The sequence below is a fragment of the Clostridium omnivorum genome, assembly GCF_026012015.1.
In the GTDB taxonomy this organism is placed as follows: Bacteria; Bacillota; Clostridia; order Clostridiales; family Clostridiaceae; genus Clostridium_AX; species Clostridium_AX omnivorum.
Genome location: NZ_BRXR01000001.1, coordinates 4,441,448 through 4,556,790 on the forward strand (window position 1 = coordinate 4,441,448; position 115,343 = coordinate 4,556,790).

Below are 115,343 nucleotides of genomic sequence, written 5' to 3' on the forward strand. Positions count from 1 at the left end.
TTTTTCTAACATCCATTCTAACAGATGCGTAGAATTTAAGTGCTCTACCACCAGGAGTAGTTTCAGGACTACCAAACATTACTCCAACCTTTTCTCTTAACTGATTGATGAATACAGTAACACATTTAGATTTATTAATTGAACCTGCAAGTTTTCTTAGCGCTTGTGACATAAGTCTTGCTTGTAAGCCTACATGTGCATCTCCCATTTCACCTTCTATTTCTGCTCTAGGTACTAATGCTGCTACAGAGTCAACTACAATAACGTCTATAGCTCCTGATCTAACAAGTGCTTCTGTAATTTCTAAAGCTTGCTCACCTGTATCAGGTTGAGATACCACCAAATTATCTATATCAACGCCTAAAGCTTTAGCATAAGTTGGATCTAGAGCATGTTCTGCATCGACAAAGGCTGCAGCACCACCGTTTTTTTGAGCTTCAGCAATAATATGAAGTGCAACAGTAGTTTTACCTGAAGATTCAGGTCCAAAGATTTCAATAATTCTCCCCTTAGGTACTCCCCCTAAACCTAGAGCAATATCAAGATCAAGACAACCTGTTGAAACAACATCTAAATTGAGCACACTATGCTCACCAAGTTTCATGATTGAACCTTTTCCGAACTGTTTTTCTATCTGGCCCATTGCGGCTTCAATAGCTTTCATTTTATCCATATCCATAACTATTCCCTTTTAGGGTCACATCCTTTCACGAACATTTGTTCTAATGTAATTATATACTATATGAGTATAAAGGTCAACTATATAATAAAAGTTCCTGCTACGGCAAGGAACTTTTAATTTTAATTATATCCATGTTTAAAATATATAATCATTTATCTATCTTTATCACATTTTTGTTTTTAACAAAATAGTCAACACCAGAAATTATAGTTACAATTATTGCTATCGGCATTGTTATTTCTTTTGCTATAGTAAAATAATAATTTCCAAAATCAATATTTACTAGTGCAAATATTATAGCAACAATTTGAATGAAGGTTTTAATTTTTCCCCACCAACTAGCAGCTATGACAATCCCCTCTGATGCTGCTATTGTTCTTAAACCTGTAACCGCAAACTCCCTTGCAATTATTATAACAGCTGCCCAAGTTGATATTATATGAAAATCAACAAGGGATATTAAAGCAGCTGTAACTAGAAGTTTATCTGCTAAAGGGTCCATAAATTTTCCAAAATTTGTAATTTGATTTCTACTTCTAGCAATATATCCATCAAGCTTATCTGTTATTGAAGCAATAATAAAAACACCTGTAGCTATGATAGTTCCATATGGAATATCTTTAATAGCAATAAAAATAAGGAATACCGGCACTAAAAAGATTCTTATTAGTGTAAGTTTGTTAGCAAGATTCATTAAAAACAACTCCTATTAAATCATATTCTAGAGATTCAACAATTTTAATGTTAATTAATTCACCTTTATTTATTATTTTATCACATTTAAAGGTAATTTCACCATCTATTTCAGGAGCCATTTCGTAGCTTCGCCCAAAATAAACCCCACCTCTATTGCCTTCAACAATAACTTCATATATATTACCTACTTTAGCAGCATTTTTTTCTTTGGAAATTTGCTGCTGTATAAGCATCAATTCACTTTTGCGCAATTCTTTTGTTTCTTCATCAATTTGATTTGGCATTTCTGCAGCTAAAGTTTCCTCTTCTTGAGAATAGCTGAATACTCCTAATTTGTCAAATTTAATATCTTTTATAAATTCTTTTAGTTCCATAAAATCGTCTTCGGTTTCACCAGGAAAACCTACAATAAGAGTAGTTCTTAAACTAAGGCCATTTATTTCAGCTCTCATTTTATTTATATTATTTAGAATTTCTTCTTTACGGCCCCTTCTTCTCATACTTTTTAGTATATTATTGCTTATATGCTGTATAGGCATGTCTAGATACTTGCATACTTTTTCATTATTGGCCATTTCATAAACTAACTCATCTGTAATTTCTTCAGGATAGCAATAAAGCAATCTTATCCACTTTACTCCATCTATAGCCGAAATTGCTCTTATAAGCTCAGGCAATTTCTTTTCTTTATATAGGTCTATACCATATTTAGTTGTATCCTGAGCAACTAGTATTATTTCTTTCACACCATTCTTTGCCAGTTGTTCAGCTTCTAATACTATATCATCAATTTTTCTACTCCTATATTTTCCTCTAATTTTAGGGATTACACAGTAAGCACAAAAGTTATTGCAACCTTCTGCAATTCTTAAATATGCAGTATGGTTTCCAGTTGTCAGAACTCTTTCACCTTCATTTATCATGTTATCACTATAATCACAATAGCTTAATTTATCACTAGTTTCCATGAACTCACTTATGCTATCTTCTAGCTTGTCATAATTATTTACTCCTAGCATTATATCAATTTCAGGCATTAACTCCATAAGTTCATCCTTATATCTTTGACTTAAACATCCCGAAACTATTAATACTTTGCAATTATACTTTTCTTTATATTCTGCCATTTCAAGTATAGTATTTATTGATTCTTGCTTAGAGGACTCTATAAACCCACAAGTATTTACTAATATTATATCGGCTTCCCTAGGGTCAATAACTAAATCATATTTTTTACTAAGTTTACCTATAACCATTTCTGAATCTAATCTATTTTTATCGCAACCTAAACTAACAATACCAAATTTTAATTTATTCACTTAAGTTCCTCCTAATTTAAGAATAAGTACATACAACATTTTAAATCTGTTTTTAAAAATTAACAAGTCTATTATAAAAATATTAACAAATTTTAATTAGTTATCCCTCTGTAGATAGCTGCCATCTAGTATCTTTTCTTTATCCACCAATATTTGGCGAGGTTTGCTGCCATCCTTTGCAGAAATAAATCCTTTTTCTTCTAACTGTTCAATAATACGAGCAGCTCTATTGTAACCAATTCTAAGTCTTCTCTGTAGTAAAGATGTTGATGCTTGTCCGGATTCTACCACAATTTTAATTGATTCATTTAGAAGTTCATCCTCTTCAGATTCACTATTTTTAGACACTTCTTTATCTAGATGATCTAGAATTTCGGTTTTATATTCAACTTCGTTTTTTTGATTTTTAATAAATGATACTACTTTTTCTACTTCATCCTCTGAAATAAAGGCACCTTGAATTCTTAATGGTTTTGATTCACCTACAGGATAGAAAAGCATATCACCTTTACCCAGTAGTTTTTCAGCACCTGCTGTATCTAAAATAGTTCTTGAGTCAATTTGGCTTGAAACAGCAAAGGAAATTCTAGAAGGAATATTAGCTTTTATTACGCCTGTAATTACATCTACAGAAGGCCTTTGTGTTGCAATAACAAGATGCATACCAGCCGCTCTTGCCATCTGTGCTAGTCTTCCGATATAATCTTCAACATCATTTGGACATACCATCATCAAATCTGCCAACTCATCTACAATTATTACTACAAGCGGTAACTTACTTTGAAGTTTTCCTTTAGCTACTAGTTCATTATATCCTTCAATATTTCTTACTCCATTATCAGCAAAAAGTTTATACCTTCTAGTCATTTCATTAACAGCCCAATTTAACGCACCAGCGGCTTTCTTTGGATCTGTTACCACTGGTATTAATAAATGTGGTATACCATTATATACGTTAAGCTCAACAACTTTAGGGTCTATCATTAATAATTTGACGTCTTCAGGTGAATATTTATAAAGTATGCTTATTATAAGGGTATTAATACAAACACTTTTCCCAGAACCTGTGGCACCAGCAATAAGCATATGCGGCATTTTTGTTAAATCAGAAACTACACAATTTCCACCTATATCTTTACCTAAGCAAAAGGTTAGGTTTTTTGTTGATGTTGAAAATTCAGGAGATTCTATAACTTCTCTTAGATGAACAGCAGTTAAATCCCTATTAGGCACCTCTATTCCTACAACTGCTTTCCCAGGTATAGGCGCTTCTATTCTTACCCCAGAAGCAGCGAGATTAAGAGCTATGTCATCTGCTAAATTTACAATTTTGCTAACCTTTACTCCCGCACTTGGTTGAAGTTCAAATCTTGTTACAGAAGGGCCCTTTGTTACTTGAACTACTTTTGCTTCTACTCCAAAACTAACAAGAGTTTCTTCAAGTTTATTTGCATTATTAATCAACTCTTTTTTATCCTCTTTATTTAGCTTTGACTGATTATTCTGCACTAATAAATCTACAGTAGGATATCTATACTCTTTTTCTCCATCTAAATTAGAACTGTTTAAGATTATTTCCTTTTCTAGCTCTTCAGTTACTTCTTTTTTACTATCATTAATATTATGATTATTAGTTGGTACTGAATCCGCTTCCTCGGTCTTTGAAGATTTCATAAAATCAATTATTTTTATTTTACTGTTTAAGTTTTTTAAATAACTATTTTTTTCTTGTCCATCTAATGCATACTCATTTTCAGGTTCAATATTTTTTTCTTCAATTTCAACTTCCTTTTTCTTTTTTTTAAGTTTAAATTTAGAATTCATACTTAACAAGATATCTGAAAGTTCAATTTGAGCAATCAATATAAATGAAATAATATATACTGCTATAAAAATAATATAGCTACCAATTGTACCAAAAAGTTTATACATAGGAATACTTAATAAATAACAAAATATTCCTCCATGCACAAAAGTATTACTATTATATATTCTCTCCATACCTTGGTATACATGATTATCTATATAAAACACATTAATATTCATCATTTGTATGAACAAAAGAGTATTTAGAACAAAGATTAAAATACCATAAAACTTTTTATTAAATGTAAGCTTTCCCTTTTTCACAATATAACAAAAACCAACGAAGATAATAAAAAACGGAAATATGTATGCACCTAATCCAAACAGAGCTATTAAAAGTTTTTTGACAAATTGTCCTATTAAGCCAGAATAACTGGAGGAAAATATACTAATCAGCATTAAAAAGCCAAATGTGATAAGTAATATTCCAACTATGTCATTGTTTATTGTAGTTTTGTTTTTCTTTTTAGCCAATATCTTCACCTCCAACAAAATAATTATTCTACAAAAATATAAATTTTCCTTTAATATATTTAAAAGTGTTATAAAAACATAAATTAACCATAGGAAAATCCTATGGTTATAATGAATTTGCATTCTTCTTTTCAATTAATTCATCTAGCTTTTTTAAAGCATCACTAATTCCGCCTACTTCGTCTATTAATCCATAATCAACAGCCTGTTTTCCTATTAGAATTGTCCCCATGTCATTTAAGAGTTCATCTGTTTGCAGCATTAACTTTTTTAATGAATCTCTTTCAATTTTAGAAGTTCTAACTATAAATTCAATTATTCTTTCCTGCATTTTGTTAAAATACTCAAAAGTTTGAGGTACCCCTATTATTAAACCATTCATTCTTATTGGATGGATAATCATTGTAGCCGAAGGTGAAATAAATGAATACTGCGCTGAAGTTGCCAGTGGAACTCCTATTGAGTGTCCTCCTCCTATAACTAAAGAAACAGTAGGTTTGCTCAAACTTCGTATCATTTCTGATATTGCAAGTCCTGCTTCCACATCCCCACCAACAGTATTTAACACAATCAGTACCCCCTCTACTCTTTTATCCGTCTCAATAGACACAAGTTGGGGGATTACATGCTCATACCGTGTAGTCTTTGTTTGTGGAGGTAGTGCCATATGCCCTTCTATTTGACCAATTATAGGTAATATTTGAATCCTTTCATCAGGCTTTGGTATATCTGGCGTTCCTAACTCTTTTATATTTTCTACTTCTTTTTTTACATTATCTTCACTCATAATCATTCCTCCTGTGCATAGCTTTATTGTATGCACAGAAGAAAATAATATACATTATCCTAATTTAAATTCTTTGTGAAGAGCATTTATGGCACGATTAGTATGCTTTTCTTCCACTAGGCACCAAATAGTAGTGTGAGAATCAGCCGTTTGAAGAACCTCAATATTCTCTCTTATTAATGCCTTTAATACCTTTGCCATAACTCCTGGAACTCCTCTTATCCTGCTGCCAATAATTGCAATTTTACTGCAATTTTTTATGCAAGAATAGGTTAATCCTATATTAGTCATTATAGAATCAAACTTGGCTAAATCTTTTTCATCAATAGTAAATATATTTTCTTTAGGAAAAACATTTATAAGATCTATACTTATCATGTTTTCTGCTAATACATCTAATAGCAAGTTGTAATTCTCATTATTTTTATTTTGCTCGTAGTTTACCTTTACCTGTACTCTATTACTCATATGGGTTATACCAGTAATTATGCTATTGGTATCTAAATCGCCACTACTATTTATTAGAGTTCCATCGCAGTTGCTCATAGTGTTTTTAATTACTAATGGTATATTCCCTTTCATAGCTATTTCAACTGCTCTTGGATGGATAACCTTTGCACCTTGATCTGCAAATTGAAAAACTTCATTATAACTTATTTCTTTTATTAAGGAAGCTTCTGAAACAAGCCTTGGATCAGCGGTCATAATGCCATCTACATCTGTATAAATCTGGACTTCTTCAGCATTAAGTGCAACTCCTAAAAGTGCAGCAGTAACATCACTGCCACCTCTACCAAGTGTTGTAATAAAGCCTTTTTCATTTTGCCCTTGAAAGCCTGCAACTACTGGTATCTTTCCTTCCTTTAATATAGAAATAAGATTCTCAGTTTCTACATTTAATACTGATGCATTATTATAGTTGTCATCAGTAATTATACCAGCCTGCCCTCCTGTTAGTGGAACTGCTTCTAAATTATCCTTATATAATTCATTGCATAGTATAACTGTGCTCAATGTTTCACCGCAACTCATAAGTAAATCAGAAGCTTGTTTATTATTATCCTTAAACATTGTGTCTATTAAAGATAATAAAGTATCTGTAGCATATGGTTCACCTTTTCTTCCCATAGCTGAAACAACAACAACTGGATTAAATCCTTCACTTAATGCGGTTTTTATTTTTTTAATAACCATTTTTCTTCTCTCATGAGTAGATACAGATGTTCCACCAAATTTTTGAACTAGTATTTTCATTATCTTCCTCCATCACACCCTAGTTTTTTTAAAACAACTATCATCAGCATCCAAAATGATAGTCTTAGAGCCAATTTTTTTTATAAATTCCCAAGGAACTTCTATAAATTCATTTCCACCAAAAAAACTAAATTTCGACTTTGAATCGTTCAAAATTAATAGTTTCAGATTACCATCTTCATCAACAACTATATCATTATCAGATAGATAGTTATACTTTTCACCATCATTGATATTTATAATCTCATATCTTTCCATCTCACTATAGTATTTTATGTTATCACTCATTAAAAGTACCTCCTTAACATCTTTTTATTACTTAAATACTTAATTAATAAACATTTACATAATCATATATTCATAGTATGAAAGATGTTAAGAATTTATTACTATTTACCTGTAGAACCAAACCCTCCTGAGCCTCTCTCAGTTGATTCTATATATTCTACTTCTTCTATTATAGGGATTTCAACCTTATTAAATACCATTTGAGCAATTCTATCCGCTCTATTTATTTTAAAGTCTTCGTTTCCAAGGTTTATCATAATAACTTTTATTTCGCCTCTATAATCCCAATCGATTGTACCTGGTGTGTTAACTAGAGTCACCCCATATTTATTTGCAAGCCCACTTCTAGGTCTTATTTGAGCTTCATACCCACAAGGAAGTTCAATCAATATTCCTGTAGGAATTAATTTTCTTTCAAATGGCTTAAGTATAATTTCTTCTTCTATTGCAGCATATAAATCCATTCCTACTGAACCTTCAGTCATGAATTTAGGTGTGGGTAAATCCTTAAACTCTGGTACTTTTTTTATTCTTAAAAGCAATCGTATCACCCTCTAAAATATTTTGTAATGATTCCATATGAAAACTTTCTCCTACATAAGCAGAATTTCTTATGCCTTTTCTAAATGTGCTTTCCATTACTTGATTAATTTTATTCATGTTTATATTATCTACTTTTTTAAGAACGTCTGAAGGTACATTTATTCTATTAAGGAATAAAGTTGATTTGCCATTGCTAAACATTCTACTACTAGTACTTTCTAGCCCTAATATATAGCTACCTTTTAGCTGTTCTTTTGATTTTCTTAACATTTCTTCAGTAATACCATTTTTACAAAAGTATTCAACTTCTTCTTTAATTATATTTACTGCATCTGCAGCATAATTAGGATTTAATCCTGTATATATGCTAACCAAACCAGTATTTTTAAAAGTAGATATATAAGAATATACAGAATAGCACATACCTTTTTCTTCTCTAAGTTTTTGAAATAGTATAGATGAAGCCCCTCCTCCGAACAGGTTGTTTAAAACTAATAGCGGATAAATATCATCATCACCAGTCTCTAAACCTTGTATTCCAAGACTTATATGAAGCTGTTCTATACTCTTAGATTTAAACAAATGATTTTTTAGTATTTCAGGCTTTGAATAAGTAGTAATATTCTTATCTAAACTATTCCATTGTCCAAAGTACTTCTCTACAAGTCTTTCTATTGATTTTATATCAAATTTACCTGCTATAGATAATACAGAGTTTTCAGGTATATATGTAGAAGAAACATATGCCTCAATTTGAACTTTTGATAAAGAACGCACACTTTCACTAGTACCCAAAATTGGAAGTGATATTGCATCCTTTCCCCAAGCTGCTTCACAATGCAGATCTGAAAGCACATCCTCTGGTGAATCTTCACTCATATTTATTTCTTCTATAACTACGCCTTTTTCCTTTTCAATATCCTCTTCCATAAACTTGCTATTCAGAACCATATCTGACAATACATCAAGACTTAGCTCTAAATGTGAATCCAATGCTTTTATATAAAAGCATGTAGCTTCTTTTCCAGTAAAAGCATTAATCTGTCCACCTACATCTTCAATAGCTTCCGCAATTTGCTTAGAAGTTCTGTTCTTCGTCCCCTTAAAAAGCATATGTTCAATAAAGTGTGAAATACCATTATTTATTTCATCTTCATTTCTAGAACCATTTTCTATCCATAATCCAACACTAATAGAGTTTACATAATCTATTTCCTCAACAACTACCCTTAAACCATTACTTAGTTTGAATAAGTTATACATTCACTTTCTCCTTTGCTGATCATTAGAATAATAAACTTATAACTACCACAATAATTAATTTGTATAAAAAAATAAAAAGGCATTGATGCCCTTCTATTTATCAGTATCTTTTTCTTCTGGTTCTGAATCTTTAATAGCATCTTTTCTTGAAAGATTAACTCTTCCTTGGTTATCGATTTCTGTTACTTTTACTAGTATTTCGTCACCTACAGACACTACATCTTCAACTTTATTTACTCTATTTAAATCTAATTTAGATATATGAACTAAACCTTCTTTACCTGGTAAAATTTCAACGAATGCTCCAAAAGTAGCAATTTTCGTTACTCTTCCAAGATAAATTTCTCCTACCTTAACTTCTCTAGTTAAGTCATCTATCATCTTTAGAGCTCTTTGAGCACCAACGCCATCATTTGACATAATAAAAATCTTACCATCTTCTTTTATATCAATTTTAACTCCAGTTTCAGCTATAATCTTATTAATAGTCTTTCCACCAGTACCTATAACATCTCTTATCTTTTCAGGATCAATAGACATTGTATAGGCTCTAGGAGCATATGGCGACATTTCTTTTCTTGGTTCTGGTATGCATTTATTAATCTTATCTAATAAGAATAATCTAGCTATTTTTGCTGCTTCTATAGTTTCTTTAATGCAGTCATTAGATAAGCCTTTGATTTTAGTATCTACTTGTATAGCAGTAATTCCTTCAGTTGTACCAGCAACTTTAAAATCCATATCCCCAAAGAAATCTTCAATACCTTGAATATCAGTAAGTATTGATTCTCTAGTTAAATCTTCGCTAGTAACTAAACCCATAGCTATACCAGCAGCTGGTCTTTTTATTGGAACACCAGCATCAAGTAATGCTAATGTGCTTGCACATACACTAGCTTGAGATGTTGAACCATTAGAGCTTAACACTTCTGATACTAGTCTTATTGCATATGGGAATTCTTCTTCCGAAGGAATTAATGGTTCTAATGCTTTTTCAGCTAAAGCACCATGACCTATTTCTCTTCTTCCAGGTCCTCTTAGTGGTCTTACTTCTCCAACGCTATATGAAGGGAAGTTGTAATGGTGCATGTATCTCTTGAATTCTTCTTCTCCAAGACCATCTAAAATTTGAACTTCACCTAATGCACCTATTGTTGCAACAGTAAGAACTTGAGTAAGTCCTCTTGTGAATAGTCCAGTACCATGAGTTCTTGGTAATAGTTCTACTTCACAGCTAATAGGTCTAATTTGATTGAACTGTCTTCCATCAGGTCTTCTCTTCTCATTTAGAATCATATTTCTAACAATTTCCTTTTGAATTCTATATACTACATCAGCTACATCAGCCTTATTGTCAGCATACTTTTCTTCAAAAGCTTCATCTATCTTTTTCTTAGCAGCATCCATTGCTTCATTTCTTTGATCTTTGTCAGTTATGTACATTGCTTCTTTAATCATTTCAGTAGCAAATTCTCTTACTTCTGTCTCTAGGTTTTCATCTACCTTATATAATTCAGGAGTTTGCTTTTCTTTTCCGCACTTAGCTACAACTTCTTCTTGGAATTTAACAATGTTTTTACATTCCGCAAAGCCAAACATTATAGCATCATACATTACATCTTCAGGTACTTCCTGAGCACCTGCTTCTATCATCATTACTCTGTCTTTTGTAGCACATACAGTTAAATTTAATGAACTTTGCTCTCTTTCCTTAGATGTAGGATTTATTACAAAATTACCATCTATAAGCCCAACCGATACTGCAGCAACAGGTGTGCTAAATGGAATACTAGATATGCACAATGCGATTGAAGCAGCATTAATTGCTAGTATATCAGGTAAATTATCTGGCTCTACAGAAACAACTGAACAAACAACCTGTACATCGTTTCTATATCCTTTAGGGAAAAGAGGTCTTAGAGGTCTATCAATAGCTCTTCCACTAAGAATAGCCTTCTCTGAAGGTTTACCCTCTCTTTTAATAAAACCTCCAGGTATTTTTCCAACTGAATATAATCTTTCTTCATATTCAACACTTAATGGAAAAAAGTCTATTCCTTCTCTAGGTTTTTCTGAAGAATTTACATTTACAAGAACCACAGTATCGCCATAGCTAACAAAAGCTGCGCAATCAGATAGCATTCCTACCTTGCCATAATCCACTTTTAGTGTTCTATTAGCTACAGTAGTTTCAAAAATATGGCTCATATTTTTACCTCCTTTCAATTCTCTTTAATATTATTATCTTCTTAACAAATTTTATTTACTAAATATTTTTATAAATTCAAAAATTTCATAATTTTTAAAATAATAGAGCGGTGTAACCCCGCTCTAGACTATCTTCTTAATCCTAATTTTTCAATTATATCACGATATCTTTGAATATCTTCAGCCATTAGGTAATTTAAAAGACCTCTTCTCTTACCAACCATCATAAGAAGACCTCTTCTTGAATGGTGATCCTTCTTGTGCATCTTTAAGTGATCTGTAAGATGATTTATTCTATCTGTTAAAAGTGCTATTTGCACTTCTGGAGAACCAGTATCTCCTTCATGTCTCTTGTATTGATCAATTATTTGTTGCTTTGTAGCCTTTTCCATTATATTGCACCTCCAAAATTATCGCCTTTAAGCCAAGAATAACGCTGGCAATTCATTATTCGTAGCATAAGGTTCTCGAGTGATATTATATCAGAATATACTTTAAAAGTAAATTCTTTTTTCATAATTAATTAAAAAATTTCTAAAATTTGCTTTTCTGCGTACTCTTTATCACTCTTTAATTGTGAAACAAGCTGATCTAATGAGCTAAATTTAATCTCATCTCTAAACTTCTTAATAAAATATACTTTTATATATTCACCATATATATCTTTATCAAAATCTAAAATATAAGTCTCGATAGTAAGAGAATTATTTGTATCTCCTACAGAAGGGTTGTATCCAACATTTGTAATACCCTTATAAAATTTAGATTCATAAGCAATTATAGTATAGTACACACCATTACCAGGAATAACAAAATCCAAATTATATTTAAGATTAGCAGTTGGAAAACCTAGTATTCTTCCTAATTGCTTTCCTTTTACAACTGTTCCATCAAGCATATATGGTTTTATAAGTAATTTATTAGCATTTTCTACTTCACCATTTTTAATTTGCTCTCTGATACAAGAGCTACTTACTACTTCGCCATCCTTAGTAATTGGATCTATAACATGAAGTGTAAATCCGAGTTTTTCACTTAGTGATTTTAACAGTTCTACATTTCCGCTGTTTTTATAACCAAATTTAAAATTAAAACCTACTATTATACCTACTACATTATAATATTCAACTAATTTTTCAATAAAAACTTCTGCCGGCATCCTCATATACTCATCATCAAAGGGCACTAAATTGACAACATCAACACTAAGTTCCTCAAGTATTTCCAGTTTAGTGTTGTTATTCATTATCAGCTTAGGGGCAATATCTCTATTTAAAACCATCAGTGGATGCTCCTTAAAAGTATATATCATACTTTTGGCATTATTAGATTTTGCTAGTTCAATAGTTTTACTTATAAGTCCTATATGCCCCGAATGTAATCCGTCAAAGCTTCCTAATGCTACATAGGTCTTGTATTCGATTTTTGTATTAAATTTATCTTCTAATACTATCATAAAAATACCCCTAAATTAGTAATTTTTCAATTTTGAATCCTGATATATTTTTTTTCCCTAAACCAATAAATTTATCATCATTTATATATATTCTAAATAAATTGTCACTTTTAATTTTGCATAAGAAGACATCATCTTTTATATTTACACCATTAAGTAATAATTTAACAAACTTATCATCTTCGATATACAATTTTTCATACTGGTTAAGTGCTTCTTCTACAGGGACTAAATATTGCTCTAAGTTATTACAATCTAATTTATCTAACTCAATAGAGTCTTCTATGTTGAAGCTTCCTGAAGCTTTTCTTTCTAAGTTCCACATAGCTGCACCACAATTTAACTTTCTTCCAATATCATAACAAAGGCTTCTTATATAAGTACCTTTTGAACAAGTCACTTCCATTATAACAAAAGGAAAATCAATACTCAAAATTTTTATATCAAAGATGTTAATTAGTCTTGACTTTCTTTCAATTTCTATACCTTTTCTTGCCAATTCATAAAGTCTTTGTCCATTTACTTTGAGAGCAGAATGCATTGGAGGAATTTGTTCTATTTTCCCAATAAATGAATTCACAGCTTCTTTTATTTGATCTTCAGTAACATTAACTAAGTTATTTTCTAATATTTTACCCTCTCTGTCATAGCTATCTGTCACAATACCTAACTTCATCTCAGCAACATATATTTTTGTTTCACTCATAATGTAGTCAACAATCTTTGTTGCTTTACCTATACAAATAGGCAGAACTCCAGATGCCTCAGGATCTAGAGTTCCAGTATGACCAACTTTTTTACATTTAGACAGCTTTCTAACTTTAGCAACAACATCAAAAGAAGACATTCCTGTTGGTTTGTATATATTGATTACTCCATCCATTAATGCAGTTCACCCTTCACCGAATTAATAATCATACTTTTTGCTTCACTATAGCTTTTGTCAATAGAGAGTCCTGCAGCTTTTGTGTGCCCTCCCCCTCCAAAGGTTTCTGCTATTTTTCTAACATCCACTTTATCTTTTGACCTTAAGCTAATTTTAGTACCTGCATCAGTTTCTTTTACCAAAATAGCAACTTCAACAGTGTCTATTTCCATTCCAATTGAAATTATATCTGAAGTATCTGAGGCTTCAGATATACCAACACTGTTAAGTAAATCTTTAGTAATTCCCATTACGCACAATTTGTTATTATTATAAAGTTCCATTGAATCAATAATCTTACTATAAAGCTTAACTCTCTCTAGTTTCTTATTTTCAAAAAGTTTTCTATGAATTTCACTAAAGTCAATTTCTAAATTGATTAACTCACCAGCAATACTATGAGTTTTTATAGTAGTATTTGAATGTTTAAATCCACCAGTATCAGTTAATAAAGCTGTATAAAGACATACTGCTATGTCTTTATCAATAGTTATATTGAGCTGATTAATAACATCAAATACAATTTCTCCTACCGCTGCAGCTTTGCAATCAACATAATTCAATGCTCCATACATATCATTTGATAAGTGATGATCAACATTAATTACTTTATAGCTATTATTATCGAAATTAACTTCTCCGGAAATCCTAGCTACATTTCCACAATCCAAAATTAATACAGTATCAGTATCATCCTGAACCTTTTCTATCATCTTAGAAGCACACTCATAATAAGGTAAAAAACGATAAATTTCAGGCACTTCATCTCTTGAAACAATATATGTATTCTTACCTATTTTCTTTAATGCTAACATTAGTGCAAGAGCACTTCCTAATGCATCTCCATCAGGTGATGTATGAAATGAAATCCCAATGTTTTTGGAATTTAATATAGCTTCAATTACATCATTATTTATCATCATTACTATTCTCCTTAATTTGATGTAATAAGGCATCAATATGCATACCGTGCTCTATAGTATCATCCAAATATACTGTTATCTCTGGTATATGTCTTAAGTTGATTCTCCTTCCAACTTCCCTTCTTAGAAAGCCAGATGAGCTTTTCAATATGTTAAAAGCAGTAGTTTTATCCTCAGGACTTGAGCCAAAGATGCTTACAAACACCTTGGCATATCTCAAATCCTTTGTTACATCTACTTTTGTAATACTAATCATAGCATTTAATCTCGGATCTCTAATCTCATTTTGAATAATATCACTTAGTTCTCTCTTCATTTCTTCATTTATTCTACCACTTCTATAATTGGCCATACATTCATCTCCTTTGTATTAAAGAGCTCCCTGCTTTACTTCTTTCATAGTGTAAGCTTCTATAATGTCTCCTTCTTTTATGTCGTTGAATTTTTCTACGCTAAGTCCACATTCAAATCCAGTAAGAGCTTCTTTTACATCATCTTTAAATCTCTTAAGTGAAGCTAAAGTAGATTCAAAAATAACAATTCCATCTCTGATTACTCTTACACTACTATTCCTAGTTATCTTTCCATCAAGAACATAACATCCTGCAATAGTACCAACATTGGATATTTTATATACCTGTCTTACTTCAGCTTTTCCAAGAACTACTTCTTTATACTCAGGATCAAGCATACCAACCATTGCTGCTTTAATATCATCTATTGCATTGTATATAATTCTATATGTTTTAATATCAACATTCTCTTTTTCAGCAAGAACTCCAGCATTTACGTCAGGTCTTACATTAAAGCCAATAATTATAGCATTTGATGCAGATGCCAATATAACGTCAGTTTCAGTTATTGCACCAACACCTCCATGAATAACTCTTGCTTTTATACTCTCAGTTGAAAGTTTTTCTAGAGATTGTCTTACAGCTTCTACAGATCCCTGCACATCAGCTTTAACTATAATGCTAAGCTCCTTTACTTTTCCTTCTTGAATTTGATTATATAAATCTTCAAGAGAAACCTTATGAGTAGATTGCAGATATTCTGCTCTTATCTTTTCTTTTCTCTTATCAGCCATTTCCCTTGCAGTTTTTTCATCTTTTACAACATTAAATCTATCCCCTGCTGCTGGAACTTCTGATAGGCCAAGTACTTCAACTGGGATTGATGGACCTGCTGATTTTATTTTCTTACCTTTATCGTCAAACATAGCTCTAATTCTTCCGTAGGTTGATCCAACTATAATTGAATCTCCAACATGAAGAGTTCCGTTTTGAACTAGTAAGCTTGCAACTGCTCCTCTTCCTTTATCTAGTTGTGCTTCAATTACTGTACCCTTTGCTTTCCTATCAGGAGTAGCTTTAAGTTCCTGCATTTCAGCAGTTAAAAGAATCATCTCTAGAAGATTATCTATACCTTCTTTTGAACGAGCTGAAACTGGTACAGTAACTGTATCTCCACCCCAGTCTTCTGCTAATAATCCGTATTCAGTAAGTTCTTGTTTAACTCTGTCAGGGTTAGCGCCTTCTCTATCCATCTTGTTTATGGCAACTATTAATGGCACATTAGCAGCTTTACAGTGATTTATAGCTTCTATAGTTTGTGGCATTACACCATCATCAGCAGCAACAACAAGAATAACAATATCAGTTATTTGTGCTCCTCTTGCTCTCATAGCAGTAAATGCTTCGTGGCCTGGTGTATCTAAAAATGTAATTTTTTCTCCATTAATTGTAACCGTATAAGCTCCTATATGTTGTGTTATTCCGCCCGCTTCACTTTCAGTTACTTTTGCTTTTCTTATTGCATCAAGAAGTGATGTTTTACCATGGTCAACGTGACCCATAACTGTTACTACTGGAGGTCTTTTTACTCCTTCATCTTCTCCTTCTAACTCTTCATCAGACTCAAGTTGAACAATTGATTCTTCTTTCTTTGCTACAACTATTTCAAACTTTTCTGCTAATTTTTCAGCTGTATTAAAATCTAATTCTTGATTAATAGCAGCCATTACTCCCATAAATATAAGTTGCTTTATAACTTCAGTTGTAGGCTTTTTCATCTTTTCTGCTAATTCTTTAACAGTTATTGTTTCACCAATCTCAATAATATCATTAGCTTCTTCGGTCTCAGTAGAAGAGTTTTCTGATTGGCCGTTTTCTTTATTCTTTAGCCTTTTATTCTTTTTGACTTTAGCATTATCAACCACAAGGTCTTCATACTTTTCAATTACTGCTTCTCCAGATAAAGAATCAGCTTTTTTAACATCGCTACCACCTTCTGCTAATAGCTCTTTTATTAATTCAGCATCCTCTTCTTCTACCACACTCATATGGTTCTTAACTTGTATGCTGAATTCTTCCTCAAGCATACTTATTAAATCTTTACTTGAAATTTCTAGCTCTTTAGCTAACTCATACACTCTGATTTTTGACATACATTCACCCCCGACACTATTTGTTGCTATTTTCATTCCATAATATTAATAATCTCTCGCTCATATTTTTATCTATTACTCCTAAAATGTTAATTTCAACTCGACCAACAGTATTTCCCAATTCCTCTTTTGTTGGCCCATTGATAAAAGGTATATTTTTCTTATTACAATATCCAATAAACTTATCTCTTGTATTATTGGAACAATCTTCAGATATTATGATAAGTTTTACCTTATCTTTTGTAATATATTCTTCGCACTTGTTGTAGCCTTCTATTAATTTTCCTGCTTTCTTACACAGTCCAATAAACTGAAGAAACTTATTATTCATTTGCTATCTCTTCCCTTAATTTGTTATATATTTCTTCGTTTATTTTTACTTCCAAGTTTTTTTCTAGGCGCTTTGTCTTAACTGCTTTTTCTAAGCATTCTATATTCTTGCATATATAAGCACCTCTTCCTGGCTTTTTTCCAACTAAATCTACAGAAATTTCTCCTTCTTTGCTACGAACTATTCTAATAAGTTCTTTTTTAGCCTTCATTTCCATGCAGCCAGTACACATGCGCTCAGGAATTTTTTTAGTTTTCACCTTTATCACCTACTCTTCAGAAGCAACCTGATTTTCAACCTGAGATTTAGCTTTTATATCAATCTTCCAGCCAGTAAGTTTGGCAGCTAATCTTACATTTTGACCTTCCTTCCCAATAGCTAAAGAAAGCTGACTATCATCAACTACTATTTTAGCAGACTTTTGTTCTTCATCTAGAGTAACATCTAATACTTTAGCTGGGCTCAAGGAATTTGCAATATATTCTTCAGGTAACTTGCTCCATTTGATTATATCTATTTTTTCATTTTTTAATTCATTTACGATATTTTGAACTCTTATTCCCTTTGGACCAACACATGCGCCCATTGGGTCTACAGCTTCATCATTTGAATAAACTGCAATTTTTGTTCTGGAACCAGCCTCACGAGCAATACTCTTTATTTCAACTACTCCATCATATATTTCAGGTACTTCAAGTTCAAAAAGTCTCTTAACAAGTCCTGGATGAGTTCTTGATACAACAATTTGAGCACCTTTTGTAGTATTCTTTACCTCAACTATGTAAAGTTTTAGCTTAGAATTAAAGGTATACTCTTCATTATGCATTTGTTCATTTGGACCTAGAACAGCTTCTAGCTTTCCAAGATCAACAAACACATTCCCCTTATCCTTTCTTATGACTGTACCTGTAATTATGTCGTATTCCTTTGTAATAAATTCATTATATATAATACTTCTTTCAGCTTCTTTTATCCTTTGAATTACAACTTGCTTCGCTGCTTGGGCAGCAACTCTTCCAAATTTCCTTGGAGTTACTTCGATATCCACAATATCTCCTAGTTGATATCTTGGATCAATATCTTTAGCATCCTCTAAAGATATTTCATTAACTTCATCCTGTACATTTTCTACAATTTCTTTTCTTGAATATACATGAATTTCTCCTGTTTCTCTATTCATTGTAACATTAACATTTTGACTATTAAGACTATTAGTATAGTTCTTCTTATATGCTGCTACCAATGCATCTTCAATGGTAGTAAATATTAAGTCCTCGCTAATACCTTTCTCCTTTACAATTTCCTTTAGAGCCTCAATAAATTCCTGATTCATTTTACGACCTCCTTAAAACTCCCCTTTTAATCTTACAAAATCAATATATTCTCTAGGAATTGCAATTTCTTTTCCATCAGTTTCAACTGAGATAGAATCATCAGTAAAAGCTATAAGTTTACCCTCATATTTTTTACTGCCATTAAAAAGCTTTTTAAGCTTAAATAAAACTACGGTTCCAATATATTTTTCTAAATGCTTATCGGTATATAAAACCCTTTCAATACCTGGTGATGAAACTTCAAGATAATAAGCATCTGGAATCGGATCTTTATTATCTAAAAGATCACTTACAGCTCTACTTACTTTCTCACAGTCTTCTAAGGATATTCCATTTGGAGTATCGATATATATTCTTAAATAATTTTCACCATTTTCTTTTACAAATTCTAAATGATATAGCTCATAATTTTTTTCTTCTACACTCGGTCTAATTAACTCAAACAGCTTTGCAACTATAGTATCATTTTTCATAAGTTATCCCTCCTTATCTATATGATTTACATAATTTTATAGTAAAATACAAAACTATATTCAGCATATTAATTACTGTAATATACTAATATATTGATTACTATATATGTTAGTTCAAACTGTATAAAATATACAATTTATTTTTGACAAACAGAAAGAGCGGGTTTTAGCCCACTCTTAAATGTTCAAAATATCTTCAAAAAAGTTACTATATCTATAGTAACATAGTAAATAGGATTAAGCAAGAAAAAATTAGTTTTTTAGTAAATTTTTAATTATACATAAATAATTTTTAATTAATAACTAATCAATTTAACTATTTTTACTATAAACTTTATTTGATATTATCCTATTCATTCTCTAGAAGTTCAATTTCCTTCATTAGTTCTTCAACTAGATCTTTTTCAGCAACCTTTCTTATAATCTTACCTTTTCTAAATAATAGCCCTTCTCCTTTTCCACCTGCTATTCCAATATCTGCCTCTCTAGCTTCGCCAGGACCATTAACTGCACAACCCATAACTGCAACTTTAATTTTTTTAGGACTGTCAGAAAGTCTTTCTTCTACCTGCTTAGCTATATTTATCATATCAATTTGAGTTCTTCCACAAGTTGGACAGGATATAAACTCGATTCCTTCATTTAAAAATCCAATAGATTTTAATATTTCTCTTCCAACTTTTACTTCTTCAATAGGATCATCTGTAAGTGAAACCCTTATAGTATCTCCAATACCTTCACATAAAAGAGTTCCAATTCCTACGCTTGATTTTATTGTTCCACGCCAACTTGTTCCAGATTCAGTAACTCCTATATGTAAAGGATAGTCAACTTTTTTAGAAATTAATCTATAGCTCTCTATCATTTGCATAACATTTGAAGATTTTATAGATATAGCTATATCTCTGTAATTTATACTTTCCAGAATTTCAACATGCTTTAAGGCACTTTCTACAAGAGCTTCAGGGCATACTTTACCGTACTTAGTCAGAATTTCTTTCTCCAAAGAACCAGAATTCACGCCTATTCTTATAGGAATCCCCTTATCTCTTGCAGCTTCTGCAACTAATTTAACCCTTTCAATGCTTCCTATGTTTCCTGGATTTATTCTTAATGCAGAAACACCATTTTTTATTGATCCAAGTGCTAGATTATAGTCAAAATGAATATCTGCAACTAATGGTATTGATATCTGACTAGTGATACTCTTTAAAGCATCACAAGCCTCAACGTCAGGAACAGCACAACGTATTATATCACAGCCAGCTAATTCAAGCTTCTTAATTTGTTCAACAGTTTTTTCAATATTTCTTGTATCAGTATTTGTCATTGATTGAACCGAAATTCTTGAATCTCCCCCAACAAATACATTTCCAACCTTTAGTTTCCTTGTTTTTATTCTATCTATCATTATATATTACCTCTTTAATTTAAATTAATAGGACTTACTATATCTTTTATGATAACTAATACCATTATAATCATCAACACAACAAAACCAATGTAGTTTATAAAACCAACTTTATTATCGTCTAACTTCTTTCCAGTGATAATTTCTATTAGTAGCATAAATATCCACCCTCCATCTAAAGCAGGGAAAGGAATAATATTAAATATAGCTAACTGCACACTTAAATAAGCTAATAGATACATTAAAGGTACAATTCCAGCTTCTGCAGCTTTTGCAGATACCCTAATAATAGTTACTGGGCCACCAAAATCTGAAGAAGAAACTTTCCTCTGAAAAATACTCTTAAAAAATCCGGCAGTTTGCTGAAGAATAGATTTTGTTTGCTGAAAACCATAGCCCATAGATTGAGCTATATTAGGTTTTTCTAGCAGTGAAGGGTAAATTCCTATAATATATCTGTTTTCCTTTGGATCTAATACCGGAGTAACATTTATTTTTATTTGTTCCCCATTTCTAAGAACAATCATATTTATTTCATTGCCTTTTGCAACATAAACTTCATTATAAAAATCTTCCCATGTTGAAACCTTTTTATTGTCTATATAAGCAATTTTATCTCCTTTTTGAATTCCCGCAGTCATTGCTGGTCTTCCTTCATCAACTTTGTCTACTACAGGAATAGCAAAGCCTCTTAATCCAGCCACAATTGCAAATAAAACTATAGCTAAAACGAAATTCATCAAAGGTCCTGCTGCTATTATACTCAATTTTTGTATGGGCCTTTTACTTGAGAATGATCTTGCATCTGCAACCTTTTCTTCCTCACCTAACATTTTCACATAGCCGCCTATAGGAAAAGCCTTAATTAAATATTCTGTTTCTTTACCTTTGATTCCAAATAATTTTGGCCCCATTCCAAGTGAAAACTCTTCAACTTTCACTCCATTCAATTTGGCTAATGTAAAGTGCCCTAACTCATGGCCTATAATTAATATACTGAACCCCAATATTGCACCCAATATATAAATAAGAATCATCAATATTCCTCCCTTTTATACCTTAAACTTATTTTTTATATATTCTCTTACGCTTTTATCTGCTTCTAATATATCTTCAACGTAACTTATTTTTTTATACTCAAACTTCATCATACATTCTTCTATCAAATCAGCAATTCCCAAAAATTTAATCTTTTCATTTAAAAACAAGTCAACAGCTACCTCATTTGCAGCATTTAATATGGTAGGCATAGTTCCACCTGTGCGTCCTGCATCATAAGCTAATTTTAAGCATCTAAAGGTTTCTAAATCTGGCTTTTCAAAGGTTAGTGAACCTATTTTACTAAAATCTAGTTTCTCAATTACAGAAGCTTTTCTTGTAGGGTAATTAACCGCATACTGAATAGGTAATTTCATATCAGGAACTCCAAGTTGAGCCAAAACACTTCCATCTACGTATTGAACCATTGAATGGATAATGCTTTGTGGATGCACTACAACTTCAATATCAGAATAATCCATATTAAACAACCAATGAGCTTCAATTACCTCTAAGCCTTTATTCATTAATGTTGCAGAATCAATAGATATTTTTCTACCCATATTCCATTTCGGGTGCCTCAATGCTTCTCTATAAGTAGCGTTTACTAACTGTTCTTTAACCTTACCCCTAAAAGGGCCTCCTGAAGCTGTTATAATTATTTTATCAACACTACTCTTTTTATTTCCCTGTAGACATTGAAAAATAGCTCCATGTTCTGAATCAACAGGAATTATATTAGCATTATTTTTCCTAGCTTCTTCAATAACTAACTGCCCACCTACAACTAATGTCTCCTTATTAGCTAAGGCAATATCTTTTTTTGCCTTAATTGCATTTAAAGTTGGCACTAATCCTATCATCCCTACCACAGATGTTAGCACCATATCAACCTCTGGCAAGGTTGCTATAGTATTTAAGCCTTCCATACCATATAAAACTTCGGCAGTATTAGCTTTACTATTGCAATATTCTTTTACCTTTATATAAGTAGATTCTTCAGTTACTGCAACATATTTTGGATGAAAAACATTGATTATTTCAATAATTTTTTCATAACTTGTATTAGCTGAAATAGCATATAAATTTAAATTTTCACTATCACTTTTTATAACCTCGAGTGCTTGAGTACCTATAGAACCAGTTACGCCTAATATGCTTATATTTTTCAAAACTTGTTCCTCCTATATGTATATATTTATGTGCAAAGTTACATCTGCTATGACATAGATTAACATTATTTAATTTTCTATACCAATTAAATATATCATATTTTTAAAATAAAACAAAGGAAGCAGTTAAACTACTATTAAGTTAAACTTAATTGCGTAGAAATAACTGCTTTCAAATATTTATGTTTACATTTCTAATAAAAACTACCTAAAATGCTTTTTTGTTGCCTGATTTTATATTCCTGCAATAAAAGATAAATAATAGAAGACTATTACTGCAGCAAAAAGTATACTATCAAACCTATCTAGAATTCCTCCATGCCCAGGTATTAGGTTACTATAATCTTTAACATCAACAAATCTTTTTATTGAGGAAGCAACTAAATCTCCAAATTGGCAAAACACACCACAAAGTGCTCCTACTACAAAGTAATTGTATATGGGAATATTAATACCATATTTATTAACTATAATGCCATATATTCCACATGCTAAAGTACTCCCTATAAGCCCCCCTATAGACCCTTCTATAGTTTTTTTAGGGCTAACTTTAGGGCATAATTTATTTTTGCCTAAATATCTCCCTACATAATATGCAGTAGTATCGCATAACCAAGATGCTATAAATACAAGCCAAATAAGATAGTTGCCGGATTTTTTTGCATTTACTAATACGATAAAGCTAAAGAATACAGGAACATAAATAAATCCTAGCAATGTTACAGCAGCATCTATAAAATTATACCTTGGATCAAGTACAGGAACACATAATACTATAAATGTCATAGCTACGATTAAAAACACAAGTACTTGATAATTAATATTGCTACCTATTAGCATATAATATAGTATACAGGCTATATATCCTATAGAACTAAATGGATTTATTCCTCTTAGCTTTACAACTTTATAGTATTCATATAAACCAAGCAAAGACAAAAGTATTACAAATAGTTTTAAATATATTCCACCTAGAAATAAAAAAACTATTAGTGGTGATAAAAACAATGCACCAACATATCTATTATTCATAACAACACCCCTATTTTATTCCTCCAAACCTTCTATCCCTATTCTGAAAGTCTGAAATTGCTTTATGTAAATGTTCTTCTTTAAAGTCAGGCCAATTTATATCTGATGTCCAAAATTCTGCGTATGCGCACTGCCACAACATAAAATTACTCAATCTTTTTTCACCACTAGGCCTAATAATTAAATCAGGGTCAGGCATTCCACTAGTATAAAGATAATTATTAACCAGCTCTTCATTTAAACCGTCTAGACTGAGTGTTCCTTGCAATAAATCTTTATGCATAGCCTTAAACGCTTGAAGTAGTTCGTATCTTCCTCCATAGTTTAATGCCAAATTCAATACCAATCCTTTATTATCCTTAGTTTTATTATAGGCCCTTGCTAGTTCTTGTTGACATATTGTAGGAAGTTTAGAAGTATCACCTATAGAATTAACAACTACCTTGTTTTCATGAAGCTCTTCTATTTCACCTCTTAAATATTCCACCAAAAGCTTCATCAAAGCACCAACTTCATCATTAGGCCTTTTCCAGTTTTCAGTTGAAAATGCATATAATGTTAAGTATTTTACTCCTAATTTACTACATTCCTTTACAATAGCCCTTATTGCTTCAACACCAGCTCTATGTCCAAAAGTTCTAGGTAAATTTCTCTGTTTTGCCCATCTTCCATTTCCGTCCATAATTATGGCAATATGTTTAGGTATATTATCCATATCTAAATTTTGAGTTATATCTAAAACTTTTTGTTTTCTTTTCGATTTAAAAATTTTAAACACAGACTTTCTCCTCATTTCTAAATGTAATACAACATCAATTGCAAATGCATATTATTAACAAAACCTGCGATAACGCAGGTTTATTTCGATAAGCTTAGTTATACTGACATTATCTCTTTTTCTTTTGATTCAACAATTTTCTCAATTTCTTTAATGAAATTATCTGTTCTTTTTTGAATGTCATCTTCAGCTTTCTTTAATTCATCCTCTGAAATTTCATTGTTTTTCTTTAGAGCTTTTATTTTGTCGTTGCATTCTCTTCTAATTGATCTAACAGCAACTTTTGTTTCTTCTCCAACTTTCTTAACATTTTTAACTAAATTCTTTCTAGTTTCTTCTGTTAATTCTGGAACTATCAATCTTATAACGGAACCATCATTTGAAGGATTAATTCCTAAATCTGATTTTAAAATAGCTTTTTCTATAGTTTTTAATGAACTCTTTTCCCATGGTTGAACTAATATTACTCTTGGTTCTGGTGCTGATATATTTGCAACTTGGTTTATTGGAACCATACTTCCATAATACTCTACTTCAATTCTATCAAGCATAGTTGGATTTGCTCTACCAGCCTTCATTGTAGCCAAATCTCTTTTTAGCACAGCTACTGATTTATTCATTTTTTCTTCAGCAGTATTCATAATGTCTTTTACCATGGATATACCTCCTCTATTCTTTTGATACTAGAGTACCAATTTTTTCTCCCATTATAGCTTTTTTAATGTTACCCGGCTCATCTAATCCAAAAACTAAAATTGGAATATTATTATCCATACACAATGATGTAGCAGTGGAATCCATTACTTGCAATCCCTGCTCTAACACTTGTATATAGTTTAACTTGTCATATTTTTTAGCATCATTATATTTATGTGGATCCTTGTCATATACCCCATCTACCTTTTTCGCTAGAAGTATAACATCAGCTTCAATTTCGGCAGCTCTAAGTGCTGCAGTTGTATCTGTTGAAAAATAAGGGTTTCCAGTTCCAGCAGCAAATATAACAACTCTTCCTTTTTCAAGATGTCTCATAGCTCTTCTTCTTATAAAAGGCTCGGCTATTTCTCTCATCTCTATTGCAGTCTGAACTCTAGTATTTACCCCTAAGTTTTCTAGAGAATCCTGCAAAGCTAAGGCATTAATACAAGTTGCAAGCATTCCCATGTAATCAGCAGTAGTTCTATCCATGCCTTCTCCGCTTCTTCCACGCCAAATATTTCCTCCGCCTACAACTGCACCAATTTCAATTCCCATATCAACTAAGTCTTTTATTTCTTGAGCAATTCTTGTTGCAACATTAAAGTCAATTCCAAAACCATTTTCACCTGACAGTGCCTCTCCTGAGAGTTTAAGCATTATTCTTTTATATTTAGGTGTTTCCATATTATATTATACCTCCAGAATACTAAAATTTAAACTAATTTAGCAATATTTTGTATTTTTTATAGGGTATATTTTAAAAAAAGAGAACACGCAGTGTTCTCTTTTGAATTATTTTCCCTGCTGCATTTGCTTTTGAACTTCTTCAGCAAAGTTTTCTTCTTTCTTTTCTATACCTTCACCTTTTTCAAATCTAGCAAATCTTGTTATTGTTATAGGTGCACCAACTTCTTTTGATACTTCTTGAACGTACTTAGTAATAGTATAGTCAGCGTTTCTGATCCATACTTGTTCAATTAGGCAGTTTTCTTTGTAGTATTTTTGGATTCTACCTTCAACCATCTTATTAGCAATGTTTTCAGGCTTTCCTTCATTCATTGCTTGAACTTTATATATTTCTCTTTCTTTTTCAAGAGTTTCTTGATTTACTTGGTCTCTGTTTAAGAATAGTGGGTTTGCAGCAGCAACTTGCATTGCTACATCCTTTGCTAAGCCACTTAGTCTATCACTAGTCTTCTCACAAGATACTTCTACAAGAACTCCTATTCTTCCAGCTCCGTGTATGTAACTTTGAATTACTCCACTTTCAACTACAAACTTTTCAAATCTTCTAACGTTCATGTTTTCACCAAGTTTTGCAATTAAATTAGTAAGAGCATCCTTTATTGTAATGTTCTCATCTGCTATGTACTTTTCAGCTATAAATTCTTCTACATTTTTAGCATTTGTTAATGCTGCTTGCTTTGCTAAATTCTTTGCAAATCCAGTGAATTCGTCGTTAGCTGAAACGAAATCTGTTTCACAATTTACTTCAACAATAGCTCCATTCTTCATATCATCAGAAATATATGTTTCAATAACGCCTTCTGCTGCTACTCTTCCTGCCTTTTTAGCAGCTGCAGCTAATCCTCTTTCTCTAAGAATTTCAATAGCTTTATCGATATCACCGTTTGTTTCACTTAGAGCCTTTTTGCATTCCATCATTCCAGCTCCAGTTCTTTCTCTTAGCTCTTTAACCATTTGTGCGCTAATCATTTTCAATTCCTCCCACTTCTACTTAATTTAAAAGGTAAATGAAGATCTAAATCTTCACCTACCTTTAATATATCAAATTTAATTAATTATTCAGCTAATTGTTCGCCTTGTCTTCCTTCGATTATACCATCAGCTATTTTAGCAGTTATTAATTTTACTGCTCTTATAGCATCATCATTACCAGGAATTACATAGTCAACTTCATCTGGATCACAGTTTGTATCAACTATTGCAACAACTGGAATTCCAAGAATCTTAGCTTCAGATATAGCATTTTTTTCTTTTCTTGGATCTACAACAAATAATGCTCCTATATTTCCTGCATCCATATTTCTTATACCACCAAGATTTTTTTCAAGCTTTTCTCTTTCATTCTTAAGCTTTATAACTTCTTTCTTTGGAAGAACTTCAAATGTTCCGTCTTGTTCCATTCTATCTAATTCTTCTAATCTTCTTATTCTAGCTTTTATTGTTCTAAAGTTAGTTAGCATTCCACCTAACCATCTTGTATTAACAAAATGCATTCCGCTTCTTACAGCTTCTTCTTGGATAGCTTCTTGAGCTTGCTTTTTTGTTCCTACAAATAACACATCTTTTCCTTCTACAGATACACTCTTAATGAAATCATAAGCATCTTCCACTTTTTTAACTGTTTTTTGTAGGTCGATGATGTATATTCCATTTCTTTCTGTAAAGATATAAGGAGCCATTTTAGGGTTCCATCTTCTTGTTTGATGTCCAAAATGAACACCAGCCTCTAATAATTGTTTCATTGATATAACTGACATAATTCTACCTCCTTGGTTTTTACCTCCACTACCTTCATACTTACAAATCACCAAATAAGGCACCGATTTGTAAATTGGGTAATGTGTGTATTTTTCACTTAAGTAGTATAGCATAACAATTAGCAATATTCAACAATAATATTAAAAAAGTTTTAAAAAAAATAAAAAAATAAATTACAAAAATAGGATGTACATAAATACATCCTATTATTCAAACTTATTTTATTTTTTTAAGTTCATCAAGTAACTTGTCATTTAAAATCTTTATATGAGTTCCTTTCATTCCAAGTGATCTTGATTCAATTACTCCAGCACTTTCAAATTTTCTAAGCGCATTTACTATTACTGATCTTGTAATTCCAACTTTATCAGCAATTTTTGAAGCTACAAGAAGACCCTCATTGCCCTCAAGTTCGTTAAAAATGTGCTCTACAGCTTCTAGTTCAGAATATGAAAGGGTTCCTATTGCTAGTTGAACTACAGCCTTTTTTCTTGCCTCTTCTTCAATTTCTTCAGATTTCGATCTCAATATTTCAAGACCTATTATTGTAGCACTGTACTCAGCCAGTACAAGATCTTCCTCTGTAAATTCCTTATTAAATCTAGCCAATAATAATGTACCTAATCTTTCTCTATTACCATTAATAGGTACTATAGTAGTAAGTTTACCTTCCACATTACATTCACATTCATTATCAAAAACGCAGAATCCTTGAGTAGCTGCATTTGCTAAAGTTTCGTGAGTGTTTAATAACTTACTATTATAGCTTTCGGGAAATCTCATTTCACTAATAATTTTACTTTTAACAACATCACATTCAAAATCTGCTGCAAGGTCATATCCTAAGATTTTTCCTTTTCTGCTTATTATATAAACATTACAATATAAGACCTCACTCAGTAATTTACATATGTCATCAAAAACTACAGGCTCTGTACCAGACTTCTGTAAAATCTTGTTAAGCATTCTTGTTTTGCTCAATAAAGATGCCATTTTTATTCCTCCTTATTATGGTTTTGTAAAATTTCATAATGATAATTAATTTAAATACTTCATCTACATACTTCTTATTGCATTATCTATACATAATGAATTGTAAACGTTTCATTAATTCTTTATTGTGACTTTTTTAAATATTTAGAATTGTTATCATTTTACTAGACTATAATATCATAACCTTAGCAGTATTTCAACCTTAATTTTGTTAAATTCGACACAATTTTATATTTTATACCTTTAAAATTTCACCATAATAAAGAAATCATATGAATGAACTAAAAATTACTTAGTCATTTTTTATATCATTTGAAGTTGAATAAATTTTATGCTTACAATTTGCATTTGTACACTCAATAAATGAACCTTTGGACTTAGTGTATTTTTTTACCATAACACTTCCACATTCTGGGCACTTATCTGCTACTGGTTCAAACCAACTAACAAAATCACAATTAGGATAATTACTACACCCATAAAATTTCTTTCCTTTCTTGCTTTTTTTAGCAAGAACTTTGCCATGGCACTTTGGGCAAGGAACATCTATTTCTTCAACTATAGGCTTTGTATTTTTACATTCTGGATATCCAGGGCATGCTAGAAAATCTCCAAACCTACCGTGCTTAATAACCATAAATCGTCCACATTGATCACATTTAACATCAGTAACTTTATCTTCTATAGTTATCTTAGCTATTTCCTTTTCTGCAATTTCAATAGACTTCTTTAATGGTATAAAAAAGTTCTCAACTACATGATTCCAACTTTCCTTTCCATCCTCAATACCGTCTAGTTTATCTTCCATCTCAGCTGTAAACTCAGCATCAACAATTTGTTTGAAATACTCGCTAACAATATTATTAACAATATTCCCTAATTCAGTAGGTTTAAGAGTCTTTTTATCTCTTTCTACATACTTTCTATCTAAAATAGTTGAAATTATAGGTGCATAAGTACTTGGTCTTCCTATTCCGTTTTCCTCCAGGGTCTTAACCAAAGTAGCTTCAGAAAATCTAGCTGCTGGCTGTGTAAAATGCTGCTTTCCATCTATAGATTTCTTTTTTAACTTTTCTCCTACCTCAACTGATGGAAGATTTAAATCTTCCTCATCCTCATCTAACTTATATTGATAAACCTTCATAAATCCATCAAACTTGATAATTGAACCGCTAGTTCTAAGTAAGTATTCACCATTCAAAATATCAATTGATAAAGTGTTTAACAAACAAGACGCCATTTGACTAGCCATAAATCTATTCCAAATTAAACTATATAATTTAAATTGTTCATCTTTTAAACTATCTTTTACCATTTCAGGACTTAGCTCTATATAAGTTGGCCTAATAGCTTCATGAGCATCTTGAATATTTTTCTTAGTCTTAAAAACTCTTGGAGACTCAGGTAAATAATTAGATCCAAATTTATTTTGTATATACTCCTTTGCTGCTTGTTGAGCTTCTTCTGATATTCTTACAGAGTCAGTTCTCATATATGTTATTAAACCTATTGTTCCATGTCCTTTAATATCTATACCTTCATATAATTGCTGAGCTATTGACATAGTACGTCTAGTGGCAAAGTTTAGTTTTTTATATGCATCCTGCTGTAATGTACTTGTAGTAAATGGCGGTAACGGATTTTTGCTTTTTGTTGACCTTTTAACCTGCTTAACTGCAAATTCACCCTTATTCAAGGAATCTACTATTAGATCTACTTCTTCTTTAGAACTAATTTCAATCTTTTTATCGTTTTTTGAAAACAATTTAACAACAAAACTCTTTTTGTCATTTTCTTTAACTAAGCTGCATTCAACAGTCCAATACTCCTTAGGAATAAAATCTAATATTTCTTTTTCCCTATCACAAATCATCTTAAGTGCTACTGATTGAACTCTCCCTGCACTTAGTCCCCATTTTATTTTTCTCCATAAAATTGGGCTGATTTCATATCCAACTAGCCTATCAAGTACTCTTCTTGCTTGCTGAGCATCAACAAGATTTGTATTAATTTCTCTTGGATTTTTAATTGCATTCTTTACTGCATTCTTTGTTATTTCGTTAAATTCAATTCTGCATTTTTCTTGTTGGTCTATATTTAATACTTTTGCTAGATGCCAAGAAATTGCTTCTCCTTCCCTATCAGGGTCTGTTGCAAGATATATTTTATCACTTTTTTTAGCTTGCTTTCTAAGTTTATCTAGCAATTCTCCTTTGCCTCGTATAGTAATATATTTAGGTATGTAATTATTTTCAACATCAACACCTAACTGACTTTTAGGCAAATCCCTAACGTGGCCCATGGATGCTTCTACAATATAATTCTTTCCAAGATATTTTCCTATAGTTTTTGCCTTGGCTGGTGATTCGACTATAACCAATTTTTGACCCATAGCAACCTCTGATTTATTTTAAATTGCAAATCAGAGTGTACACCCCCTTTAATACTAAAATGATATGTTTTTACTTACAAATAATTTTTATTTATAAGGTATCTAATTAAATTTTATTATTTATTCTCACATAATAATTTCCTGATAGACACAATATTTCCTCTTTAAGCTGCAACTCAAATAATAACTCATATAATTGTTTAATGTCAATATTAGTTCTTCTAATAATATCATCAATATGCATTGGTGCATCAGATAATACGCTAAATATCTTATGATTTTCATTTAATTCACTTCTATAAGTTATACTTTCACATTGATTAAAATCTATACCAACTAAATTAAATATATCCTCTACTTCAGTTAACGGATATGCACCATCCTTGATGAGTTTATTTGTGCCTTTGCTCTGATTTGAGAACAAGGAACCTGGTACAGCCATAACATCTTTTCCCTGTTCAAGTGCAAGACTTGCAGTTATCAAAGAGCCGCTTTTAATATCTGCTTCTACTATAATAACTAAATCACTAAGAATACTAATAATCCTATTTCTTATAGGAAAATTGTAAGCTAAAGGTGGTGTCCCGGGATCAAATTCTGAAATTATGCATCCACTGTTATGAATTTCATTATATATACATTTATTTTCCCTAGGATAGATTACATCAATCCCACTACCTAAGACTGCACAGGTGTATCCTGAATTAGTAATTGAAGCTTTATGTGCGGCAGTATCAATTCCTCTTGCGAGTCCGCTAATCACATTAATGTTATGTTTGCACAATTCTTTTACTATAGTAGAAGTTACATCAATGCCATATCTAGTACATTTTCTTGAACCAATTATAGAGATATTTTTACAATCATTAAGTTTTGCTATATTTCCTTTATAATACAAAATAAACGGAGCATCTTCTAAAAGTCTTAATTTTTCAGGGTATAATTTTTCATTAAATGTAACTGTTTTTATATCAAGTTTTTGTAGCTTAATTCTAAAATCATTTATTGATTCTTTGTTAAAAGAATTATATAAGACTTCTTTTATATTAGCATGTAAATTATTAGTAGTAAAAGATAATTTATAAATTTCTTCTGTATTTTTATAATTTTTTATTAAATTTAATTTTATTTTATTAGATAACTTTAACAAGATAAACCATATATCATAATCTGTCATAGTAATAATCTCCCAAAACACTAAACAATTTTATCATCTAAAAACCTTCTATATTGAAGAGCTTCAATGATATCACTTTGTTCAATGGATTCTCTTCCATTTAAATCTGAAATTGTTCTAGCCACCTTTAAAATTCTACTGTAAGCCCTGTTGCTAAGTTGCATTTTATTATATACGATTTCAATTAGATTACTGCTCTTGCTATCTAATTTACAATATTTCTTTATTTGCCTTTGATTCATTTCTGCGTTACTGCGTATTTTATCCGTTTTAAATCTTTCTTTTTGAAGTTCTCTTGCTCTCTCCACTCTTGCTCTTATAACCTCTGACTTTTCACCAGTCTTTTGAGAAGATACTTCCTTATAACTTAAAGTATTAACAAACATAAAAATATCAATTCTATCTAAAAGTGGTCCCGAGAGTCTACCTATATACCTTCTTCTATCATTATCAGAACATACACATTCTTTAGATCCGCTACCATAATACCCACACGGACAAGGATTAAGAGCTGCTACAAGCATAAAGTTAGCGGGATAGTTAACATTTCCATTCGCTCTAGATAATTTTATTTGTCTTTCCTCCAAAGGCTGCCTTAGGACCTCTAATACATCTTTTTTAAATTCAAGTATTTCATCTAAAAACAAAACACCATTATGAGCTAAAGATATTTCACCAGGCATTAGCTTTCTTCCTCCTCCAATTAGGGCAGCATGTGAACTCGAATGATGCGGACTCCTAAAAGGCCTTGTCAATATAAGTCCTTGATCTTTATTTAAATTTCCTGAAACGCTATAAATTCTAGTAACCTCAAGTGCTTCATCATAATTTAATTTTGGCAGTATTGTAGGAATCCGCTGAGCTAACATTGTTTTTCCAGAGCCTGGAGGACCAAACATAATTATATTATGCCCACCTGCTGCGGCAACCTCTATTGCTCTTCTTGCGCTTTCTATACCTATGACATCTTCAAAATCAACATCAAAATTAATTTCCTTATCATTGTAGACTAACTGGCCATCAGGAAGCATATCTCTATTTTCAAGATAAGAAACTACCTGTTTAAGCTTTGCGAAAGTATACATTTCAATTCCTTGTAATACAGCACATTCCTTGTAATTTTCATTTGGTAAAATTAATTTATTTATACCACTGTTTAAACCTTCTATAGCAATAGATAAGGCCCCTCTAATAGCTTTTAATTCACCAGACAAGGAAAGTTCCCCTAATATTAGATAGTCAGATATCTCTTTTGTATTTATTTGATTAGAAGCTAGTAATATACCAATTGCTATAGGAAGATCAAATTGTGAGCCATCTTTTTTTAAGTCAGCAGGAGCTAGATTAATTGTAATTCTACTGATTGGAAAATCAAATCCAGAATTTATAATAGCTGCACGTACTCTTTCTTTAGATTCTTTCACTGCAGTATCTGCAAGTCCTACAATATTAAACGCAGGAAGTCCATAGGATATATCAATCTCTACTGTTACAATAGTGCCTTCAATACCTGTAAAACATGCAGTATTAATTTTAATAGCCATAATATCACCTCTGTCTATACATTATTGACATCTAAACATATTTTATAATTTATAAAAAGTTAATTTTTTTATTTACTATAATTATATTTATATATATAAAAATCGATCAAATATTCACTATTTATATTGATTATAAATTGTTTATAGGTTACAATACTCTTTAAAGTAAATTTTATATTTTATTAAGGTGATTTATATGCATGAATATAATAAAGCAATAGGTTCTATAGGCGAGCTATATGCAATTGAGTATATGAAGAACTTAGACTATAAATTAATGGATAGGAATTTTAGAAGCAGGTTCGGAGAAATCGACATAATCGCTAGAGATGGAATTTATATAGTATTTATTGAGGTTAAAACAAGATACAACTCAGTTTATGGTTTACCTTGCGAATCAGTAAATTATAATAAAATGAGTAAGCTAAAAAAAACTGCCGAATATTATATTTTAAAAAATAAGCTCCATAAAAATTATTTTAGATTTGATGTAATAGAAATTTATCTAGATTATAATGACAATCTATATTCAGCCAAACTTATTAAAAATGCATTTTAAGTTAAAAGAGCAGATAGTAAGTAAATAAAAACATTTCCTTACTATCTGCTCTTTAAATAATATTCTTTAAAAAACTCATTCTATGTATTTTACATGGACCAAATTCCTTTATAGCCCTTATATGTTCCTCTGTGCCATAGCCAGCATTTCCCGCAAAGTTATAGTTTTCGAACATATTACCGTACTCTTTCATAAGTTCATCTCTATACACCTTTGCAATAATGGAAGCACAGGCAATACTAGCACTCTTTGTATCACCCTTTATAACATGAACATTTTTTATATTAAAATTTTTTATAGGGTATCCATCTGATAGCACCAATTCCGGAGCAACCTTGAGATTCCTAATAGCAATTTTAAACACTTCATTATTGCACCAGGCTATACCATTAGAGTCTATCATATTATGGTCTATAGCAGAAATTGAATAAGCTAAGGCTTTATCCTTAATAATACAAGCTAATTCCTTCCTCACATTACTTGAGAGCTTTTTAGAGTCATTTATACCTAATATTATATCCCTGCTATTAATCGCGCTATAATCTAAAATTACTGCAGCTGATACAATAGGACCCGCAAGGGGACCTCTACCTACTTCGTCAACTCCTGCAATGAATTTATAATTTCCAAAGCTTTTATCGAATTCATACATATTTGTAACTCGAAGTATCTCGTTCTTTTGCTTATCTATAAATCTTAAAGTCTTTTCTCCAAGAGATTGAACATTTTTTCTATTATCTTCCTGAAGCAAAGAACAAACATCTGCTAATTGTTCAAAATCCAAATTATCACTAAATATTTCGGTTTTTATTGAGCTAATATAATCATTAATTTCACTAAAGCTCATTCTATCAATATTCTTTATATCCATAAATAAAGCTCCTTTTTACGGCCTATCAAGTGATATAGAACCTAGTTTACCACCTCTAAATTCATCTAGCAAAAGCACTGCTACTCTGTTGTAATCTATATTTCCTCCTGAAACCACAGCACCTCTTTTTCTAGCTATTTTATCCATATTAGCTAGAGGTTCTTCCTCTAATGAATCAAGCTTGTATCTTCCCATAAGTCTATCAGGATACAGTATCTGCAATTTTTCAATTAACTTTAGCGCCAGCTCTTCAATGTCCATTATTTCATCCTTAATTGCGCCTGTAAATGCTAAATGCAGAGCAACTTCGTCATCTTCAAATTTAGGCCATAATATTCCTGGAGTATCCATAAGTTCTATACCTATGCTGGTTTTTATCCACTGCTTACTCTTAGTAACACCTGGTCTGTCAGCTGTTTTAGCTATGTTATTCCTAGCCATTTTATTAATAAATGATGATTTACCTACATTAGGAATGCCAGCCACCATAACTCTATCAACTATCTTTGCTAGTCCCTTAGCTTTTAGTCTATCATGCTTTTCCTTTAATATATCATCTAGCATAAGCTTAATTGACTTAAGTCCTTCTCCTGTTAAACTATTCACTGCTATAGCCCTAACATTTTCCCTTGTTAGCTCTTTAATCCATTGATTAGTAATCTTTTCTTCGCTTAAATCGCATTTATTTAAAAGTACTATCCTAGGCTTATTCCCGCAGATATCATCAATATCAGGATTTGCACTTGCCTTTACTATTCTAGCATCTCTAAGCTCGATAACTGCATCCACAAGCTTCATACTTTCTTTCATCTCGCGCCTAGTTTTAGCCATATGTCCTGGAAACCAATTTATAGCCATGTTATCTTATCCTTTCAAATTTATCTAATGGATATATCTTTAATATAGCTTTTCCAACTATTAGCTTTTTGTTTACAAAGCCAACATCATTGAATCTACTATCAATACTCTCATTTCTATTATCACCTAAAACGAAAATAGTATTATCAGGTACAACAACTTCACTTAAATAACCCTTAATATACTTATCCTTAATATAAGTTTCTTCTTGTGACCTTCCATTTAGATAGAACTTATTATCCTCTATCTTTACTCTGTCACCAGCTATGGCTGCTATGCGTTTCACATACTTTACTCTCGTATCAGCAGGATATTTTATTATTACAACATCTCCTCGTTTAGGCTCTGCAAAATTAACAGAAATTTTATCAACAACAATTCTATCTTTATTATTCAAAGTAGGCATCATAGAGACACCTTCAACTTCAGAAATTTGAAAAAAGAATTTAATTAAAACAAGTGTAATCAATAGTGCTGCCGTAATACAAACTCCTACCTCTTTTATATATTTAAATATATTAAACACCTGCCTAAATATAAAAAAAGGGACTTATAAAAGCCCCATTCTTATAACACTTCTTTAACTTTTGCTGCCTTACCTACTCTGTTTCTTAGGTAGAATAACTTAGCTCTTCTAACCTTACCTCTTCTTGTAACTTCAAGTTTATCAATTATAGGAGCATTTACTGGGAAAGTTCTTTCAACACCTACTCCGTAAGCAACTCTTCTTACAGTAAATGTTTCTCTTAAACCACCATTTTGTCTCTTTATAACTGTTCCCTCGAACATTTGGATTCTTTCTCTGTTTCCTTCTTTAACTTTAACGTGTACTTTAACAGTGTCTCCTACATTAAAGTTTGGTAGGTCAGTTCTAATTTGTTCAGCTTCTATAGCCTTTATTATATCTAACATTGTGCATTCCCTCCTTACGTTTTTTTGACGTTCGTGCCCATATTTTGGTGCAGAGGACCGCCCGTACTAGCACAGATTGTATTTTACCATATATAAACTCTTATTGCAACAAATATTTACTCAGATAATAATTTTCTATCTTCCTTCGACAACTTAAGTTTAGAGTATAAGTCAGGTCTTTTGTTCTTTGTTATTTTTAAAGATTGGAGCCTTCTCCACTTCCTTATATTTTCATGATGTCCTGAAAGTAATACATCTGGAACCCTTTCACCACCATATATTTCTGGTCTAGTATATTGAGGATATTCTAATAAGCCGTGATAAAAAGACTCCTCCATGAAACTTTCGCTTTTAGATAATACTCCAGGGATAAGTCTGCATATACTATCTATCACAGGTATGCATGCCATTTCCCCACCTGTAAGTACAAAGTCACCTAAAGAAATTTCTAAATCTATATGCTTATAAGCTCTCTCATCTATCCCCTCATAATGACCACATAAAAAAATTAATTCTTCTTCATTGGACAATTCTTTTGCCATTTCTTGATTAAAGGTAAGCCCCCTAGGTCCAAGAAAAATTACCTTACCTTTATTATGAGCTTTTACGCTTTTTATACTATCCACTATAGGTTGTGGAGCCATAACCATGCCTGCTCCTCCACCATAAGGATAGTCATCTACTTTTTTATGTTTATTTTCAGTATAGTCTCTTATATTTACTGTATTTATTTCAACTATACCCTTTTCACAAGCTCTCCCAATGATACTGTGGTTAAAAATACCAAACATTTCAGGAAACAATGTTAATATGTCGATTTTCATTGCCATGAGTCCTCTGGTTTTATAACTATTTGCTGATTTTCAATATCAATATTAACCACAATGGTTTTGAGAGCAGGGACAAGTAATTCTTCTTTGCCCTTTACCCAGTAAACATCATTACTGTGAGTTTGAATAACATCAAAAACTTTACCTAGATCTGTGCCTAATTCATCAACCACATTGCAGCCAATTAAGTCAGCAATATAATACTCACCTTCATTTAACTTTACTGCATCTTCTCTTTTAACTTCAATGTACTTGTTTTTATATTTAGCAGCTTCATCCATGCTGTTAATGCCTTCAATTTTTAAAATAACTTTATCTGCTTGAAGCTTGCACCAAACCACATTCTTTTCAATATTGTCAATGAACACTGTCTTTAGCTTTCTAAATCTTTTAATATCATCAGTTAAAGGGTATATCTTTAATTCTCCTTTAACTCCATGCGTGTTAATAATTTGGCCTATAGATAAAAAATCCTTCATTTACTTCACCTTCTTAATAAAGTGCATTTATGTAATATTCTTATTAATAATTTTTCTTTATATATGAAACATTATACTTAAATATATAAAATAAGGATTAGGAAAATCCTAACCCTTATATGATTTCAACAACTACTCTTTTATTTTCTTTAATAGCAGCTGCCTTGACAACAGTTCTTATAGCCTTAGCTATTCTTCCCTGTTTTCCAATTACTTTTCCCATATCCTCTGGTGCAACTTTTAGTTCAAGAATTATTGATTGCTCACCTGTGATTTCATTGACTTGAACCATTTCTGGGTTGTCAACTAATGACCTAGCGATAATTTCTACTAATTCTTTCATAGAATACACCCCCAGTTATTACTTTGTAAGCTTTTCGTTTAGACCTGATCTAACAAATAGCTTTTTAACGATATCGGATGGTTGTGCACCATTCTTAACCCATTGAGCTGCTTTTTCTTCATCAATTTTGATTGTAGCTGGCTCAGTTGTTGGATTATAGTAACCTATTTCTTCAATGAATCTTCCATCTCTTGGAGATCTTGAATCTGCTATTACTATTCTATAAAATGGAGCTTTTTTAGCACCCATTCTTCTTAGTCTGATTTTTACTGCCATGTATTTCACCTCCTTTTAGGTATAATGACTTCTATATTTAACTCATGAATGGCATTTTCCCAAAGATACCTTTTTTCATACCCTTTTGCATACCTTTCATTTGCTTTGTCATTTTCTTCATCATTTCAAATTGTTTTAGAAGTTTGTTAACTTCTTGAACAGTAGAGCCTGAACCTTGTGCTATTCTCTTCTTTCTTGAAGGAGAAGAGCTTAAAACATTAGGATGTTGTCTCTCATGTTTTGTCATGGAATTGATTATAGCTTCAGTTTTCTTTAATTCCTTTTCTCCCTGGTTCCAATCAACGGATTGTAATTCTTTACTATTAGCCCCAGGCATCATTTCAATCAATTTATTTAAAGGTCCCAGTTTTTTCATTTGATTCATCATGGAAAGAAAATCTTCAAAATTCATTTCCTGATTCATCATTCTGTTACCTAGTTCTTTTGCTTCTTTCTCATCAATAGCAGCTTGAGCTTTTTCAATTAATGAAAGCACATCCCCCATTCCGAGAATTCTTGATGCCATTCTATCAGGGTGAAACACCTCTACATCACTCATTTTCTCGCCCATACCAACAAATTTTATTGGTTTGCCGGTCATAGACTTTATAGAAAGAGCAGCTCCACCTCTTGTATCACCATCAAGCTTTGTAAGTACAACTCCAGTAATATCTAGCTTACTATTAAAGCTTTCTGCAACATTCACAGCATCCTGTCCAGTCATAGAATCAACTACAAGAAGAATTTCATCAGGCTTAGTAGAAGCCTTTACCTCACTAAGTTCATTCATCAATTCTTCATCAATATGAAGTCTTCCTGCTGTATCAATAATAATAACATTCTCACCATTGTTTTTTGCATATTCAATGGAGGCTTTTGCTATATCTACTGGATTCACTTTATCTCCCATTGTAAATACAGGAATATCTATTTGCTTACCAACCACCTGAAGTTGTTTAATTGCGGCTGGTCTATATATATCGCAAGCTACCAGTAATGGTTTTTTATTTCTTTTTCTAAGCTGAAGAGCAAGTTTTCCAGCCATTGTGGTTTTTCCAGCTCCCTGCAGTCCAACAAGCATTATAACAGTAGTTCCACTGCTGGAAAACTCAATATTGCTTTCACTGTTTCCCATAAGTGCTGTAAGTTCATCATTAACTATTTTTATTACTTGTTGTCCGGGTGTTAGACTCTCTAACACTTCATTTCCTAAGCACTTTTCACTAACACTGTTTATAAATTGCTTAACAACCTTATAGTTAACGTCAGCCTCTAATAGAGCTAGCTTAACTTCTCTCATTGCCTCTTTTATATCTTTTTCACTGAGTTTTCCTTTACCTTTTAACTTTTTAATTGTATCTTGTAATTTAGAAGCCAACCCTTCAAAAGCCATGATAATCCTCCTTACCATTCGGAAAATTAATAATCTATCGCCATAAAACTGGCATATCAACTGTAAAAGCCTAAAAGACATTTACTCATTAGAATAAATCATTTATATCACTTTTTATTTCTTCAATTTTATTTCTCAGTTCGGAATCATCAATCATATCATTCAAACTTTCAATTTTATTAAATAATTCTTTCTTCTTAGCTTTCATATCGTTGTTTGCTTTCATAAGACCTAGTTTACCTTCATAATCAAGCAGTGACTTTTGACATCTTTTAATAATATCATGAATAGCTTGCCGACTTGTATTATTGTTTTCTGATATTTCGGCTAGTGACAAATCATCATTAAAATACATTTCCATGATTTCTCTTTGCTTTTCAGTCAATAAATCACCATAAAAATCTAATAAAATTGTTATCTCAAATCTTTCTATCATTCTAATCACCTTATCAACATTTATGATGATACCAAATAAAAAATATGCTGTCAAGTATTTTTACTTAACAGCACATATTTTTTTATATTTAAAAAAGCGCTTCTACAAAAGCTCTTGCATCAAACTCTTGTAAATCATCTATTCCTTCTCCTACTCCTATAAGTTTTACTGGTATATTTAATTGTTGTTTAATTGAAATGACAACTCCGCCTTTTGCTGTGCCGTCTAACTTGGTTAGTATTATTCCATCCACCGGGCATACCTCCATAAACTGCTTTGCTTGCTGAACTGCATTTTGTCCTGTGGTAGCATCTAAAACCAAAAATGTTTGTCTTTTAGCTTCGTTGAATTCTCTATCAATAATTCTATTTATTTTTCCAAGCTCATCCATGAGATTTTTTTTATTATGAAGTCTGCCTGCTGTATCGCATATAAGTACATCTGCCTTTCTTGCTTTAGCCGCTTGAATTGCATCAAAAACTACAGCTGCTGGGTCAGAACCTTCTTGGTGGCGGATTATATCAACTCCAGCTCTTTTACTCCATACTTCTAATTGATCAATAGCAGCAGCCCTAAAGGTATCTGCAGCTGCAAGAATAACCTTTTGTTTGTTATCTTTTAATTTAGCCGCTATTTTCCCTATACTTGTAGTCTTTCCAACACCATTTACTCCAATTACCAACATTATTTCAGGAGTTTTCTCGGGAACAATTGAATTTACTTCATTACCAAGCATCTCAATTAATACTTCTTTTAGACAGTCGTTAACCTTTGAAGGTTCCTTAACCTTATTCTCTTTAATTTTATCTCTTACTCTATCAATTATCTCTAGTGTAGTTTCAACACCTATATCAGATGTAATCAATATTTCTTCTAGTTCATCAAAAAGATCTTCATCAATAGTAACATAAAGATTAAGCATTTCGCTGATTTTATCAGTAAATCCATCCTTTGTCTTTGTTAATCCACTTTTAAGTTTTTCAAAAAATCCACCAAACATTATTGCCCTCCTAACTATTTTTTAGGAAAAATCGTTTTTGCTTATTTGAATATACATGCATATATTACTTATCTAAGTATTAAGTATAGTATAAATTAAAATAAAAAACTTATCCAAGTATAAAGCTCTTACTATTATCCCGCAAGATCTACAGAAACAATCTTTGAAACCCCTTTTTCTTCCATTGTTACACCGTAAAGCACATCACTAGATTCCATAGTACCTTTTCTATGTGTGATTACTATAAATTGTATATTACTTGAGAACTTTTTTAGGAACTCTGCATATCTAAATACGTTTGCATCATCAAGTGCAGCTTCAATTTCATCAAGTATGCAGAATGGCGTAGGTTTCATTTTAAGTATAGCAAATAACAATGCTATAGCAGATAGTACTTTTTCTCCCCCGGACATAAGATTAATATTTTGAAGTTTTTTTCCAGGTGGTTCTACATTAATTTCAATGTTCGCTGTAAGTTCATCTCCTTCAGCCAAAATCAAATCTGCATTTCCGCCTTTAAAAAGCTCCTTAAAGGTTTCCTTAAAGTATACTCTAAGTTTACTAAAATTTTCATTAAATACTACTCTCATATTCTCGGTCATATCTTCAATTACGTTTAAAAGTTCATTTTTTGCATTAATTAAATCTTCCTTTTGAGCATTCATAAAAGTGAACTTTTCCTTAGTTTCTTTATATTCTTCTATGGCTCCTACATTTACAACTCCTAGGGATGTTATTCTCTTCTTAATATCTTCAATATCCCTTCTAAATTTATCTAGATTTTCTATCTCAACTCTGTAGCTTAATGCCTCTGCATAAGTAAGATTAAGTTCTTCGTTTAATCTTTTATATAATGCTTCCTTTTCAATATTATGTTTTGTTAAGACTATGTCTTGTTTATGCTTTTCTTCATCCTTCTTAATAAGCTCTAAGGATATAGATTCTACTTGACCACTGCTTATTTTTATATTTTCTTTTATTCTTATTTTTTCAATTTCCTTTTCTTTAAATACTTCTTCTAATTCATTTATTGAAGCCTCTATGCCCTTTAAGGCTTCAATATTATGTTCAATATTGTTATTGCAATCAGATATATTTCTCTCAGCTTCATCAATTTCTAATTGTGCTTTTTCACTATTATTTTGCAATTCTTCTGCATCTTTTGCAATTCTTTCTAAGTCCTTAATCTTACTTATTACTATCTCATCAACTTGAGCCTTTTTTATCTTTAATGCTGTAAGATCCTCTCTGATATTCATTACTTGTTTCGTCTTTTCTTGAAATTGTAATTCATATTTTAATAGATTAGCTTCAATATCTTCACTCTTTTTAATTAGTTCGGCTAATTTATTTTGTACTTCAGCTATATCTATCTCACTATTTTTAAGAGCTTCATTAAGACTCTGCAGCTCTTTATTTGAATCTGTAAGACTTTCGGTAATTTTATTATTATCTGCAACAATAGCATTAATCTTACCTTGATTCTTAGTAATCTCAATATTTTCAAAATAAATGTTATCTCTTAGATTTAGGCATTTTTCATCAAGCTCTTTTACTTTCTTCCTTGTAGTTTCAATACTTACAGCTATTCTATCTATTTCAATTTTCAGCTTTTCAATATTTTCCTTGGACTCCTCAATCTCTCTCTTTCTACCAATTACATTGGAAGATCTTTGGTTTACGCTTCCTCCAGTTAGAGAACCTCCCGGATTTACCACTTCTCCTGAAAGAGTAACAATTTTATAAGAATAACTACAAACCTTTGCTAGCTTTAGAGCACTATCCATATCCCTAGATATTATAGTTCTTCCTAACACATATTCAACAGCATTTTTGAACTTCTTATCGTAGCCTATTAATTCACTAGCTACTCCAATATATCCATCAGTATGAGCTAGATTTGAAATATTATTAATACTTTTACCATTCACAATTGTAAGTGGTAGAAAAGTGGCCCTTCCTATATTATTTGTTTTTAAATAGCTAATAAGGGTTTTAGCTATACTTTCATCGTCTGTTATAATATCTGAAATAGCGCCACCTAATGCTATCTCTATTGCTGTTTCATATTCTTTTTTAACGTTTATAACTTCCCCTAGTACGTAACACTTATTTTTAGCTGTAGTAACTTTACCACCCTCTATGTGTTGTAACAAAGTCTTAACTGCTCTGTTATAACCTTCATATTGCTTGTCCAAATTCAGCAGCATTTGGTAATTTGCTTCATATTTATTGTACATGGCGGTAAACTCTTTTAGCTTTTTATCTTCTCTAGTTAATTGTCCATTAAATTTCCCTATTTCAAGCTTATAATTTTTAATTTCATTTTCTAAGTTTTCAATTTTATCTCTAAGCTTAATAGCCTCTTCTTCTAGCATGGCTTTAGTGTTGGCATTTATACTTAAAGAATTGCGATAGTTCTCACAAGTAATCTTAAGTTGTGCTAACCTTTTTTCTATATTCTCTTTTTCATTGTTATACATTAAAATCTGATTTTTATTATTAGCAATAATATTAGCTATTTTCACATTCTCATCTTTTAAATTTTTAGCAATGGTCTCTTCACCAGAAAGATTTGAATTTAATTCTACTATCTTTTTCTCAAAGTTAGTAATATTCACATTAAGTTCCAATTGTTCGTCCTGATGATGTTTCAAACCCTGCTCTTCTAAAATTCTATTCTCTTGAATACCTGAAATCTTAGCAGATATTTCATCGATCTGAAATTTAGCTCTTTCAATGTTAATATTCAAGTTATGCAATCTTTCTTCGAGCAACTTGTTTTCTGAAGTGATATTTTGATACTTTTCTTTTAGTACATAGTACTGCTGCTTCTGCTCTTGCAATTCAAGCTCATGTCTTTCAAGAGCTTCATTCCAAGAATCTGCACTAACTTTTGCTTCTTGTTTTCTTTGAAGAAGTTCATTTATTTCTTCTTCTAATCCATTGCATTCTGCAACAACACTATTTATCTTATTATCAATTTTATCTATAGAATGGATAATTAAATTTACCTCTTTCTCTTTTAGCTCTGAGGATAAATCTAAAAATATTTTTGCTTTTTCATTTTCTATTCTAAGCGGCTCTAATCTTTCCTCATAGGTAGAAAGAATATCATTTATTCTAACTAAGTTTTGTTCAGTATTATTAAGCTTCTTTTCTGCTTCTTCTTTTCTATTTTTAAATTTAACTATTCCTGCTGCTTCTTCAAGAAGACTTCTCCTTTCTTCAGGTTTTCCGCTTAAAATCGCATCAATTTTACCCTGTCCTATAATGGAATACCCTTCTTTGCCTATTCCAGTATCCATAAAGAGTTCTTGAATATCCTTTAATCTGCATTGAGTATTATTTATATAGTATTCACTTTCCCCAGAACGATATAATCTACGCGAAATAGTTACATCAGAATAATCAATATTAAGTTCTCCATCCAAGTTATCTAGTGTAAGTGAAACCTGAGCAAGACCAACAGGCTTTCTAAATTGAGTACCTGCAAAGATAACATCTTCCATCTTGCCACCTCTAAGGGACTTAACACTTTGTTCACCTAATACCCATCTAACTGCATCAGAAATATTACTTTTTCCACTTCCATTGGGACCTACTACAGCAGTAACACCTTTTTTGAATACTAATTCCGTTTTATCTGCAAATGATTTAAATCCCCTAATTTCCATTGATTTTAGAAACATAAATACACTCTCCTATTAGAAGTTCAATACCATAGGTAGTAATCCAATTAACATAGTAATTATAACAAAATATATAAATATTTTAGTGAATTTTTCTCTTTGCTTTTTTTTCATCTTTAACACCTCTTATACTAACAATAAAGTTACTATATTAGTTTAAAACATAATAAAAGAAATATCAATTACAAAATAAAAAACCGTGTTATACACGGTTTATTTAAGCTATCTTGGCTCTACTATAAACTTTATAGCTGTTCTCTCTTCTCCCTCTATAGTTATCTCAGAAAAAGCTGGAACAACTACTAAATCTATTCCATTAGGTGCAACAAATCCTCTGGTAATTGCAATTGCTTTTACTGCTTGGTTAACAGCTCCTGCTCCTACTGCTTGAACCTCTGCAGCACTATTTTCTCTTAAAACTGCTGCTAAAGCACCTGCTACTGATTTCGGCTGTGATTGTGCTGATACCTTTAATACTTCCATATTCTATTCCTCCCTAAAAATCTGGTGTAACAATTTTCATAGGGATAATATTCTATAAATTGTTTAAATATCCTTCTTTATACTTTTTTATCAAATATTCATAAATCGACACTTTTTCCCATGTATCTCCAAAATTCATAAGGATTTCGCCTCTTTCTAAGCTGCCGTCTTGAATAACTTTAATATTTATTGTCTTTAATTGTTCTATAATGTCATTAAAAAATTTCTTTTTTGAGGCATATAGTTTTGATATATCTTTACCATTTACTGCTATAGTTATATCTCTATTTTGATATTTATAAGCTTTATCCAAGATAATATCTCTAAATATACTTCCTTCTACTAACTCTCGAAAGGCTGGATGAAAAGGACCGGCTATAACATCAACACCTTCTCTTATTTCTTCTGTAGGCTGAAGTCCTATTCTAATTACACGAATATCATTAGCCTCATACATGCCATATAGAATTTTACTTATTTCAACAGCTTCATCCAAACTATACGGATTATATATTTTCATTTCGTACATTTTTTCCATAGGGGTATCCTTAACAACAAGAGATGGATAAATTCTGCACATATCAGGTTTCATAATTATACTCTTTCTTACAGTTGTAATATCTTTCTCAAAATTATCACCAGGAAGTCCAACCATGATTTGATGACCCAAAGTAAAACCATATTCTTTTATAAGCTTAGAAGCTAGTACAACATCCTCTTCAGAGTGCCCTCTAGCAGATTTTAATAAAACCTCACTATCTAAAGATTGGACACCTAACTCTATAATATCTACTGAATATGCTTTTAGATTATCCAAAATAAATTCATCTATATAGTCAGGCCTAGTTGAAAGCCTAATAAAATCTATCTTATTTTGCTGTTTATACTCTGCGGCTACTGCTAAAAGTTCTTTTTGCTTATTTATATTAATAGCAGTAAAAGTTCCACCAAAGAATGATATTTCGATAATAGAATTATCTTTAGGTATTGTTTTTAAGTACTCCTCTACAGTATTTGATACATATAGAGCATCAACTATGGCATCACTGCCAGTTATGCTGTTCTGATTACAAAATACACAATCGTGTGGGCAACCTTCGTGAGGAACAAAAATAGGAATTATATAATGTGCTTTATTCATCTCTTCCCTCCAAAAAATTTAAAGCAGCCTTAGCAGAATTTTGTTCAGATTCCTTTTTACTGAATCCTGAACCTTTACCAATAACTTCATTGTTCACTAAAACTTCTGTAAAAAACTCTCTTCTATGTGGTGGCCCTTCAAACTTTATAAGGTTATATATAATTGATACATCACCATTCTTTTGCAGTAGTTCTTGAAGTTTTGTTTTATAATCTAATATAATTTCATTATTTATAGCTTCATGAATTGTATTATTGAAATTTCTTATGATAAAATCTCTAGCTACTTCAAATCCAGCATCTAAATAAACTGCTGCAATAACTGCTTCTACACAATCAGCTAAAATGGATACCCTAGTCCTTCCGCCTGTAAGTTCTTCTCCTTTACTCATCCTTATAAAGCCGCCTAATTCCCACTGTTTTGCTATTTCATAAAGAGAATTTTCACAAACGATTAATGCTCTAGTTTTAGTTAATTGCCCTTCTGATTTATCACTATAGTTCTTATAAAGATATTCTGAAATACACAATTGCAAAACAGAGTCTCCTAAAAACTCAAGTCTTTCATTATACTTTATATCTTTCTTTTGATTTGCATATGAGCTGTGAGTTAAAGCTTCCTGCAGTAACTCTAAGCTAGTAAATTGAATTAATATTTTTTTTTGAAGCACTTTTAAATTATTCTCTAAATTTTTCATTATACGCATGCACCTCAGTCCAAAGTTTATTCTTCAGTTTGCTAATCACGCTAAGTAAATTCAAGAATAAACTAAGATATTATAATTTAAAAATATAAGCCCCGTAATATAACGGGACTTACATTTACTCTTCTATATGAGACTTTATGTAATCAACTACATTTCCCACGGTGTTAATTTTTTCTGCCTCTTCGTCTGGGATTTCCATATCAAATTCTCCTTCTAAAGCCATTATAAGTTCAACTATATCAAGAGAATCAGCACCTAAATCATCAATAAATGAGGACTCCATTGTTATTTCTTCTTCATCAAGACCTAATTGGTCTGCTATGATGCTTTTAACTTTTTCAAATACCATATGCCTTCACCTCCTAAAACTAAGTTATACTAAGATAATATTACATAACCTTAATATCGTCAATAAGAATAATATTATACTTCTTCAAATTCTGCAATACTAGTTTGCTCATTTTTTTCTAAAACTTGTTGAATCTTAGATATAATCTGGTTATCATAAAAATTTATTGCCTGCCTAATAGCATTTTTAAACGCTTTAGCATCTGAACTTCCGTGTGCCTTTATACAAATACCTTTTACGCCTATAAAAGCCGCACCACCATATTCTTTATAATCGAATTTCTTCTTAATATTTTTAAATGCAGGTTTTAAAAGAGCGCCTCCTATTTTTGTTGTAAAGGATGACATAATTTCTTCTTTCAAAACATCAAAGATGTTAGCTGCAACACCTTCATACATTTTTAAAACTGTATTTCCTGTAAATCCATCACATACAACTACATTTACATCACCACTAGGAATTTCTCTAGGTTCTATATTCCCTACAAAGTTAAAATCTGCTTCTTTAAGCAGTTTATGCGCTGCCTTAGTAAGTTCATTTCCCTTTTCTTCTTCGGCACCTATATTTACAAGTCCTATAGTAGGATTGTTCACTTTTAGTATATTTTCAAAATAGATTTTACCCATGAGTCCAAACTGAACCAAATTTTCTGGTTTACACTCTGCATTTGCACCACAATCTATTACCATAAACGGCCCATTTTTTCCAGGCATTATAGGTGCTAATGCTGGTCTGTCTATTCCTTTTATTCTTCCAACAATAAATAGAGACCCTGCCATGAAAGCGCCTGTGCTTCCAGCTGACAGCACTGCATCAGCTTCTTTATTCTTTACAAGGGCTAATGCTTTTGCTAAAGATGATTCCTTCTTTTTTCTTATAGCCATAACTGGGTGCTCATTTGGTGATATAACTTCTTTAGCATCTAAAATACGTATTTTTTCCTTTTTATAATCATATTTATTTAGCTCTTGCTGTAATGTATCCTCAGGACCAGTTATTATAATATCTACATCATATTCTTTTACAGCTAAAACGCAGCCTTCAACTACCGCTTTAGGAGAATTATCCCCACCCATTCCATCTACTGCAATAATCATAATTATACCCAATAAACTACTATTAGGTATTTCACTTCCTTTCGTTAAATATTATACTAACATTATACTTTTATGTAAAAGTATATTACAAACAAAAAATAAATACAATAAAAATAAAAGAAAGTCCTAAGACTTTCTTTTTATTATTGTTCAGATGCAACAACTTCTTTTCCTTTATAATATCCACAGTTCTTGCATACTCTATGTGCAAGCTTCATTTCATGGCACTGAGGACACTCAACGATTCCAGGTAAGCTTAGTTTGAAAGTCTGAGCTCTTCTTGAATCTCTTCTTGACTTTGAAAATCTTCTAGCAGGATTTCCCACTGTAAACACCTCCTTATTCAGCTGAAAACAAATCTTTAAGTTTTGCAAGCCTAGGATCTATATCATCATCTTCACAATTACAGGAAGAAAAATTCCTATTTGTTCCACAATGTTGACATAACCCCTTGCAATCTTCCTTACAAAGTTTTTTCATTGGTAAGGAAGTAATGATGTTATTTTGTATGATTTCTGTGATATCTATGGTATCACTATCAATAAAGAAGATTTCTTCATCTTTATTGTCAGGATTATACGTGAATTTCTCACTTATAGGAACATTCAATGCATAGTTAAAGCCCTCTAGACACCTTGAACAGCTTAAAATAAGTTCAGTTTCCAAATTGCCTTCTAGCATTAAAATATCGCCAACCATAGCTAAATTTAAATCAAGTTTTACAGGCTTTGAAAAGTTTATATCCTCCCCAGCGACTGAAAACTTATTTTCATTATAAAGCAAATGCATTTCTTTTTTTGCATTTTTCTTTTTTAATATGTCTGCAACATCTATTATCATAGTATCACCTCTATGCATTAGCCACAATTTATTATATAGACACCTGAAATAAATGTCAAGTTTTATTTGTTTTTCAACACAAAAATGCCAAAATTTATTTAATAAGATTCATAGTATCCCTAGCTATCATTAATTCTTCATTTGTTGGAACAACAAATACTTTAACTTTTGATTCAGGAGTACTAATTTCAAGAGCTTTTCCTCTTGACTTATTCTTTTCTAGGTCTAGCTTTATTCCAAGATATGAAAGCTTACTGCAAACAGCTTCTCTTGTTTCTGGAGAATTTTCTCCAAGACCAGCTGTAAATACTATACAGTCTACTCCATCCATTGCTGCTACATAGGAACCAACTGTTTGTCTAACCCTATAGTTGAATATATCAAGTGCAAGTTGAGCTCTCTTATTTCCTTCTTTCCAAGCTGCATCTTCGATATCTCTAAAGTCACTGCTTACACCAGATACTCCTAAAACACCTGACTTTTTATTCATTAAATTATTAACTTCTTCAATTGATAAATTCATTTCCTTCATAACAAAAGGAATTATTGCAGGGTCAATATCTCCGCATCTAGTTCCCATAACAATACCTGCAAGTGGAGTAAAGCCCATGCTTGTATCTACAGATTTTCCTCCATCAACAGCGGTAATACTTGCTCCGTTTCCAAGGTGACAAGTAATTATCTTTAAATCCTTTATGTCTTTATGCATCATTTCAGCAGCTACACCAGAAACATATTTATGTGAAGTACCATGGAAACCATATTTTCTTATTCCATAGTTAGTATATAGTTCATATGGCAATGCATAAAGATATGCTTCTTCAGGTAAAGTTTGATGGAATGCAGTATCAAATACTACAGACATTGGTGTATTTGGCATAAGCTCTCTACAAGCATTAATACCTATTATGTTTGGCGGATTATGAAGTGGTGCAAGTTTTGCAACCTCTTCAAGAGCAGCCATAACCTCATCATCTATAAGAACAGATTTAGAATATTTTTCTCCCCCGTGTACTACTCTGTGTCCAACTGCTGATATTTCTGACATATCAGCTATAACTCCATTTTCTTTATCTACAAGAACGTTTAATACTATTTTTATAGCATCCTTATGATCTTGCATTGGTGTCTTTACAATATATTTTTCTCTTCCTTCAACTTTTTGAGTTAAAACCGAACCTTCTATTCCTATTCTTTCAACTAACCCACTAGCTAAGTTTTTTTCATTTTCCATATCAATCAACTGATACTTTAATGATGAACTACCACAGTTAATAACAAGTATTTTCATATGTACTCTCCTCCAATTTTGCCTATTTTTGAGCTTGCGCTTGTACTGCAGTAATTGCAACAACATTTACAATATCTTCAGCACTGCATCCTCTTGATAAATCATTTATTGGTTTTGCAAAACCTTGGCAAACTGGTCCAATAGCTTCTGCTCTAGCAAATCTTTGAACAAGCTTGTAACCAATATTTCCAGATTGCAAATCAGGGAATATAAGAACATTCGCTTTACCTGCAACACTGCTTCCAGGAGCCTTTTGATCAGCAACCTTTTGAACTATGGCAGCATCTAATTGAAGTTCTCCATCAATATTTAAGTCTGGTCTCATTTGTTTTGCAAGCTCAGTAGCTTTTCTTACCTTTTGTACTAGTTCATGATCAGCGCTTCCCATTGTTGAAAACGATAACATTGCTACCTTTGGCTCCATATGGCATATATTTTTTGCAGTTTCAGCAGTGGAAATTGCTATAGAAGCTAATTCTTCTGCTGTTGGATTAGGATTAACAGCACAATCGGAGAATACCAACATTCCTCCATCGCCATAATCGCAATTAGGTACATGCATTATAAAAAAGCTTGATACTAAAGAAATCCCAGGGGCAGTTTTAACTATTTGAAGTCCAGGTCTAAGTAAATCTCCTGTAGTATGTATAGCGCCTGAAACCATTCCGTCAGCATCGCCCATCTTTAGCATCATTGTTGCAAAATACATTGGGTCTCTAACGATTTTGTCAGCCTTTTCAATAGTCATTCCTTTATTCTTTCTTAGTTCGTAAAATTCATTTACATACTTTGAAAGATTTACAGAGGAATTTGGATCCTCGATTCTAATTCCTGAAATATCTACATCTAGACCTTTTGCTTTTTCTCTAATTTTCTCACTGTTACCTACAAGTATTATGTTGGCTAATGAATTTTTCTTTATTTCTCCAGCAGCTTTAAGATTTCTCTCCTCTTCGCCCTCTGGAAGAACGATATTTTTCATATCATTTTTAGCCATTTCGTAAATCTGCTTCATTAGTTCCATATTTAAATCTCCCTTCCAAGTTTAACAGTACACACACATCATATATAATATACCTCTTTATGTTGTAATTTTCAACAATTTATCTTAAATTCTTTGACATATGTTAAATTCTGGCCTTATAATTTTATCAATTGAATTAGTTTTTCTTATTTGTATAAAATAAATTATATTAATAAAAAGGATAGTGATTAAATTGAATATAACAGGAATTATTACTGAATATAATCCTCTTCATAAAGGCCATCTATATCATATAAAAAAGACTAGAGAAGCAACAAACTGTGATGCTATTATATGTATAATGAGTGGAAACTATGTACAAAGAGGTATTCCAGCAATCATTGATAAGTGGAATAGAACTAAAATGGCACTTTTGAATGGTGTGGATTTAGTTATTGAATTACCTGTAGTGTATAGCCTTTCCTCAGCAGAATTTTTCAGCTTTGGAGCAGTAAGTTTACTGAATAATCTTGGAATTGTAAACAATCTATGCTTTGGAAGCGAAATTGGAAGCTCTGATATTTTATTAAAAATAGCCGAGATACTATATACTGAACCAGAAGTTTATAAAGAAAGTCTAAAAAGAAATTTGAAACTAGGACTTCCTTTTCATAGTGCAAGGCGTATTGCTTTAAAAGAATATATTGCTTCAATAGAAAACTTTAATTCACCTGAAAATATTGATGTTATATTGAGTACTTCAAATAACATTTTAGGCATAGAGTACTGTAAAAGCATAGTTAAACTTAACAGCAGCATTAAACCCTATACTATTAAAAGAGAGGGAAGCGATTATAATAGTGGTGAACTTAGCGATACTTTTTCAAGTGCCACAGCTATAAGAATGTATCTAAAAGGTGGGAGTAATTTCTCAGAACTAAAACCTCACTTACCTGAAAACACTTTTAATCTTATTAGAGATCTTGTAAAATCAGGTTATAATTTTACCTATGAGGATTATATGTATCCTTATATAAAATATAAATATTTTGAAAGAGGTTATGATATAAATAATATTCCAGATGTGTCTGAAGGACTAGATAATAAAATTAGAAAAGCTTTAGATAATTCTAGCAGTATCCATAATGTAATTGAGCTGGTTAAAAGCAAAAGATATACTTTCACAAGAATAAGTAGAATTTTATGCCAGTACTATATAGGTTTTGAAAATTATCAAACAGGTGCACTAAGGACTTCTGAAGCCCCATATGGAAGAATTTTAGGTTTTAATAAAACTGGAGCAAAAGTACTAAGGCATATTAAAAGCAATGCAAGTATTCCTATATATAATAAGATTCCAAGGCAGCAAAATGAGCATTTATCCTTGGACATTTTATCAACGCAGAAGTATAGTGTTATAAATAGTTCTGTAAAACACAATGATGACTTTCTAATAAGCCCAATAATAATTTAGTAATATTAAAACTTAACTAAAATATATATATACAAAAGTAATATATGAGGAGTTTAAAAACATTGCCGTTTTTATTTTATGCTTTTATTGTTATCATATTGGTGCTTTTATTTATCTTATTTAAAAGTGCAAATAAAAATCTAGTTGTAACAATTGTTTGTTCACTTTTAATTTTGCAGATTATATTGACACCAAAACTATGTATTGATTCAGCTCTGTCTGGTGCTAGATTATTTTTTAATAAAGTTTTCCCATCATTATTTCCTTTTTTAATTCTTACAAATATAATGATGAGCTATGATGGAGTGAAAATTTATGCAAAACTAATGGGTAGTGCACTTTGTAAGCCACTAAGACTTCCGAAGCAGTGTACTTTTGTACTTATTGTTAGTGTACTATGCGGTTATCCATTAGGGGCTAAATATGCTTGTGATTTATACGAGGATGGGAAGATAGATCTTGTTACTCTTCAGAGGCTATTAAATATTGCAACTAATGCTAGCCCTTTATTTGTTATAGGGGCCGTTGGAACTTCTATGTTGGACAGCCCATATCTAGGATATATGCTGCTGTTGTCCAATACACTTTCATGTATTGCTATGGGCTTATTTATGCCAAGCCATCAAAAATCATTTAATAATAGAGTTATGTCTTTTCCTTCAACTGCTAATGCAGATAATAAAAATATAGGAAATATTCTAAAAGATAGTCTTGATAACTCTATTAAAACCTGCTTATCAGTAGGCAGCTTTGTAATTATTTTTTCTGTTATAATTAGAATAATAAAAAGCAATATCTTTTTTGATATTGCTATAGATAAAATCTCAAATATATTAGGATTTTCAAAAAATATAATTGAAGGCCTTGTTTTAGGTCTTATAGAGATGACAAATGGATGCAATTTAATATCATCAACTTCAATAGATATGTATTATAAATTTGTGATAATAAGCTTTATGCTTTCATTTAGTGGATTCTCAATTATCTCTCAAGTATATTCTTTTATTTATAAATATAATGTATCTACATCACGATATATTAAATTAAAATTTGTTCAAGGAATACTTTCATCAATGATAAGCATTGTGATTTATAAGCTATCGGTAATAAATGTACCAATAGCTACATTTAGCAATACATATAAATCCCAAACAAATTTATTCTATATAATGGCTATTATTATTTTTATTCTGCCATTTGCAGCAGCCAAAATTAAAAAGTTATTTAGTACCTCTTAATTCCTTAATATTTTCTCTTATAGTATGAGAAGATGAATCAATTTGTTCATCCATGGATATCAAAAAATCTTCAACTTGTTTTTTTATGTTCTCAAGCATGTCCTTACCCTTTGTATTCATCTCGCTTTCAAGTTGACAGAGAATTTCATCTGCATAATCCCGTGCACCTAATCTCATAGTCTTTGCATCCCTTTGAGCTGAAGCAATTATTTCTTCGGCTCTTAATTTTGCATCCTTAGTTATATCATGAGTTTCCACCTGTCTCTTCAATATATCTAAGCTCTCTTTTTTTATTGTATCACATTCACTTAATGCCTCACCTAAAATTCTTTCCTTTTCATCCACAATCCACTGAGCTTTCTTAAATTCATCTGGTAAGCAATTAACTATTTGATCAATTACATTCATTACTTCCTTTTTATTAATAGCTACCTTTCCCGTAACTGGAATCTTAGGTGATGTTTCTACAATTTCCTGAAGGTATTCTAAAAGCTTTATTACATCCACTAGTCTATCCCCCCATTTTTATAATGATTTTATTATACCTTGTTTATTAGTCTTCAAAAGTAAATACACCATTGTTATATGTACTATTCTTCCTTGTATCTGTAAAAGCAAACTGTTGTATTGCCATATTTTCTCTTATCAACAAGTATGATATTTTCATTACCTTCATAAATTACTTCACTAGTGTCAATCTTTGTTACTATAAGGCCATCTCTTTTTAAAAGACCCTTTTCATCTATAATTTGTACAGCAGGTGGGATTAAGTCCTTTAAATATGGTGGATCTATAAAAACAAGATCAAATATAATATTTTTTCTAGCAAAATCTTTTAAAACCTCGTAGGCATCTCCATTAATTGACTTACAAATATCCTGAAACTTTAAATTTTCAATATTTTTTTGCAATAAAGGATAAGTCAGAGGGCTTTTATCGATTAAATAGCAGAATTCTGCTCCTCTGCTAGCAGCTTCAAGGCCAAGGCTTCCTGTTCCAGCGAATAAATCCAAAGCCACTGCTCCAGGTACATCATTTTGTATAATGCTAAATATAGATTCTTTTATTCTGTCTAATGTAGGTCTTGTTTGCATGCCTTCAGGTGACAAAATTTTTCTTCCTTTAGCAAGACCTGCAATTATTCTCATATTGTTGCCTCCCTTTTATATAATTAGATAATATATTTACTTATAACTAGCTTAATACAAAATTCGATACTTTTCAAGAATTATAAGTAAAGATTAAAATAAAAATGGTTAATTATTGAAAAAAAGGAGCATGTTGCTCCTTTTATTTATTGCCTATAAGCTGGCTTTCCGAAATTTCCTTTAGCCTGCTCATATATGAAACATTACTTATTGCTTCATATCCGTAAGACTTACTACACTTTATACAATCTCTATCATTTTTATTAGCTAAACTCTCTAAAGACATGCCCTGTTTCTGATTAAAATCTAATCTATTTTTACTAGCTGTTTTATAAAAACCGCAGTAGTTAATCATAACTTTTCGGCACCTCCTAACGATTTAAAGCTATAAAACAATTCTATTGTATACTATTATATTAACCTTTTTTTTACTTAATAAACTTGTAATGTGATGGTACAATTTTAATTAAAACAAATAAGTTTTGAACTATTTTCAATCTTAAGTAAAATTTCATTTTTAACTTTAATATCATCTGAATTTTTACTTAGTATAATATTTTTAGCTTCAGTATTTGCTACTTTAAGAAGCTCAATATCTTCTACAATGTCTGAAAGTAATAACTTGTCTACTCCGTGCTGCCTTATTCCAAATAGATCTCCACTGCCTCTGATTTTCATATCCTCTTCAGCTATATAAAATCCATCAGAACTTTTTTTCATTATTTCCATTCTTTTTTTTGTTACTTTATTTTTTATATCCGCAATAAGAATGCAATATGATTTATGCTCGCCCCTACCAACTCTGCCTCTTAGCTGGTGAAGTTGTGATAGTCCAAACCTCTCAGCATTTTCAACAATCATCATAGTAGCGTTTGGAACGTTTATTCCAACTTCAATTACAGTAGTGGATATTATTACTTTAGTTTCTCCACTTTTAAATCTATTCATAATCTCATCTTTAAGTTTACTTGGCATTTTACCATGTAATATTTCAGTTTGTATATGACTAAAATAATTTACTTTAAGTTCCTCATAAAGTTTTTCTACAGAACTCAAATCCAAATCTTCATTATCCTCTACAAGTGGACATACAATATAAATTTGTCTTCCTTTATAAATCTCTTTTAAAGCAAATTCATAAGCTTCAGATTTATTCTCTTTAGAAATATATGTAGTATCAATACGCTGCCTGCCTGGTGGCAGTTCATTTATAATAGATACATCTAGGTCTCCATATAAGTAAAGTGCAAGTGTCCTAGGTATAGGAGTTGCAGTCATAACCAAAACATCTACATTTTTTCCTTTATTGAAAAGCTTGCTCCTCTGCATAACTCCAAATCTGTGCTGCTCATCTGTAACTATCATACCTAAATTTTTAAATTCCACATTATCTTCTATTAAGGCATGTGTACCTATAATTATATCCACTAAGCCTTCCGAAAGTTCATTTTTTATATTTTGTTTTTCTTTTAAGCTTAGACTTCCACATAATAATTTAACATTCACATTAAATCCCTTTAAAATCTTTTGAACTTCATTATAATGTTGAGTAGCTAATATTTCCGTTGGAGCCATTAGAGCACACTGATAGCCATTTTTAACTACATTAAACATTGCAATTATTGCTACTATTGTCTTTCCACTTCCTACATCACCTTGAACTAACCTGTTCATTGGAGTTTTTTTCTTCCCATCTAGAAGTATCTGTCTAACAACTAAACTTTGGGCATTGGTTAAAGTGAATGGAAGTTTTTCTTTAAGGTCATTAAGTTCTGGTGCTATTTTGAAGGCAATACCTTCACAATTTCTATTTAGATAATCCTTAAGCATTAATATTTTTAACGAAAATGTAAATAACTCCTGAAACTTAAGTCTTCTTTTAGCTTCCAAAAGTGCTTCAAAGCTGCTAGGCTTATGAATATTTCTTACTGCATAGTCTAAATTACAAAATTTATATCTATCAATAATATAATCTGGGAGATTTTCAATAATTTTTACCTGAGATAGTATACTACTAATTGCCTTGATAAAAAAGGAGTTATGAAGCGCCCCTTTTAAAGAGTATTTTGGAGTAACCATGTAATTTGTATCATCAATCCCCAAGCTACTTGATTCATTTTTACTAAAAGCAACCTCATTACTATCACTAATATATCTATCACAATTTGTTTCAACTGCTGCATTTACAATTACTATTTCTTTACTCTTACTATCTAATTTACCTGTAAGAATATAATCCCTACCAACAACAAATTTATTCTTCATATAAGGCTGATTAAACCACTTTCCAACTATTTTTTCTTTACCTCGATTAAAAATTACAGTTGTAATAGTTTTACCAGTTCTAGTTCTAAAATCACTCTTAATAGCTGAAGCGCTACACTTAATCATTACCTTATCGCTAACTGAAGAGTTAAGGCTATTATTATTTAATTCAACTTTTTCATAATCTCTAGGAAAATATAGTAGTAAATCCATTAATGTAAATATGCCACAATTATTAAGCTCTTTTTCTGTTTTAGGACCAACACCCTTTATACTCCCTATTGAGCAGTATAAATTCATTAAATTTCACCTCATACTAAAATTAAATAAAAAAAGCCATTTAGGCTTTTTTTATTCAACTGATATTATAAAATAATATAGTGGTTGTTTACCATTATAACATTGTACATCCATATCTGGATACTTTTCTTCTATCACTTCAATGAGCTCATTTACCTTTTGTTCTTCAGCATCTGCTCCAAAGAAAATTGTTATAAGTTCACTATCTTCATCACACATATTTTCTATAAGCTTTTCACATACTTCATAAGCATCCTTTCCAACTTCATTGATTTTTCCTTCAATAAGTCCAAGGATGTCTCCTTCTTCTATGGTTTTACCATCCATTTCTGTATCTCTAACAGCATATGTAATTTGTCCTGTTTTAACAGTTCCTATTGCATCTTTCATGCTATCAACATTATCTTCCAAAGTGCCCTCAGGGTTAAACATTGTAACTGAAGTTATACCTTGTGGAATAGTCTTTGTAGGCAAAACAATAACATTTTTATCTGTTAGCTCTGCTGCCTGAGAAGCAGCCATAATTATATTTTTATTATTTGGAAGAACGAAAATATTTTCTGCGTTCAAGTCATTTATACACTTTAAAATATCCTGAGTACTTGGGTTCATAGTTTGACCACCCTCAATAACGTAATCGACACCCAAGTCTTCAAAAATTTGCTTTACTCCTTCACCCATAGCTACAGCAATAAAACCATATTTTTTTTCTTCCATTTCTTCTAAGCTTTTATCTTCTGATGAAACTGCTTTCTCTGTCAAAGATTCATCAAAAAGCAAATTTCTATGCTGTTCTCTCATATTTTCAATCTTAATTTTAGAAAGTTCACCACGCTTTAAAGCTTTTGATAGAATTAGGCCTGGATCATTTGTATGTATATGAACCTTAACTACATCTTCGAGTCCCACGACTATCATAGAATCTCCATGTGGCTCTAAATCATTTCTAAATTCTTCTACATTTACATTATGTGCTTTAACAAAAAATTCAGTACAATATCCGAATTTAATATCTTCTTCACTTATACTTCCTGCAGGAGTATAACTTACTTTTGACTTTTCATCTGTAAAATTAACTATTTCAGCTTTAATATTATCTTTTAAAGCTTCCATCATTCCCTTAAGAATAATTAAAAGACCCATACCTCCAGCATCAACCACTTTGGCTTTCTTTAAAACTGGTAAAATCTCTGGAGTTTTATTTAGCATAATTTCACTATGTTCACAAATATCTGTCATAAGTAAGGTAACGTCTGTATTTTGGCTCTTCACAGCGCTTTCACCAGCAGCTCTTATGATAGTAAGAATTGTGCCTTCAGTAGGTCTCATTACAGCTTTATAAGCTGATTTTGAACCTTCAAGCATAGCATTTGCAAATTCTTCTGCATTAACCTCATTTTTATTTTCTAATCCTTTAGAAATTCCTCTAAAAATTTGGGATAATATAACTCCTGAATTTCCCCTTGCACCCATAAGAGCACCTTTAGCTAGCTTTTTAGAAACTTCTCCAATGGAATTAGATTGTATTCCTTCTATTTCGGTAACTGCAGCTCTAAATGTCATTGACATGTTAGTACCAGTATCTCCATCGGGAACAGGAAATACATTTAAAGAATTTACATATTCCTTTTGCTCCTCTAATTTATTAGAAGCATTTACTACCATATTATAGAAATGCTGCCCGTTGATTTTTAAGTGTTCCATTTACATAGTACCCCCTCTAGACTCTAACACCTTGAACATTTACTGTAACGCTTGCTACTTTTAATCCTGAATAGTTTTCTACGTTGTATTTTATCTTTTGAATTATATTATTTGCAATTACAGAAATTTTAGTTCCATATTCAACAATTATATATAATTCTATAAGCAGACTTTCGTCTTTGTTGTGAATTTTAACTCCTTTACTCAAACTTTCGCCCTTTAATAGAACCCATAGTCCATCGGTAGCATTTTTTGACGCCATTCCAACAACACCATAGCATTCCATTGTAGATACTCCAACTATATTAGCTACTACTTCTTCTGAATAATTAATATAACCATATTCGTTGGCAATATTACCTATCATAATATCCCTCCTAAATATAAAACAACCATATAGTCTATTTTATATTAAATATCTGATTTATTCAAGAAATTTAATATTTATCATGAAAGTTTTACTAATAATTTTATATTTCTATTGCAAATAATAGGTTATATATGATAAAATAAACGTGTTTGAATTGAGAAGGACTAATCTTCACAATTGCCAAGGAGGTGTTTTGGATGTCAAGAAGATGTGAAATATGCAATAAAGGTGTTATGTCAGGACAACAAGCCAGCCACTCCAATCGTAAGACTAAGAGAAAGTGGGCTCCAAACCTTAGAAGCGTAAAAGCTATAGTTAGCGGAACACCTAGAACTATACATGTTTGTACAAGATGTTTACGTTCAGGGAAAGTACAACGCGCTATATAATAATAAAAAATGCAGTTGTTTAACAATTGCATTTTTTATTACTTTTTTGACATATTTTATTTTCTTCTAAAGAATTTAATAATTGAAGATAAAAACTTAGGTAGTTTAATAGCAATAATTCTCATATAATCCTCCTTTAATGATGAGAGTGTTCAATTATATACCAACCAGCAAATATGAGTCCCGCTCCTACCGCTATAATCCATCCCCAAATGGGAACAATAAATGTTAAAACAATTCCTACGCCAACAGCCCCGACAATCCACCCTATGTTCACTTTTTTGTTATATCTTTTTTTAGACATTATTATCCCCTCAACACATTTGTTCAATATTAGTATATGATTAGTTATGATAATTGTTACAATTAAAATAAAAAAACCTGCATTAAAAAATACAGGTTTTAAAATTCTTTCATTATATTAATCTTTGCTTTCAATAACTAAAAGCGTACCGCTTGTAAAAGTAATGATTACTTCTTCTTCTTTAAATTCATTAGAAATGGTTAATCCATCTCCGATAGTTAGCTTATAATTATTAAGATTAAACTTAGATCCAGATATGCTTAGATTATCAACAGTTTCATCAAATGCAAATAATGAAAAGGTATCACCCTTAGCTCCATGAATCTTAACAGTTTCTCTTGATAAAAAAATCTTGTTATTATTATCAATAATATAACCAGTTATGCCATTTTCAATGCAGTCAAGCAGAACACCTATATTTCCAATAGAATGATCTAATCTCGTACCAGTACATCCTAAAAAGGAAATATGAGATATTCCAAGCTCTAATGCCTTCATGAAGGCTAACTTAGTGTCAGTAAAATCCTTATCCTTTGGAAACTTTTCAATTTTTGTACTAGATATTTTAAAAAACTCAAAAGCCTCTTTACTTACTGAATCAAAGTCCCCCATTAAAAAATCAGGTAAAACATTCTCTTTGTATAAAAAATCAGCACCACTGTCAGCACATATTAAATAATCACTATCGGATAATTCTCTTCTTAGTAAATCTATTGGAGGTGGTGTACCACCAGATAAAACTACAGCTTTCATATTAGAATTCCCTTTTTATTATTTCAATGTTTTCCTTTATTTCGCCGCCTTTAAATACTGCAGAACCTGCGACCAAAACATTTGCTCCTGCAGATTTTAGTTCTTTTATGTTTGACGCATCTACTCCACCATCGACTTCAATTAGAAGATTATTATTATATTTTTCTGCTAAAGCTTTTACCTCTCTAATTTTATCTAGCGCATAACCAATAAATTTTTGGCCACCAAATCCGGGATTTACACTCATAATAAGAACCATATCAAGCTGTGGAATTAAATGCTTGATATTTTCCACTGGCGTTGCTGGGTTTAGTGCAACTGCTGCTTTAACACCAAAGCTTTTAATATAATTTATTGTTCTATCTAAATGTTTATCAGCTTCAAAGTGAACAGTTATAATATCTGCTCCTGCCTTTACAAAGTCCTCTATATATCTAGAAGGCTCCTCAATCATAAGATGTACATCAAAAGTTAGCTTCGTTAGATTTCTAATACTCTTAATAACTGGTATACCAAAGGATATATTAGGTACAAACATACCATCCATTACATCTATGTGTACTATATCTGCTCCGTACATTTCCAATGCTTTTACATCTTCACCTAATTTTGAAAAGTCTGCAGAAAGTATTGAAGGTGCTAATTGTATCATCTCTTGTTCCTCCCATTCAAAATTTCTTCTAAAGTTTTTACATAAAAATCATATCTTTCTTTTGCTATGATTTTATCTTCAACAGCTTCTTTCACTGCACAGCTAGGTTCTTTATAATGCATGCAGCCCGTAAATTTACAGTTATCCATATGGTCATCAAATTCAGGAAAACAAAGCTGAAGTTTTTCCTTTGTAATAAAATCCATGCTTAATGAAGAAAAGCCTGGCGTATCTACAATATAACCTTTATACACCTCAATGAGTTCGCAATGTCTTGTTGTATGCTTGCCCCTACCTAGTTTCTCACTAATCTCTCCTGTTTTCATTAGCTCTTTTCCTGTAAGTCTGTTTAAAATAGTGGATTTACCTACACCTGAAGGTCCACATAATACTGTAACATTGTCCTCCAGCATATTCTCTAGGTGGCTTAAGCCTATTCCCTCTCTTGCATTTAAATAATGAACCTGGTAGCTAGCTTTTTCAAACATTTCAGCGGTAGTATTTAGCTCATTTATATCTGCCAAATCTACCTTATTAAAGCAAATTATTGGTCTAATATTATTAAATTCGCATAATATAATAAATCTATTTAACAAATCCAAATTTAAATCTGGGTCTTTCAGAGTAAAAATAACATATGCTTGAGTTACATTAGCAACTGGGGGCCTAAGCAGCTCGCTGCTGCGTTGATTTACGCCTTCAATTACTCCCTTTTTCCCTTGCATGGCTATTTTCACCCTATCACCCACCATAGGGGTAAGTTCAGTATGCCTGAACTTACCCCTAGCTTTACATTCAATTATTTCATTATCAACTTTTACATAGTAAAATCCTGCTATACCTTTTACGATTATTCCTTCCATAGGTCCTCCTGAATTAAACCCCTTCATAAATTTAGTGAGTAGTAGTTGTTGGTGGTGGAGTTTGTTCTGGTGCCTGAGCTTTTAAAGTAATCTTTGTTCCTTTATCAACTGAACCTGCACCTGGATTCTGTGCTATTACTATGTCATCAGGTTTCCCTGAAGCTGTAATATCAGCATCAGTAAATCCTAAGGCCTTTAATTGATTTATTGCATCTTGAAGTTTAGTTTTACTTCCTACAAAATCTGGAATATTGATTTTTACTGGTGCTACATAAACATAGTAAGTAATATCTACAGGAGTCTGCTCTTTAACATTAGGAGCACCAGGATCGATACTTTGGGATTTAACTTTATTATTTAAATTTGGATCACTTGTTTCTACTTTAGTTTGATTTCCCATTTTAAGACTAGCAGCATTTAATAACGCTGTTGCTTCATCTAAGGATCTGTTCATAATATTAGGTACTTTTGCATACTTAACTTCTGGCCCTTTACTTACAATTAAATTAATAGGTGTTCCTTCTGCAACTTCTGCATCTGCCTGTGGGTCTTGGCTAATTACGTTATCTTTTGGAACAGTATCATTAAAATCAGAACCAATGTTACCAACCTTATATCCACTATTTGTAATAATGTCTTTTGCTGTATTAATATCATAATCCTTAAGAAGAGGCACTTTAGACTTCTTTGGTCCATTACTTAATATAACTCTAACTTCCGAATTTGCTTTTACGCTAGTTCCCTCATCTGGAGATACAGCAATAACAGTACCTTCTGGCTGGTCGCTCTTATCTCTGCCGCCTAAAACATATTTTAATCCTAAATCTTCAAGAGCCTTCTTTGCTTCTGCCTCTGTCTTGCCCTTAATAGTTGGAACAGTTACATCTTTGCTTGTTAAACTGTTATTATTTGTTTTTGTTTTAGATAGTAATACACCAGAAATAATTCCTACTGCGGCTACAAGTATAGCTATTAAGACTCCAATTAATATCTTCTTTGTCTTATTTGATACTTTCTTTTTACCATCTCTATCATAATCATCATATTCATCATCTTCATCATCTTCACTCAATACTGGCTGCATTATTCTAGTATGCTCATCTTCATGATTTTCGCTTGTTATTATGCAATTAGAATTATTTTTAATTCTATGCAAATCCATAAGCATATCCTTAACAGTCTGATATCTTCTTATTGGTTCTTTTTCAATAGCCTTTAGGATTAACGCATTCATACTGTCAGGAATGTTTCCATTTAATTGTTTTGGAGGCACTACTGGTTCTTGAATATGCTTTAGTGCCACAGAAACTGGACTTTCAGCATCATAAGGGACTCTTCCAGTTACCATTTCATACATAACGATACCAAGTGAATATATATCAGTTCTTCCATCTACAAAGCTTCCTTTAGCTTGTTCAGGAGAAAAGTAATGGGCAGATCCCATAACCTTGCTGGAGTTTGTAATAGTTACTGAACTTGAAGCTTTTGCAATTCCAAAGTCTGTAACCTTTACTGTTCCATCTTCAGTGACTAATATATTTTGAGGTTTTATATCTCTATGTACAATGTTATTTTTATGTGCACATTCTAGTGCTTTAGCTATTTGTATAGCCATATCTAATGCACGTTGATAGTCTAATTTTCCATTTTCAATTATTATTTCCTTTAAAGTTTTACCTTTTACATATTCCATTACGATGTAATTTATGTTTCCTTGTGATCCTACATCATAGATATTTACAATGTTATTATCAGAAAAACTGGCAGCTGCAGTAGCTTCCCTTTTAAATTTATCAACAAAATCTTTATCTTTAGTATATTCTTCCTTAAGAATCTTTACTGAGACATACCTATTTAATAAATGGCATTTAGCTTTATATACCTCTGCCATGCCTCCTTCACCAATTTTCTCAAGGAGTTCATACCTATTACCTAGTAAAGTACCTATCATCTTTACACTCTCCCTCAAATATTATAACAGAAATATTATCTCTTGACCCCTTTTGCTTGCTAAGTTCTACTAACTTACTGCAGGCTATCTGGTTGTCATTATTTGTTGCTATTTCAAACATTTCATTTTCATACACATCATTAGAAAGACCATCACTACATATTAATATTTTTTTTATTTTTTCAAGACCAAGTTCAAAAATATCTATTTCCACGTTTTTACTAGTACCAATTGCTCTTGTAATAATATTTTTATTTGGATGATGATAAGCTTCTTCTTCTGTAATGCTTCCATTATCCAATAATTGCTGAACTAATGAATGATCTTTTGTTACTCTTTCAATCCTATCTTCATAAATTGCATAACATCTGCTATCACCTACATTTGCAACAATTAGAATATTATCCTTTACTAAACAAGCTGTTATTGTAGTTCCCATTCCTTTAAGATCAACACTTTGCTGAGCAAAATTGTATATTTCAATATTTGCTGCTTCGATTGCATTTTTTATTAATTCTTTTTGAGGGCACGCATCTCTATGACTTTTTATATATTCAATAGTCTTTTCTACTGCAAATTTACTTGCTACTTCACCAGCATTATGTCCCCCCATACCGTCAGCAATTACGTAAAATCTGATGCAATCATCTTCTAAAAAACCAGCATAATCTTCATTTAGGTCTCTGTTATTCCCTATATCAGATAAAACCCCCAGCATACCTTTACACCCCTTTATTATCTTTTCTTGCCTCTAAATAACTTCTTCTAAGCTGCCCGCAAGCTGCATTAATATCAGCCCCCATCTCTCTTCTAACTGTGGTTTCTATACCGCAGCTATTTAAAATATTGCCAAACTTTTTAATTTTTTCAGAAGTTGATTTTTTAAAATTATTTTCTCTTACTTCATTTACTGGAATCAAATTTACATGACATAACATCCCTTTTAAAATCTCGCACAATTCTTTTGCCTGCTCTTCATTATCATTAACATTGCTAACCAAAGAATATTCAAAGGTAATTCTTCTATTAGTCTTATTTATATAATACTTACAAGCTTCCAATATTTCATCTATAGAATATTTATTTGCAACTGGCATCATAGTTTTACGAAGTACATCATTAGGAGCATGCAGTGATATTGCAAGTGTTATTTGCAAATCTTCATCAGCCAATTTCATTATTTCGGGAACTAACCCGCAGGTTGACAATGTAATATGCCTCTGTCCAATGTTTAATCCATAGCTTGCATTAACTAGTCTTATAAATTTAATAACATTTTCATAATTATCTAATGGTTCTCCGCTGCCCATAAGAACAATATTTGATATTCTCTCACCAGTAATCTTTTGAGCTACTAGAACCTGAGCAATAATTTCCCCTGAGGATAAATTTCTAACCATACCTCCGACTGTAGATGCACAGAATTTGCATCCCATTCTACATCCAACTTGTGTAGAAACGCAAATAGAATTACCATGTTTATAACGCATTACTACACATTCTATAAGATTTCCGTCATTATAAGCTAATAGAAATTTCTCTGTACCATCTATATCTGATTTGAATTTATCCACTACCTCAGGAATGCTAAAATAAAATTTATCTTTAAGTTTTTCTATAAGAGATTTAGGAATATTATTCATTTGATCAAATTCTAAAGTACCTTTATAAATCCAATCTAAAATTTGTTTTGCTCTAAAGGTGCTCTCACCTTCTTCACTGATCCATTGCTTTAGATCCTCTAAATTAAAATCTAAAATATTTTGCATATGTCCTCCAACTAACATTGTCTCTTAAGTTTTGCAATAAAGAAACCGTCCATGTACTCATTAGGTAAAATTGTTACATATCCTTTTTCATGATAAATAAGATTATCAAGTTTTCCATAGTAAAGTGGTTCTACTGAAATAGCTGGAAATTGCTTAGTAAGCCACTCAATATTTTCTTCATTCTCATGCTTATTAAGAGTACATGTGGAATATATCATTATTCCTCCAGGTTTTAAGTACTTCACTGCATTTGATATGATTTTTCTTTGAATATCAATTAATGTAGATAAATCCTTTAATGATTTTGACCACTTAATTTCTGGTTTCTTTCTTATAATTCCAATTCCAGAACATGGTACGTCAATTAATATTCTATCTGCAGAATTTCTCAATGAATCGCTATAAGTTGTTGCATCAAGAATCTCGCAGGATATATTCGTAACACCCAATCTTTTTGCATTATCTTCAACTAGCTTTAATTTATGATTATAGATATCAAAGGCCTTTACAGTACCTGTATTGTCCATTAATTCCGATATATGAGTAGTCTTACCTCCAGGTGCGCTACACATATCAAGCACAAGCATATCTTCCATTAAATCTAAAGAAGGTGCCACAAGCATTGCACTTTCATCCTGAACAGTTATAAATCCATCCCTGAACAATGGATTGTTCTCAATATTTTTCCCTTTTTCTATTCTAATAGCCTCTGCACAAACATTACCTTCTTCAACATTATAACCCAAATCACATAACTTTTGAAATGCTTCATCAAATTTTATCTTTAAATTATTTACCCTGATAGTCACATTTGGTATTTTATTAAGGCCTTCTAGAATACTTATAGCATCCTTTTCTCCATATTGATCTATTAATAAATTAACCATCCAAGGTTCAAAGGAATAATCATAGCTTAGTTTACTTATATTATTAGAAATTTCAGCAGGCTGTTTAGCTAAACTTCTAATATAATTTCTAAGGACTCCATTTACTAATTTTGAGGAACCTATAGATCTGTAATTTTTTGATATATTTACAGCTTCATCTACTGCAGCAAAATCAGGTATTTTATCTAAATACTTTATCTGATACACTGTCATCCTTAATAAGTTAAGTATAAAGCTATCTAAGCTATCTATACCATTTTTTAAGAATGAAGCCAATATTATATCTATAGTATACTTATACTTAATGGTTCCGTATACTATTTCTGTTACTAGCCCTTTATCCTTTTCATTGAGTTTAGATTTATTAAGCTGTTTACCAAGCTCAATATTTGAAAAGGCATTTTTACCCAATACATTGTTAAGAATATCTACTGCAACTTTTCTAGCATTATCCATTTATTTTACCTCTATTTTAATCATTACGTCTACTTAGAACTATCAATCTAAGTAACTGCGATATGGCTGTTAGCGCCGCTGCTACATAAGTCATTGCAGCTGCATTTAGTACTTCTTTTGCATTACCAATTTCATCACCAATTAGTATACCTCTATCCTCAAGTATTGCAAGTGCACGGCTAGAAGCATTAAATTCAACAGGCAAAGTTATTAACTGAAAAACTACAACTGCCGAAAACAAAATTATTCCTATTTTAATAAGACCAGGCATTCCTAAGAAAAAACCTAGTATAAATATAATCCATGAGGCATTTGAACTAAAAGTAACTACAGGAACAATAGTATTTCTTAGAATTAAAGGGCCGTAACTTTCTTTGTGTTGAATTGCATGACCAGTTTCATGAGCTGCAACACCAATGGAAGCAACAGATGTTCCATAAAAAACGCCTTCAGAAAGTCTCATTACTCTTCTAGATGGATCATAGTGATCTGACAATTTTCCTGGAATTATTTCTACTGGTATGTCATAAAGTCCATTAGAATCTAAAAGCATTCTAGCAACTTGTGCTCCATTATACCCGTTTCTACTTGCTATCTTTGAATTTTTTTCATATGCAGAATTAATCTTCATTTGAGCCCAAATTGATATTAACATCGCAGGAACTAAAATTATAAAGCTACTATCCCATATCATCGTATAACTTCCTTTCATAAATATAATTTATCAAAATAGTTAATATAATCTATAAATCTAACTTAGGATTGTTCCTACTTCAAGTGTATTTCCTTTTATATACTCTTCTACCTCTAAAGCCTTTCCTCCAGGAAACTGTATCAACTTAACCATTAACATTCCTTCTCCACAAGCAACAAGAATTCCATTTTTGGATACTTCAATAATTTCACCAGAAATTTTATTGTGGCTTCGCATAACTGGTTCAGCTTTATAAATCTTCATTGTTAAATCATCATAAGTTGTATATGCAACAGGCCATGGATTCAATCCTCTAATAAGGTTATTTATATTATTTGCACTTTCATTCCACTTAATTTTTGCAATTTCCTTGTTTAGCATTGATGCATAACAACTAAGTGAATCATCTTGAGCTTCGGGTTTTATCTCACCATGAACCATACCTTCAATAGTCTTAATTAGTAGATTAGCTCCATCCTCCATTAAAATATCATGTAATTCCCCGCCAGTCATAGAATCATCAATTATCGTTTCACTTTTAAGCAGCATATCCCCAGTATCAAGTCCTACATCCATAAGCATAGTAGTATTTCCGCTTTTTTTCTCACCATTTATTACCGCCCATTGTATAGGTGCTGCACCCCTATACTTTGGAAGCAGCGATGCATGTAAATTAATACATCCGTACTTTGGAATTTGTAGCACTTCTTTAGGAAGTATTTGTCCAAATGCAACTACTATAATAAAATCAGGATTGATTTTTTTCAGTTCGTTAATTGCTTCAATATCTGTTCTAATCTTTATTGGTTGAAAAACAGGAATATTGTGTTCTACTGCTACTTCTTTTACAGCTGAGAAAGCTAACTTTTTACCCCTACCTTTTGGTCTATCAGGCTGAGTAAAAACTGCTTTTACATCATGATTTTCTATAAGTTTTTTTAAAGCCGGAACTGCAAAGTCTGGAGTCCCCATAAAGACAATATTCACTATAATTACTCCTCGCTTTCAATTATTTTATCTACAAATAATACACCCTCAAGATGATCAATTTCATGGCATAGGGCACGTGCAAACAGTTCTTCGCCTTCAACCATAACCTCTTCCCCTTTTTCATTTAAAGCCTTAACTTTAACCTTATAAGGTCTTAATACACTTCCCCCTTTTCCAGGTATACTAAGGCATCCTTCTTCATCAATTTGCTCTCCCTCACCTGAGATTATTTCTGGATTAATTAATGCTACAGGTCCATCTCCAACATCTATAACAATAACTCTTTTTAGAATTCCAACCTGTGGAGCTGCAAGTCCAACACCGTCTGCATTATACATAGTATCTAACATATCTTTTATTAAAGTATGGATTCTATCATTTATTTCCTCAACTTTTCTACTTTTCTTTCTTAAAACTTCATCACCATATGTTCTAATATTTCTTAAAGCCATTTCTTTACCTCCAATTTTAAAATTATTCTTACATTAAAGTATTAGGATTTACATCTATACTTATCCTAATATGATTATAATTATCTTTCAGTAATTCATATACCATATTTCTTATAGAAAAACAAAATTCTTTTGTCAAATCACCTTTAAATATTATTTGCCACCTGTACATATCCTTAATTTTAGATATACTACAAGGGACTGGTCCTAGCATATCTATTTTATCATATTCACTAACTTTATTTTTTAATAATATACCTATATTTTGTATATTTTTTATTAATAAATTCTCATCTTTACTACTTAAGGTTATACTCATGATTTGAGAAAACGGCGGATAATTCATATCCTCCCTCAACTTAATTTCCTCAGTATAAAAACCTAAATAGTCGTTTGTAGCCGAATATTTTATACTGTAGTTTTCTGGACTATAAGTTTGAACTATTACCTTTCCAGGCTTATCTCCCCTTCCAGCTCTTCCTGATACTTGAGTAATAAGCTGGAATGTTCTCTCTGCAGCTCTAAAATCAGGTAAGTTCAATGTCAAATCAGCTGCTATTACACCAACTAGAGTTACATTTTTGAAATCTAATCCCTTTGCAATCATTTGTGTTCCAATAAGTATATCGGCCTTACCTTCCTTAAATGATCTATATATATCTTCATAAGAATTTTTCTTTCTAGTAGTATCAAAATCCATTCTCAAGGTCTTTGCCTGAGGAAAAAATCGATTAATTTCCTGTTCAACTTTTTCAGTTCCAACTCCAAAGAATTTCACATATTTACTTCCGCAGCTAGGACAAATACTTTTTGCCCTTTCACGCTTACCACAGTAATGACAGTGCAGCATATGATTTTCATGGTGGTAAGTTAATGAAATGTCACAACTTTGACACTTAAATACAAAGCCACACTTCCTACAAGAGACAAAGGAAGAAAATCCTCTTCTATTCAAAAACAGAATAACCTGTTCTTTTTTTGCTAGACATTCTTGAATCTCATTATATAGCCTTCTGCTTAGGATGGATCTATTATCACTATTTAGCTCCTCCCTCATATCAATAATATCAACTTCAGGCATTAATGCATTATCGGCTCTACTTCTTATTGAAAGGTAATCTATTTTGCCAGAAACAGCTTTATAAAATGTTTCCACAGAAGGAGTAGCAGAACCTAATATAAGCTTACAATGTTCCTTAGAACACCTAATTTCTGCAATTTCTCTAGCATTATATTTAGGATCACTATCAGACTTGTAGCTATTCTCATGTTCTTCATCAATTACAATTAAGCCTAAATTATTAAACGGAAGAAAAACTGCTGAACGTGCCCCTATTGCTACCTTTACTCTTCCTTCCTTAACCCTCATCCATTCATCATATCTTTCACCATCAGATAGTTTACTATGAAAAATGCATATATCTCTACCAAATCTACCCTTAAATCGTTCTATCATCTGTGGAGTAAGAGATATTTCAGGAACTAAAATTATACTTTCTTTATCAATATTAAGCATATTCCTAACTAAATTCATGTAAACCTCAGTCTTGCCGCTACCTGTAACACCGTGTAACAAAAATACATTGTCTTTTGAATTTAATACACTATCTACAACTGATTGCTGTTCTTTATTCAATACTTTTTCATCATATGCTTCAAATTCACGAGCATTAAATCTTTCGATTATAACCTTTTCCTGAGTCAAAAAACCATGTTTTAGCATGGTGTTTAATGATGAAAGTGAAATATTATAATTTTTAGCCAATTCATTTTTGTTATATTTTCCATTATTCTCTTGAACAAGCTTTAAAATAGAAATATAGCCTTCCTTAAGGTACTTTCCATAAAGCTCTTTCCCAGTATACAATACCTCACTTACTTTTTTTGAAAGCCCTTTAGTGACTGCAGAAGGAATAATAGCTTTAATCCCTTCAAGGTATGTGCAAAGATAGTTTTCACGCATAATCCTCACTAGTTCTAAATCTGCATCTCGAAGCAGAGGATAGTCTTCGCAAACTGATTTTATATATTTTAAGTTATTTATTTCTGCTATATCTGAATAAAACTCTAGTACATACCCATCAATTATTTTATTATTAAAGCCAAAAGGAACTTTTACTCTATGACCAAGTTTTACGCTACTTATTAGCTCCTCAGGTATACCATATGTAAAAATTCTATCTAATTGAATTGAGTCATTATCTATTATAATTCCCGCAAATTTATTCACTTAATCACCCTTTAATTCACCTATAGTATTTACAAATAGCTGCTTAAAAATTAAAAAAGGCAAGCTTGCTCTTTAAGCCGCAAGTTTTGCCCATTTATTAGATGCTTTTATGTATTTATTAAATTAAATAATTCTCTTGCAACTTCTCTTTTTGTCATTTTTTCCATAGGTATTATTTTACCTTCTTTTGTAATTATAGTGACTTTATTATCATTAGATGCAAAGCCAGTATCTCTACTAGTAATATCATTAGCAACTATATAATCTAAATTTTTAGTTCTCACTTTTGCCTCTGCATTTTTTATAAGATCATTGCTTTCAGCTGCAAAACCAACTAAAATCTGATTTTTTTTAGTTTCTCCTAAAGTTTTTAATATATCTGTATCTTTAATAAAATCTATACTAAGTTCAGATTCAGATTTTTTTATTTTTGTAGTAGAATACTGCTTAGGCTTATAATCAGCAACTGCTGCTGATTTTACGACAATATCCTGCTGTTCAAAATGATTTAGAGTTTCTCTAAGCATTTCCTCATTAGTCTCAACTTTAATATACTTAACTCCCACTGGTGGTACTAAGCTAGTAGGTCCAGAAATCAACGTTACATCAGCACCTCTGTCTCGTGCCTCTTCTGCGATAGCAAACCCCATCTTTCCAGTAGATCTATTGGTTATAAATCTGACCGGATCAATTGGTGATATTGTTGGTCCTGCTGTTACAAGTACTTTCTTGTTTACTAAGTCCTTTTTATCATAAAGCATTGTTAAAACAGTTTCTACTATGGTATTTGTATCAGCAAGTTTCCCTGTGCCAATATCTCCACAAGCAAGCCTGCCGCTTGCAGGTGGAATAAATTTATAATCTAAACTCTTTAATTTTTTTATATTTTCCTGTACAATTACATTATTATACATATTAGTGTTCATAGCCGGCGCAAAAACAACTGGTGCTTTTGTGGCCATAATAGTAGTTGTAAGCATATCATCGGCAATTCCATTAGCTACCTTGCCAATAACATTTGCTGTAGCAGGCACAATCAACATTAAATCTGCTTTTTTTGCCAAAGAAATATGTTGAATTTCAAAAGCTTTAGGTTCAGCAAACATATCGGATATCACCATGTTTTGACTTAATGATTGAAAGCTAAGAGGAGTAACAAACTCCATTGCATTTTTAGTCATTATAACATGTATGTCTAAATCCTTCTTCTTTAAAGAACTAATTACATCTAAAGCCTTATAAACTGCTATTCCACCTGTTACACCAACAACTACTGTTTTCTTAGAACACATTTTATTTAATTCCTTCTTTCACAGTTTCAAAAGTAATTTCACCAGAATTAACTTCATTTATTGCTATAGTTAAAGGTTTATTAATATCAACTAATGTAAGAGGTTTCTCTCCTTCTATTAATTGTCTTGCCCTTTTTGAAGTTATCACAACAAGAGAATATCTATTGTCGACTTTTTCTAGCAAATCTACTATTGATGGATTAATCATAGAACTGTTCATGTATTAAGCCCTCCTTTGAATAAGTAAAGTTTTCTTTCATTCTATCAACTCGACATTGTTCTGCAACAACAATACTTTTAATTTTATTTACTGCGACCTCAACAGTGTCATTAACCACAGCGTAGCTGTACTTCGAAACGTAGTTTATTTCTTTATAAGCGGATTTGAATCTAGTCATAAGCGATTCTGGGGTTTCACTTCCCCTGTTAATAATTCTATTTCTAAGTTCCTCCATTGAAGGTGGAAGTATAAATATAAATACACCATCAGGATAATTGTCTTTAACCACTAGTGCACCTTGTATGTCAATTTCTAAAATAACATTTTTCCCAGAATTAAGCATTTCTATAACCTTTGATTTTGGAGTTCCATATAAGTTTCCATATACTTCTGCATGTTCAAGAAAATCATCTTGAGCAATCTTATCTAGGAACTGATCTCTAGTCATAAAATAATAATTTTTACCCTCGACTTCACCATTTCTAGGTGACCTTGTAGTTGCTGAAACTGATACCCAGAACTCTTGACTTTCAAGCAGAGACTTACAAATAGTTCCTTTTCCAGCACCTGAAGGACCGGAAATAACTATTAATAGTCCTTTTTTATTCATTATTCATCAACCTCATCAACATCTACATCGTCTTTAGAAGTAAGTCTGTGGGCTACAGTCTCTGGTTGAACTGCTGAGAGTATAACATGATCACTATCTGTAACAATAACTGCTCTCGTTCTTCTTCCATAGGTTGCATCAATTAGCATACCTCTATCACGTGCTTCTTGGATTATCCTCTTAATAGGTGCAGATTCTGGGCTTACAATAGCAACTAATCTATTAGCTGATACAATATTGCCAAAACCTATGTTTATCAACTTTATACTCATACTTTTCCTCCTGATTATTCTAAATTCTGAATCTGTTCTCTTATTTTTTCTATTTCATTTTTAATATTTAAAACCCAATTTGTTAGCTCAAGATCATTGGCTTTTGAACCAATGGTATTTGTCTCTCTATTCATCTCTTGAACAATAAAATCAAGCTTTCTTCCAATTGCTTCATTCATTTCTAAAGTGTCCTTCATTTGTACAATATGGCTATTTAGTCTTACAATTTCTTCATCTATATTTGCCTTATCAGCAAAAACAGCCACTTCCATTGCTAGACGATTTTCATCAATGGTTACTTCATTTAGAAGATCATTCAACCTTTTGTACAGTTTTTCTTTATATTCTTCAACAACCAGAGGTGCTTTAGTTGCAACTTTTACAACTAAATCTTTAATATTATCACATCTTATCAAAATGTCCTGCTTTAACTTTAAGCCCTCTTTTTCTCTCATATCTACTAAAAGGTTTATTGCTTCTCTTAGTGGACCATTTAGTATTGTCCAAATGTGCTCTAAATCTTCTTCCTTTTGTTCTAGTGTAATGACTTCAGGAAACCTTGCAATGAGCGATACAGATATATCGTCTCGTACATTGTATCTATCTCGTATTTCTTGAAGGCATTTAAAATACTCATCCCCAATAGCAGAGTTAAAGTTTGCTGCAGCATCTTGCTTATTATAAATGCTTTGTGTTATAAAAACATCTACTTTGCCTCTAACAATTTTCTCTCCTATAGTTTTACGAATTTTATCCTCTAAGGAAACAAGATTCCTGGGCAGTTTAATATTTACATCTAAATATCTATGGTTTACACTTTTAATTTCTATAACAAAAGCTCTACCATTTTCCTCAATGCTTGCTCTTCCAAAGCCAGTCATGCTTTTAGCCATTTAAATCATCCTTCCGCCCTACTATTAAATATCATACTAATTATACATAAAAATTTACCATAATTTCAAGTCAAATTTATTATACAACTTATTTGTACGATTTCAAGCTTTTAAAACAATTTATTATCTCATTCTTATCTCTAGTTAAAGATATCCTAAAATGAGTACTATCGTCAACATCAAATATGCTTCCTGGAGTAACAACAATTCCATATTCCTTTAACAGCTCTTCACAAAATTCAATATTACTATAACCATAAGGAGCTTTACACCATAGATAAAAAGTACCTGCGCTATTAAAATATTGTATATTATGCTCATCTAGCAGCATTTCAGCAGCAGCTTTCCTTTCACTATAAATATTCCTTATTCTGTTTATATAGTCTATATCCAGCTTTAAAGCTGCTTCGGCCGCTTTTTGTATAGGCTTAAATTGACCAGAATCTACATTACTTTTTACTTTAAGCAGTGCACTAATAGCTCTACTATTTCCTACAGCATAACCTATCCTAAATCCTGTCATATTATATATTTTAGAAAACGAACCTATTTCTATACATTTTTTCTCAGTGTCAAATTGGAGAATACTTATAGGCTTTACATCAACATCTAATATTTCATTATATGCCCCATCATTACATACTAAAATATTATTTTCATATGCAAATTCAACTATCTCTTTAAAAAAATCCGCATTACCTACTGCTCCTGTGGGGTTATTGGGATAGTTTATTATCATTAAATTAGACTTATCTAATATTTTAGAAGGAATTGAATTTAAGTTTGGCAAATACATATCTTTTTCTTTGAGCTCAATTTTATAAGTATTTACTCCCCAGAGTTTACAACAGGTTTCATACACAGGGTAAGCTGGTGATGGTATTATTGCATAATCTCCTATTCCGCAGCTGGCAGGTATTATATTATTTAATCCCTCTTTAGAGCCAATTAATATAATAACCTCGTCATAATTTATATCTACTAAAAATCTGTCTCTATAATATTTTATAACAGCTTCCTTTAAATCTCTCATACCCTCATAGGGTGGATAATTATTAAAGCCACTATTGGAAAAATCAGCAACTAATGCCTCTAATATGCTTTTATCAACCTGCAAATCAGGATCTCCAATACTTAAATCTGTTATTTTAATTCCTTGTTCCTGAAATATATTTTTTATATAATCAAGCTTTCGAAAATGGTACTCTGCTATGGAGCTTATTCTACTATTATATTTCAAAATAATTCCCCCAATATAAGACTTTATACCATTTTATTATGAAAATTATGATTTGCTACAAGAATTTAAAGCTCAATTTCACTTAATGTGCATTCAAAAAATTAGGAGTAAAAAAACAAAATTGCTTTTACTCCCTAAATTATCTTAAAATTTATGATAAAAACCTGACTCAAAAATGTCTTTTATTTCATTAATATTAGTTGTCTTACCTAAAGCAAGCATAAGCTTAATTCTTGCCTTTTGCCCTGGTAAATTGTCACCAAAGATAACTCCTAGGTTTCTTAATTCCTTTCCACCTCCGTGGTAACCATAAGAATCCAGGACTCTTCCTTGAAAGCATCTAGAAACTAACACTACTGGAATCCCCTGATTAATAGCCTTATGTATTCCTTCTACCATTAATGGAGGAACATTTCCACGTCCTAAAGCTTCAATAACAAAGCCCTTTGAGCCCTGCTCTATGCAATAATTTATTATTTTAGAGTCCATTCCAGCTGCACATTTTATTAAATCTACATTTGTTTCAATCTTATCTGTTTCGATATGCTGTTTTTTAATACTGTCCCTATAGAATATAACTTCATTGCTATCAACAATACCTATAGGGCCAAAATTAGGACTCTTAAAAGTATCCAAGCTCATTGAGTTTGACTTTGTAACTTCGCTTGCACAATTAAGTTCATCATTTAAACAAACCAAAACCCCTCTATTTTTTGACTCATTTGAAATAACAGTACAAATAGATGCAGCCAAATTTGATGGTCCATCATAACCAAGCTCTGAGCCATTTCTCATGGCACCAGTTACTACAACAGGTTTTTCACTTTTGATTGTTAAATCCAATAAAAATGCAGTTTCCTCCAGAGTATCTGTACCATGTGTTACTACTACACCTGAAATATCTTCTCTATTTAATAGATTTTGGATATACTTTGATAACTCAAGCATTGTCTCAGGAGACATTTGTGGGCTTGGCAGATTTGAAAAAGAGTATGATTCTACCTGTGCATATTCCTCTATACCTGTAACCATAGTCATTATTTCTTCACCAGTTAGAGAAGGCACAGCAGCCTTTATTCTGGGGTCTACCTTCATAGATATAGTTCCACCATTAAATACAACAGCTACTTTTTTCATAAATTACACTACCAAAAAGCAAATACAATTAAGGGTATTTACGTTCCTGGCAGCTGTTCACCCCCCGCGTTAAAATTTGTAAATTTTACTTTTATTGAAGCTTATCTTTCATTCAATTTATATTTTACAATATATTTTGCAAAAATTCATCTTTTTTTTGAATTTAGTTTATCATCATTTTTTTCTAATTGCTCATCATATTTATTTGTCTTTATTGTTTGCTTTAATAGATAGTTTCTAGGAGCAGTTATGTATAATCTTGATTTATCCTTAATGTTATGCAAAAACATCACCCACCAGTTTTTAAAAGGAACCTATCAGGTTCCTTCTAAAATTTTTCATTTAAAGTTCTTCTTCTAACTTCTTTATTTTCTCTTGCATCCTTCATATCAACTCTATCTTCTTCTTTATTTTTTTTCCTTTGTTCCTTTTCTCTCTTTGTCATAATAATACCTCCCATTTATTTAGCTTAATTTGTTAGTCTTCTAATATGGTGCTATCAGGCTTCAGATTATCTGGTGCTTCATATTTTGGAGTTGGATTGTTAGCTATTGTTGTAACATTCTCAGAATTTTTCTTTATCTCACTTGCAATTATATTTTCAGCCTTGCTTTTTATTTTTTTTACCCTATTATTACTCATAGTAATACTCCTTACTTTTATTAAAAAAGAGCCTTATAGCTCCGGTTTTACATTATCATTTTTTCTATTAAAAGCAACCTTTTCAGCACTATGATTTATTTCTCCATTGTCAGTTCTTTTTAATCCCATTGCACTTCTTTGTTTATTAGTTAACCTATTTTTATGCATGTTATATTACACTCCTTTCTCTTTCACTTATATTTTCTCCACTAGGCATTCTTTTATGCTAGAATATAAAAATAGATATGCATTTAGGTTATTAATGCTGCTTATTTTTAACAAACTAAAGACCTGCAGATAAGATTGCAGGTCTTTAAGTAAAAATAATTACCTTTTTTCTTTATTATTTTGCCTTTCAGCTAATTTATTGGCATCATCGCATACTTCAATAGCATTGCAACAGCCTAAAAGTACAGCCATGGCTACAATTAATAGTACTGAGAATACAGCAAAAAACATTATTTGCCTCCTGATAATTAACTATACTATATACTATGATTTATCTTTAATTAGTGAAATTATAATTTAGTTATTATTTAAAATTATACTCCGTACTATTTAAGGTAGCCTTACATTATTATCTCTAAGCTATTTAAAATATCCACATTTTGTAGATTAATATAAAACAGAACTTTTATTTATTCATTCCAGTGTAAATCATAATTGCTTCTTTCAAAAATTCTGCAGTTCCTGACTGTTTCTTATCATAATACTGTGTAAATCTTTCATCATTTACATACATCTGAGCAATTCCTGCGTGCGCTTCCTTACTATAACTATCCCAGTAAAAACTCAACCATTGACGATGCAAATCTGCAGCCTTTTGAGCCAGTTCACCAGCTGGGTCTCCAGTTTTAAATGCTGCATCAAGAGTTTCTATTACTTCGTTACCAAGTGCTGTTATTTCATCATATTCTTCCTTAGTCATATTCTTTAATTTATTATTTGACTTGTTTACTGCTTCGTCTCCATACTTTTCACGTATTTCTTTACCATATTTTTTTTCATTTTCATCAATTTGCTTTTGTTTAAATCCTTCGAATTTTTCTATATCAGACATCTTAATTCTCCCTTCCGTTAAAGCTATTGTTTTTTCTACATTTGCTATTAACATATCCAATTGTTCTCTTTTTTCAAGAAGCTTTTCATGGTGTTCTTTTAGTGCCCTTGTTCCATCAAAAGAAGGTGCTTTTATTATTTCTTTTATACTTTCTAAATTTACACCTAATTCTTTATAAAAAAGTATCTGCTGAAGTGTATCAACCTCTTTAGGTCCATATATGCGATATCCTGATGAGTTAATTCTTGCCGGCTTTAGAATTCCTATTTCATCATAATACCTCAAAGTACGAGTGCTGACACCAGCCAGTTTACTAAGCTTTTGCACTGTATATTCCATGTTACCGCCTCCTGACAATTTAACTATACACCTTTACGCTGCGTCAATGTCAATAAAATATTTTAAATAATTAGTAAACAAAAAGACTCACTATAAAAGCAAGTCTTAAATACTATATTCATAGTTAATTTTAGCACCCTATTTATACTTAAAATAATCTTGAAGTTTTTTTGGTCCAGCTAAAACTTCCCTGCCAATAAACAATGTACCATCAAATTTGGTTTTCATAGTCCATTTCACTAGAGAAATATTTCCATAGTTAATTTCTATAGCTGTTATACATCTAGGGTGAACACAGCTTCCATCATTAAAATATGGAGGCTCATTAGTTTCAGGAAAAATTGGTCTGTGAGTATGTCCGGCTATTAGTACATGCTTCTCTTTTATTACCCATTCAGTAAGTTTTTTTCCTACTGCCTCTTTCTTTTCATAGTTTTTTGCAGCACTTGTAGGATCATTTACTCCATAAGATTCAAGAGGTTTCCACAAGTACCTAACTAAAAATCTGCTTATTTTCCATAGCGTGCTATTTAAATAATCTACTTGGTGTCCGTGAATTAAAAGAATCTTATCATTAGTTACTTTGTGTCTTAATATTAAACCTTCATGTAACTTTATATTTTCAAATAGAGGAACATTTCTTTTCTGGCGTTCATCATAGTATTCATATAGATTATTTTTTACAAAATTATTATTATTCTTTACCATATCATGATTTCCATAAATAAAATAAGCTCTTTCTTCATTATAGAATCTTTTTAGTAATGAAAATGCGTCACTATGAATGTGCACAATGTCATAGAAGCTTTTATTTTCCCATAGTTCATCTCCATCACCTAGTTCTATATAGATATATTTTTGATTATAATAATATGTTAAAGCAGCATAATATAGATTTTGGTTTTTCGAAAAATCATCTGCCCAGTTTCCATCTCCTCTATGACAGTCACTTATTAATACTATTCTTGAAGAATTATCAAATGGTATTTGCTCAGCTGACTCAAAGACCTTAGTTATGCATTTTAATCTACTCATTTTCCCCCTACCATTATAATTAATCTTACTATATTACAATATATTCCTATGAATATTAAAAAGAACGCAATAAATATGACAATGGCAGGAATACTCTTCCTGCCTTAGCATTTTTAATCGATATAACTTTTAATCTTTTCATATTTATCATATATTCCTTTTGGTTTTCCAACCTTCCCCAACATTTCGTAGATATCAGGCGCTTTTTGCTGTAGGGCTTTTAATTTGTCCGGGAATTTATTATAACCTGCAGTTATTTCTTGATATTTATCACATAAAAGTTTATTTTTCTTTTGTATTAGTTTATCCGTTTCCTTGGTTCGTGTAAATGGTTGAGGTGTGCGCGGTTCTTTGAATTTTAAACTTACATTAAATCCATTTATGACAATTTCCTTTTCTGAATAACCTGCATTCTTTAGTCCATCAATAAATGCACTAAGCATTTTTTTATCTTTTAAGGTAATAGTTAGTATCAAAGTTAATTCCCATGGTTCTGAGTACTCTCCCAATTTAAAGCCAGTAAGCCACCAATGTCTGCCTCTTCTTGAGAATAACGCTTTACCATTCTTTTTTAAAACAAATGCCATTTCAAGTCTATCTTCATCACTTGCTGAATGATAGAAGGTTCCATTAAAAATTCCAGGAATATTTAAATCAGGTCCCTCTGTTGTATAAATCCCTATTTCTGCTCCTGTTGTCATGTCATATTGGCCTTTCCAAAATTCAATTAGCCATCTTTTACCTTCATATTCAAAGGTAATTGGTTCACAGTCAATAATCATCCCCCAAGGTGCTGCTGCTTCATCATAAAGGCGGCAGTAACCATGATCTTTTTGCCAAGGATCCATATTGGAATAAAATATATCTTGAAGAGGATCATATGAGTAGCCGGCTGCCTCTATTGCATTATTCAACGAATCATCATCAAGGCCATTTTTTCCATTGAACAGTGCTTTTATTGCAGCTATACCATGGAATCTTTGCGGCACACCTCGATATATTATAAAAGCAAACAAACCTGCAAATACTAAAATGGAAATTACAAGTACAAGAATCCAATTATAGGAGATTTTTTCTTCAAAGGCTTGTATCTGAAAAGATGCCGCTGTTACTGTAGCTCTTATTAATAAATTAAATATACTTGAGCATAATGCAAAAAGCATAAAAATCACCCCAAATAGATTATTTTGTATCATAATATTCTAAATGGAATGATTATGTTATAAAAACTGTAAAAATAATTATTATGCAGTAATTATCTCTTTGCTGCTTAAATTTTCTTTAGCTGAATCCTTAAAATACTTTCTAAGAGAAATACCTTCATACGTAATCATAAAAATCCAACCAACTGCAATTCCATAGCATACGCTTGGAACCCCAAAATAGGGGGCTAATAAGTAAGATAATAAAACTCTTATAGATATTTGCCCTAATGTAGCCACTAAAGTTATACGAAGCTTACCAACGCCTCTAAAAAATCCCTGGAATATATTACAAAATCCTGATAAAACATAAAAAACAGACATTATTTTTAGATACTGAACCCCTATTGATATTACCTGTTTTTCAGAAGCTGCAACAAATAGATTCATAATTTTTTCTGCCCATATAAATACTATTACTGCCGTAATTAAGCAGTAAACAGTAATTATAATATTGCTTTTTTTATATCCTTCTACAATCCTCTCCTTTTTTCCAGCACCCTTATTTTGTGCGGAATAAGTTGCTACGGATGCTGCAAAGCTGTCTCCAGGTGATAATAAAAAAGCATCCACTCTTGTAACTGAATTATAAGCCGCTATTGCATTTGTTCCAAAGGGGTTTACTACACCTTGAACTAATAGTTTACCAATATATAAACAAGTTTGCTGAAGGGCTGATACCCAGCTATATTGAATAGTTCTTCTTAATAGTGGCTTGTCTATTATGTATTCTTTCTTCTTAAGCTTAATTAAAGGTATCTTCATATAAATATAAGCTATACATAAAAGTGAAGAAACCCCTTGAGCAATTACAGTTGCTATTGCTGAACCAGCAACTCCAAGCTTAAAAACTACAACAAAAATTATACACAAGATACCATTTAAAATACAAGAAATAATCAAAAATATTAATGGTGTTTTTGAATCACCTATTGCCCTCAAGGCAGAAGAATAGAAGTTATATAAAAACGAAAAAATTAATCCTCCAAATATTATTTTTAAATATATATCTGCATCATTTAAAATTTCTTCTGGGGTACCTGTAACAGTAAGTATCCACCTTGATAGAAGAATGCAAATAATAGACATTGCTATAGAGAATAATGTTCCAACAATTAATGCTGTGGAAACTTCTCTCTTTAAAGCATTATATTTCCCTGCACCAAAAAGCTGAGACATAAGAACTGAAGTACCAATACAAATTCCAAATATGAAAAATATTGCAATTGACATAATTGGGTTTGCTACACCAACTGAGGCTAATGCATTTTTCCCAATCAATCTGCCAACTATTATTGCATCTGTAGTATTATATAACTGTTGAAATATATTGCCTAAAACCATAGGTATAGCAAAGGTAATTAGAATTTTAGATGTGCTTCCTTCTGTCATATCACCCTTCATAAATCCATCTCCTAACAATGATTTATCTTATGCCTTTTTAATCAATTGAATTATAGCATACATAATAATATAATAAAAATATTAATTATTGATAACAACTATATACTTTTTTATATAGATCAAAAGATAGTAGACAAAAATAAATCTGTTTAATAATTTTAAGCTTATATATAAACATTTTATATATTAATATGAATTAGCTAAAAAATCAGCACCACCCATTTTTTATAGGTGGTGCAGAATACATATATGTGTTTTATTAATATATTATCTTATAATAATTGTTCCTTCAACCGCTGGGATTATGAATTCTATGCTGTTACTACCTTGTGTAAATTCTACTTTTTTGTCATTAAACAACACTTCATTTACTGCTATTTTATTGAAAATCACCTTAAAAGTTTCATAACCTTCAAATCCTGTATGTACCTTCCTAATTTGAATTACTTCTTCAGCATTTGAAACTTTTTTGAATTCGTACAGTGAATATTCACCATTTTTATAATTAAAACTTTCTCCGTCATCTAAATAATGGCTATATATACCATTACCTTCGTAAATATCAAGTATCAATTCCTTCACCTTGATTTCTCCGATATAATTCTGATCTGGGTAATTAGGAATTATGCTTCCTTGTTTAATATAAATCGGACAAATATCAATTGGTGCTTCTTTAAGAACAATCTGCTTTCCTTTATATTTTTCCTTTGTCCAGTAATCAATCCACTGCCCTTCTGGTAAATATACTGCTCTAAAATTCTTTCCTTGTTCAAGTATTGGCGCTACAAGAATATTTTCTCCAAATAAAAACTCATCATTTATTTCTTTAACATTATTGTCATGTTCATAATGCAGAACTAACGGCCTCATAACTGGAAGCCCAGTATTTTCTCCATTCCACATCAAATCATATAAATATGGCAGTAATCTGTATCTAAGTTTTATATATTTCCTATTTATACTTAAAGTTTCTTCATCAAATGCCCAAGGCTCTTGATCCCTAGTATGAGCACAAGAGTGGTTTCTAAATAGTGGTGTGAAGCACCCTATCTGTACCCACCTTGATAACAGTTCACCAGTACAATCAAAGCTGAATCCCCCCACATCTGTACCGCAAAAACTAAATCCACTTAATCCTAAATTTAAAAGCATAGGTACAGACATTCTTAAATGTTCCCAAAAGCTTTGATTATCTCCTGTCCAAACAGTTGAATACTTTTGAGTTCCTGCGTAAGCAGCTCTTGTAATTACAAAGGGCCTTTTTGAACTATATTTTTTTATTCCTTCATAAGTTGCTTTTGACATCAAATGGCCATATACATTATGAATTTCTCTATGATTCGTATTTCTGCCTTCATTTTCAAATTGAACATCATCTGGTAGTGGTCCATTAAAGCTTGCTGGTTCATTCATATCATTCCAAATACCAGCTACCCCAGCTTCTAACATTAGCTTTTGATTGTCCGCCCACCAAGTTCTCGCTTTTATCTGAGAGAAGTCTGGAAAAACAGCATCCCCGGGCCAAACTTTATTTACATAAGTTAATCCGTCCTTGTCAGTTGCGAAGTATTTATTCTCTAAACCCCTATCATAAATTTCATAACCTGTTTCCTTCTTAACACCTGGATCAATAATTGTGACTACTTTAAATCCATCCTGTTTAAGCTCACTCAAAGTTTTCTTTTCATCTGGGAATCTGCTTTTATCCCATGTGAATACTTTATATTTGTCCATATAATCAATATCAAGATGTATAACATCACAGGGAATATCTTTTTTTCTAATTTCCTCAGCTATTTCCTTAACCCTACTCTCTGGAGCGTAACCCCATCTACTCTGTTGATATCCTAATGTCCAAATTTGAGGAAGTGGGGTTTTTCCTGTTAAATTTGTATAACTTAATAATATATCTCTAATGTTATTGCCACCTATAAAATAATAATCTAAATTTCCATCATCTGCTCCAAAATAATAATAATTTTCATTTTCTTTTCCCATATCAAAATAACTCTTATATGTATTATCAAAGAATATACCAAAAACACAATTTTCACGTAGTGTAATAAAAAACGGAATTGATTTATACAATGATTTGTAACTTTCTACATGAGGACTAGGATCATCAGTATTCCACATTTCATAAGAATATCCTCTTTTATTTAAATGACCAGTTTTATCCCCAAGTCCATAAAACTTTTCGTCTCCATAAAGCCTTTTTATTATCTCTATTTTATGGCTGTCACTATTTTTTTCTGACTTATGTCCTTCTTCTTCAAGAATATTTCCGTACCCTCTTCTTATAAAGGGTTCTCTTGTGAATTCATAATCTTCACAAAGTTTTGTTCCATTCTTATCATAAAAATTAACTTTAAAATTGTCGCATACTCGAACTATTAATGTTTCAGTTCTAATCTCAACACAACAATTCTTTTCTTCTACAGTAAAACTTCCAGGTTGAAGCTCTAAATTTTCAATAGCTCTTGAATAGTGATCGTTGTATTTTAAAGGTGAAAAAATATTTATAACCCATGGATTTATAACTTCAATTCTTCCAACATTTTCTTCAAAAACAAAAAATACTTTATTTTCTTCAATACTATAACTTTTTATTTTACCAAACATATTATCACTCCTGCATTTTTTATTCCTACAACTTGTTTTTTTATTTTATAAACCTTATATTAATATTATAAATTTTTATTTTTATTAAAGCTTGCTTTATTTTAGCTATAAATAACACTATTTTGACATTCTAATACTAAGTAGGTGATTAATTGGCTTATACTGATAAAAATAATTTAAAAGAAACTGTAGATAGAGGAATTTCTGTAATCCCATTTTATATCTACCATCAACAGTTAAAAAAATACACACTTTATTTACATTGGCATAATGAAGTTGAAATAATCTATGTGGAAAAGGGTTCCTTAATTTTTACAATTGATACCGTACAGTACGAAGTATCTGATGGTCAGTGCATAATAATAAATAGCGGTCAACTTCATTCCGCTGCATTTATTAATAATGAGGTTACAGTACATCATGCAGTATTATTTGATTTAAACTTTTTAAGCAGTTCCTGCTTTGACTACTGCCAAAGCACTTATATCTCGCCTTTACTAAATGGACAGTATAGATTTCCAACCATAGTTGACGAAAGTTCTATTTGGGGAGGTAAAATAATTGCAAAGGTAAAAAAAACTTTAGAGATTTATGATTCCCAATATATAGGCTGGGAACTAGATATAAAGGCTTGCTTGTACAAAATCATTTCACTTACAGCAAGGGAAAATAAATTTCTCATATGTAAAGACACCTCCAAGTCTTCAATTAACTATAAAATTACTATAATAAAAAAATTATTGTATTATATACAATGTAACTATAATAATAAAATATATATTGAAGATTTAGCTCAGGAAGTAAACATGAACCCACAGTATTTTTGCAGGTTTTTCAAGGCCAATACAGGTAAAACCCCAGTAGAATTTATTAATGAATTTAAAATTGAACAAGCTGCTAAATTAATTGAAATGGAAGATAAAAAGATATTAGACATATGTTACGAGGCAGGTTTTGATAACTTCAGCTATTTTATCAAAAAATTTAAGCAGTATAAGAACTATACACCTAGTAAATATAAAAAATATAAAAATCAAAACATTATAAAATAAGCTTAAATAAATTTTAGAGGGTTAAATGATTATTATCATTTAACCCTCTACCTCTTATGTTATATCTATTATAAGACTAATATATACTATAAAATTCTGCTGCAATATACCATGAATTTTGTTAAGTAATTGCTTTGTATAATAAATATAACCAACTTAGAACACAATACGCCTAAAATTATCCCTGCTAAAACATCGGTAGGATAATGAACATATAAATACAACCTTGATACAGCTATCAAAAATGCAATAAATAAAAATATTATTCTGTATTGTGAAAAATACATTGATAATACACTGGCAGAAGCAAATGATGAAAGTGTATGCCCTGATGGAAACGAATAGGTAATCGGCTTGGAAACTAACAGCTCCTTAAAACTTGCACTGCAAGGCCTGTCCCTTCTAACTATATGTTTTATTACTCCTTCTCCAATTAATGTACTTATTAGCAATGTTAATATTACTATATATCCAGTCATTCTATTGGAATCATTTAAGAATAAAACTATGGATATAGCTATCCATATAGCTCCTAAATTTCCTAGACTAGTAATTATAGGCATTATGCCATCAAAAAATTTATTGTTTAGATGCTTCCTTATAGCAAGTAATATATAGTTATCAAAGTTATTTATCTTTTTTTGAAGGTTATAATACATATAATCACCCCTTAACTCTGTATAATTACAATAAAGCAAAACGTATTATATTCTCAATTGCTTTTTCTTGCTTTAATTCTTCTTTTATAAAACATTATAATTGTTTTATATTAATTTTAGATTAAAAAAAGCTTATATTTATATTAAAAAATTTAATTGTAAAATAGGAAATTATATTGTAATTCAGTTTATCACAAATAATCAATATAAACTAGTTGTAGTTTTGTAAAAATTTAAACTTATATTTACAATCAAACTAATAAATATTATTACAATCATGTAACACTTTTTTTCTTACTCCATATTATATTATTGTGAGTTAAGTTTATTGGAGGTAAGCAATGTATTTTAGAAATAACAGCGAGGAATTGGACCCTGAACTTAATAATAATGACATTAATTTTCAAGACCCTGAATTAGATGACAACCGTCATAAGCACCACAAACATGAAGATGAATGTGAAGAAATGGAAATGGATTACATGGAATGCCCTATGATGCATCAGTGTCCAATGATGCACCAATGTCCTATGATGCACCAACAACATATGATGCATGAAAATCCTATGATGTATCAGGAGCATATGAAATCATCTAGTGATACAAAATGTTATAATAGAGATACTGACCAAGACGATGAAATGTTAAGACAGCATTATTACAATTATCATAACCGTCCAAACTATTACCATCACAGACCAAGACCATATTATCCACCTTATTTTAATCCTTATTTTATACCGTTTTTCTTCTATGGTTATCCTCAACATAGACCAAGTGAATATATGCACTATCATCAATATTAGATAATTTTTTAATTACCATTGTTTAATAGCACGCTTTTTAGCGTGCTATTTTATATAAATATAAAATAGCCTAGGCAAGACCTAGGCTCATTTTTAACAAGAACTTCTTCTATTGTTTCCATTTAGTACAATTATTATAATTATAAAAATTATAATCCAGCTTCCCCCAAATCCGTTCCCGAATATATTACCGAATCCACACCCTGAGTTATTATTACAACAACATCTTCTTGAACTACTATGTCTATGCCTGCTCATATAATTCACATCCTAAACTATTTTTTGAAGATATGTCTTCGGTATATTATATGACACTTTATATTAAGTGCCACTTAATTATAATCCTGCTTAAAATTTTCATACTACTCCATTCTCCTACTCGACTATAAAAATACTACCTGCTAATAATTTTATTTAAACTTTCAAAGGTATGATCAATAATTTCTGCACAGCTTATTCCATTAATTTTCAATTCCTTGCAGGTGTCCGTTTTAAATTTTTCTTTAACATCTAGCATTAATTCTTTTGTAAGTATTCTTGCATCGTTTTGTTCTGTATTATCTTCTCTTCCCTTCAAAGAACCAATAATTACTGAAGCTGCTCCTACGGCTCCACACATACTGCCAGTTGCGAAGCCAGTCCCCATACCACTTCCAAGGCTAATTGGAATATTAGTATTGTTTTTTTCGTTAAAGGCCTTAATAATAGCTTCTGCACAATTATAGCCTTGCTTATGGTACTCTGATGCTTTTGTCATAATAACACTCCTCTTAAGTTAATAAAATATAATATTTATCTTTTTAAACTTCCACTATATCTACCTGTGCCGCCTGATACATTAATTACATTATAACCACTGTTTTTTAGCATACTGCAAGTTCTAGAGCTTCTTGAACCTGATTGGCAAATAATATAGTATTCTTTTGATTTATCAAGAAATTTTTCAGGATCATTCAAAAGCTCTCCCATGGGTATATTTTTTGCTGTAGGTAGATGTCCACTTCTATATTCATATTGCTCTCTAACATCTATCAGATTAATTTTACCAAATAGCTCTTCTAAATCATTCACGTCTACTGAGCTAAATGTACTTTTAAATGAAAATGGAAACATAATAATTACCTCCTAAAATAATATTATATAAGTAATTGCTTATATAATTATATTATATCTATAATTTATTTTTGTCAATAAAATATTATAATTTTACAATAAATAAAATTTATTTTGAAACAGCGCCTAAGCAGATTTATCCATATAGCAGAGTATAGTATCTACTAATTTTTGCTTCTAATTCATCAATGCTTATATGTCTTGCTTCTCTTAGTATCTCTTTTCCTTCAATAAACAATAGAATAGCAGGTATAGTAAAAACATTATACGCTGCTGACAGGGATATTGCCTTTTCTACGGTTACATCTGCACTCTTAATCTTTGGATAGCCTTTAAGAAGCTCTTCAATCTTAGGCTTCATAGCACTGCATACACTGCAATTATTCCCTCCAAAATAAACTAAAACCATTTGGTTGTCTTTTATTAATCCTTCCATGCTTTCATATGAATTAGCTCTAATCACTTTTTTACTCCTTAGTTATCGCAATAATTTGTTTTTAATGCTAGAATTATATTTACTATCCTATCATCGTGAATAGAATAAGTTATTGATAAGCCACTTTTATTTGAGTCTAATATTTTATTTGCCTTGAGCATTGCTAAGTGCTGTGATAGTGCTGGCTGCGATATATGCACTAGCCTTTCGTGAAGCTCACTAACAGTCATAGGTTTTTCAATTAGATGACAGACTATAGCTAACCTATTCTCGTTGGATAATACCTTTAATAATTCTGATATTTCTTTTACTTTATCAACCATTTTTTTCTCCTTATATAAGAAATTTATTATATTCTTATACTATTATTATATTAATTTCTTGTCAATATGCAATTTTAAAAGGGTGAATTTAGTATACACTTACTAAATCCACCCTTATCTTTACTGTTCTATTTTCTTAGCTATTTCATCTATTATAGCTTTTCTTTCTTCACCTAAAACATTAATTAATTTTGTTGGCATAAAACCATTTTTATAAACTCGATCTTCATTCTTTTTTATCATTTCTATAATTGTTGTTTCAAGATTCTCATATGTAATTAACCCTTCATTATACATATCAACAACATCTTTTATTTTAATTGCTAGTTCTCTTGGGTTTCTGTATACTGCTCTCATATTTTGCTCCTTTATTTATGCATAATAATTTTGATTATATTATAACCTAACCTTTAAACTTTTTAAATACTAATATTTCATAAAGTGACAAAAATTCTTTATTATTGCATATATGATTTCATAAAATTACCACCTTAGCTTTCTAAGGTGGTATAAGCTCTTTATGCCTTAAAATCTGAATTATTATTCATATTAACAATAAGTTGCTCTTGCTTATTGTTTTGAAGCATCATATATACATAGAATGGAATTCCAATGAGCATTAGAATAAAGCCATACATTACAACTTCTGCTCCAGTTCCATATATAGCATATACAGAATAAGCAAATGCTATTAATGATATAAAAGAGTTCTTTAAGAAATTCCAAATATTAAATTCTTTTGCCTTTTTCTTTAAAAGTACTATTTCAGCAGCAGCTGAGAATGTATATGCTGGTAAGAAAGCCAATGTAGCAAGTAAAATCATAAAGTCAAAGGCCGATCTTAATGACCCTACATAGTTTAATATGAGCAGTAAATTTGCACATATTCCACTAATAATTAATGATGCTATAGGTGTTTTATACTTTGAATGAACCTTTCCAAAAATCCTTGGAAACAAGTTATCTTCTGCCCCAGCAAAACCACTTCTAGCTGTTGTTAATACCCATCCTGATGTAGCACCTAATGTAGAAATTACAGCACCTATTGCTATAAAGTTTCCTCCCCAGGTTCCCCCAGTTGCAGCATTAATTATATCAGCTAGTGGTGCCTTAGAACCAGCAAGAGTAGCTTGATCCATGGCTCCCATAGCTACTACTGATATAATTATATATATTACTGCTGTTAATAAAATTCCATATATTGTACTCTTTCTAATATTCTTTTCTGGATTCTTAATCTCACCAGCTGGTATTGTAGCACTTTCAAGACCTACAAAGGCCCATAAGGTTACTGCTACAGCAGCTGATAATGTATCCATTCCGCTAACCTTTGCATCAGATACAGTTTTTAAATAGTCAGGATTAAAATTAATAGCGGCAATTATTATAAACACAATAAGAGGAACTATTTTTAAAACAGTTGTAATAATGCTTACTATTCCTGCTTCCTTAACACCTAAAATATTTATTATCGTAAAAAACCATAGTATAGCTGAAGTTACCAGAAATGCAATTAAAGGTTTGTCTGCAGCAGGAACGAAATGTGTAAAATAACTCATAAATGCGGTTATAATTGCTGCATTACCAACCCATGCACCTATCCAATAAGTCCAAGCAATTAAAAATCCTGCAAAATCCCCAAAGGCTGCTCTAGTATATTCTATAGGTCCTCCTGTCTTTGGCATTTTTGATCCTAAGTTAGCAAAACTTAATGCAATTAGAATTGAACCTATTGCTGTAATAACCCAAGCTAATATTGATGTCTTTGGATTTGATTGGGCTGCCAAGGTTGCAGGTGCCATAAATACTCCTGAGCCTATCATATTACCTACAACAATTGCTGTAGCTGCCCCAAGCCCTAATTCCCTTTTAAGTTTATTGTCCTGATCATCTAGTAAGTTTTTCTTTGACATTAATATACCCCCCGACTCAATAAATTTATAAATTTAAAGAAGTTACATTCACCTCTTAAAATTACTAAGTTGCAATTAAGCTATACATTTTAAAAATCTATAATCATCAGTTTAATTGTAATTAATTATTGAGTCGTAACTTAAATTGTAAACCATTTCAATTTTAAATGGGGCAACCCATTATAATAATTTTATACTAATATGGAATAAATTTCAATATGCATATTAAAATGTATTAAAAAAACAGTCATAGTTTATATTTAATATGTCTACAACTGTTTTTTGCTTATTTAAAATATAAATTAAATTCTTTTTAGTTCTTGAATAAATTCTAATACTTGTTCTTCTTTAGTAGCCCAGGAAGTTACAAGTCTAATAGCTGAATTATCTTCATCAACTTTTTGCCAAATATAGAACATATATTTTTCTTCAAGCTTTTCAATTACCTCATTAGGTAAAACCGGAAATATTTGATTAGATGGAGAATGCGTTAAGAGGGAATACCCAGCTTCACATAGCCCTTCTTTTAATATTTTTGCCATATCATTGGAATGCCTAGCCAAATCAAAATATAGATTATCTTTGAAAAGCTCTAAAAATTGTATTCCAAGTATTCTGCCTTTTGCAAGTAGCGCTCCCTTTTGTTTGATATGAAATCTAAAGTCTTCTTTTAGACATTCCTTACAAATTATAAGTGCTTCACCCATTAAGGCACCATTCTTAGTACCACCTATGTAAAACGCATCAACATTCTCTGCTATATCAGATAGTTTCATGTCATTTTCTTCTGAAGTTAAAGCTGATCCAAGCCTTGCACCATCCACATATAGAAGAAGCCCATTACTTCTACAAAATTTACTCAGCTGCTCCAATTCATGTTTAGTATATATAGATCCTATTTCTGTTGGATTTGAAATATACACTAATTTAGGTTTTACCATATGTTCATCAGTATGTTCATCAAGAGCTGCTCTAACATGCTCCGATCTTAACTTTCCATCATTAACCTTTATGGATATAATTTTATGACCTGTAGCTTCAATAGCACCAGTTTCATGAACAAGTATATGCCCAGTATTTGCTGCAATTACTGCTTCATGCGGCCTCAAAAAGGCTGATATAGCAGTTAAATTAGTTTGAGTTCCACCAGGTAATAAATGAACATCTATATTATCACGTCCACATTTCTTTTTTAAAAGTTCAACTGCTTTCACTGTATATTTATCCTCGCCATAGCCTTCTAGCTGTTCCATATTTGATTCCATTAAAGCACCCAATATCCTTGGGTGAGCACCTTCGCTATAATCATTTTTAAAACTATACATAGGTAAGACCTCCTTATAATACATTATTGGAATTATAACTCATTTTTATATTTTAATCAAAGTATTAGTTTCTTATATCTTCAAACTTCTCTGTTTCATCTTCGGTATTCAAATACAATTAATATAAAAGAACTCTACAAAATATCTATACAATATCTGTAGAGTCCTTTATACATAATTATCTATTCATAATAACTAAATACTGCTTCAATATTTGCTATTATCTTATTTTCACCTGCTTCAATAGGAGTAGCTGTAGTAGAAGCTTTTAAGCCGGCTGTCATTAACGGAGTAACTACATTGCTTGACAGTTCTACAATTTGGATTGGTACTTCACTTATACTTACATTAAGTTTCCCAGCAATAGCCATTGCTTTGCTTTGAGAATCCTTTATTGCTAGTTTCAAAGCTAAATTATAATATTTTGATGGTTCTGATACTATGAAGCTAATATTATTTATAGAGTTGGCCCCACCTTGTACTGCTGCATCTATTACTTTTCCCACGCTATTTATATCCCTGATGATTACTTTAAGTGAATTAGTAACTATATAACCTCTAAAGATTTGTTTGCCATCAATATAATCATATTTCATATTAATAGAATAGCTTTGAGTTTGAATATCTTTTTTAGATACTCCCTGTTTCATTATATTTTCGATTACTTGCTCTGTAATTTCAGCATTCAACTTTTGGGCTGTTTCTAATTCTTTATCCTCTGTTATTACACTAATAATAACCTCAGCCATATCTGGTTTTACATTTACAGCTCCACTGCCAAATACCTTCAATTTATTTGCGTATTTCATTATTTTATATTCTTCAGCATTATAATAATTCATATAGTTTGGAAACATTCCCTTCATCCCTTTAATATAATTACTATAATATACTATGACTAATTAAAATAATGGTGATATCTTTTTAGCAGCTTTCTTTGCCCTTCTCTTTTTTCTTGTTGCAATTCTTACAATAATGAAGATAACAAGTGCAATAACAACTATTATAATAGCACATATAGAAATTGAAAAAACATTTGGGCTGCTGAACATTGCAATTATATTGTGACTACCCAAAACTACCTTTCTTTCATGAGTTTCACTATAATACTTAGGAATTTGAGAAACACCATTTACTTTATCAAAGGATTTAAGATATTCAGCAATTGCAAACCATTCTTTTACCTCGTAATTATTTCCATTAGAATTATCTTTGATTATCTGAGCTTCAAAATCAGTAATAGGTTTGCCATCCTTAGTTTTTGGAACAATGGATAATAACCCATAAGATTTTTCACCTACTACAGAAAGCATTTGTGCAGAATATAATCCTACCACAACACGATAGAGTTTCTTATCTTCAATTATTTCCAAAGTACCATCTGGCTTTTGTAGATTTGCTTTAGTCACTTTATTTAAAATTATTCGATTAGGATTGAAGGCAAAGTTTAACCCTGACATATATAGCTGCGCTGAAGACATCACTGGCGAAATAGAAGCATCCACTTCGCATGCTGTCTTTAGCTCTTTTCCTGTAAGATACACAGAAATTAATGGATAACCTGAAATCTTGTCAGCACCTATTCCTAAGGAACTAGCATTAAACGCATCTGATACAGTAATATTTCCTTTTACAAAGGAACCTCTTATTGTACCAGTAGGAACAAAGGCAGCTGCTACTGGCTCATAATTTGCACCTTCCGCTTTTTTCACAGCATAGATATACGCATCTGTAATTAAGTTTCCTAGAGTATCCTCTCCATGCTTTTTTCCTATATCTGATGAAGGAACAAAATTCATTGTTGAATAAGCAAGAATTTCATCAAACTTCATATCAAATCTATTAAGATACTTTTGCTCTACTACGCTTTTAAACTTTTCTATAGTTTTAGAGATATTAGAGTCTGGTGTCAACGTATTATCTATTTTGTCAAGCTTATAATTATTTAACTTCCATCTCTTATCAGAATTCTGAGTAATATTTATTACACCCAAATTTTCGCTATACTCTCCACAGGAACCAATTATAGTACTTCCAACAACAATTGGTTTTTCAAGTTTAGTATGAGTATGACCACTAATTATCACATCGATTTCTGGAACATTCTTTGCTAGTTTTTCATCTTCTGATTTTGATTTATCCACATCTACACCTGAATGTGATAAACAAATAATCATATCAACCTTTTCTTTATTCTTCAAAATATCTACGACTCTTTTGGCATTTTCAGTAACATCAGTAAATTTCACCTCTGCCATTGGTGCGCTGTCTGCTGCATCTAAACCTATCAGCCCAAAAACACCAATTTTTATACCATTTTTCTCTATTACAGTATAGTCTTTAATCCCATAATCACTCATAGCCTTTTTCAAATTAGCTAAAGACTGAGATAGGTTACCACTTTTATCGGCGTTAAATGAAACATTTGACTGCACAATTTGAGGCAGCTTATCTCCGCTGTTTTTTGCAACATTCAAGCTATCAGCGAGTCCGTTTGCTCTAAAATCAAATTCATGATTTCCAAGGGTTACAGCGTCATAACCCATTTGACCCAATATTCTAAGCTCTGGAGCATCACTAGAGTATATTGATTGAAATAGAGTACCCATTGAATAATCTCCAGCATCAACTAATATAGAATTGGCACTACTTTTCTTTTCAGCATTAATTGCGCTTTGAAGTTCTGCATACCCCCCAGTTCTAACAACTTGTCCATTATCTTGAATGCTAGTTGGAAGTAAATGATCGTGCATATCATGAGTAAAAAGTATTGTCATAGTCTTTTCATTATTATCTGCAAATACTTTTTTGCCGCCCATAGGCTGCAGCATTAAAACACACAATAAAATACATAGCCCTCTTATAAACGTTTTCACTATATCTACCCCTTAAATAATTTACTTTAATTCAATAGTACATTGATTAATGGGCTCATGGCAAGTATTTTTAGATTTAATTTATTAAATAATTATGCCAGAGCTTTATGCATGGAAACATATATCAAACTTTATTTATCAGAAAATTCACATTAGTCACACAGTTATCCACATATTTGGACATGCATTTTAAATTATCTACTACCTACTCAATTAAATTTGCTATTTTCAACATTATCTGTCCCTCGCAACCTTAAGTTGACAAAAATGTTACTCTTACTTGGTAGTTATTATACGGAAGTACTAGTATACTTAAATTGAGGTGATTCATATGAGTTTTAATGAGAAATTACAAACACTCAGAAAGAATAAAGGGCTTTCCCAAGAAACCCTTGCAGAAATTATAGGAGTTTCTCGTCAAGCCGTTGCGAAATGGGAGGTTGGTCATTCTTTCCCTGACTTAGATAAATTGATACTATTAAGTGATTTTTTTAGAGTTAGTATAGATAAACTAGTAAAAACTAGTAATGATAGCTGTAGTAAAGAGTGCGAGAACAATATTGAATATGAAGTAAGCGAAGAGTTAATCGATTTTTTAATAAAAGCCAAGAAATCTGGATATGCAGGAAAAGGTATTGAAACAATATCTTCCAGGCCATGTTCTCACGACTTTCAATACTCTGAAGGTTACTTAAAATATATAGACACCTATATTGGTGGCGAAAAATTTGCAGGCGAAGAGGCTTTGTGGATTGAGAACACTCCCTTCTGGTCAATGAATTATATAGGTCGAATTACTAGCGAAGGTTTTTCGGGGGACTTTTTAAAAGAAGTTTTACTATTAGTACCAAAAGATAAACCGTATCGTGGCCCCTTATCATATCAAAAGGGAGATTATATATATCATTGTTTCATTAATGGCAAATTTGATTGGTTTCAAGGTTTAGAGGAAATCTTTTATAGCGGCACTAAAGTTTATGAATGTATCTTTCATGGCGGTTTAATTAAATAAATCTTTACTATAGCTTTATACTAATATAAAAAACCATGCTAGATTGAAATACAACCTTGGCATGGTTTTTTTGTACTTGTCTTAGTAATTTATTTTAACAGCAGTCTAGCATCTTTTTTACTTCTGCTTCTTTCTGGAACAATAAGCACCCACCCGTATGCTCTAACGCAAGTATTTCACTCTCTTTAATATGTTTAAATAATGGGGATTTCAGTGCTTCCAGTAAAGAGCATTCTTTTAAGTTAGTATCTGAATAAGGAGAAAACGGGCACGGCTCTGCCCCTCCATTAACATTAATATGAAAAAAACCTCTTCCAGCAGCAAGACACCCACCAGTGTACTTCTCATCCCCTGGGAAGGAGATAAAAATAGCATCTTCGAATTCTTTTCTGAGCTTTTCCTGATTATCCTCAAGTATTTTACGCTCCAAATCCGTAGGTTCAAGACCTCTTGTTGCTTCAGTTACCGGAACATATTCTACAAAAACCACGCTTCTGCAGCCCATAGTATATAACTCGTTGAAAAAAGTACTACTAGTAACAGTTTGTATATTTTCTCTGGTAACAGTAATAGAAATTCCAAATAAAATGTCCTTTTTCTTCAAAGAATTCATGCATTTCATTAATAACTCATATGTACCATTCCCACGTCTTTTATCAGTTTGCTCTTGGCGTCCTTCAATACTAAGAATAGGAATAAGATTTCTATTCTTATCGAATAAATTAATATAGCAGTCATCTATCATAGTACCATTCGTAAATATAGGAAATATTATTTCTTTTACCTTTGCTGCACTTTGTATTACTTCTAGCCTCATAAGGGGCTCTCCACCTGCAAGTAAAATAAAGGATATACCTAATTTCTTTGCTTCATCAAATATTTCATTCCATCTATCAGCCGACATTTGTTGTTTATCTAAACCCTCTCCACAGGTGTTATTTTCTCTTGCATAACAGCCTTTGCAGTGCAAATTGCAGCTACTGGTTATACTTGAAATTAGGAAAGGTGGTATATTCATTCCCTTAACCTCAAATGATTCTCTTCTCTTCTTAGCTTCTTTACTTGAAATCATATAGTTCATTATAAAAGCTGTTTCTTTAGGATTTTTAAAGGATGCTTTTATTATACTTTTTATTATATTCTCCACTCCATTGCTCATGTACGTAGATAGATCAAAAGCATTTTCCATAACTGTATCTCCTTAACCCACTTATTCAACTTTGTGTGAAATGTTATTTAAATCTTCCTCTACTTAGCGCTAGGATTTTTTCTTTAAAAGTACTGTCCACAAAAAGGACTTTCCAAAAACATTATCATCAGCTGATTCTAGCATTTCTCTAAATTCAACTATCTCAAAATATTGCTCAAGAATTGTTCTTAGCTTATATTCAGTAAAACCAATTCCTCCATGCATCGAATAATCTCTATAAACATCATAATCAGAGATATTCGCGCCACCCTTTAAATTAAAGCATGTCATTGCATAATATCCATCTTCTTTTAAATATTTTAAAATAGTGTTTAAATATTTTTCTCTTTTATGTGGTTTAATGTGATGAAAGCATCCAGCATCATAAATAAAGTCAAAGCTCTTTTCATTATCTTCATAGTCGAAAATAGATTGACATTTAAAATTAACATTTACGCTCTTTTCTTTAGAAGTTTTTATTGCCCATTCTATAGAAGTCTCAGAAAAATCTATTCCTTGAACATCAAGCCCCTTACTTGCAAGGTATAATGAGTTTCTTCCATTTCCACAACCAACATCTAGTGCCCTTCCACGCTTTAATATTCCATTATCAAAATATGAAACAAGGTTTTCATCAGGTATACAATGAAAAAAAGGAATGGGCTTTGCTTTATCAGAATAAAATTTAGTCCACCATTCTTCATCTCTTTTTTCTAATATTTCATCCAGCATAATAAATACATCATCATTATTTTTTATTATTTCGGAATCAATTTGCTCAAGCATAACTATACCCCCAAATTACTATTTACTATCTTACTTAATTATACCACTAGTTAAATATTATTCCAAATATTTAACTTTATGCAAAACATATGATTAAGATTAAAACCAATTATATTACACTTAAAATGCCATATAGCAATATCACTGTATATGTTTAATACTACAGTACATTGAAAGAAAATCGTGATATAACGTTTTTATAGGCAGTTTAAATGCCATACCTTTATCATTTTATAGAATCAAAAAAAGATAAACATAATTTAAATATTTTAAATTTCTATTAATCTCATAGACATTATTATTAATGTATGTACAATTTATTTTTTGTATATACTTATCATAATTTTGTATATACAATCCAAAAATGGCATGATATAATAACAATAGATAATTTATGTAAACGTTGTCAACATTTTAATAAGGAGGTGTTTCCAAAAAACTTATTAGACAACTATTGCATAGATATTTTACTTCAAATTATATATGAAAAATAAAGGGGAATCCAAGAAGATGAAAAAAAATAGAGTTTTTAGTATAATTACATCTGCTTTAGTTTTATTAACTTCTATCAATGCTAGTACAGTAAATACCTTTGCTGTGCAAGAGCCAACTACTCCTATAGAAAACTATCAAAATATAAGCATAGCTTCAGATTCTCAAGCTGTAAATGTAAGCAGTGACCTTAATAAAATAAGTGCCTTAGACCAAGGTACTGTTGTTGTAAGATTTAAAAGCACTTCAAACGCAGCACTTCAAGCACTCTTCTCAATAAGTAACAATACTGTGGATAATGGATATTATGCGCTATATTACAACAGCTCAACTAATAAGGTTGGGTTTGAAGCTAGAACTCAAACTGGTTCAACCACCACTGCTCTTGCTGCACCTAGCACCACTGTCACTTCTAATCTAAATGGCTTTAACACACTAGCTCTTAAAGTAACTAAAAATACTGATTATAAATTATTTTTTAACGGTAAACTTGTAAATACTACTACAGCTGCTACAACTTATTTCTTTAAGGACATAGTCGGAGCCAATGCCCAAGCTATCGGAAAGATCTATAGAGGCGGTATAAGCTCTAGTAAGAATTGGTTATTCAATGGAGATATAGACTACGTTAAAGTTTATAATTCCCCACTAGATGATAGTTATCTCTCTACTGTTACTGGAGAAACCTTTATAGATTTAAATAACCAACCTCTTCCATCAGGAGTTGTGAAAACAAATCCTGTAAACTTAACCTATCCCGGATTTGCTAACTCAGATAATTTCAGAATTCCATCTCTATATACAACCAAAGCAGGCAGCGTATTGGCAGGAATGGATTTAAGATATGGAAGTGCAGCTGATACGCCTAATCACATAGATGAAGGTATAAGAATCAGTAAAGATAGTGGTAAGTCTTGGGATAGTGGAAAAAGAGTAGTGTATCAATCAAATAATGGTGCATCTATTGATCCAAGCATTCTCCAGGATAGCTCCAATGGAAGAATATATATGCTTTTTGATGTAGCCCCAGATGGTGTTTACTTCGGAAATTCAAAGAAGGGCTCAGGATATTCAACAGTTAATGGAGTAAGATGTTTAAATTTATATGACAGTTTAAACAATGTATATACAGTTCAAAATGGAGTAGTTTACAATAGCAGCAATATTCCTACTACATACACAGTAGATTCATTAAACAACGTTTATCAAAATGGTAGTTTAGTAGGAAATGCCTTTAGCAGCAGTTGTCCACTTAAAGTTTTACAAAGCTTTTTTCTTAAATTAGTATATAGTGATAATGATGGACAAACTTGGAGCGATCCAATTGATATTACTCCTCAGACTAAACAAGATTGGATGTATTTCTTTGGAACTGGACCAGGCAGAGGCATTCAGCTTAAAAACGGAACCAGCGCTGGGAGATTAATTTTTCCTATCTATTATACAAATGCTAATGGTAAGCAATCAAGTGCGGTAGTTTACTCTGATGACCACGGTACAACTTGGAAATTAGGAGAGTCTCCAAATGACGGAAGAGTAGAAGGTACTACAACACTTAGCTCGCAAACTCTAAACTCCAGCACTTATGAGCTAACAGAATCTCAAGCTGTAGAAATGCCAGATGGTCAAGTTAAGTTATTTTGCAGAAATTATGGAGGAAAAGTAGCAGTTGCAACAAGCTTTGACGGTGGTGCTACATGGGATTCAGCAATAATAAAGGACTTTACTCTTGCAGATCCATATTGTCAGATGAGTGTAATAAATTACAGTCAAAAAATTGATGGCTTAGATGCTATTATTTTTTCAAATCCAAACTCAACTAGCAGTAGAAATAATGGTACTGTAAGAATAGGACTTATTGAAGCAAGTGGTACATTACCAAATGGTAAAACTAATTATACTTTCAACTGGAAATACTCACAATTGGTTAAGTCAGGAAACTATGGTTATTCATGCTTAACAGAATTGCCAAATGGAAATATAGGGTTGTTCTATGAGGGGGATTCCAGTAATTACATGCAATATACTGAAATGAACATTCCATATATAGAATGGGTTCCTACAATACAACCAGTGACTTATATTTCCTCTCAGCTTATTGGAGCTCAAACATCCTTTAAATCAAATGATAGCTTTGGAATAAGCTATAACTTTGATCAAAGAGTAATTGGAATTGGGACAAGAACTATTACTGCTCAAATCGGAGGTATTTCAGTACCATTAACATATTGTGTAAGCGATGATGGCAGGCAAATAATATTTAATGGCACTATACCTGCTTTATCTGACGGCAGTTATCCAATAAATATTTCATTACCAACCAACCTTAAAATATATAATGTTGCAGGAACTGAGTATTCTAGGTCAGGCTCTGAAGTTTTTAATGGAACAATCAATATTTCTAATGCAGCAACAATATCAACACCAATATTAAACTATCAAACAAATAAATCTTTTACAGGAACAGAATATAATGATATTTCAAACGACATTAGTGCTGTAAGTGGATTAACTCAAGGTTCTATTGTTGCTAAATTTAGCTCAACTAGTACAGCTGCAGCAAAAACCATATTTAGCCTATCTCACTCAGCAGATTCATCAAGTAACATGACACTTTCATTAAATAATGGTGCTTTACACTTTGAAAATAGAGAAAATGGCACCTATTCAACTAACTTTACAACTACTAATACTAACTATAACGATGGGGCAACTCATGTGGTAGCATTAAACGTAAGTAATAGTGGTACTACTCTATTTGTTGATGGAGTAAAAGTATACACTGGAACTCAAACAGCTTTTGCAAGCAGTATTTTAACCCCTGATGCAATGAATATAGGGAGAAATCTTGATAAGGATGCCGGAACAGCTGGGCAGTGGTACTTTATTGGTAATATCTCATATGTTCAAGTATATAGTACTCCTTTAACAGATTCAGAATCTGCAGTTTTAGCGCCATAAAATTTCGGACTTGCTTATTAAAAGCAAGTCCTTTTTACTAATTTTTCTCCATAAGCATATATTACTGGCATTTTAAAACAAAACCCACTATCTTTATTGAACTGCTCAAGACCATCAAAAACTTCTCTCTTAAATGTATCAAATTTATCTTTTCCAAGTTCTTCTATGCTTTCAAAAATACCTCTTACAGCATTTGCCCACATTTCCTGCCACCATTCTTCTTTGTTCCTATATATAACATCTGCTGCTTCTTCATGTGCTTCAACATTTTCAAATCCTGAGTCTTGCAATATTTTTATCACACCTTCTACACAGTCAAGCTTAGGCATACCGGTACTATTATTCTTTTGTGGTGGTAAATCCAAATATTTATTTACAATTTCGTTCAGCCATATTTGATCCTTTTGTATTCCCCATATACTAAAACCAGCTTGTCCGCCATTCTTTAACACTCTTAATATACCATTTAATTTATTATCACTTAAAAGTAGATATCCCATTCCAAATCCACAAATAATGTTATCAAAAGAGTTATTTTCAAATTCTAAAAATTCAGCACACATCATTTTAACATCTGCATTTGTTATTTTTTGTGTAAGTATATCCTTATGAGTTTCACTTACCATCATTGATGAGTTATCAATACCTATTACATATCCCTTTTCTCCAGCTTTTTTAATAGCCGGAAATAATGAAGCACCTCTCCCCATACCAATATCTAGAACGCTGGAGCCTCTTTTTATGCTTGAGAGCTCAACTAATCTTTCTCCAAAACTATTCCAATAGGAAGGCCCAACTTTTCCAAAGCTAGGTGCAACCTTATCCCAAATACTTATAACTTTTTTAGTCTCATTTCCCATTTTTAAACTCCGCTTTATAAAATATTATTTTTCAACGCTAGTAAATCTTTTATTCATATTTATTTCTATAGTTGTTTTATATATCTATACTCCTTTACCTCCTTTCCAACGTTTATAATTCTTATTTCACCTTCATGAATAAAACCAGCCTTCTCATAAAACTTTCGTGCCCTCATATTTTCTTCAAGTACCCAAAGAGCTGCTTTCTTATAGCCCTTATTTTTAAGTTCATTTATTCCCCATTCTATAAATTCTAAACCTAAGTTTTTTCCCCAATAATCAGGCAATAAATATATTCTCCATATATCAATTTCAAAATTGTCTCTATCCATCCAATCATCCTTAGCAAAAGTTTGCATGCCTATAGGCATACCATCCTTGTAAATAACGCAATTTGAGGTATTCCCCTCATCCAATTCCTTATTAAAACGTTCTTTTAATCTTTCAAAAGAAAACTTTTCTTTTAAGAACTCATCAGAAATAATACCTTTAAAGCCCTCTTGGATGGATTTAGAATTTATTAATGCAAGTGTATCTGCATCTTCTTTATTAGCATAGCGAATAAAGCTTCTTGAGTTTTTCTTTTTAATTCCCCATAAATATACTTGTCCATCATCATCTTTTGTAAAAGTGTACTCTTCATCTATCCATGTATGATGCAGAGTATTTTCGTTAATTGGATAGGCAGGTAAAATGTATTCATCATCTATTACTAATTTTAATTTATTATTTTCTCTTTTAAGTTCAAGTTTAAAACCCTGTTCTTCATATATACCCAAATAACTTTCTAGAAGTTTTTCATTTATAGAAAATGCTTCAGGCTTAACAGGCAGTTGATATTCTTCTCCAAATACTATAGAAGCAATTAACTTACATAATTTATTTGTAGCTGTAAATCCATAATTGCTTAAAACTACTACAGCGAAATCATCGTCTACGTATCTATGTATTTCTGATAAAAATCCTTCACAGGAGCCATTATGATGAATAACTCTTCTATTCCCATTCATGTTTAGTGAAACTCCATAGCCATAGTTGTTTTTATATTGTGTATTCATCTTTTCAATTGAAGTGCTGCTTAATATCTTTCCATTATTTAAAGCCTGATCCCACATTAGTAAGTCCACTACTGTTGAATACATACCACCGGATGAAAGCATTAAATCCATATTAATATAGTTGCAATGTATAAGTTCATCATCATTTAGATAATATCCAGATGCCATATTAGAAACTAGTTTTTTGCCATTATCTACTCCTGTATTAAGCATGCCCAGCGGTAAAAATATGTTTTCATTAAGAAATTCAGCGTAAGTCTTACCTGAAAGTCTTTCGATTATCATACCTAAAAGATAATATCCTGTATTACAATATTTCCACTGTGTTCCAGGTTCAAATTCTAAGGGCATATTTAAAAACATTTTAATTAAGTCATCCTTTTTATGATTCAACCTTTGAAAGGTTTCATGTGAATTTGGCAGACTTGAATAATTAAAAATTCCAGAAGTGTGCGTTAATAAATGATAAATTTTGATATCGGAATTTATTTCAGCATATTCTGGAAAGTACTTTTTAATACTATCCTCTACTTTTAGCAAGCCTCTTTCCTCCAAAAGAAGAATAGCCGCTGCAGTAAATTGCTTTGTAATTGACCATATTTTATATTTAGTTTCAGTGGTATTTTTAACTTTATGCTCAATATTAGCGTATCCGTAAGCTTTCTCAAAAATTACTTTTCCATTCTTAATTGCTGCTACAGAACCACTAAAAGCCCATAACTTTGTATATTGTTCCATATACTCGTTAATTTTATCTCTTATATCAATACCCCTCATAAAAGCTCCCCCAAATCATATAATTATTTCTTTTTAACTATTTACTGTTCTGCAAATCTAACATAATAGTCATCATAATTCATAACTTTCCTATTTACAGGTTTGTATCCATTTTGCACTAAGGAAGCAATTCTTTTAGTAGCTTTTGTAATAGCTTTAGTTAGAATAGCCTTAACCTCAAATGCTTTAAAGAAGTTTTCATTAGCAATTTCTAATATCTCATTAATTATTGCCATGGATTCAAAATTACTTTGTAAATCAATCCTTAATATTCCGTAGTGATTAAATTCATCCTCAGCAAGTCTATGAAACATTTCAATCGTACCTATCTTTTCATTGGTATCATTTAGAATTACTGTCCATCTTACAAAATGCCTGTTATTATAAGAATAGTTCCAAAAGTCAATAGCCTGTTTCACTCGCTCTGTAGTAGAGTAATAAAATGTATCACCATGACAATTATCAGAATTAAAAAGAGGTACTGCTTTTTCATCAGAATAGCACATTAAGAGCTCCTCAGCATCTTCTATAATTGTTTTTCTTAATGTTATAAGCTTCTTTGAATATATTGGACATTCTTCATAAATATCTTTCATACTAACCTCACATATTTGTAATACTTTGAGACTTAAATCTCATACTTTTACAATTATAGCATATTTAGTTTTATTGTAACTAGATAAATTTTGTTCATAAGAAAAAAGGATGCTATGTTTAGTATTGTTTCAAACATACACCCTCTTAAAGTTATAGTTATATTCTTTTATTAAATTTAACTATTACAAATAATCAATACTCCGGAACAATGAGAAACTTTAACAAATTCACAAACACATTTATTCTTCAATCTTTCATTAACTTCTTCCGCTACAAAATAGACTTCATCATTATCCCAATACTCCTCATATTTAACTTTGCATTTTTCAAGCTCATCCCTTGTTTCAAAAGAAACATCTCCTAAAAGTAGCTTTCCATTTGTATTTAGCAAGGAAGTAAGCGAATTTATAAATTCTATTTTATTACTATCATTTAAGTGATGAATTGCATAGGTACTAATAATGAAATCAAAATGATTCCTTTTAATTTCATCTGGCAATCCTTTAGTAAAATCCCAATTTATAAGCTTTGCTTTGGGCATCTTTTTCTCTGCAATATTAATCATATTTCTTGAAAAATCAATTCCAGTAACTTCATACCCATCGTTATAGAGCTTTGTGGTTAGAACTCCGGTTCCAAAGCCAATATCTAAAACATTAGCACAATCTTTTTGCTTAACCTGATTGTATATGTAATTCAACACATCTTTATAGCCCGCAAATGGATATTCATTATTTTCTTCTCTGAGCTTTACACTTTTGTCATAACCATCTGCCCATAAGTCAAATCCTTTACTATCTAGCATCTTATCCTCCAAAAAACAAATACTATTTCCACGACCTTTTCTTATCAAGCCATCCATTGTTCTTCTAATAATTATTTCTTAGTGATTTACTAAGTTGTTTATGTAAACAATATTACGTCCATTATTTTTAGCTTTGTATAGTTCCTTATCTGCAACTTGTATGATATCGGATATATTATCAAATTGTGACGTTTTCCCCAGTACACCTCCTAAACTAATTGTTATTACACTACTATTTTCATCCAAGGTGTACTTAAGGCATAATTTTTCAACTTCACTTTTCAATTTATTTCCTAATTCTAAGGCTTTATCATAGGTTAAATTCTTTGCAAAATATATGAACTCTTCTCCACCGTATCTTCCAAATATATCTTTACGTTTTACTTGAATATCCTTTAGACAGTTGGCAACCTTCACAATGCATTGATCGCCTATTATATGTCCCCAGTAATCGTTATATTTTTTAAAATTATCGATATCAATTATAAATAAAGCAACCACTGGATCACATAACATGGATTCTTCCCATGCTTTATTCAAATGATAATTAATATAGGTTCTATTTGGAACTCCTGTAAGTTCATCTTCAAGTGCTTTTTTCTCTAAAACTTTGTTTATCTTACGTATCTTTTGCAGTTCACTTCTTTGAAATGAAATCTCACTTTCTAATCGATTGTTAATTATTTTCATTTTTTCAAACTTATGAGTTTCTCTTATATGCTCTATTTCTATTTTTAACATTTCAAGTTTGTTTCCAACAATTGAAGTCATGATTTCTTGTTCTACACTATGGTATCTTTTAAAGTATTCTAGAGCTACTCTAAAATCACCTATTCTATCGTAATAGTCTGCTACCATTTTGCATACTTCACTCAATTTTTTCTTTGCATTCGTTTTTTCCGCATATTGTATTGCTTTTTCAAAATAATAAAGTGATTTATTTGAATCCTTAACTAGCTGCAATTTTGCGATATTCACTAAAACGTCAATGGTATAAAACTTATTATCAATATTTTCCAACCTTCTTAATGCACTAAAAAGGTACTCTTCAGCTTTGTCATAGTTTTCATTGACAAAATGAATTTTACCTATATTATTCTCTACTTCACCTAGCATAACCATATCATTTTCTTTAATAAGTATATTGTAGCTTTGGGTATGATATTCTAACGCATCCGAATATCTCTTTTGAGTAAAGTATACTTTACCAATGTTAGTTAATAAAGAGGCTGTACTTATATCTGAATTTATATCTGTAATTATTTCAAGAGCTTTGCAATAGTATTCTAATGCGGTGTCGTGATTCATTGATTCATAATAAACTTCACCAATATTATTTAATACGCAGCACAATAAAAAGTCATCTTTAAATTCATCTAAAACGTCTAAAGCTTGTAATAAAGATTTAAGCGCTTCTTCGTACATGGAATTATAAAAATACGCAATTCCTATTAGATTTAACGACTTAATTTGCCCTAACTTATTATTTAATTCTCCAAATATTTCAAGTGCATTAAAGGAGTACTTCAACATTTTATTAATTTCTGATTTAGCTCTACATGCAAAGGCCATTCCAATTAATGCATAGCCCTCTTCTAATGTCATGCTTTTTTCTTTGCAAAGATTATATACTTTTTTGCTCATTGTATATGATTTGTTGGGATAGCTTGTACATATTTTTTTTGATTCATCAAGCATCCTAAAAATTTCTTCTGACAAGTTATTTTCCATTGGGTTCCTCTATTCTACTTACATTATCCTTACTAGTTATTAAAACGATTACTTTTTCATTTATTAATAGGAATAAATTCATAATTATCTTAATTATACCACCATGCTATAAATATTTCCAATAGTTCTCTCATATGCTATTAATCACAAAAAATAAACACCGTAAAATTCACTGAACTTTACGGCATATAGCAAATTGTATCTCTTTAATAATAATTTTCTAGGTTTCTTGTTTAAAGTGAAGCTCTATTTACCAATAAAAATTGCTGAACCGTTATCTCCATTATATGCCGGAGCTCCTTCAACTGTAACATAGCAAATAATTATCTTATATTGTTCTCCTTTAACGATGTTTTGATTGAAGGTTAAGACAAATACTTTTGATGAGTCTTCTTTTGGACTTATCTTTACCAGCTTATCAGTAAGTGAATTATTTACATTTACTTTATCATTTTTACCAAGCGTAGCTATACCTTTTGGAGTAACATTCATAACATCTTGAATCCAATAATTTGTTGACTTTTCTCCTAATTTTTTATCAACATCCCTATCATAGCTTATTTGAATTTGATTAGGTGAAATCTGCTCAACCTTCACTAATTTTGGAATTGCAGACTCTTCCTTTTCTTCAATAGCACTCAAGGAAGTTGTAGAATTATTCTCTACAGGAATAGCAACTACATTATTTGCTGAAAACATTACTAGAACCATTGCACTAAATGCGATTAAAATACTTGTAATAAATCTTTTCATAATTACCTCCTTATATGTTTAAGAATATTGTCCAAAAATACTTTACCCCAAAAACATTGAATATATTAGTATAATTAATTATGTAATTTGTTCCACTTAAATATTTCATTTAACTTCTATAATTTTTTTCTTATAGTTTAGAAGTATATTTAAATATAAAAAAGCACCTCAGACAATGAACCTTTAATTGTGCCAGTTATGTGATGAAAAATATGATAACCGTGGAATATTAATTTCCACGGTTATCGTTGTGATTCATAGGCTTAGAATCCAAGATATAATAGATAAAAGCCTGCTACAAATATTACTATTTCCAGAATAATTTTTAATATCTTACCTATAAATATTGTTTTATTTGAATTACTTATTTCCTCAACTAAACCAATGGAGGTTCCTGCCATAAAAATAAGTATACAGTGACCTATTGAATATAGTATCAGCATTAAAACACCTAAAAGAATATTACCCTTGCTTGCAACATAAGCAAGAATAGCTGCTAATATGGGAGTTGAACAAGGCGAACTTAGCACCCCTCCTAATATTCCTAGAAAAAAGGCACCAACTATTCCTTTTCTCCTGTTTGGAACCTTACAGCTATTATTTCCAAACTCAATTACGCCGATTAGTTGAAGACCTACTACAAGCATAATGATACCTAAAATAATATACCACCATCTGCCTGCTCCAGTAAATAATCTACCAAGTAGTGCTGAAGCAACTCCAAGTAATGTAAAGGTTATAATTATTCCCAAACAAAATATGAAGGAATACCAATAAGCTAGTTTTTTGTCCTTTTTAGCATATCCTTCTACATATCCAACAATTAATGGAATAGTAGATAGAACACAGGGACTAAAGGAAGACACTATTCCTGCTAAAAAAGCAGTTATTAATGCAAACCAAATATTATTGGAAAGAAAAACAGAAAAATTATGTATTAAGCTCTCCATTACTTTACTCCCATCTTGCTAAAAATATCTTCAATGCTCTTTTGTGACATAAAGCCCTCTACTCTTTTATATTCACTTCCATCGCCATTTAAAAATACTAAAGTAGGAACAACCTTTATGTTATATTTCACAGCTAAATTATAATTTTCATCGTTTTTATCAACTTGGAGAATTTTAACTATTGCTTTACCATCATACTCTTTTTCAACTTGCTTCATTACAGACACCATCTGTATGCAGGTTGGTCAGGTTTCAGTACTAAACTCTAAAAGTGATGGCTTATTAGTAGTAGCTTCTTTTACATTAGCATCCTTAGATTTTACCTTTTCACTCTCTACCATAGCTTGTTCCTTTGGGATATCTTTTTTTAAATAAACATTTTTACCTAGATATATACCTACAACTGCTAGGCTCATCAGTAGAAGTATAATAATTTTAAACTGCTTTTTCATGCTTCTTTCCCTCTTTTACATTTTATTAGTTATAAAATAAATAAATATTTTAAAAAGGGTACACAATATAAATAAGAAGGGTTATTTATATACCCCCCACAGGTTTATTATAGCATATGCAATTTTAAAATCAATTATTCTATAAAGAATTATTCAAAGAACTTTTATCCTTACCTTCACAACATTTTTTCTTGTGGCACCTCTTACATCCACACCATGTTTCAGCTTCATCACAGAGTTTAACATCTCCACCTTCTATTTTTAAAATATAACCATTTACTAATGATTTTGCAATTTTTAAGCGTGCTTCATTATAAATCCGCTGTACTGTTGTACGTGCTACATCCATCTTTTCAGCACACTCCTCTTGAAGCATACCTTCAAAATCTATAAGTCTTATAGTTTCAAACTCATCTATTGACATAATTATTGTATTATTTTCAGTATCAGTAGAACTAACTGGTCCAAATGAAGTATTCTTTGGCAAGCTGCATACTCTTCTGCATTTTCTAGGTCTTGGCATTATTTTTCTCCTTTCAGTCAAAACACTGTGTAATCTATCTTGCCGATTCCCATCGGCAGATTACCCGTTAAAGCCCATTTAGGACTTTAACCTCCAACTAATCATTATTGACATATGTTCATTATAAGCTTATTATAATACATAAAGGACATATGTCAATAACACATATTATTGACAATGCTTGTTATTATAAAAGAAGGAAGGTATTTTTATATGAAAATCGCACTACCATCACGTGGAGATCAAATTGATAATCATTTTGGTCACTGCGAATATTTTACCGTTTTCACAATAGATACAGCTACTAAAGAAATAATTGATTCTCAAAGCGTATCATCACCAGAAGGCTGCGGCTGTAAATCTAATATTGCTTCAACTTTAGCTGATATGGGTGTTAAGGTTATGCTTGCAGGAAATATGGGTGAAGGAGCTGTAAGAGTACTTAATAAATCAGGAATTGAAGTACTTCGCGGCTGCTCTGGAAATGTGAAGACTGCAGCATTAAAATGGCTTCAGGGCTCACTTAAAGATTCCGGTGATTCCTGCCATGCTCATGAACATGGATGCCACAACGAATAGATATAATTATTAAAAAGCAACCTTGTAATTCAATTTATTACAAGGTTGTTTTAATATTGTTCTTCTTAGTTTTCCATAATAATTAATTTATCAGCTTTTAAGACAGCCCTCCAGGGAGCCGGCATTTTGCATAAGACTTCCCAGTCACTTAAGGATAATTCCATCTGTAAATTATAATCCCAATTTCCTAAGGGAGCAGTTTGAAGTTTTATGTATATTATTTTACTAAATGGATTATCCCCTATCTGTGCAGGCCAACACTTAAAAGTATTAATAGGCTCACCTTCATATTGGTCATAATTATGCTGCAGTTCTAGTATTTCTACATAATGTGCTCTTATTCCAATATGTGTGATTTCTCTTTTTTGACAGTTGTTTATTTTTATTTTACAATGCCAGTCTAGAGCCTCTACCAATTCTGTACTAAGCATTTTAACTGGCGAGATATTTTTGCAGCCAGTTAGTTGAGCAGCTGCTACAGTGCTAGGAGATTTAAATATATTATTTTTATTACCTTCTTCAATTTTGCGCCCTTTATCAACTATTATAATGTTGTTACAGAGCTGAAATGCCTCCTCAAGGTTGTGAGTAACAAATAAGGTAGCACCAGTATAACTTGATAGAATCTCAGATATCTGTATAATCATCTGTCTTCTAAGATGATTATCTAATGCAGAAAAAGGTTCGTCTAACAGCAATATCTCGGGTTCTACAGCAAGTGCTCTTGCTAGGGCTACCCTCTGCTGCTGCCCACCAGAAAGCTGATTTGGATACCTCTTTTCAAGACCGGCAAGCTGCATTATCTCTATTTTTTCTGATACTTTTCTATTCCTTATTGCTTTTTCAAGATGCTTAAGTGCATAGCTTATATTTTGCTCTACGGTCATATGAGGAAATAGTGCATAGTTTTGAAAAAGAAAGCCTACTTTTCGCTCTCTTATAGGCATATCAATTCCTAATTCAGAATCAAAAAGCACTCTGTCATTAAGAACTATCTTACCACTGTCAGGTTTAATTAAACCAGCTATGCAATTAAGTGTCATGCTTTTCCCTGAGCCTGATGGACCAAGAAATCCTAGAATATTGCTGCTGTTATCGAAGTTCATTTTAAGTTGAAAGCCAGGCAGTTTTTTCTTTATATCTACAAAAAGTCTCATCTTATTTGTACCTCCCTGCAGATACATTTTTAATAAGTGTAACATTCCTTTGTTTATTATAAACTAGTTGAACACCAATACAATTTTACCATAAATATCCAGGTTTGCAAAAATAAAATTTTCTTTGTTTAATGGAATGTTGCTTCAATAAATAAAAAGCAGCTGATATGTATGACCAGCTGCTTTATTTTAATATGTTTTTTGCTTTACTTTCTTAAGAACTTCTGAGAATGATGTATGTATATTATTATCTTTATCATTATTTGTATTATGTACATATCTATTTTTATATTCTCTTTGCTCTTTATATTCGCTGTACTTACTTGTTTTGTTTACTCTCATTTTATCACTCCTCAATTATAAATACGCAAGCAAAGAATTTTTTGAGGTAGTAAAAAGCACTAATATTTCTATTAGTGCTTAATAAGAGGATAATGCGTAAATGACATTTCTATATATTCTATTTTATTGGGGGGATAATATGTCATTAAGTTTGCTACCATATTAAGTATATATGTTATATGTAAACTAAGTGTTGAGTTTTTAAGAACAATTTGTTAATTTAACGTGCTAAAGAGCTTAAGAATTAAATCTATTACGCACTTTTAATAATAAATAGTTTTAACTTAATAGGAAACAATATTAATTAAGGTTTTTATACCTGTAATAACTAATTTATTGTTACGGAGGATTTTTAAATGAAAAAATTTATTTGCACTGTATGTGGTTATGTTCATGAGGGAGCTACTCCACCAGAATATTGTCCCATTTG

At 31.3% G+C, this 115,343-nt stretch carries 122 protein-coding genes (2 of these 122 running past the window's edge); 10 read left to right on the top strand and 112 right to left on the bottom strand.

From position 1 onward, the window contains the following. The 33 genes from recA to bsdE14_RS21280 all read right to left on the bottom strand — a co-directional run. A protein-coding gene (recA, locus tag bsdE14_RS21120) for a recombinase RecA (RefSeq protein ID WP_264851999.1) crosses the window boundary here: on the bottom strand, nucleotides 1-679 show its 5' portion. It extends 389 nt beyond the left edge of the window; only the first 679 of its 1,068 coding nucleotides appear in the window; the start codon lies at nucleotides 677-679; its stop codon lies beyond the left edge, outside the window. Nucleotides 680-830: 151 nt separating this feature from the next. Beyond that, entirely contained in the window at nucleotides 831-1,376 is a 546-nt protein-coding gene (pgsA, locus tag bsdE14_RS21125) for a CDP-diacylglycerol--glycerol-3-phosphate 3-phosphatidyltransferase (protein WP_264852000.1), read from the bottom strand. Next, entirely contained in the window at nucleotides 1,363-2,697 is a 1,335-nt protein-coding gene (gene rimO, locus bsdE14_RS21130; protein WP_264852001.1) for a 30S ribosomal protein S12 methylthiotransferase RimO, read from the bottom strand. Before rimO ends, pgsA begins: the two co-directional genes overlap by 14 nt. A 96-nt stretch (nucleotides 2,698-2,793) precedes the next feature. Next, nucleotides 2,794-5,037 (bottom strand): FtsK/SpoIIIE family DNA translocase, encoded by a 2,244-nt coding sequence (locus bsdE14_RS21135; RefSeq protein WP_264852002.1) that lies wholly within the window; start codon nucleotides 5,035-5,037, stop codon nucleotides 2,794-2,796. 106 nt (nucleotides 5,038-5,143) lie between these two features. After that, nucleotides 5,144-5,824, bottom strand: a complete 681-nt coding sequence (locus tag bsdE14_RS21140) for a ClpP family protease (RefSeq protein WP_264852003.1) — start codon at nucleotides 5,822-5,824, stop codon at nucleotides 5,144-5,146. Nucleotides 5,825-5,878: 54 nt separating this feature from the next. Continuing rightward, entirely contained in the window at nucleotides 5,879-7,078 is a 1,200-nt protein-coding gene (gene dapG, locus bsdE14_RS21145; RefSeq protein WP_264852004.1) for an aspartate kinase, read from the bottom strand. A 12-nt stretch (nucleotides 7,079-7,090) separates the two neighbouring features. Then, a complete protein-coding gene (locus bsdE14_RS21150; RefSeq protein WP_264852005.1) occupies nucleotides 7,091-7,366 on the bottom strand; it encodes a YlmC/YmxH family sporulation protein in 276 nt (91 codons plus the stop codon). 101 nt (nucleotides 7,367-7,467) lie between these two features. Beyond that, complete coding sequence (gene dut, locus bsdE14_RS21155; RefSeq protein WP_264852006.1) at nucleotides 7,468-7,908, bottom strand: dUTP diphosphatase; 441 nt, start codon at nucleotides 7,906-7,908, stop codon at nucleotides 7,468-7,470. Then, the gene (locus tag bsdE14_RS21160) at nucleotides 7,874-9,172 is read right to left on the bottom strand and encodes a M16 family metallopeptidase (RefSeq protein ID WP_264852007.1); all 1,299 of its coding nucleotides are present in this window, start codon (nucleotides 9,170-9,172) and stop codon (nucleotides 7,874-7,876) included. Before bsdE14_RS21160 ends, dut begins: the two co-directional genes overlap by 35 nt. Nucleotides 9,173-9,265: 93 nt before the next feature. Further along, entirely contained in the window at nucleotides 9,266-11,380 is a 2,115-nt protein-coding gene (locus tag bsdE14_RS21165; protein ID WP_264852008.1) for a polyribonucleotide nucleotidyltransferase, read from the bottom strand. A gap of 128 nt (nucleotides 11,381-11,508) precedes the next feature. Continuing rightward, nucleotides 11,509-11,772 carry a 30S ribosomal protein S15 gene (gene rpsO, locus bsdE14_RS21170; RefSeq protein ID WP_264852009.1) on the bottom strand — a complete coding sequence of 88 codons (264 nt, stop codon included), beginning with the start codon at nucleotides 11,770-11,772 and terminating at the stop codon, nucleotides 11,509-11,511. Nucleotides 11,773-11,903: 131 nt separating this feature from the next. Next, nucleotides 11,904-12,836, bottom strand: coding sequence for a bifunctional riboflavin kinase/FAD synthetase (locus bsdE14_RS21175; protein WP_264852010.1), 933 nt, complete (start codon nucleotides 12,834-12,836; stop codon nucleotides 11,904-11,906). Nucleotides 12,837-12,846: 10 nt separating this feature from the next. Continuing rightward, the gene (gene truB / locus bsdE14_RS21180; protein ID WP_264852011.1) at nucleotides 12,847-13,719 is read right to left on the bottom strand and encodes a tRNA pseudouridine(55) synthase TruB; all 873 of its coding nucleotides are present in this window, start codon (nucleotides 13,717-13,719) and stop codon (nucleotides 12,847-12,849) included. Continuing rightward, a complete protein-coding gene (locus bsdE14_RS21185; RefSeq protein WP_264852318.1) occupies nucleotides 13,719-14,681 on the bottom strand; it encodes a DHH family phosphoesterase in 963 nt (320 codons plus the stop codon). Before bsdE14_RS21185 ends, truB begins: the two co-directional genes overlap by 1 nt. After that, entirely contained in the window at nucleotides 14,671-15,036 is a 366-nt protein-coding gene (gene rbfA / locus bsdE14_RS21190; protein WP_264852013.1) for a 30S ribosome-binding factor RbfA, read from the bottom strand. The genes bsdE14_RS21185 and rbfA overlap by 11 nt, the downstream gene beginning before the upstream one ends. Nucleotides 15,037-15,054: 18 nt before the next feature. Beyond that, entirely contained in the window at nucleotides 15,055-17,130 is a 2,076-nt protein-coding gene (gene infB, locus bsdE14_RS21195; RefSeq protein ID WP_264852015.1) for a translation initiation factor IF-2, read from the bottom strand. Between the two features lie 16 nt (nucleotides 17,131-17,146). Then, nucleotides 17,147-17,461 (bottom strand): ribosomal L7Ae/L30e/S12e/Gadd45 family protein, encoded by a 315-nt coding sequence (locus tag bsdE14_RS21200; RefSeq protein WP_264852016.1) that lies wholly within the window; start codon nucleotides 17,459-17,461, stop codon nucleotides 17,147-17,149. Beyond that, nucleotides 17,454-17,720 (bottom strand): RNase P modulator RnpM, encoded by a 267-nt coding sequence (rnpM, locus tag bsdE14_RS21205; RefSeq protein ID WP_264852017.1) that lies wholly within the window; start codon nucleotides 17,718-17,720, stop codon nucleotides 17,454-17,456. Before rnpM ends, bsdE14_RS21200 begins: the two co-directional genes overlap by 8 nt. A 9-nt stretch (nucleotides 17,721-17,729) precedes the next feature. Next, the gene (gene nusA / locus bsdE14_RS21210; protein ID WP_264852018.1) at nucleotides 17,730-18,794 is read right to left on the bottom strand and encodes a transcription termination factor NusA; all 1,065 of its coding nucleotides are present in this window, start codon (nucleotides 18,792-18,794) and stop codon (nucleotides 17,730-17,732) included. Nucleotides 18,795-18,806: 12 nt separating this feature from the next. Next, nucleotides 18,807-19,268, bottom strand: coding sequence for a ribosome maturation factor RimP (gene rimP, locus bsdE14_RS21215; protein ID WP_264852019.1), 462 nt, complete (start codon nucleotides 19,266-19,268; stop codon nucleotides 18,807-18,809). Nucleotides 19,269-19,617: 349 nt separating this feature from the next. Continuing rightward, nucleotides 19,618-20,676, bottom strand: a complete 1,059-nt coding sequence (gene ispG / locus bsdE14_RS21220; protein ID WP_264852319.1) for a flavodoxin-dependent (E)-4-hydroxy-3-methylbut-2-enyl-diphosphate synthase — start codon at nucleotides 20,674-20,676, stop codon at nucleotides 19,618-19,620. A gap of 17 nt (nucleotides 20,677-20,693) precedes the next feature. After that, nucleotides 20,694-21,707, bottom strand: a complete 1,014-nt coding sequence (gene rseP, locus bsdE14_RS21225; RefSeq protein ID WP_264852320.1) for an RIP metalloprotease RseP — start codon at nucleotides 21,705-21,707, stop codon at nucleotides 20,694-20,696. A 24-nt stretch (nucleotides 21,708-21,731) separates the two neighbouring features. Then, nucleotides 21,732-22,889, bottom strand: a complete 1,158-nt coding sequence (locus bsdE14_RS21230; protein ID WP_264852020.1) for a 1-deoxy-D-xylulose-5-phosphate reductoisomerase — start codon at nucleotides 22,887-22,889, stop codon at nucleotides 21,732-21,734. 234 nt (nucleotides 22,890-23,123) lie between these two features. Then, nucleotides 23,124-23,921: a phosphatidate cytidylyltransferase gene (locus bsdE14_RS21235; RefSeq protein ID WP_264852021.1), complete on the bottom strand. Its 798-nt coding sequence runs from the start codon at nucleotides 23,919-23,921 to the stop codon at nucleotides 23,124-23,126. Between the two features lie 10 nt (nucleotides 23,922-23,931). Further along, a complete protein-coding gene (uppS, locus tag bsdE14_RS21240; protein WP_264852022.1) occupies nucleotides 23,932-24,714 on the bottom strand; it encodes an undecaprenyl pyrophosphate synthase in 783 nt (260 codons plus the stop codon). 83 nt (nucleotides 24,715-24,797) lie between these two features. Continuing rightward, nucleotides 24,798-25,355: a ribosome recycling factor gene (frr, locus tag bsdE14_RS21245; RefSeq protein WP_264852023.1), complete on the bottom strand. Its 558-nt coding sequence runs from the start codon at nucleotides 25,353-25,355 to the stop codon at nucleotides 24,798-24,800. 13 nt (nucleotides 25,356-25,368) lie between these two features. Next, nucleotides 25,369-26,082, bottom strand: a complete 714-nt coding sequence (gene pyrH, locus bsdE14_RS21250) for a UMP kinase (RefSeq protein ID WP_264852024.1) — start codon at nucleotides 26,080-26,082, stop codon at nucleotides 25,369-25,371. A gap of 108 nt (nucleotides 26,083-26,190) precedes the next feature. Continuing rightward, nucleotides 26,191-27,114 carry a translation elongation factor Ts gene (gene tsf / locus bsdE14_RS21255; protein WP_264852025.1) on the bottom strand — a complete coding sequence of 308 codons (924 nt, stop codon included), beginning with the start codon at nucleotides 27,112-27,114 and terminating at the stop codon, nucleotides 26,191-26,193. Nucleotides 27,115-27,200: 86 nt separating this feature from the next. Further along, the gene (gene rpsB / locus bsdE14_RS21260; RefSeq protein ID WP_264852026.1) at nucleotides 27,201-27,902 is read right to left on the bottom strand and encodes a 30S ribosomal protein S2; all 702 of its coding nucleotides are present in this window, start codon (nucleotides 27,900-27,902) and stop codon (nucleotides 27,201-27,203) included. A gap of 217 nt (nucleotides 27,903-28,119) precedes the next feature. Further along, on the bottom strand, nucleotides 28,120-28,896 hold the full coding sequence (gene codY, locus bsdE14_RS21265; protein ID WP_264852027.1) for a GTP-sensing pleiotropic transcriptional regulator CodY: 777 nt from the start codon (nucleotides 28,894-28,896) through the stop codon (nucleotides 28,120-28,122). Between the two features lie 292 nt (nucleotides 28,897-29,188). After that, complete coding sequence (topA, locus tag bsdE14_RS21270; RefSeq protein ID WP_264852028.1) at nucleotides 29,189-31,288, bottom strand: type I DNA topoisomerase; 2,100 nt, start codon at nucleotides 31,286-31,288, stop codon at nucleotides 29,189-29,191. Nucleotides 31,289-31,394: 106 nt separating this feature from the next. Beyond that, the gene (dprA, locus tag bsdE14_RS21275) at nucleotides 31,395-32,465 is read right to left on the bottom strand and encodes a DNA-processing protein DprA (RefSeq protein WP_264852029.1); all 1,071 of its coding nucleotides are present in this window, start codon (nucleotides 32,463-32,465) and stop codon (nucleotides 31,395-31,397) included. 20 nt (nucleotides 32,466-32,485) lie between these two features. Continuing rightward, on the bottom strand, nucleotides 32,486-34,009 hold the full coding sequence (locus bsdE14_RS21280; protein WP_264852030.1) for a YifB family Mg chelatase-like AAA ATPase: 1,524 nt from the start codon (nucleotides 34,007-34,009) through the stop codon (nucleotides 32,486-32,488). A gap of 196 nt (nucleotides 34,010-34,205) precedes the next feature. Here bsdE14_RS21280 and bsdE14_RS21285 point away from each other — a divergent pair, with 196 nt between their 5' ends. Continuing rightward, nucleotides 34,206-34,568: a YraN family protein gene (locus bsdE14_RS21285; RefSeq protein WP_264852031.1), complete on the top strand. Its 363-nt coding sequence runs from the start codon at nucleotides 34,206-34,208 to the stop codon at nucleotides 34,566-34,568. A 52-nt stretch (nucleotides 34,569-34,620) separates the two neighbouring features. Here the strand turns inward: bsdE14_RS21285 and rnhB are convergent, their stop codons facing one another. The 21 genes from rnhB to pta form a co-directional block, all read right to left on the bottom strand. Then, on the bottom strand, nucleotides 34,621-35,415 hold the full coding sequence (gene rnhB / locus bsdE14_RS21290; RefSeq protein WP_435382616.1) for a ribonuclease HII: 795 nt from the start codon (nucleotides 35,413-35,415) through the stop codon (nucleotides 34,621-34,623). A gap of 39 nt (nucleotides 35,416-35,454) precedes the next feature. Continuing rightward, a complete protein-coding gene (gene ylqF, locus bsdE14_RS21295; RefSeq protein ID WP_264852033.1) occupies nucleotides 35,455-36,297 on the bottom strand; it encodes a ribosome biogenesis GTPase YlqF in 843 nt (280 codons plus the stop codon). Nucleotide 36,298: 1 nt separating this feature from the next. Continuing rightward, nucleotides 36,299-36,823, bottom strand: a complete 525-nt coding sequence (gene lepB / locus bsdE14_RS21300) for a signal peptidase I (RefSeq protein ID WP_264852034.1) — start codon at nucleotides 36,821-36,823, stop codon at nucleotides 36,299-36,301. 41 nt (nucleotides 36,824-36,864) lie between these two features. Next, complete coding sequence (gene rplS / locus bsdE14_RS21305) at nucleotides 36,865-37,209, bottom strand: 50S ribosomal protein L19 (RefSeq protein WP_264852035.1); 345 nt, start codon at nucleotides 37,207-37,209, stop codon at nucleotides 36,865-36,867. A gap of 116 nt (nucleotides 37,210-37,325) precedes the next feature. After that, nucleotides 37,326-38,033, bottom strand: coding sequence for a tRNA (guanosine(37)-N1)-methyltransferase TrmD (trmD, locus tag bsdE14_RS21310; protein WP_264852036.1), 708 nt, complete (start codon nucleotides 38,031-38,033; stop codon nucleotides 37,326-37,328). Next, nucleotides 38,030-38,518: a ribosome maturation factor RimM gene (gene rimM, locus bsdE14_RS21315; RefSeq protein WP_264852037.1), complete on the bottom strand. Its 489-nt coding sequence runs from the start codon at nucleotides 38,516-38,518 to the stop codon at nucleotides 38,030-38,032. The genes trmD and rimM overlap by 4 nt, the downstream gene beginning before the upstream one ends. A 115-nt stretch (nucleotides 38,519-38,633) precedes the next feature. Further along, entirely contained in the window at nucleotides 38,634-38,861 is a 228-nt protein-coding gene (locus bsdE14_RS21320) for a KH domain-containing protein (protein WP_264852038.1), read from the bottom strand. 18 nt (nucleotides 38,862-38,879) lie between these two features. After that, the gene (gene rpsP / locus bsdE14_RS21325; RefSeq protein WP_264852039.1) at nucleotides 38,880-39,137 is read right to left on the bottom strand and encodes a 30S ribosomal protein S16; all 258 of its coding nucleotides are present in this window, start codon (nucleotides 39,135-39,137) and stop codon (nucleotides 38,880-38,882) included. 37 nt (nucleotides 39,138-39,174) lie between these two features. Then, nucleotides 39,175-40,530: a signal recognition particle protein gene (gene ffh, locus bsdE14_RS21330; protein WP_264852040.1), complete on the bottom strand. Its 1,356-nt coding sequence runs from the start codon at nucleotides 40,528-40,530 to the stop codon at nucleotides 39,175-39,177. 88 nt (nucleotides 40,531-40,618) lie between these two features. Beyond that, the gene (locus bsdE14_RS21335; RefSeq protein ID WP_264852041.1) at nucleotides 40,619-40,966 is read right to left on the bottom strand and encodes a putative DNA-binding protein; all 348 of its coding nucleotides are present in this window, start codon (nucleotides 40,964-40,966) and stop codon (nucleotides 40,619-40,621) included. 88 nt (nucleotides 40,967-41,054) lie between these two features. After that, nucleotides 41,055-41,966 carry a signal recognition particle-docking protein FtsY gene (gene ftsY, locus bsdE14_RS21340; RefSeq protein ID WP_264852042.1) on the bottom strand — a complete coding sequence of 304 codons (912 nt, stop codon included), beginning with the start codon at nucleotides 41,964-41,966 and terminating at the stop codon, nucleotides 41,055-41,057. Nucleotides 41,967-42,100: 134 nt separating this feature from the next. Next, the gene (gene smc / locus bsdE14_RS21345; RefSeq protein WP_264852043.1) at nucleotides 42,101-45,658 is read right to left on the bottom strand and encodes a chromosome segregation protein SMC; all 3,558 of its coding nucleotides are present in this window, start codon (nucleotides 45,656-45,658) and stop codon (nucleotides 42,101-42,103) included. A gap of 222 nt (nucleotides 45,659-45,880) precedes the next feature. Beyond that, the gene (locus bsdE14_RS21350) at nucleotides 45,881-46,141 is read right to left on the bottom strand and encodes a stage V sporulation protein S (protein WP_021655065.1); all 261 of its coding nucleotides are present in this window, start codon (nucleotides 46,139-46,141) and stop codon (nucleotides 45,881-45,883) included. A 52-nt stretch (nucleotides 46,142-46,193) separates the two neighbouring features. Continuing rightward, nucleotides 46,194-47,282 (bottom strand): elongator complex protein 3, encoded by a 1,089-nt coding sequence (locus bsdE14_RS21355; protein ID WP_264852045.1) that lies wholly within the window; start codon nucleotides 47,280-47,282, stop codon nucleotides 46,194-46,196. Beyond that, nucleotides 47,275-47,979 carry a ribonuclease III gene (gene rnc / locus bsdE14_RS21360; RefSeq protein ID WP_264852046.1) on the bottom strand — a complete coding sequence of 235 codons (705 nt, stop codon included), beginning with the start codon at nucleotides 47,977-47,979 and terminating at the stop codon, nucleotides 47,275-47,277. The genes bsdE14_RS21355 and rnc overlap by 8 nt, the downstream gene beginning before the upstream one ends. A 124-nt stretch (nucleotides 47,980-48,103) precedes the next feature. Further along, nucleotides 48,104-48,337 (bottom strand): acyl carrier protein, encoded by a 234-nt coding sequence (acpP, locus tag bsdE14_RS21365; protein WP_264852047.1) that lies wholly within the window; start codon nucleotides 48,335-48,337, stop codon nucleotides 48,104-48,106. Between the two features lie 74 nt (nucleotides 48,338-48,411). Next, the gene (gene plsX, locus bsdE14_RS21370) at nucleotides 48,412-49,434 is read right to left on the bottom strand and encodes a phosphate acyltransferase PlsX (RefSeq protein WP_264852048.1); all 1,023 of its coding nucleotides are present in this window, start codon (nucleotides 49,432-49,434) and stop codon (nucleotides 48,412-48,414) included. A gap of 143 nt (nucleotides 49,435-49,577) precedes the next feature. Then, nucleotides 49,578-49,760: a 50S ribosomal protein L32 gene (gene rpmF, locus bsdE14_RS21375; protein ID WP_264852049.1), complete on the bottom strand. Its 183-nt coding sequence runs from the start codon at nucleotides 49,758-49,760 to the stop codon at nucleotides 49,578-49,580. Nucleotides 49,761-49,773: 13 nt separating this feature from the next. Further along, nucleotides 49,774-50,274, bottom strand: a complete 501-nt coding sequence (locus tag bsdE14_RS21380; protein ID WP_264852321.1) for a YceD family protein — start codon at nucleotides 50,272-50,274, stop codon at nucleotides 49,774-49,776. 94 nt (nucleotides 50,275-50,368) lie between these two features. Then, nucleotides 50,369-51,565 (bottom strand): acetate/propionate family kinase, encoded by a 1,197-nt coding sequence (locus bsdE14_RS21385; RefSeq protein ID WP_264852050.1) that lies wholly within the window; start codon nucleotides 51,563-51,565, stop codon nucleotides 50,369-50,371. A 22-nt stretch (nucleotides 51,566-51,587) separates the two neighbouring features. After that, nucleotides 51,588-52,589 (bottom strand): phosphate acetyltransferase, encoded by a 1,002-nt coding sequence (gene pta, locus bsdE14_RS21390; RefSeq protein ID WP_264852052.1) that lies wholly within the window; start codon nucleotides 52,587-52,589, stop codon nucleotides 51,588-51,590. A gap of 193 nt (nucleotides 52,590-52,782) precedes the next feature. On the opposite strand from pta, the gene bsdE14_RS21395 reads away from it, so the two are divergent. Both bsdE14_RS21395 and ylbJ read left to right on the top strand, forming a co-directional pair. Continuing rightward, nucleotides 52,783-54,003, top strand: a complete 1,221-nt coding sequence (locus bsdE14_RS21395) for a nucleotidyltransferase (RefSeq protein ID WP_264852322.1) — start codon at nucleotides 52,783-52,785, stop codon at nucleotides 54,001-54,003. A 62-nt stretch (nucleotides 54,004-54,065) separates the two neighbouring features. Beyond that, nucleotides 54,066-55,241, top strand: coding sequence for a sporulation integral membrane protein YlbJ (gene ylbJ, locus bsdE14_RS21400; protein WP_264852053.1), 1,176 nt, complete (start codon nucleotides 54,066-54,068; stop codon nucleotides 55,239-55,241). Here the strand turns inward: ylbJ and bsdE14_RS21405 are convergent. From bsdE14_RS21405 to bsdE14_RS21430, 6 genes are all read right to left on the bottom strand, one after another. Continuing rightward, on the bottom strand, nucleotides 55,224-55,748 hold the full coding sequence (locus bsdE14_RS21405) for an ATPase (RefSeq protein ID WP_264852054.1): 525 nt from the start codon (nucleotides 55,746-55,748) through the stop codon (nucleotides 55,224-55,226). The genes ylbJ and bsdE14_RS21405 overlap by 18 nt on opposite strands. An 83-nt stretch (nucleotides 55,749-55,831) precedes the next feature. After that, entirely contained in the window at nucleotides 55,832-56,389 is a 558-nt protein-coding gene (gene rsmD, locus bsdE14_RS21410) for a 16S rRNA (guanine(966)-N(2))-methyltransferase RsmD (protein WP_264852055.1), read from the bottom strand. Between the two features lie 142 nt (nucleotides 56,390-56,531). Further along, nucleotides 56,532-56,744: a hypothetical protein gene (locus bsdE14_RS21415; RefSeq protein ID WP_264852056.1), complete on the bottom strand. Its 213-nt coding sequence runs from the start codon at nucleotides 56,742-56,744 to the stop codon at nucleotides 56,532-56,534. A gap of 107 nt (nucleotides 56,745-56,851) precedes the next feature. Further along, the gene (gene recG, locus bsdE14_RS21420; protein ID WP_264852057.1) at nucleotides 56,852-58,954 is read right to left on the bottom strand and encodes an ATP-dependent DNA helicase RecG; all 2,103 of its coding nucleotides are present in this window, start codon (nucleotides 58,952-58,954) and stop codon (nucleotides 56,852-56,854) included. A gap of 51 nt (nucleotides 58,955-59,005) precedes the next feature. Next, nucleotides 59,006-60,658, bottom strand: coding sequence for a DAK2 domain-containing protein (locus bsdE14_RS21425; protein ID WP_264852058.1), 1,653 nt, complete (start codon nucleotides 60,656-60,658; stop codon nucleotides 59,006-59,008). Between the two features lie 16 nt (nucleotides 60,659-60,674). Next, on the bottom strand, nucleotides 60,675-61,025 hold the full coding sequence (locus tag bsdE14_RS21430; protein ID WP_264852059.1) for an Asp23/Gls24 family envelope stress response protein: 351 nt from the start codon (nucleotides 61,023-61,025) through the stop codon (nucleotides 60,675-60,677). A gap of 200 nt (nucleotides 61,026-61,225) precedes the next feature. Here bsdE14_RS21430 and rpmB point away from each other — a divergent pair, with 200 nt between their 5' ends. Further along, on the top strand, nucleotides 61,226-61,417 hold the full coding sequence (gene rpmB / locus bsdE14_RS21435) for a 50S ribosomal protein L28 (RefSeq protein ID WP_264852060.1): 192 nt from the start codon (nucleotides 61,226-61,228) through the stop codon (nucleotides 61,415-61,417). Nucleotides 61,418-61,553: 136 nt separating this feature from the next. Here rpmB and bsdE14_RS21440 read toward each other — a convergent pair whose 3' ends face one another. From bsdE14_RS21440 to bsdE14_RS21575, 28 genes are all read right to left on the bottom strand, one after another. Then, nucleotides 61,554-61,721, bottom strand: coding sequence for a hypothetical protein (locus bsdE14_RS21440; protein ID WP_264852061.1), 168 nt, complete (start codon nucleotides 61,719-61,721; stop codon nucleotides 61,554-61,556). A 117-nt stretch (nucleotides 61,722-61,838) separates the two neighbouring features. Then, nucleotides 61,839-62,474, bottom strand: coding sequence for a thiamine diphosphokinase (locus bsdE14_RS21445; protein WP_264852062.1), 636 nt, complete (start codon nucleotides 62,472-62,474; stop codon nucleotides 61,839-61,841). A 1-nt stretch (nucleotide 62,475) separates the two neighbouring features. Further along, nucleotides 62,476-63,126 carry a ribulose-phosphate 3-epimerase gene (rpe, locus tag bsdE14_RS21450; RefSeq protein WP_264852063.1) on the bottom strand — a complete coding sequence of 217 codons (651 nt, stop codon included), beginning with the start codon at nucleotides 63,124-63,126 and terminating at the stop codon, nucleotides 62,476-62,478. Then, a complete protein-coding gene (gene rsgA / locus bsdE14_RS21455; protein ID WP_264852064.1) occupies nucleotides 63,123-63,989 on the bottom strand; it encodes a ribosome small subunit-dependent GTPase A in 867 nt (288 codons plus the stop codon). Before rsgA ends, rpe begins: the two co-directional genes overlap by 4 nt. A 31-nt stretch (nucleotides 63,990-64,020) precedes the next feature. After that, nucleotides 64,021-65,940, bottom strand: coding sequence for a Stk1 family PASTA domain-containing Ser/Thr kinase (pknB, locus tag bsdE14_RS21460; RefSeq protein ID WP_264852065.1), 1,920 nt, complete (start codon nucleotides 65,938-65,940; stop codon nucleotides 64,021-64,023). Then, a complete protein-coding gene (locus bsdE14_RS21465) occupies nucleotides 65,918-66,658 on the bottom strand; it encodes a Stp1/IreP family PP2C-type Ser/Thr phosphatase (protein ID WP_264852066.1) in 741 nt (246 codons plus the stop codon). Before bsdE14_RS21465 ends, pknB begins: the two co-directional genes overlap by 23 nt. A gap of 4 nt (nucleotides 66,659-66,662) precedes the next feature. Further along, a complete protein-coding gene (rlmN, locus tag bsdE14_RS21470; protein ID WP_264852067.1) occupies nucleotides 66,663-67,709 on the bottom strand; it encodes a dual-specificity RNA methyltransferase RlmN in 1,047 nt (348 codons plus the stop codon). Nucleotides 67,710-67,720: 11 nt separating this feature from the next. Next, complete coding sequence (gene rsmB, locus bsdE14_RS21475) at nucleotides 67,721-69,052, bottom strand: 16S rRNA (cytosine(967)-C(5))-methyltransferase RsmB (protein WP_264852068.1); 1,332 nt, start codon at nucleotides 69,050-69,052, stop codon at nucleotides 67,721-67,723. A 16-nt stretch (nucleotides 69,053-69,068) separates the two neighbouring features. Further along, the gene (locus bsdE14_RS21480) at nucleotides 69,069-69,746 is read right to left on the bottom strand and encodes a zinc metallopeptidase (protein WP_264852069.1); all 678 of its coding nucleotides are present in this window, start codon (nucleotides 69,744-69,746) and stop codon (nucleotides 69,069-69,071) included. 57 nt (nucleotides 69,747-69,803) lie between these two features. Beyond that, entirely contained in the window at nucleotides 69,804-70,733 is a 930-nt protein-coding gene (gene fmt, locus bsdE14_RS21485) for a methionyl-tRNA formyltransferase (RefSeq protein ID WP_264852070.1), read from the bottom strand. 5 nt (nucleotides 70,734-70,738) lie between these two features. Further along, nucleotides 70,739-71,188, bottom strand: coding sequence for a peptide deformylase (gene def / locus bsdE14_RS21490; RefSeq protein ID WP_264852071.1), 450 nt, complete (start codon nucleotides 71,186-71,188; stop codon nucleotides 70,739-70,741). Nucleotides 71,189-71,216: 28 nt separating this feature from the next. After that, nucleotides 71,217-73,418: a primosomal protein N' gene (gene priA, locus bsdE14_RS21495; protein ID WP_264852072.1), complete on the bottom strand. Its 2,202-nt coding sequence runs from the start codon at nucleotides 73,416-73,418 to the stop codon at nucleotides 71,217-71,219. Nucleotides 73,419-73,525: 107 nt separating this feature from the next. Beyond that, a complete protein-coding gene (gene coaBC, locus bsdE14_RS21500; protein WP_264852073.1) occupies nucleotides 73,526-74,710 on the bottom strand; it encodes a bifunctional phosphopantothenoylcysteine decarboxylase/phosphopantothenate--cysteine ligase CoaBC in 1,185 nt (394 codons plus the stop codon). Nucleotide 74,711: 1 nt separating this feature from the next. Further along, nucleotides 74,712-74,930 (bottom strand): DNA-directed RNA polymerase subunit omega, encoded by a 219-nt coding sequence (gene rpoZ / locus bsdE14_RS21505; RefSeq protein ID WP_264852074.1) that lies wholly within the window; start codon nucleotides 74,928-74,930, stop codon nucleotides 74,712-74,714. Next, nucleotides 74,911-75,540, bottom strand: a complete 630-nt coding sequence (gene gmk / locus bsdE14_RS21510; RefSeq protein ID WP_264852075.1) for a guanylate kinase — start codon at nucleotides 75,538-75,540, stop codon at nucleotides 74,911-74,913. The genes rpoZ and gmk overlap by 20 nt, the downstream gene beginning before the upstream one ends. Beyond that, nucleotides 75,540-75,812: an extracellular matrix/biofilm regulator RemA gene (remA, locus tag bsdE14_RS21515; protein ID WP_264852076.1), complete on the bottom strand. Its 273-nt coding sequence runs from the start codon at nucleotides 75,810-75,812 to the stop codon at nucleotides 75,540-75,542. The genes gmk and remA overlap by 1 nt, the downstream gene beginning before the upstream one ends. Before the next feature lie 14 nt (nucleotides 75,813-75,826). Further along, on the bottom strand, nucleotides 75,827-76,705 hold the full coding sequence (locus tag bsdE14_RS21520) for a YicC/YloC family endoribonuclease (RefSeq protein WP_264852077.1): 879 nt from the start codon (nucleotides 76,703-76,705) through the stop codon (nucleotides 75,827-75,829). Between the two features lie 88 nt (nucleotides 76,706-76,793). Next, on the bottom strand, nucleotides 76,794-77,945 hold the full coding sequence (locus tag bsdE14_RS21525; RefSeq protein ID WP_264852078.1) for an aminotransferase class I/II-fold pyridoxal phosphate-dependent enzyme: 1,152 nt from the start codon (nucleotides 77,943-77,945) through the stop codon (nucleotides 76,794-76,796). Nucleotides 77,946-78,089: 144 nt separating this feature from the next. Further along, the gene (locus bsdE14_RS21530; protein ID WP_264852079.1) at nucleotides 78,090-79,082 is read right to left on the bottom strand and encodes an asparaginase; all 993 of its coding nucleotides are present in this window, start codon (nucleotides 79,080-79,082) and stop codon (nucleotides 78,090-78,092) included. Nucleotides 79,083-79,228: 146 nt separating this feature from the next. Further along, nucleotides 79,229-79,366: a hypothetical protein gene (locus bsdE14_RS21535; protein ID WP_264852080.1), complete on the bottom strand. Its 138-nt coding sequence runs from the start codon at nucleotides 79,364-79,366 to the stop codon at nucleotides 79,229-79,231. Between the two features lie 193 nt (nucleotides 79,367-79,559). After that, nucleotides 79,560-79,724: a hypothetical protein gene (locus bsdE14_RS21540; protein WP_264852081.1), complete on the bottom strand. Its 165-nt coding sequence runs from the start codon at nucleotides 79,722-79,724 to the stop codon at nucleotides 79,560-79,562. Between the two features lie 33 nt (nucleotides 79,725-79,757). Next, the gene (locus bsdE14_RS21545; protein WP_264852082.1) at nucleotides 79,758-79,892 is read right to left on the bottom strand and encodes a hypothetical protein; all 135 of its coding nucleotides are present in this window, start codon (nucleotides 79,890-79,892) and stop codon (nucleotides 79,758-79,760) included. A gap of 159 nt (nucleotides 79,893-80,051) precedes the next feature. Beyond that, complete coding sequence (locus tag bsdE14_RS21550) at nucleotides 80,052-80,183, bottom strand: hypothetical protein (RefSeq protein WP_264852083.1); 132 nt, start codon at nucleotides 80,181-80,183, stop codon at nucleotides 80,052-80,054. Between the two features lie 175 nt (nucleotides 80,184-80,358). Continuing rightward, nucleotides 80,359-81,123, bottom strand: coding sequence for a MerR family transcriptional regulator (locus bsdE14_RS21555; RefSeq protein ID WP_264852084.1), 765 nt, complete (start codon nucleotides 81,121-81,123; stop codon nucleotides 80,359-80,361). 138 nt (nucleotides 81,124-81,261) lie between these two features. Continuing rightward, nucleotides 81,262-82,158: a metallophosphoesterase gene (locus bsdE14_RS21560; protein ID WP_264852085.1), complete on the bottom strand. Its 897-nt coding sequence runs from the start codon at nucleotides 82,156-82,158 to the stop codon at nucleotides 81,262-81,264. A 113-nt stretch (nucleotides 82,159-82,271) separates the two neighbouring features. Beyond that, on the bottom strand, nucleotides 82,272-83,321 hold the full coding sequence (locus bsdE14_RS21565) for a DUF4474 domain-containing protein (protein ID WP_264852086.1): 1,050 nt from the start codon (nucleotides 83,319-83,321) through the stop codon (nucleotides 82,272-82,274). Nucleotides 83,322-83,402: 81 nt separating this feature from the next. Continuing rightward, nucleotides 83,403-84,764 carry an MATE family efflux transporter gene (locus tag bsdE14_RS21570; RefSeq protein WP_264852088.1) on the bottom strand — a complete coding sequence of 454 codons (1,362 nt, stop codon included), beginning with the start codon at nucleotides 84,762-84,764 and terminating at the stop codon, nucleotides 83,403-83,405. 267 nt (nucleotides 84,765-85,031) lie between these two features. Then, nucleotides 85,032-87,386, bottom strand: a complete 2,355-nt coding sequence (locus bsdE14_RS21575; RefSeq protein ID WP_264852089.1) for a glycoside hydrolase family 31 protein — start codon at nucleotides 87,384-87,386, stop codon at nucleotides 85,032-85,034. Between the two features lie 152 nt (nucleotides 87,387-87,538). Between bsdE14_RS21575 and bsdE14_RS21580 the strand changes: the two genes are divergently transcribed. Continuing rightward, nucleotides 87,539-88,438 carry an AraC family transcriptional regulator gene (locus bsdE14_RS21580; protein WP_264852090.1) on the top strand — a complete coding sequence of 300 codons (900 nt, stop codon included), beginning with the start codon at nucleotides 87,539-87,541 and terminating at the stop codon, nucleotides 88,436-88,438. An 86-nt stretch (nucleotides 88,439-88,524) separates the two neighbouring features. Here bsdE14_RS21580 and bsdE14_RS21585 read toward each other — a convergent pair whose 3' ends face one another. Further along, nucleotides 88,525-89,097: a phosphatase PAP2 family protein gene (locus bsdE14_RS21585; protein WP_264852091.1), complete on the bottom strand. Its 573-nt coding sequence runs from the start codon at nucleotides 89,095-89,097 to the stop codon at nucleotides 88,525-88,527. A 341-nt stretch (nucleotides 89,098-89,438) separates the two neighbouring features. Here bsdE14_RS21585 and bsdE14_RS22370 point away from each other — a divergent pair, with 341 nt between their 5' ends. Further along, the gene (locus bsdE14_RS22370; protein WP_309298131.1) at nucleotides 89,439-89,903 is read left to right on the top strand and encodes a hypothetical protein; all 465 of its coding nucleotides are present in this window, start codon (nucleotides 89,439-89,441) and stop codon (nucleotides 89,901-89,903) included. A 394-nt stretch (nucleotides 89,904-90,297) separates the two neighbouring features. Here bsdE14_RS22370 and bsdE14_RS21595 read toward each other — a convergent pair whose 3' ends face one another. From bsdE14_RS21595 to bsdE14_RS21635, 9 genes are all read right to left on the bottom strand, one after another. Next, complete coding sequence (locus tag bsdE14_RS21595) at nucleotides 90,298-90,660, bottom strand: C-GCAxxG-C-C family (seleno)protein (RefSeq protein ID WP_264852092.1); 363 nt, start codon at nucleotides 90,658-90,660, stop codon at nucleotides 90,298-90,300. Nucleotides 90,661-90,695: 35 nt separating this feature from the next. Then, the gene (locus tag bsdE14_RS21600; protein ID WP_264852093.1) at nucleotides 90,696-91,016 is read right to left on the bottom strand and encodes a rhodanese-like domain-containing protein; all 321 of its coding nucleotides are present in this window, start codon (nucleotides 91,014-91,016) and stop codon (nucleotides 90,696-90,698) included. Nucleotides 91,017-91,152: 136 nt separating this feature from the next. Beyond that, a complete protein-coding gene (locus tag bsdE14_RS21605) occupies nucleotides 91,153-91,479 on the bottom strand; it encodes a thioredoxin family protein (RefSeq protein WP_264852095.1) in 327 nt (108 codons plus the stop codon). 11 nt (nucleotides 91,480-91,490) lie between these two features. Beyond that, nucleotides 91,491-91,775 carry an ArsR/SmtB family transcription factor gene (locus bsdE14_RS21610; RefSeq protein WP_264852096.1) on the bottom strand — a complete coding sequence of 95 codons (285 nt, stop codon included), beginning with the start codon at nucleotides 91,773-91,775 and terminating at the stop codon, nucleotides 91,491-91,493. A gap of 120 nt (nucleotides 91,776-91,895) precedes the next feature. After that, a complete protein-coding gene (locus tag bsdE14_RS21615) occupies nucleotides 91,896-92,132 on the bottom strand; it encodes a TIGR04540 family protein (RefSeq protein WP_264852097.1) in 237 nt (78 codons plus the stop codon). 161 nt (nucleotides 92,133-92,293) lie between these two features. Beyond that, nucleotides 92,294-93,688, bottom strand: a complete 1,395-nt coding sequence (locus bsdE14_RS21620; RefSeq protein WP_264852098.1) for an amino acid permease — start codon at nucleotides 93,686-93,688, stop codon at nucleotides 92,294-92,296. Nucleotides 93,689-93,990: 302 nt separating this feature from the next. Further along, the gene (locus bsdE14_RS21625) at nucleotides 93,991-95,013 is read right to left on the bottom strand and encodes a threonine aldolase family protein (protein WP_264852099.1); all 1,023 of its coding nucleotides are present in this window, start codon (nucleotides 95,011-95,013) and stop codon (nucleotides 93,991-93,993) included. 182 nt (nucleotides 95,014-95,195) lie between these two features. Further along, nucleotides 95,196-95,879 carry an SIMPL domain-containing protein gene (locus bsdE14_RS21630; RefSeq protein WP_264852100.1) on the bottom strand — a complete coding sequence of 228 codons (684 nt, stop codon included), beginning with the start codon at nucleotides 95,877-95,879 and terminating at the stop codon, nucleotides 95,196-95,198. A 36-nt stretch (nucleotides 95,880-95,915) separates the two neighbouring features. Then, complete coding sequence (locus tag bsdE14_RS21635; protein WP_264852101.1) at nucleotides 95,916-97,889, bottom strand: bifunctional metallophosphatase/5'-nucleotidase; 1,974 nt, start codon at nucleotides 97,887-97,889, stop codon at nucleotides 95,916-95,918. Between the two features lie 331 nt (nucleotides 97,890-98,220). Here bsdE14_RS21635 and bsdE14_RS21640 point away from each other — a divergent pair, with 331 nt between their 5' ends. Further along, a complete protein-coding gene (locus bsdE14_RS21640) occupies nucleotides 98,221-98,901 on the top strand; it encodes a DUF5680 domain-containing protein (RefSeq protein WP_264852102.1) in 681 nt (226 codons plus the stop codon). 94 nt (nucleotides 98,902-98,995) lie between these two features. Here bsdE14_RS21640 and bsdE14_RS21645 read toward each other — a convergent pair whose 3' ends face one another. Together bsdE14_RS21645 and bsdE14_RS21650 are read right to left on the bottom strand one after the other, a co-directional pair. Further along, entirely contained in the window at nucleotides 98,996-100,090 is a 1,095-nt protein-coding gene (locus bsdE14_RS21645; RefSeq protein WP_264852103.1) for a radical SAM protein, read from the bottom strand. A 69-nt stretch (nucleotides 100,091-100,159) separates the two neighbouring features. Next, on the bottom strand, nucleotides 100,160-100,876 hold the full coding sequence (locus bsdE14_RS21650) for a class I SAM-dependent methyltransferase (protein ID WP_264852104.1): 717 nt from the start codon (nucleotides 100,874-100,876) through the stop codon (nucleotides 100,160-100,162). A gap of 510 nt (nucleotides 100,877-101,386) precedes the next feature. Between bsdE14_RS21650 and bsdE14_RS21655 the strand changes: the two genes are divergently transcribed. Then, the gene (locus bsdE14_RS21655; protein WP_264852105.1) at nucleotides 101,387-104,329 is read left to right on the top strand and encodes a sialidase domain-containing protein; all 2,943 of its coding nucleotides are present in this window, start codon (nucleotides 101,387-101,389) and stop codon (nucleotides 104,327-104,329) included. A gap of 17 nt (nucleotides 104,330-104,346) precedes the next feature. On the opposite strand, the gene bsdE14_RS21660 is transcribed toward bsdE14_RS21655, so the two are convergent. The 10 genes from bsdE14_RS21660 to bsdE14_RS21705 form a co-directional block, all read right to left on the bottom strand. Next, nucleotides 104,347-105,189, bottom strand: a complete 843-nt coding sequence (locus bsdE14_RS21660; protein ID WP_264852106.1) for a class I SAM-dependent methyltransferase — start codon at nucleotides 105,187-105,189, stop codon at nucleotides 104,347-104,349. A 65-nt stretch (nucleotides 105,190-105,254) separates the two neighbouring features. After that, the gene (locus tag bsdE14_RS21665) at nucleotides 105,255-107,024 is read right to left on the bottom strand and encodes a GNAT family N-acetyltransferase (RefSeq protein WP_264852107.1); all 1,770 of its coding nucleotides are present in this window, start codon (nucleotides 107,022-107,024) and stop codon (nucleotides 105,255-105,257) included. Between the two features lie 41 nt (nucleotides 107,025-107,065). Then, complete coding sequence (locus tag bsdE14_RS21670) at nucleotides 107,066-107,620, bottom strand: GNAT family N-acetyltransferase (RefSeq protein WP_264852108.1); 555 nt, start codon at nucleotides 107,618-107,620, stop codon at nucleotides 107,066-107,068. Nucleotides 107,621-107,796: 176 nt separating this feature from the next. Next, nucleotides 107,797-108,426 carry a class I SAM-dependent methyltransferase gene (locus bsdE14_RS21675; RefSeq protein ID WP_264852109.1) on the bottom strand — a complete coding sequence of 210 codons (630 nt, stop codon included), beginning with the start codon at nucleotides 108,424-108,426 and terminating at the stop codon, nucleotides 107,797-107,799. A 78-nt stretch (nucleotides 108,427-108,504) separates the two neighbouring features. Further along, complete coding sequence (locus bsdE14_RS21680; protein WP_264852110.1) at nucleotides 108,505-110,157, bottom strand: tetratricopeptide repeat-containing diguanylate cyclase; 1,653 nt, start codon at nucleotides 110,155-110,157, stop codon at nucleotides 108,505-108,507. 246 nt (nucleotides 110,158-110,403) lie between these two features. After that, nucleotides 110,404-110,910: a hypothetical protein gene (locus bsdE14_RS21685; RefSeq protein ID WP_264852111.1), complete on the bottom strand. Its 507-nt coding sequence runs from the start codon at nucleotides 110,908-110,910 to the stop codon at nucleotides 110,404-110,406. A 263-nt stretch (nucleotides 110,911-111,173) separates the two neighbouring features. After that, a complete protein-coding gene (locus bsdE14_RS21690) occupies nucleotides 111,174-111,860 on the bottom strand; it encodes a cytochrome c biogenesis CcdA family protein (protein ID WP_264852112.1) in 687 nt (228 codons plus the stop codon). Next, complete coding sequence (locus bsdE14_RS21695) at nucleotides 111,860-112,090, bottom strand: thioredoxin family protein (protein WP_264852113.1); 231 nt, start codon at nucleotides 112,088-112,090, stop codon at nucleotides 111,860-111,862. The genes bsdE14_RS21690 and bsdE14_RS21695 overlap by 1 nt, the downstream gene beginning before the upstream one ends. Nucleotides 112,091-112,105: 15 nt before the next feature. Continuing rightward, on the bottom strand, nucleotides 112,106-112,312 hold the full coding sequence (locus bsdE14_RS21700; RefSeq protein WP_264852114.1) for a hypothetical protein: 207 nt from the start codon (nucleotides 112,310-112,312) through the stop codon (nucleotides 112,106-112,108). A gap of 139 nt (nucleotides 112,313-112,451) precedes the next feature. Then, nucleotides 112,452-112,835 (bottom strand): DUF134 domain-containing protein, encoded by a 384-nt coding sequence (locus tag bsdE14_RS21705; RefSeq protein ID WP_264852115.1) that lies wholly within the window; start codon nucleotides 112,833-112,835, stop codon nucleotides 112,452-112,454. A gap of 213 nt (nucleotides 112,836-113,048) precedes the next feature. Between bsdE14_RS21705 and bsdE14_RS21710 the strand changes: the two genes are divergently transcribed. Beyond that, the gene (locus bsdE14_RS21710; protein WP_264852116.1) at nucleotides 113,049-113,414 is read left to right on the top strand and encodes a NifB/NifX family molybdenum-iron cluster-binding protein; all 366 of its coding nucleotides are present in this window, start codon (nucleotides 113,049-113,051) and stop codon (nucleotides 113,412-113,414) included. Between the two features lie 65 nt (nucleotides 113,415-113,479). On the opposite strand, the gene bsdE14_RS21715 is transcribed toward bsdE14_RS21710, so the two are convergent. Both bsdE14_RS21715 and bsdE14_RS21720 read right to left on the bottom strand, forming a co-directional pair. Beyond that, nucleotides 113,480-114,571 (bottom strand): sulfate/molybdate ABC transporter ATP-binding protein, encoded by a 1,092-nt coding sequence (locus tag bsdE14_RS21715; RefSeq protein ID WP_264852117.1) that lies wholly within the window; start codon nucleotides 114,569-114,571, stop codon nucleotides 113,480-113,482. Nucleotides 114,572-114,760: 189 nt separating this feature from the next. After that, on the bottom strand, nucleotides 114,761-114,913 hold the full coding sequence (locus tag bsdE14_RS21720; protein WP_264852118.1) for a hypothetical protein: 153 nt from the start codon (nucleotides 114,911-114,913) through the stop codon (nucleotides 114,761-114,763). A 356-nt stretch (nucleotides 114,914-115,269) separates the two neighbouring features. Here bsdE14_RS21720 and bsdE14_RS21725 point away from each other — a divergent pair, with 356 nt between their 5' ends. After that, nucleotides 115,270-115,343, top strand: partial view of an NADH peroxidase gene (locus bsdE14_RS21725; RefSeq protein WP_264852119.1) — the beginning only. Its footprint extends 472 nt past the window's final position; 74 of the gene's 546 nt are visible here — the first part of the coding sequence; the start codon lies at nucleotides 115,270-115,272; the stop codon falls past the right edge of the window.

What these genes read in the sequence shown, in the direction of transcription:
- pgsA (WP_264852000.1), bottom strand. Translation starts at nt 1,376, where the DNA reads ATGAATCTTGCTAACAAACTTACACTAATAAGAATCTTTTTAGTGCCG.
- bsdE14_RS21140 (WP_264852003.1), bottom strand. Translation starts at nt 5,824, where the DNA reads ATGAGTGAAGATAATGTAAAAAAAGAAGTAGAAAATATAAAAGAGTTA.
- dapG (WP_264852004.1), bottom strand. Translation starts at nt 7,078, where the DNA reads ATGAAAATACTAGTTCAAAAATTTGGTGGAACATCTGTATCTACTCAT.
- bsdE14_RS21150 (WP_264852005.1), bottom strand. Translation starts at nt 7,366, where the DNA reads ATGAGTGATAACATAAAATACTATAGTGAGATGGAAAGATATGAGATT.
- bsdE14_RS21160 (WP_264852007.1), bottom strand. Translation starts at nt 9,172, where the DNA reads ATGTATAACTTATTCAAACTAAGTAATGGTTTAAGGGTAGTTGTTGAG.
- bsdE14_RS21165 (WP_264852008.1), bottom strand. Translation starts at nt 11,380, where the DNA reads ATGAGCCATATTTTTGAAACTACTGTAGCTAATAGAACACTAAAAGTG.
- rpsO (WP_264852009.1), bottom strand. Translation starts at nt 11,772, where the DNA reads ATGGAAAAGGCTACAAAGCAACAAATAATTGATCAATACAAGAGACAT.
- bsdE14_RS21175 (WP_264852010.1), bottom strand. Translation starts at nt 12,836, where the DNA reads ATGATAGTATTAGAAGATAAATTTAATACAAAAATCGAATACAAGACC.
- truB (WP_264852011.1), bottom strand. Translation starts at nt 13,719, where the DNA reads ATGGATGGAGTAATCAATATATACAAACCAACAGGAATGTCTTCTTTT.
- bsdE14_RS21185 (WP_264852318.1), bottom strand. Translation starts at nt 14,681, where the DNA reads ATGATAAATAATGATGTAATTGAAGCTATATTAAATTCCAAAAACATT.
- rbfA (WP_264852013.1), bottom strand. Translation starts at nt 15,036, where the DNA reads ATGGCCAATTATAGAAGTGGTAGAATAAATGAAGAAATGAAGAGAGAA.
- infB (WP_264852015.1), bottom strand. Translation starts at nt 17,130, where the DNA reads ATGTCAAAAATCAGAGTGTATGAGTTAGCTAAAGAGCTAGAAATTTCA.
- bsdE14_RS21200 (WP_264852016.1), bottom strand. Translation starts at nt 17,461, where the DNA reads ATGAATAATAAGTTTCTTCAGTTTATTGGACTGTGTAAGAAAGCAGGA.
- nusA (WP_264852018.1), bottom strand. Translation starts at nt 18,794, where the DNA reads ATGAATCAGGAATTTATTGAGGCTCTAAAGGAAATTGTAAAGGAGAAA.
- rimP (WP_264852019.1), bottom strand. Translation starts at nt 19,268, where the DNA reads ATGAAAAATGATACTATAGTTGCAAAGCTGTTTGAGTTAATTAGACCG.
- bsdE14_RS21235 (WP_264852021.1), bottom strand. Translation starts at nt 23,921, where the DNA reads ATGAATAATAGATATGTTGGTGCATTGTTTTTATCACCACTAATAGTT.
- uppS (WP_264852022.1), bottom strand. Translation starts at nt 24,714, where the DNA reads ATGAGGAGAAAGTCTGTGTTTAAAATTTTTAAATCGAAAAGAAAACAA.
- frr (WP_264852023.1), bottom strand. Translation starts at nt 25,355, where the DNA reads ATGGTAAAAGACATTATGAATACTGCTGAAGAAAAAATGAATAAATCA.
- pyrH (WP_264852024.1), bottom strand. Translation starts at nt 26,082, where the DNA reads ATGGAAACACCTAAATATAAAAGAATAATGCTTAAACTCTCAGGAGAG.
- tsf (WP_264852025.1), bottom strand. Translation starts at nt 27,114, where the DNA reads ATGATTAGCGCACAAATGGTTAAAGAGCTAAGAGAAAGAACTGGAGCT.
- rpsB (WP_264852026.1), bottom strand. Translation starts at nt 27,902, where the DNA reads ATGTCAGTTATATCAATGAAACAATTATTAGAGGCTGGTGTTCATTTT.
- codY (WP_264852027.1), bottom strand. Translation starts at nt 28,896, where the DNA reads ATGGCATCTTTATTGAGCAAAACAAGAATGCTTAACAAGATTTTACAG.
- topA (WP_264852028.1), bottom strand. Translation starts at nt 31,288, where the DNA reads ATGGGTCAAAAATTGGTTATAGTCGAATCACCAGCCAAGGCAAAAACT.
- dprA (WP_264852029.1), bottom strand. Translation starts at nt 32,465, where the DNA reads ATGACAGATTATGATATATGGTTTATCTTGTTAAAGTTATCTAATAAA.
- bsdE14_RS21280 (WP_264852030.1), bottom strand. Translation starts at nt 34,009, where the DNA reads ATGGCTATTAAAATTAATACTGCATGTTTTACAGGTATTGAAGGCACT.
- bsdE14_RS21285 (WP_264852031.1), top strand. Translation starts at nt 34,206, where the DNA reads ATGCATGAATATAATAAAGCAATAGGTTCTATAGGCGAGCTATATGCA.
- rnhB (WP_435382616.1), bottom strand. Translation starts at nt 35,415, where the DNA reads ATGAGCTTTAGTGAAATTAATGATTATATTAGCTCAATAAAAACCGAA.
- ylqF (WP_264852033.1), bottom strand. Translation starts at nt 36,297, where the DNA reads ATGGCTATAAATTGGTTTCCAGGACATATGGCTAAAACTAGGCGCGAG.
- rplS (WP_264852035.1), bottom strand. Translation starts at nt 37,209, where the DNA reads ATGTTAGATATAATAAAGGCTATAGAAGCTGAACAAATTAGAACTGAC.
- trmD (WP_264852036.1), bottom strand. Translation starts at nt 38,033, where the DNA reads ATGAAAATCGACATATTAACATTGTTTCCTGAAATGTTTGGTATTTTT.
- rimM (WP_264852037.1), bottom strand. Translation starts at nt 38,518, where the DNA reads ATGAAGGATTTTTTATCTATAGGCCAAATTATTAACACGCATGGAGTT.
- bsdE14_RS21320 (WP_264852038.1), bottom strand. Translation starts at nt 38,861, where the DNA reads ATGAAAGAATTAGTAGAAATTATCGCTAGGTCATTAGTTGACAACCCA.
- rpsP (WP_264852039.1), bottom strand. Translation starts at nt 39,137, where the DNA reads ATGGCAGTAAAAATCAGACTAAGAAGAATGGGTGCTAAAAAAGCTCCA.
- ffh (WP_264852040.1), bottom strand. Translation starts at nt 40,530, where the DNA reads ATGGCTTTTGAAGGGTTGGCTTCTAAATTACAAGATACAATTAAAAAG.
- bsdE14_RS21335 (WP_264852041.1), bottom strand. Translation starts at nt 40,966, where the DNA reads ATGATAGAAAGATTTGAGATAACAATTTTATTAGATTTTTATGGTGAT.
- ftsY (WP_264852042.1), bottom strand. Translation starts at nt 41,966, where the DNA reads ATGTTTGGTGGATTTTTTGAAAAACTTAAAAGTGGATTAACAAAGACA.
- smc (WP_264852043.1), bottom strand. Translation starts at nt 45,658, where the DNA reads ATGTTTCTAAAATCAATGGAAATTAGGGGATTTAAATCATTTGCAGAT.
- bsdE14_RS21350 (WP_021655065.1), bottom strand. Translation starts at nt 46,141, where the DNA reads ATGGAAGTATTAAAGGTATCAGCACAATCACAGCCGAAATCAGTAGCA.
- bsdE14_RS21355 (WP_264852045.1), bottom strand. Translation starts at nt 47,282, where the DNA reads ATGAATAAAGCACATTATATAATTCCTATTTTTGTTCCTCACGAAGGT.
- rnc (WP_264852046.1), bottom strand. Translation starts at nt 47,979, where the DNA reads ATGAAAAATTTAGAGAATAATTTAAAAGTGCTTCAAAAAAAAATATTA.
- acpP (WP_264852047.1), bottom strand. Translation starts at nt 48,337, where the DNA reads ATGGTATTTGAAAAAGTTAAAAGCATCATAGCAGACCAATTAGGTCTT.
- plsX (WP_264852048.1), bottom strand. Translation starts at nt 49,434, where the DNA reads ATGATTATTGCAGTAGATGGAATGGGTGGGGATAATTCTCCTAAAGCG.
- bsdE14_RS21380 (WP_264852321.1), bottom strand. Translation starts at nt 50,274, where the DNA reads ATGATAATAGATGTTGCAGACATATTAAAAAAGAAAAATGCAAAAAAA.
- bsdE14_RS21385 (WP_264852050.1), bottom strand. Translation starts at nt 51,565, where the DNA reads ATGAAAATACTTGTTATTAACTGTGGTAGTTCATCATTAAAGTATCAG.
- pta (WP_264852052.1), bottom strand. Translation starts at nt 52,589, where the DNA reads ATGGAACTAATGAAGCAGATTTACGAAATGGCTAAAAATGATATGAAA.
- rsmD (WP_264852055.1), bottom strand. Translation starts at nt 56,389, where the DNA reads ATGAGAATAATTGCAGGTCTTGCTAAAGGAAGAAAAATTTTGTCACCT.
- bsdE14_RS21415 (WP_264852056.1), bottom strand. Translation starts at nt 56,744, where the DNA reads ATGATTAACTACTGCGGTTTTTATAAAACAGCTAGTAAAAATAGATTA.
- recG (WP_264852057.1), bottom strand. Translation starts at nt 58,954, where the DNA reads ATGAATTTATACTGCTCAATAGGGAGTATAAAGGGTGTTGGTCCTAAA.
- bsdE14_RS21425 (WP_264852058.1), bottom strand. Translation starts at nt 60,658, where the DNA reads ATGGAACACTTAAAAATCAACGGGCAGCATTTCTATAATATGGTAGTA.
- bsdE14_RS21430 (WP_264852059.1), bottom strand. Translation starts at nt 61,025, where the DNA reads ATGATAGGTAATATTGCCAACGAATATGGTTATATTAATTATTCAGAA.
- rpmB (WP_264852060.1), top strand. Translation starts at nt 61,226, where the DNA reads ATGTCAAGAAGATGTGAAATATGCAATAAAGGTGTTATGTCAGGACAA.
- bsdE14_RS21440 (WP_264852061.1), bottom strand. Translation starts at nt 61,721, where the DNA reads ATGTCTAAAAAAAGATATAACAAAAAAGTGAACATAGGGTGGATTGTC.
- bsdE14_RS21445 (WP_264852062.1), bottom strand. Translation starts at nt 62,474, where the DNA reads ATGAAAGCTGTAGTTTTATCTGGTGGTACACCACCTCCAATAGATTTA.
- rpe (WP_264852063.1), bottom strand. Translation starts at nt 63,126, where the DNA reads ATGATACAATTAGCACCTTCAATACTTTCTGCAGACTTTTCAAAATTA.
- rsgA (WP_264852064.1), bottom strand. Translation starts at nt 63,989, where the DNA reads ATGGAAGGAATAATCGTAAAAGGTATAGCAGGATTTTACTATGTAAAA.
- pknB (WP_264852065.1), bottom strand. Translation starts at nt 65,940, where the DNA reads ATGATAGGTACTTTACTAGGTAATAGGTATGAACTCCTTGAGAAAATT.
- bsdE14_RS21465 (WP_264852066.1), bottom strand. Translation starts at nt 66,658, where the DNA reads ATGCTGGGGGTTTTATCTGATATAGGGAATAACAGAGACCTAAATGAA.
- rlmN (WP_264852067.1), bottom strand. Translation starts at nt 67,709, where the DNA reads ATGCAAAATATTTTAGATTTTAATTTAGAGGATCTAAAGCAATGGATC.
- rsmB (WP_264852068.1), bottom strand. Translation starts at nt 69,052, where the DNA reads ATGGATAATGCTAGAAAAGTTGCAGTAGATATTCTTAACAATGTATTG.
- bsdE14_RS21480 (WP_264852069.1), bottom strand. Translation starts at nt 69,746, where the DNA reads ATGATATGGGATAGTAGCTTTATAATTTTAGTTCCTGCGATGTTAATA.
- def (WP_264852071.1), bottom strand. Translation starts at nt 71,188, where the DNA reads ATGGCTTTAAGAAATATTAGAACATATGGTGATGAAGTTTTAAGAAAG.
- coaBC (WP_264852073.1), bottom strand. Translation starts at nt 74,710, where the DNA reads ATGTGTTCTAAGAAAACAGTAGTTGTTGGTGTAACAGGTGGAATAGCA.
- rpoZ (WP_264852074.1), bottom strand. Translation starts at nt 74,930, where the DNA reads ATGAACAGTTCTATGATTAATCCATCAATAGTAGATTTGCTAGAAAAA.
- gmk (WP_264852075.1), bottom strand. Translation starts at nt 75,540, where the DNA reads ATGAATAAAAAAGGACTATTAATAGTTATTTCCGGTCCTTCAGGTGCT.
- remA (WP_264852076.1), bottom strand. Translation starts at nt 75,812, where the DNA reads ATGAGTATAAAGTTGATAAACATAGGTTTTGGCAATATTGTATCAGCT.
- bsdE14_RS21520 (WP_264852077.1), bottom strand. Translation starts at nt 76,705, where the DNA reads ATGGCTAAAAGCATGACTGGCTTTGGAAGAGCAAGCATTGAGGAAAAT.
- bsdE14_RS21530 (WP_264852079.1), bottom strand. Translation starts at nt 79,082, where the DNA reads ATGAAAAAAGTAGCTGTTGTATTTAATGGTGGAACTATATCTATGAAG.
- bsdE14_RS21540 (WP_264852081.1), bottom strand. Translation starts at nt 79,724, where the DNA reads ATGAGTAATAATAGGGTAAAAAAAATAAAAAGCAAGGCTGAAAATATA.
- bsdE14_RS21545 (WP_264852082.1), bottom strand. Translation starts at nt 79,892, where the DNA reads ATGCATAAAAATAGGTTAACTAATAAACAAAGAAGTGCAATGGGATTA.
- bsdE14_RS21550 (WP_264852083.1), bottom strand. Translation starts at nt 80,183, where the DNA reads ATGTTTTTTGCTGTATTCTCAGTACTATTAATTGTAGCCATGGCTGTA.
- bsdE14_RS21555 (WP_264852084.1), bottom strand. Translation starts at nt 81,123, where the DNA reads ATGGAATATACAGTGCAAAAGCTTAGTAAACTGGCTGGTGTCAGCACT.
- bsdE14_RS21560 (WP_264852085.1), bottom strand. Translation starts at nt 82,158, where the DNA reads ATGAGTAGATTAAAATGCATAACTAAGGTCTTTGAGTCAGCTGAGCAA.
- bsdE14_RS21565 (WP_264852086.1), bottom strand. Translation starts at nt 83,321, where the DNA reads ATGCTTTTTGCATTATGCTCAAGTATATTTAATTTATTAATAAGAGCT.
- bsdE14_RS21570 (WP_264852088.1), bottom strand. Translation starts at nt 84,764, where the DNA reads ATGAAGGGTGATATGACAGAAGGAAGCACATCTAAAATTCTAATTACC.
- bsdE14_RS21575 (WP_264852089.1), bottom strand. Translation starts at nt 87,386, where the DNA reads ATGTTTGGTAAAATAAAAAGTTATAGTATTGAAGAAAATAAAGTATTT.
- bsdE14_RS21585 (WP_264852091.1), bottom strand. Translation starts at nt 89,097, where the DNA reads ATGTATTATAACCTTCAAAAAAAGATAAATAACTTTGATAACTATATA.
- bsdE14_RS22370 (WP_309298131.1), top strand. Translation starts at nt 89,439, where the DNA reads ATGTATTTTAGAAATAACAGCGAGGAATTGGACCCTGAACTTAATAAT.
- bsdE14_RS21595 (WP_264852092.1), bottom strand. Translation starts at nt 90,660, where the DNA reads ATGACAAAAGCATCAGAGTACCATAAGCAAGGCTATAATTGTGCAGAA.
- bsdE14_RS21600 (WP_264852093.1), bottom strand. Translation starts at nt 91,016, where the DNA reads ATGTTTCCATTTTCATTTAAAAGTACATTTAGCTCAGTAGACGTGAAT.
- bsdE14_RS21610 (WP_264852096.1), bottom strand. Translation starts at nt 91,775, where the DNA reads ATGGTTGATAAAGTAAAAGAAATATCAGAATTATTAAAGGTATTATCC.
- bsdE14_RS21615 (WP_264852097.1), bottom strand. Translation starts at nt 92,132, where the DNA reads ATGAGAGCAGTATACAGAAACCCAAGAGAACTAGCAATTAAAATAAAA.
- bsdE14_RS21620 (WP_264852098.1), bottom strand. Translation starts at nt 93,688, where the DNA reads ATGTCAAAGAAAAACTTACTAGATGATCAGGACAATAAACTTAAAAGG.
- bsdE14_RS21625 (WP_264852099.1), bottom strand. Translation starts at nt 95,013, where the DNA reads ATGTATAGTTTTAAAAATGATTATAGCGAAGGTGCTCACCCAAGGATA.
- bsdE14_RS21630 (WP_264852100.1), bottom strand. Translation starts at nt 95,879, where the DNA reads ATGAAGGGAATGTTTCCAAACTATATGAATTATTATAATGCTGAAGAA.
- bsdE14_RS21640 (WP_264852102.1), top strand. Translation starts at nt 98,221, where the DNA reads ATGAGTTTTAATGAGAAATTACAAACACTCAGAAAGAATAAAGGGCTT.
- bsdE14_RS21645 (WP_264852103.1), bottom strand. Translation starts at nt 100,090, where the DNA reads ATGGAAAATGCTTTTGATCTATCTACGTACATGAGCAATGGAGTGGAG.
- bsdE14_RS21650 (WP_264852104.1), bottom strand. Translation starts at nt 100,876, where the DNA reads ATGCTTGAGCAAATTGATTCCGAAATAATAAAAAATAATGATGATGTA.
- bsdE14_RS21655 (WP_264852105.1), top strand. Translation starts at nt 101,387, where the DNA reads ATGAAAAAAAATAGAGTTTTTAGTATAATTACATCTGCTTTAGTTTTA.
- bsdE14_RS21660 (WP_264852106.1), bottom strand. Translation starts at nt 105,189, where the DNA reads ATGGGAAATGAGACTAAAAAAGTTATAAGTATTTGGGATAAGGTTGCA.
- bsdE14_RS21665 (WP_264852107.1), bottom strand. Translation starts at nt 107,024, where the DNA reads ATGAGGGGTATTGATATAAGAGATAAAATTAACGAGTATATGGAACAA.
- bsdE14_RS21670 (WP_264852108.1), bottom strand. Translation starts at nt 107,620, where the DNA reads ATGAAAGATATTTATGAAGAATGTCCAATATATTCAAAGAAGCTTATA.
- bsdE14_RS21675 (WP_264852109.1), bottom strand. Translation starts at nt 108,426, where the DNA reads ATGCTAGATAGTAAAGGATTTGACTTATGGGCAGATGGTTATGACAAA.
- bsdE14_RS21680 (WP_264852110.1), bottom strand. Translation starts at nt 110,157, where the DNA reads ATGGAAAATAACTTGTCAGAAGAAATTTTTAGGATGCTTGATGAATCA.
- bsdE14_RS21685 (WP_264852111.1), bottom strand. Translation starts at nt 110,910, where the DNA reads ATGAAAAGATTTATTACAAGTATTTTAATCGCATTTAGTGCAATGGTT.
- bsdE14_RS21690 (WP_264852112.1), bottom strand. Translation starts at nt 111,860, where the DNA reads ATGGAGAGCTTAATACATAATTTTTCTGTTTTTCTTTCCAATAATATT.
- bsdE14_RS21695 (WP_264852113.1), bottom strand. Translation starts at nt 112,090, where the DNA reads ATGGTGTCTGTAATGAAGCAAGTTGAAAAAGAGTATGATGGTAAAGCA.
- bsdE14_RS21700 (WP_264852114.1), bottom strand. Translation starts at nt 112,312, where the DNA reads ATGAAAAAGCAGTTTAAAATTATTATACTTCTACTGATGAGCCTAGCA.
- bsdE14_RS21705 (WP_264852115.1), bottom strand. Translation starts at nt 112,835, where the DNA reads ATGCCAAGACCTAGAAAATGCAGAAGAGTATGCAGCTTGCCAAAGAAT.
- bsdE14_RS21710 (WP_264852116.1), top strand. Translation starts at nt 113,049, where the DNA reads ATGAAAATCGCACTACCATCACGTGGAGATCAAATTGATAATCATTTT.
- bsdE14_RS21715 (WP_264852117.1), bottom strand. Translation starts at nt 114,571, where the DNA reads ATGAGACTTTTTGTAGATATAAAGAAAAAACTGCCTGGCTTTCAACTT.
- bsdE14_RS21720 (WP_264852118.1), bottom strand. Translation starts at nt 114,913, where the DNA reads ATGAGAGTAAACAAAACAAGTAAGTACAGCGAATATAAAGAGCAAAGA.